Genomic DNA, 85,908 nt, shown 5'->3' on the forward strand with positions numbered 1-85,908 from the left:
GCCCCCGCCCCCCCCCCCCCCCCCCCCCCCCCCCCCCCCCCCCCCCCCCCCCCCCCCCCCCCCCCCCCCCCCCCTGCGGGTTGGCCTGAATCAGTCGACCTTGACCCAATCGGCGACCAGACGGTTGTCGGCGCGATGGATGACGGTGACGTTCTTGCGCATGGCCCAGGGAATGACCTGGTCATGCAGGGGGATGTGACCGAAGTCCTTGGCGTGGCCTTCCAGCACCTTGATGATGTCGGCGTCGCGCTTGGCGGCGTCGGTCTGGGTCTTGATGCTGTCGATGACGGCGTCAAGCTCCTTGTTGCTGTAGTTGCCCAGGTTGTACATGCCGTCCGCGCCCTCGCCCTTGGTGCGGATCAGGTTCTGCAGCGTGTACATGGCGTCGAAGGTCGGCACGCCCCAGCCGAACAGATAGGCGCTGGTGTCGAACGACTGCACCTTGGGGAAGTAGGTCGAGCGCGGCATCGCGTTCAGCGTGGCCTTCACGCCGACCTTGGCCCACATGCCCACCACCGCCTGACAGATCGCCTCGTCGTTGATGTAGCGATTGTTCGGGCAGTCCAGCGTGAAGTTCAGCGTGCCGTCATAGCCGGCTTCCTTCAGCAGGGCGCGCGACTTCTCGGGATCGTAGGGCACGCGCTTGTGGACCGATTCGGCCCAGCCGTGCACCTGCGGCGCGATCATGGTGCCGGTGGGCGCCGACAGGCCGCGCATCACGGCGCGCTTGATGGCGTCCACGTCGATGGCGCGGTACAGCGCCTCGCGCACGCGGATGTCCTGGAACGGGTTCTTGCCCTTGATGTTCGAGTACTGCAGCTCGGGACGCTTCTGGTCCAGGCCCAGGTAGATGGTGCGGTATTCGTTGCCCTCGACCACCTTGGCCGACTGGCGCAGGCGGTCCAGGTCCTGGGCGGCCGGGTCCAGCACGAAGTCGATCTCGCCGGACAGCAGGGCCGCGGTGCGGGTGGCGTTCTGCTTGATCGGGGTGAACACCACCTCGGTCACGTTGCCGACCTTGCCGGCCTTGTTCCACCAGTCCTTGTTCTCTTCGAACACGGTGCGCACGTCGACTTCGCGCGTCTTCAGCTTGTAGGGGCCGGTGCCGTTGGTGTTGCGGGCGCCGTAGGTCTCTTCCTTGTTGACGTAATCCTGCGGCTTGGCGATGTTGTGCTTTTCCGCCCAGGCCTTGTTCATGATGAACACGTTGGTCAGCTGGCGCAGCAGCACCGGGTTCGGCGCCGACGTTTCGACCTCGAGGGTCAGGTCGTCGATCTTGCGCGCTTCCTTGATGCCGGTCGTGTAGGCCTTGTAGTTCGAGGTCGGCGCCATGGCGCGGTGGATCGAGAACACCGCGTCGTCGGCGGTGAAGGCCGCGCCGTCGTGGAACTTGACGCCGGGGCGCAGCTTGAAGCGGTACAGCGTGGGCGAGACCTGCTCCCACTCCGTGGCCAGGCGCGGCACCACCTTGAAGGACTTGTCGTAGTCCACCAGCGGTTCGTACACATAGCTGTTGGCGGCGATGGTCATGCCTTCGTTCTGCGAGTGCGGGTCGAAGGTGAGGATGTCGCCCTGGGCGGCCCAGCGGAAAGTCTTGGCCTGTCCGATCGAGGGCACGGCCACGGCGGCGGCGATCGCGATAGCAATCAAAGTGCGGCGCATAGGTTCAACTCCTGACTGTAGTCTGAAAATACCGGCGCGATATTGCCTAGCGCCGGAACCCGCGTCAATTCAGGGTTTATGCGTACCGGAGGCGGTTTTCAGAGAGAGGAACAAAACAGGGACGCATATGCTCGTAACAAAATAATTGAAGCGAACAGCGTTCGATCAAACACGCGATGCGCGACATTCCCGGAAAGCGGAACTCGGCCGGCATCCGGACGCTCAATCCTCGTCCGTTTCGGCCGTCGCCATCTCCAGCGGCACGTGCTCGGTCATCAACACTTCCAGCATCTCTATCAGCAACGTCGCCCGCTCTTCGCCGAACGGCGCCAGCACGGCCTTCTGATGCTGCAAGGCCTGTTCGCAAAGGCCCGCGATCAGATTGCGGCCCTTGGTGGTGATGCACACGCGCGTCTGGCGCCGGTCGGCGCGCACGCCGGTGCGCTCGACCAGGCCGTCAGCCTCCATGCGTTGCACCACCTTGCTCAGCGTGGGCTGCTTGGTGATGGCCAGCACGGCCAGCGTGCCGATGGTTTCGCCGGCGCTGCCTTCCAGGCTGGCCAGCACCCGCCATTCCGTGACCGACAGGCCGGCAGCGCGCACCTGCAGATGGAACTCGGCGGAAATGCGCTGGCTGGCCTGCGCCAGCAGATAGGCCAGATAACCGTCGACGAAACGCCCGCCGCCGGCGCCGGCCTGAATGCTCTTCTGCTTCTGCCACGCCATGTCTGTACGCTCCCGCGCCCGGTTGTTCGAGATTGTCATGCCCGTCCCGCATGCTTGCCGCGGACCATCGGCACGCGCATTGCACCACGGCGATGCGCGGCCGCGCCATGATGTGCCGCAATGCTGTTGCGCAGCACAGGGTATACCCGGAATCGCAACCCGTTTTTGCACAGTATCGGGGCGGATTGGCGGGTCAACACCTAAAGGATAGCCAGTATATACACCCTTGTTTTAGCGTGATATTTTTTTGATTCCATGAAATTTCATCTTTTTTGTTGACAGCTAAAAAGTTGACTTCTAAAGTATTTTTTAGAACATGGATCCGCGACCATTCGATGTTGCGGAGCAGCAAGGCGCAAGGACCCGCGCAGCGGTCCGCGACTAGGGGTTCGAGATGGCTGAAAGGTCCTTCAAAAAAGAAGTCCAGCAATTGCGCATCGGCGCGGGCGAAGAGTTCCGCGGCGAGGGCATCCTCGCGGTCACCAAGGCCCTGCTGCAGTCCGGCGTGGGCTATGTGGCCGGCTACCAGGGTTCGCCCATCTCGCACCTGATGGACGTGCTGGCCGACGCCAACGAGATCCTGCAGGAACTCGGCGTGCACTTCGAGGCCAGCGCCTCGGAAGCCACCGCCGCCGCCACGCTGGCGGCCTCGGTCATGTATCCGATCCGTGGCGCCGTCACCTGGAAATCCACGGTCGGCACCAACGTCGCCTCGGACGCGCTGGCCAACCTGGCATCCGGCGGCGTCACCGGCGGCGCGCTGGTGATCGTGGGCGAGGACTACGGCGAAGGCTCGTCCATCATGCAGGAACGCTCGCACGCGTTCGCCATGAAATCGCAGATCTGGCTGCTGGACCCGCGCCCCAATCTGGAAAGCATGGTCAAGGCGGTGGAAGACGGCTTTTCGCTGTCCGAGGCCAGCAAGACGCCGGTGATGCTGCAATTGCGCATCCGCGGCTGCCACGTGCACGGCCGCTTCATCGCCAAGGAAAACAAGCGCCCCGCCTTCAGCCTGGCGCAGGCGCTGGAAAGCCCGGCGCGCGACACCAGCCGCATCGTGCTGCCGCCCGCGTCCTTCCTGCACGAGCAGGAAAAGATCAAGGACCGCTGGCCCGCCGCCATCCGCTATATCAAGGAACACAAGCTCAACGAGCATTTCGACGGCGACCAGTCCGACATCGGCCTGATCCTGCAGGGCGGCCTGTACAACGGCGTCATCCGCGCGTTGCAGCTGCTGGGCCTGGCCGACCACTTCGGCAACAGCCGCATCCCGCTGTACGTCATGAACGTGACCTACCCCGTCATCGAGGACGAGGTCATCGACTTCTGCCGCGACAAGCGCGCCGTGCTGCTGCTGGAGGAAGGCCAGCCCGACTACATCGAGCAGAACCTGCACGCGGTGCTGCGCAAGGCCGGCATCGCCACGCAGCTCTCGGGCAAGGACGTGCTGCCCATGGCCGGCGAGTACACCACCCAGGTCATGCGCGAGGGCCTGCGCGAATTCCTGCGCCGCAACCGCCCCGAATCGCTGCAGACGCATCCGGCCGTGGCCGCCGACGCAGCCGCCGCCAGCGCCGCCCAGCCCGAGATCGTCGAGATCGCGCGCGCGCGGCCCGCCAGGCCCGTCGAGCAGCCCATCACCTTCCACAAGCATGTCGAGGGGCTGGCGGCGGTGGTGCCGCCGCGCCCGGCCGGCTTCTGTACCGGCTGCCCCGAGCGCCCGATCTTCTCGGCGCTGACGCTGGCGCAGGAAACGCTGGGCCAGCACCATATTTCCTGCGACATCGGCTGCCACCTGTTCTCGATCCTGCCGCCCTTCAACCTGGGCGCCACCACCATGGGCTACGGCCTGGGCGCGTCCAGCGCCGCGGCCTTCAACGTGCCGGCGGCCAAGCGCCCGATCTCCATCATGGGCGACGGCGGCTTCTGGCACAACGGTCTGTCCTCGGGCATCGGCAACGCCGTGTTCAACAAGTACGACGGCGTCATCGTCATCGTCGACAACTACTACGCGTCGGCCACCGGCGGCCAGGACATCCTGTCCTCGCGCGCCGAGAACCCCGACCGCTCCACCAACAACCCCATCGACCGCGCCGTGCGCGGCGTGGGCGTGCAATGGGTGCGCACGCTGGATCGCACCTACGACGTGGCCAAGGTGCGCGCCACCATCGAGGAAGCGCTCACCACCGACGTCAAGGGCCCCAAGGTCATCATCGCGCAGTCCGAGTGCATGCTGAACAAGCAGCGCCGCATCAAGCCGCTGTTCAACAAGGCGGTCAAGGAAGGCAAGCGCGCGGTCAAGGAACGCTTCGGCGTCGACCCCGACGTCTGCACCGGCGACCACGCCTGTATCCGGCTGTCCGGCTGCCCCTCGCTGACCGTCAAGGACAGCGGCGATCCGCTAAAGGAAGACCCGGTCGCGCACGTGGAAAGCAGCTGCGTGGGCTGCGGCAACTGCGGTGAAGTGGCCCATGCCGCCGTGCTGTGCCCCTCGTTCTATCGCGCCGACATCGTCCACAACCCCACCGGCGGCGACAGGTTCCTGGCCCGCGTGCGCGGGGCGGTGATCGGTTTCCTGCAGCGCCGCCGCGCGGCGCGCCTGGCGCAACTCGCACTCTGAGGCTCGGACATGGACAGCAGCATCAACACTTCCGCCGCCCCGCGCGCCGCCTCGCCGATCAAGATCGCCGTCCTGGCCATGGGCGGCCAGGGCGGCGGCGTGCTCGCCGACTGGATCGTCGACATGGCCGAGCACGCCGGCTGGTGGGCGCAGACCACCTCGGTGCCGGGCGTGGCCCAGCGCACCGGCGCCACCATCTATTACCTGGAACTGCTGCCCGAGGCCGACGTCGAACGCGCCGGCCGCGCGCCCGCGCTGGCGCTGATGCCCACGCCGGGCGACGTGGACCTGGTGGTGGCGGCCGAACTGATGGAAGGCGGCCGCGCCATCCAGCGCGGCCTGGTCACGCCCGACCGCAGCGTGCTGATCACGTCCTCGCACCGCAGCTACGCGGTCAGCGAGAAATCCGCGCCCGGCAACGGCATCGCCGATCCGAACAAGGTGCTGGAGGCCGGCCGCGCCGCCGCCAAGCGCTTCATGTGCTTCGACCTGCAGGACCTGGCCGACCGCGCCGGCAGCGTCATCAGCGCCAGCCTGTTCGGCGCGGTCGCCGGCAGCGGCGCCTTGCCCTTCTCGCGCGATGATTTCGAGGCCACCGTGCGCCGCGCCGGCCTGGGCGTGGACGCCAGCCTGCGCGCCTTCGCGCTGGGCTTCGACGCCGCCGCCCAGGCACCCGAGCAGCCCGCGCCCATCGACCTGTCGCGTCCCGTGCCGGCCGCGCCGGAACAGGCCGCCAACGCGCGCACCCAGCCGCTGCTGGACATGATCCGGCGCGACTTCCCCGCCTGTGCCCAGCCCATGCTGACGGCCGGCGTGCGCCGTCAGCTCGAGTTCCAGGACCTGGCCTATGCCCGCGAATACCTGGAGCGCATGAAGGCGCTGCGCGACCTGGACGCGCGCCACGGCGGCGAGGCGCGGCAATGGGAACTGACCTGCGCCGCCGCCCGCTACCTGGCCACGGCCATGGCCTACGACGACGTGATCCGCGTGGCCGACCTGAAGACCCGCGCCACGCGCTTCGAACGCGTGCGCCAGGAAGTCGGCGCGCGCCCGGACCAGCTGGTCTACACCACCGAATTCATGCACCCGCGCCTGGAGGAAATCTGCGGCACCCTGCCCGCCGGGCTGGGCCGCTGGCTGGAAAACTCCAAGGCCTTCGGCGGCTTCGTCGAGCGCCGCCTGGGCAAGGGCCGCCGCATGCGCAGCGGCACGCTGGGCGGCTTCCTGATGCTGTACGCGCTGGCCGGCATGCGACGCTTCCGCCGCGCCACGCTGCGCCACCAGATCGAGAAGGCCGGCCTGGAGCAATGGCTGGATCTGGTCGCGCGGCTCGCGCCGCAGGACTATGCGCTGGCCGTGGAAACGGTCAACTGCCGTCGCCTGGTGAAGGGCTACAGCGACACCCACGTGCGCGGCGGCGGCAAATACCGCCAGCTGCTCGCGGCCGCCGAGAAACTGGCCGGCCGCCCCGACGCGGCCGCCAGCCTGCGCGCGCTGCGCGAAACGGCCCTGAAATGAATAGACCCACCCCCGAAGCGCTACGCGCTTCCCCCTCCAGGGGGCATGCCTGCGGACCGGCGAAGCCGGATCCGCGGCATCCCGAAGGCCCCACACCCGCGCATACATTGCAAGACAAGAGGCAAGCGCCGTGCAAACCCTGAAACTCATCGTCCGCGAAGTCCGGCAGGAATCGCCGCTGATCCGTTCCTTCCGCCTGGCGCGCGAGGACGGCGGCGCGCTGCCCGCCTTCGGTCCGGGCGCGCACCTGAAGATCTCCGTCCCCGGCCTGCGCGAGCCGCGCAGCTATTCGCTGGTGCAGCTGACGCCGGACGCCGGCTGTTTCGCCGCGCCCGGCGAATACCGCCTGGGCGTGCGCCTGGAGGAAGACAGCCAGGGCGGCTCGCGCCACATGCACGCGCTGGTCGAGGGCGACACGCTGGCCGCCGAGGGCCCGCGCAACGACTTTCCGCTGCACGAAGCGCCGGCCGGCGACGATCCGGTGCTGCTGATCGCCGGCGGCATCGGCATCACGCCGGTGGCCTCGATGGCCGCCGCGCTGCGGGCCGCCGGCCGCGCCTTCCACCTGCATTACTGCGGCCGCAGCAAGGACCAGTTGGCCTTCGTGCCCGAGCTGCAGGCGCTGGCCGGCGACAGCCTGTCGCTGCACGGCGACGACGATCCCGCCAGCCGCTTCGACCTGCAGGCGCTGCTGGACGCCGCCTCGCCGCGCCAGCACCTGTACGTCTGCGGCCCCAAGGGGCTGATCGACGCCGTCATCGCCGGCGCCAAGGCCCGCCACTGGCCCGACGCCCACGTGCATTTCGAGCTGTTCGCCACGGCCGCGCCGCAGGCGGGCGACCAGCCCTTCGAGGTCGAGCTGCGCCAGTCCGGCCGCGTGCTGACCATTCCCGCCGACAAGACCATCGTCGACGTCATGGAAGAGGAAGGCTGCGATCCCATGTACGACTGCAAGCGCGGCGAGTGCGGCGTCTGCCAGGCCACCGTGCTGGAAGGCGAGCCCGACCACCGCGACTACTACCTCTCGGACACCGAGAAGGCCAGCGGCAAGATCATCCAGATCTGCATCTCGCGCGCCAAGTCCGCGCGCCTGGTGCTGGATCTCTAGGAACACCCAGCCGCCGCCCCAACCAAGGAAGCGAACCGACATGGCCAAATACCGCGACAACCCCGACGCCATCCGCGCCCTGCTGCGCGAGACCGAGGTGCACCGTGACCTGTTCATCGACCAGGAGCTGTTCGAACTGGAGATGGAACGGCTGTATGCCAACACCTGGGTCTATGTCGGCCACGACAGCCAGGTGCCCAATCCCGGCGACTACATCACCACCACCGTCGGCAATCAGCCCGTGGTCATGGTGCGCCACGGCGACCGCTCGGTGCGGGTGCTGCACAACCGCTGCCCGCACAAGGGCACCATGGTGGCCGGCGAGGCCTGCGGCAATACCGGCAAGTTCTTCCGCTGCCCCTATCACGCCTGGACCTTCAAGACCGACGGCAGCCTGCTGTCCATCCCGCTGAAGAAAGGCTACGAGAACACTGGCCTGGATCAGTGCGAGGCCAGCCAGGGCATGGCCGCCGTCAAGGACGTGCGCAACCACCGAGGCTTCGTGTTCTGCCGCCTGAATCCCGAGGGTCAGTCCTTCGAGGACTTCTTCGGCGAATCGCTGACCACGCTGGACAACATGGCCGACCGCTCGCCCGAGGGCCGACTGGAGGTCGCCGGCGGCGTGATGCGCTACATGCACCGCTGCAACTGGAAGATGCTGGTCGACAACCAGACGGACACCTGTCACCCCATGGTCGCGCACGAGTCCTCGGCCGGCACCGCCGTCAAGGTCTGGGAGCAGGCGCCCGCCGGCACGCCCAAGCCCATGGCGGTGGAGCTGTTCGCGCCCTTCATCTCGCCCTATGAGTTCTTCGAGAACATGGGCATCCGCGTATGGGAAAACGGCCATGGCCACACCGGCGTGGCCGACTCGATCCACGCCGCCTACTCCGGCGTGCCCGGCTACTGGGAAGCCATGACGGCGGCCTATGGCGAGGAACGCGCCAAGCAGATCCTGGGCGATGTGCGCCACAACACCGTCTATTTCCCCAACATCATGGTGAAGGGTCCGATCCAGACGCTGCGCGTCTTCAAGCCCATCGCCGCCGACCGCACGCTGGTCGAGTCCTGGACCTTCCGCCTGGTCGGCGCGCCCGACCTGCTGCTGGAACGCACGCTGATGTACAACCGGCTCATCAACGCGCCCACCTCCGTGGTCGGACACGATGACCTGGAAATGTACGAGCGCGCCCAGGACGGGCTGCAATCGCGCGCCCGCGAATGGGTCAACGTCGGCCGCCTCTACTCGCCCGACGAACTGGGCCGGAAAAACGTCGTCACCAACGGCACCAACGAATGGCAGATGCGCAACCAGTACCGCGCATGGGGCCGCTACATGACCGGACAGGAGGCTTGAATGGCCGTCAGCGACCGCGAACTGATCGATTTCGTCTACGCCGAGGCGCGCATGCTCGATGAGCTGCGCTTCGAGTACTGGCTGGACCTGTACACCGAGGACGGCCATTACTGGATGCCGCTGGCCCACGGCCAGACCGACGCCAAGCTGCACGCCTCGCTGATGTATGAGGACAAGCTGCTGCTGCGCGTGCGCGTCGAGCGGCTGGCCGGCCAGCGCACCTTCTCGCAGCAACCCAAGAGCCGCTGCCACCATCTGCTGCAGGCGCCAACCGTCGAGCACGGCCATCCCGAATCCGCGCCGGCCGAAGGCCGCCACGTGGTGCGCACCGCCTTCCACTACGTCGAGACGCGCCAGGACGCGCAGACCCTGTATGCCGGCTGGGCCACGCATCACCTGGTCGAACAGGACGGCGCGCTGCGCATCCGCCTGAAACGCGTCGACCTGGTGAACTGCGACGCCGCCTTCGGCAACATCCAATTGTTCATGTAGGAGCCGGTCGTGAGCGCGACAGTCCATCAAGCCTTCCGCGACAGCGCGGCCCGCCACGGCGCCCAGCCTTTCCTGTGCATCCTGCCCGAAACGGCCGAGGCCTACGGCATCGCCGCCGGCGAGCTGGCCTACGGCGCGGCCGCCGAGGCCATCGAGACGCTGCGCGCCGCCTATGCGCGCGCCGGCTATGGCCACGGCCACCGCGCCGGCCTGCTGCTTGAAAACCGCCCCGCATTCTTCCTGCACTGGTTCGCGCTCAACGCGCTGGGCGTGTCGGTGGTGCCCGTCAATCCCGACCTGCGCGCCGCCGAACTCGAATACCTGACCGGTCATTCCGAAATCGCGCTGGCCGTGGCCCTGCCCGGCCGCCACGCTGACTTGCAGGCCGCCGCCGCGCGCGCCGGCCGCGAGCTGCGCGTGATGGGTCCTGACGACGCGCCGCCCGCCGCGCCCTTTGCCGCGCCGCTGGCCGGCAGCGAGCCGGGCGAGTTGAGCGAATGCGCGCTGCTGTACACGTCCGGCACCACCGGCCGGCCCAAGGGCTGCATCCTGCCCAACCGCTATTTCCTGCACGCCGGCGGCTGGTACGCGCGCATAGGCGGCCTGGCCGCGCTGCGCCCCGGCCAGGAACGCATGCTGACCCCGCTGCCGCTGGTGCACATGAACGCCATGGCCTATTCCGCCATGGCCATGGTGCTGACGGGCGGCTGCCTGATCCCGCTGGACCGCTTCCACCCGCGCAGCTGGTGGGACAGCGTGCGCGACTCGCGCGCCACGGTGCTGCACTACCTGGGCGTGATGCCCGCCATCCTGATGAAGGCCGAGCCCTCGCCCAAGGACGCGCAGCCGGGCATCCGCTTCGGCTTCGGCGCGGGCGTGGACCGCAAGCTGCACGCGCCCTTCGAGGCGCGCTTCGGCTTCCCGCTGCTGGAAGCCTGGGCCATGACCGAGACCGGCGCGGGCGCCGTCATCATCGCCAACAAGGAGCCGCGCCACATCGGCAGCAGCTGCTTCGGCGCCGAGGAAGACGACGTGCAGGTACGCATCGTCACTGACGCGGGCGTCGAGGCCGCCACGGGCGAACCCGGCGAGCTGCTGGTGCGCCACGCCGGCGACGATCCGCGCTACGGTTTCTTCGCCGGCTACCTGAAGGACGCCGCGGCGACGGACGAGGCCTGGGAAGGCGGCTGGTTCCACACCGGCGACATCGTGCGCCGCGAGGCCGACGGCGCGCTGCGCTTCGTCGACCGCAAGAAGAACGTGATCCGCCGCAGCGGCGAGAACATCTCGGCCGTGGAAGTCGAAAGCGTGCTGATGCAGCACCCGCTGGTCAAGGCCGTGGCGGTGGCCGCCGTGCCGGACGCGGTGCGCGGCGACGAAGTGCTGGCCTGCGTGGTGCCGGCCGATCCGCTCGCTACCGACGCGGACCGGCAGGAAGCCGCCCGCGCCATCGTGCAATGGAGCCTGGAGCAGCTGGCCTACTACAAGGCGCCCGGCTACGTGGCCTTCGTCGACAGCCTGCCGCTGACCACCACCAACAAGATCCAGCGCGGCGAGATGAAAGCGCTGGCGCCCACGCTGCCCGGCACCGCGCACTGCGTGGACACCTGTGCGATGAAGAAGAAGAGCCCCGAGAAAGCCCACGCCGGAGCCGCGCGATGAGCCGCCTCGGCTATGACGGCGTGGTGGCGGCGCTGCCCGTCACCATTCCCTATGAGCGCTACAGCACGCATGCCGCGCACTGGTGGCTGGGCCGCGCCCTCGGCGCGCTGATCCGCCAGGCCGGCCTGGCCAAGACCGACGTGGACGGGCTGTGCGTGTCCAGCTTCACGCTGGCGCCCGACAGCGCCGTGGGCCTGGTCCAGCACCTGGGCATGAGCCCGCGCTGGCTGGACCACATTCCCATGGGCGGCGCCAGCGGCGTGGCCGCGCTGCGGCGCGCCGCGCGCGCCGTGCAGGCCGGCGACGCCGAGATCGTAGCCTGCATCGCGGGCGACACCAATCACGTGGACTCGTTCCGCAACACCGTCAGCCAGTTCTCGCGCTTCGCCCAGGACGCCGTGTATCCCTACGGCGCCGGCGGCCCGAACGCCAGCTTCGCGCTGCTGACCGCGCACTATATGCGCGAGTCCGGCGCCACCCGCGAGGACTTCGGCAAGCTCTGCGTGGCCCAGCGCGACAACGCGCTGCGCTACCCGCACGCGCTGATGAAGAAGCCGCTGACGCTGGAACAGTACCTGGGCGCGCGCGTCATCACCGATCCCATCCACCTGTTCGACTGCGTCATGCCCTGCGCCGGCGCCGACGCCTTCCTGGTGATGAGCGAATCGCGCGCGCGGGCGCTCAAGCTGCCCCATGCGCGCATCCTGTCCACCATCGAGCGCCACAACGCCTGGATCGACGACCCGATCCAGACGCGCGGCGGCTGGACCATGGACGTGGACGAGCTGTACGGCATGGCCGGCCGCGCGCCCGCCGACATGGACTTCCTGCAGGCCTATGACGACTACCCTGTCATCAACCTGATGCAGCTGGAAGACCTGGGTTTCTGCGCCAAGAACGAGGGACCGGAGTTCGTGCGCCGCCACGGCTTCACCATCGACGGCAGCTTCCCGTTCAACACCAACGGCGGCCAGCTGTCCGTCGGCCAGGCCGGCGCCGCCGGCGGCTACCTGGGCTTGACCGAAGCGCTGCGCCAGCTGACCGGCACGGCCGGCGGCACCCAGGTGGCCGACGCCCGCGTCGGCATGGTGAGCGGTTTCGGCATGATCAACTACGACCGCGGGCTGTGCACCGCCGCGGCCATCCTGGCGCGGAGCGACGCATGACCCAGCCCCTGGCCAAGCCTCCCAAGAAAGATCCGGTCGCGCGCACGCGCCAGCCCACGCTGCCGCCCGGCTGGCGCAGCCGCGCCGCGCTGGGCCTGACCGCCGCCGCGGCCGAGGGCCGCTTCGAATTGCAGGTCTGCGCCGATTGCGGCGCGGTCCAGTATCCGCCGCGCGAAGTCTGCGGCGGCTGCCTGTCCGAACAACTGTCCTGGCGCGCGGTGGATCCGTCCGGCACGCTGCTGGTCAGCACCACGCTGCACCATAGCAACGACCTGTATTTCCGCGAGCGCCTGCCCTGGCGCGTGGGCACGGTGCGCATGAGCGCCGGCCCCTCGGTGGTGGCGCACGTGCACCAGGATTGCGCCGACGGCGCGCCGGTGCGGCTGGCGCTCAAGCTCGACCGCAGCGGCCAGGCCGTGATGATCGCCCTGCCAGAAAGGAACACGCCGAACATGGAAGACGACAAGACCCTGCGCGAAACCTCCTGCGACCCCAAGTTCCGCCGCGCCCTGGTCACCGATGGCAAGTCGGCGGTCGGTCAGGCGGTGGCGCGCGCGCTGCTGGACGCCGGCTGCCCGATGGTGTTCCTGGGCGACCCGCAGACCTGGCGGCGCGACCCGGCCTACGACGCGCTGGCGGCCGATGGCCGGGTGCAGACGCTGGCGCTGGACGTGACCGACACCGACTCGGTGGACCGCGCGGCGGCCTCCATCGGCGGCAAGGTCGAGATCCTGGTCAACACCGCCGACCTGGAGCGCGAAGGCGGGCTGATGCAGCGCAAGGACGTCAACACCGCGCGCGAGGCGCTGGACGTGAACGTGCTGGGCATGATGCGCCTGGCGCAGGCCTTCGGCCCCGGCCTGTGCGCGCGCGCCGCCGACGGCGTCAACAGCGCCGCCGCCTGGGTCAACGTGCTGTCCATCTACGCCCACATGAACCTGCCCGCGCGCGGCATGTGGTCCGCCTCGAAGGCGGCCGCACTGTCGCTGGCCCAGTGCCTGCGCGCCGAGATGCGCGGCGCCGGCGTGCGCGTGCTGAACGTGTTTCCCGGTCCGCTGGACCATGAGTGGGAACAGCGCACCCCGCCACCGCGCGTGGCCCCGGCCACCGTCGCCGCCGCCATCGTCAAGGCCCTGCGCGACGGCGTGGAAGACGTGTACGTGGGCGACGTGGCGCAGGAATTCCGCGCCCGCATGGCCGAGAACCCCAAGGGACTGGAGCGCGAGCTGGGCGCCTGACGCCCGGCCACGCCCCTAAACGCCTCGCGCCCCGCGCGGGACCGAGCAGCAAACAACAAGGAGACGCAGCATGAGCCAGAACATCCTCGCCCAATTCATGACCGAACTGGTCTCCGGCCGCATCCGGCTGGTGGACCTGACCGAGACGCTGACGCCGGAATTCCCCACCATCGTGCTGCCGCCGGAATTCGGCCAGGCCTGGCCGTTCCGCATCGAGGAGATCTCGCGCTACGACGAGCGCGGCCCGGCCTGGTACTGGAACAACTTCTCCTGCTCCGAGCACACCGGCACGCACTTCGACGCGCCGGCGCACTGGATCACCGGCAAGGACCAGCCCGACAACACGGTCGACACGATTCCGGTGGAGGCCTTCATCGCCAGCGCCTGCGTGATCGACTGTTCGGCCGAGGCGCGCGACAACCCCGACTTCCTGCTGACGATCGATTTCGTCAAGCAGTGGGAAGCGAAGCATGGCCGCATCCCGGCGCGCTCCTGGGTGCTGATGCGCACCGACTGGTCCAAGCGCGCCAAGCCGGCCGAGTACCTGAACATGAAGGAAGACGGCGCGCATTCGCCCGGCCCGGACGCGGACGTGGTGCCCTGGCTGATCAAGGAACGCGACGTGCACGGCTTCGGCACCGAATCGGTCGGCACGGACGCGGGGCAGGCCCAGCACCTGGATCCGCCGTACCCCTGCCACTACTACATGCACGGCAACAACCGCTACGGCCTGCAATGCCTGACCAACCTGGACCAGCTGCCACCCACGGGCGCCGTGATTTTCTCGGCGCCGCTGAAGATCCGCAGCGGCTCGGGCAGCCCATTGCGCGTCCTGGCCATGGTGGCATGACCCACCCCCGAAGCGCCTGCGGCGCTTCCCCCTCCAGGGGGCGGCGCTGCGGACCGGCAAAGCCGGCTCCGCGCGCCCCCGCTCGCAGCGTCTCAAGACTGAATGAACTCGCTGCCAACACACAGCGCGATCAACAACCGACATGACAGGCAGGAACAACGCCATGAACCAACCTCAAGCAGCCATCGTCACCGGCGGCAGCGCCGGGATCGGCGCCGAGATCTGCCGCGCCATGCTGGACGCCGGCTATGACGTGATTTCCATGGCGCGGCGCGCGGGCGAGATGAGCCATCCGCGCCTGACCCACATGCAGGTGGACCTGCTGGACGAGCAGGCCACGGCCCAGGCCGCCGCCGAGGCGGTGGCGCGCCATCCGGTCAGCCACGTGATCCACAACGCCGGCGTGATCTGGCCCAACCTGCTGCCCGACGTCACGCAACAGGAACTGCACGGACTGACGCAGATCCACCTGGGCGCGGCCATCAGCCTGGTGCAGGCCGCCCTGCCCGGCATGCGCGAGCGCGGTTTCGGCCGCATCGTGATGATGTCCTCGCGCGGCGCGCTGGGCCTGCCCACCCGCACCGCCTATTCCGCCACCAAGGCCGGCATGATCGGCATGGCGCGCACCTGGGCGCTGGAGCTGGCGCCGCATGGCATCACCGTCAACGTGGTCGCGCCCGGCCCCATCCAGACCGACATGTTCTACGACGTGATCGAGGCCGGCAGCGAGCGCGAGAAGCAGATCGCCAACGGCATTCCGGTCAAGCGCCTGGGCCGCTCGGACGACGTGGCGCGCGCGGTCATGTTCTTTTCCGATCCGGCCAACAGTTTCATCACCGGACAGACGCTGTACGTCTGCGGCGGCGCCAGCGTCAGTTCGATCACGATCTGAGGCTCGTTGCGCTACGGGTTTTGACGGATAGGTAAGCGCATGCGCCGCGTCTACAGTGCATTGCCTTGCCGTTCGTCCTCCGGCGGCCCGCCGCCGGCGCTGCGCCACCCGCCGCAGTCTCCGCAACACCGGCTGTCCCCAACGGTCAGCCGCAACAAACTCTGCTCCCACTCCGGAGGTTTTGCCATGCTGTCGAAGAAGCTCCCCCTGGCCGCCGCCCTCGCCGCCGCAGCGCTGTTCTCCCTGCCCGCGCTGGCGCAAGTCAAGGTCGGCGTCGTGTCCTCGTCGACCGGCCCCACCGCCCTGGTCGGCATCCCCCAGAAGAACACCGTGCCGCTGCTGCCCAAGAAGATTGGCGACCTGACGGTGGAATACATCTCGCTGGACGACGCCAGCGATTCCACCAACTCGGTCACCGCCTTCAAGAAGCTGATCTCCGAGCAGAACGTGGACGCGCTGATCGGCCCCTCGGGCTCGCCCAACGCCATGGGCGTGATCCAGTTCGCCGCCGAGGCCGGCGTGCCGATGCTGGCGCCGGTGGGCACGGCGGCCGTGGTGCTGCCGATGAATGAACAGAAGAAGTGGGTCTTCAAGACCACGCAGAACGACGACATCATCGCGCGCGCGCTGGTCGACCACATGGCCAAGACCGGCATCAAGACCGTCGGCTTCATCGGCCTGAACGATCCCTATGGCGAAAACTGGCACAAGGTGTTCTCGGCGCTGGCCGCCGAGAAGGGCATCAAGATCACCGCCAACGAACGCTACCTGCGCTTCGACAGCTCGGTCACCGGCCAGGCGCTGAAGATCCTGGCAGCCAAGCCCGACGCGGTGCTGGTGGCCGCCCCCGGCGCGGCCAGCGTGCTGCCGCAGACGACGCTGTTCGACCAGGGCTACAAGGGCAAGTTCTACCAGACCCACGGCGCGGCGCTGCCGGACTTCCTGAAGCTGGGCGGCAAGAAGGTGGAAGGCACGATCCTGGCCGCCAGCCTGATGCTGGTGCTGCCGGAAATGCCCGACAGCAATCCGTCCAAGAAGGTCGCGGCCGACTACATCGCCGCCTACGAGAAGCTCAACGGCTCCAAGCCCGCCACCTTCGGCGCCAACGTCTACGACGCCGGCCTGCTGCTGGAGAAGGCCATCCCGCAGGCCGAGAAGGCCGGCAAGCCGGGCACCAAGGAGTTCCGCAACGCGCTGCGCGACGCGCTGGAGCAGACCAAGGAGCTGGTGGGCACGCAGGGCGTCTACAACATGACGGCCGCTGACCACAGCGGTTTCGATGATCGCGGCCGCGAGCTGATCACCGTGAAGGACGGTAACTGGACGCTGGTGAAGTAGACCACCCCCGAAGCGCCTTTGGCGCTTCCCCCTCAAGGGGGCATGCCGACGGACCGGCAAAGCCGGCTCCGTGGCATCCCGATGGGGGGCACCGATTTTTTTAGGTACGAGGGTGGCGTGCCTGCGTGCTTTGTCTTACCCGGAATTCTGCATGAATGCTCAGATCGCCCTGATACTCGGGCAGGACGGCATCACCAATGGCGCGATCTATGCGCTGCTGGCCTTGTCCATCCTGCTGGTGTTTACCGTTACCCGCGTCCTATTCATTCCGCAAGGCGAGTTCGTCGCCTTCGGCGCGCTGACCATGGCCTCGCTGCAGGCGGGCAAGCCGGTGGCGCTGGTGTGGCTGCTGCTGGCCTTCGCGCTGGCCGAAGCCGTCTGTGACCTGCTGGCCTGGCGCAAGCGGCCGGCGCGCATGCGCGTCTGGCGCATCGCCGCCAAGGCGGTCTACCCCCTGATCCTGGCCGCCCTGCTCTACCGGCTGCCGCTGGCGCAGCTGCCGATGGCGGCGCAGGCGCTGCTGACGCTGCTGCTGGTGGTGCCGATGGGGCCGCAGCTGTATCGCCTCTTCTATCAGCCGATCGCGGCCGCCTCCACGCTGGTGCTGCTGATCGTCTCGATCGCGGTGCACCTGGCGCTGGTCGGGCTGGGCCTGCTGGCCTTCGGCGCCGAGGGCGCGCGCACCGCGCCATTCAGCGACGCCGGGCTGACGCTGGGACCGGTCAACGTCAACAGCCAGGCGCTGTGGGTGGTGGCGGTGTCGGCGCTGCTGATCGTCGTGCTGTACCAGTTCTTCGAGCGTTCCATGTACGGCAAGGCCCTGCGCGCGGCGGCCTTCAACCGGCTGGGCGCGCGCCTGATGGGTATCTCGCCGGTGTTCGCCGGCCGCGCCACCTTCTTCCTGGCGGCGTTGATCGGCACGGTGTCGGGCATCCTGATCGCGCCCATCACCACCATGTATTTCGATTCCGGCTTCATGGTCAGCCTGAAAGGCTTCGTCGGCGCCATCATCGGCGGACTGGTCAGCTATCCGCTGGCCGCCGCGGGCGCGGTGCTGGTGGGCCTGATCGAGGCTTTCTCCTCGTTCTGGGCCAGCGCCTACAAGGAAATCGTCGTGTTCACCCTGATCATTCCCGTGCTGCTCTGGCGCTCGCTCAAGAGCCATCACGTCGAAGAGGAAGAAGAATGAATCCCCGCTTCGTCCTCCTGGCCTTCCTGGCCCTGCTGGCGCTGGCGCCGCCATTCCTGCCGCCGTTCTATGTCACGCTGCTGAACTACATCGGCCTGTACGCGCTGGTGGCGCTGGGCCTGGTGCTGCTGACCGGCGTGGGCGGGCTGACCAGCTTCGGCCAGGCCGCCTTCGTGGGCCTGGGCGCCTACACCACGGCCATCCTGACCACGCGCGCCGACAGCCTGCCGTCCTGGCTGGGCTGGCTTGGCGCCTCGCCCTGGCTGACGCTGCTGGCCGGCCTGCTGCTGACGCTGGTGGTGGCCTGGCTGCTGGGCGCGATCACGCTCAAGCTGTCCGGCCATTTCCTGCCGCTGGGCACCATCGCCTGGGGGCTGTCGCTGTACTTCGCCTTTGGTTCGATGGAAGGCCTGGGCGGACATACCGGCATTCCGGACATTCCCGCCATCTCGCTGTTCGGCAAGGCGCTGGACCAGGGCGAGACCATCTACTACCTGATCTGGGCCTTCCTGCTGCTGGCGGTCTGGTCCACCCGCAATCTGCTGGACTCGCGCGAGGGCCGCGCGATCCGCGCGCTCAAGGGCGGCCGCGTCATGGCCGAGTCGATGGGCGTGGACACGGCCCGCTCGCGCATGGTGATCTTCATCATCGCCGCGCTGCAGGCCTGCGCCTCGGGCTGGCTGTACGCGCACATGCAGCGCTTCGTCAATCCGAACCCGTTCGGCCTGCAGATGGGCATCGAATACCTGTTCATGACCGTCATCGGCGGCGCGGGCCAGGTATGGGGCGCGCTGGTGGGCGCGGGCGTGTTCACCGTGCTCAAGCAGTGGCTGCAGGACCTGCTGCCCAAGGTGCTGGGCCAGACCGGCAATTTCGAGGTCATCGTGTTCGGCTTCGGCATGGTGCTGCTGCTGCACCGCGCGCGCAGCGGCCTGTGGCCCTTGCTGACGCGCTGGGTGCCGGTGCGCAAGGTCGAGCGCAAGCTGGACCTGGACGCCGCGCCGCTGCCGCGCAAGCCCATGCCGCCGCGCGGCGAGGTGGTGCTCAAGGCGGTGGACGTGACCCGCAAGTTCGGCGGGCTGGTGGCCAACAACGCCATGAACCTGGAGATCCGCGCGGGCGAGATCCTGGCGTTGATCGGCCCCAACGGCGCCGGCAAGAGCACCATGTTCAACCAGATTTCCGGCGTGGACACGCCCACCTCCGGCCAGGTCACGCTGCTGGGCCAGCCGGTGGCCGGCGCCGGCGCGCGCCGCATCGCGCGGCTGGGGCTGTCGCGCACCTTCCAGCACGTGCGCCTGCTGGGCCGCATGAGCGTGCTGGAGAACGTGGCGATCGGCGCGCACCTGCGCGGCCATCGCGGCGTCATGCCGGCCGCCTGGCGGCTGGACCGCGCCGAGGAATCGCGCCTCCTGGCCGAGGCCGCGCGCCAGGTCGAGCGCGTGGGCCTGGGCCGGCACCTGCATGACGAGGCCGGCTCGCTGGCGCTGGGTCAGCAGCGCATCCTGGAGATCGCGCGGGCGCTGGCCTCGGATCCCTGCATCCTGCTGCTGGACGAACCGGCCGCCGGGCTGCGCTACCAGGAAAAGCGCGAGCTGGCCGAGCTGCTGCGCAAGCTGCGCGCCGAAGGCATGGCGATCCTGCTGGTCGAGCACGACATGGACTTCGTGATGGGCCTGGTGGACCGCGTGGTCGTGATGGACTTCGGCGAGAAGATCGCCGAGGGCCTGCCCGCCGAAATCCAGCACAATCCGGCGGTGCTTGAAGCCTATCTGGGCGGAGTGGAATAAATGGCGGCGAAACTGCTGGAAGTACAAGGCCTGCGCGTGGCCTACGACAAGATCGAGGCCGTCACGGGCGTGGACCTGGCGGTCGGCCAGGGCCAGATCGTGACCGTGATCGGCCCCAACGGCGCCGGCAAGACCACGCTGCTGTCGGCCATCATGGGCGTGCTGCCCTCGAGCGGACGCATCGTGTTCGACGGCAAGCCGCGCGAGCACGCCGAAATCGAGGAAATGGTCGCGGCCGGCATGAACCTGGTGCCGGAAAAGCGCGAGCTGTTCTCCGAGATGACGGTGGAGGACAACCTGATGCTGGGCGCCTTCGACCGCTACCGGCGCGGCCAGCGCGACCACGACGGCACGCTGGCCGAGGTCTATGACCTGTTCCCGCGCCTGCGCGAACGGCGTGGCCAGCTATCCGGCACGCTGTCCGGCGGCGAACGGCAGATGCTGGCGGTGGGCCGCGCGCTGATGGCCAAGCCCAAGCTGCTGATGCTGGACGAACCCAGCCTGGGCCTGGCGCCGCGCATCGTGCGGGAGGTCTTCCACATCGTCGCGCGCCTGCGCGACATGGGCGTGTCCATCCTGCTCATCGAGCAGAACGCGCGCGCCGCGCTGCAGGTGGCGGACTATGCCTATGTGCTGGAAACCGGCGCGGTGACGCTGGAAGGCCCGGCGGCGCAGGTGGCGCAGGATCCGCGCGTGGTCGAGGTCTATCTGGGGCTGGGGCACGGCGCGGCGGCGCAGGCGCCGGCCTGAAGCGGCGATCCTGGCATCCGCGCGCATGGGTCCCGGCGCCGGCCGCCGGGGAAACGGCTGGCGCTAGGCGATGCCCCGGCGCCGGTCGCGGCGGTACAACGCGTAACCGAGCGGCCACATCAGCCCCACCATCAGCCGGCCCAGCGGCCGCGTCAGGCGGTAGGCTTGCACGGCCGTGGCCACGCCGGAGTGCTCCAGGTGCAGGCGGAACCGGGTGTAGCGCGCCGCCGCCATGATGAATTCGCGCGGCCGGTAGCGGAAGTATTCAAGATGGTGCTGCAGCATGTCCCAGGCCAGCAGGTACAGGCCCTGGGCATTGCTGCCCACCGCGACCGTGCCGCGGCTCAGGCTGTCCGTGCTGTCGTGGTAGACCCGCACCACCTGGTTGATGAAGCGGCTCAGATAGCCGGCGCGCGAGATCGCCCACCACACCAGGCTTTCCGGCACGAAACCGGCCACGTCCTCGGGGAAGGGAAACTTGCGCAGCACGCTGGTGCGCATGCAGCCGAACTTCTCGCCCTTGATGCGGTGGCGGAAATACACGTCGACGGCGGTGCTGTCGAACACGTCCTGCGGATAGCGGTCGCCGACGACGGAGCCATCGGGCCGGGCGCACAGGCCGGTCACGGCCACGTAGGAGTCGCGGCGCGCGGGCGGGATCGAGTCCCAGACCGACTTGAAGATCTGCAACGCGTCCGGCGGCATTTCGTCGTCGCTGTCCAGCCCGACGATCAGCTCGCCGCGCGCCTCGCGCACGCCGCGGTTGAACGCCGTTTTCTTGTGCTGGTTGTTTTGCCAGACATAGCGGATGGGAAACGCCGCGCGCGCCTGCCAGGCCAGCACCGAGGCGTGCGTGTTGTCCGTGGAGCCATCATCCACCACAACCCATTCGAAGTCCTTGAAGGTCTGCTGACAGAGCGACTCGTACACCCGGTGCAGCGTGCCCGCCCGGTTGTAGGTTGGGGTCAGAATGGTAAAGAACGGTGGTGTGTCGGCCATGCCTGCTATGCCCCTTTGCGATCGTCTGGGAACCGCTGCGGTCTTGATTTTGGTGTCTTCGTTGGTGTTTTCGCCTGAAGTTTAGGGGATATGCGCGTGCCCGCCCATGCCGCGGCATTTGAATTTGCAATCAAAATTGACAAGACGTCGTCTGATCTCCGGCGATCAACCAGGGCTCTCCGATCCGGGCAGCCGGAGTGGCGTAAACTCGGGCGGCAAAAACCGGAACGCCCATGGAAGCCCCGACCGTCCAGCTCAACGACATCGCCCTGTTTGTGGAAGTTGCCAAGCGCAAGAGTTTCAGCCTGGCCGCGCGCGCGCTGGACATGCCCACGTCCACCTTATCCCGCCGCATCAACGAGCTGGAGCGGGCCATCGGGCTGCGCCTGATCAACCGCAACACCCGCCGCCTGGACCTGACCGAGGCCGGCGCGGCCTACATGCGCCGCTGCCAGGGCCTGATCGACGAGGCCCGCCTGGCCCACGAGCAGCTGCTGGCGCTGGCCGGCGGCCCGTCCGGCAACCTGCGCGTGTCCATGCCTTACAGCCTGGCGATCTGGCTGCTGCCCGAGATCATCAACGATTTCACCGAGCGCTATCCGGACATCGAATGCGAGTTCGACCTCAGCATGCTGACCGCCTCGGATACGCAGGGTACGCCCTTCGACATCATGCTGCGCTTCGGCCGCAACTCCGACTACAACCTGCCGCCCACGGGCGAGCAGGGCAATGGCGGCCATAGCGGCGCCGTGGTGCAGGAGCTGGTGCGGCTGGACAACTACCTGTATGCGTCCGACCGCTACCTGGAGCGCCACGGCGAGCCGCTGACGCCGCAGGACCTGAGCGCGCACCAGTGCCTGCGCACCACCATCGACGACGAGCATTCGCACTGGATGCTGCACAACGGCAGCATCAGCGAAATGGTGCCGGTCAGCGGCCACCTGGCCGCCAACAACATGAGCATCGCCGGCACGCTGGCCGGCCTGGACCTGGCCATCACCCGCATGCCCCACTGCCGCGCGCTCGATCCCATCATCAAGCGCAACTCGCTCAAGCGCCTGCTGCCGGGCTGGTCGGTGGACCCGATTTCCATCTACGTCACCTACCCGTCCAGCATCCAGCCGGCCAAGACGCGGGCGTTCATGGATTTCATCCTGCCGATGCTGGGCCCGGCGCAGTAAGCGCTGCGGGCGAGCCCGCTTGCCGGCGGCGCGCCGTCAGCGAGCGCTTACCCTGACCACCGGCCCCTGGCCGGATTGGCGACGCAGAGCGGAAACGACAAAAAACCCGCGTGGCTCGCGCCAGGCGGGTTTTTTCAGATCAGGACGCGGACCTTGTCGGCCCCGCGTCTCGCGTCAGGCTTAGACGCGCTTGATCTTTTCCAGCATCTTGAAGACGCCCTTGGGCGACTTGACGAAGAGGCGCTTGAAAGCCTTGCCCAGGCAACGGCGTTCCAGGGTGTTGCGACGGACGCGCTTGCGTTCTGCCATGTTGATTCTCCTGCGTAGTAGGTTGGCGGGTAGCCGGATTTGCGGGTATCGGATTTGCGAATCAGGCTGCGGCAACCGCAATTGGCACCCAGCCCATCGCCCGCACAACCCAGTCACCATCTAACGACAGGCTGGCGGAAAATTCGGATAACTTGGCATTTTAGCCTGAAATCCGAAAAACACGCCAACCGGCCCTAAAAGAGCCCAAATCCAGGGCGGATCCTACAGTTTCGCCTGGACCTGCTCCGCGCTGGGCAGGGGCTCGACCGCGCCATACCCCAGCGTGGACAGGGCCGCCGCCACATTGGCATAGCGCACCGCGTCCTCCCAGGAATCGCCCTTGCAGCGGCGGGCCAGCAGGCTGCCGGCGAAGCAGTCGCCCGCGCCGGTGGCGTCGACCGCCTCCACCCGCAGCGCCGCCACCGGCTTGCGCCCGTGGCCGTCGTCGATGATGGAGCCGTCCTTGCCCAGCTTGAGCACCACCACCCCGGTGGCGCCGGCGTCGCGGATCCAGTCCAGCGTGCGTTCCGGGTCGTCATTGCCTGTCAGGTGCTGCATGTCGTCCATGCTGGGCAGGAACAGGTCGGCCTGGCGCAGCGCCTCGCGCAGGATGGCGCGGGCGCGGTCCACCGGCCACAGGCGCAGCCGCAGGTTGGAATCCAGGCTGACCTGGACGCCGGCGGCATGGGCGCGCTCGATGGCGGCGAACACGGTATCGCAGGCCGAGGTGCTGATGGCCAGGCTGATGCCCGAGACATGCAGGTAGCGGGCGCGCTCGATCAGCTGGCCCTTGAGACTGGCCGGCGTCATGCGGCTGGCGGCGGAATCGCGCCGCAGGTAGCTGAAGGAATGGCCCTGCGGGCCGTGCTGCACGAAGTACAGACCGGTATGGGCGTCCGGGTCCACTTCCACGCCGGACGTGTCCACGCCCTCGGCCTTCCACAGTTCCAGCAGCTGGGCGCCGAAGCTGTCCCCGCCCACCCGCGTCAGGTAGGCGCAGCGCGCGCCCTGGCGGGCGGCGGCGATGACGGCGTTGGAGGTGTCGCCGCCGAAGCCCTGCTGGTATTGCGGCTCGCCGGCGCGGGTCTGGTTGAGTTCGACCAGGGGTTCGCCCAGGGCGACGATATCGATCTCAGGCATGGGCGGCCTCGCGGGTCTGGATGATCTGCTTGACCAGCGCGGCGGTGTCGCGCGCGGCGAAGGCGGCTTTGTCATAGAGATTGCTGCCGATGCCGACGATGCTGGCCCCGGCGGCGAAATAGGCGCCCATGTTGTCCACCGTCACGCCGCCCGTGGGGCAGAACACCGTGTCCGGGTAGACCGACTTGAGCGCGGCCAGATGCTTGGGGCCACCGGTGTCGGCGGGGAAGATCTTCACCATGTCCACGCCCGCGCGCCGCGCGGCCAGTACCTCGGTGGGCGTGAAGGCGCCCAGCAGGCACAGCGCGCCGGCGGCATGGGCCATGTCCACGGCCTCGGTCGCCAGGGCCGGCGAGACCAGGAAGTCGGCGCCGGCCACCAGCGCCTCGCGCGCCTGGCTTTCGTCCAGCACGGTGCCCACGCCCAGCAGCAGCGCGTCGCCGTGCTTGTCGCGCAGCGCGCGCAGCAGGTCGGTCACGCCCGGGATGGTCCAGGTGAGTTCCAGCGTGGTGCAGCCGGCGGCCACCGCGACCTCGGCCGCATAGGCGGCGGCGGACGCGTCGGTGTAGCGCAGCACGGGCACCACCCTGGCGGCCAGCAGGGCGGCCAGCTTGGAGGCGCGGGAATCGACGGAGGCGTTCATGGGGTTCCTTTGAATGGATTGCGGCGGGCGCGCCGATCAAGCAGCGCCGGATGCCACTGGCAGCATGGCGAGTTTGGCGGCGGCCGCATCGCGCAGCCGCAGCAGGGGATCGATATAGGCGGATTGCGGATCGTCGCGGCGGCGGAACAGCAGCGTGCTGACGCTGACGCCGGCCACCGGCCGGCCGCCCGCGTCGCGCAGCGCCACGCCGTAGCAGACGATGCCGGGCTCGTTTTCCTCGTCGTCGACGGCATAGCCGCGCGCGGCGGTCTCGGCCAGCGCGGCGCGCAGGGCCGGCAGGCTGGCCAGCGTGGACGGCATGCGCGCTTCCAGCGGCAGTCCGTCCAGCAGCCGTTCGCGCTCGGCCTCGCCCAGCGCGGCCAGATAAGCCTTGCCCACGGCGCTGGAATGCAGGGCCACGCCCGCGCCCACGCGCGACACCATGCGCACCGGACCGGGGCTTTCCAGCTTGTCGATATAGACCATCTCGGCGCCGGCGGGCACCGCCAGGTGCACGGTCTCGCCGGTGGCGTCGCGCAGCGCCTGCAGCTCGGGCGCCAGCGCGGCGCGCAGGTCGAACTGGGACCAGGAGCGGCTGGCCAGCTGTAGCAGGCGCGGCCCGAGGCGATAGGCGCCGCCGCTTTCCATCAGCATGCCCTGCTCGGCCAGCGCGGCCAGGATCCGGTAGACCGTGGGCCTGGGATAGCCGCAGGCGCGCGCCAGAGCCGCCGCGGTGGGCGGCTGCTGCGCGTCGGCCACGGCCTGCAGCACGGTCATGAACTTGGCGAACGCCGCGGCGCCCGCCACCTTGGTCTCCAGCAAGGAATTCCCCATCCGTTATCGGGTTATTCGCGTACGCCCAACGCATGACGCACGATTTTCAGACGAATCTGCGATACTGTTTATTTGTACAGTTTGGCGCGGCATGCTGTCCATAATATAGACAGCATGCTCACGATATAGGCAATTATTCCATATCGCCGCGCCCGGAACCAGCGGCGCCGAAGCCGCCCGGACCAGCCCATTCCTTCAGGCTACGATACCGCCCCATGAGCTCAGAAATCCGCATCGTTGGCGCACGCCAGAACAACCTCAAGAACCTGGACCTGACCATCGCCACGGGCGAACTCGTGGTCGTGACCGGGGTATCCGGCTCGGGCAAAAGCTCGCTGGCCTTCGACACCCTGTACGCCGAAGGCCAGCGCCGCTACGTGGAAACCTTCTCGCCCTATGCGCGCCAGTTCCTGGATCGCATGGACAAGCCGCAGGTGGACCGCATCGAGGGCATCCTGCCGGCCATCGCCATCGACCAGACCAACCCAGTGCGCAGCTCGCGCAGCACGGTCGGCACGATGACCGAGCTGAACGACCACCTGAAGCTGCTGTTCGCGCGCGGCGCGCGCCTGTTCTGCCGGGGTTGCGGCAAGCTGGTGCGGCGCGACACGCCCGACTCGATCTTCCACGCGCTGGCCGAACGCTCGGCCGCCGCCGGCGATCCGCGCCTGGTCGTGACCTTCCCGATCGCGGTGCCGGCCAACTTCACCGAAGAAGAAGTCCGCGGCTTCCTGGAGCAACAGGGCTACACCCGCGTGCACGCCGAGGAAAACGCCGCGCCGCGCGCCGCCGCGCCGGCGAAGAAGGGCAAGGAAAAAGGCAAGGCCGCCAAGGCCGGCGCCGAGGCCCGCCGCATCCTGCACGTGGTGCAGGACCGCTTCCGCTTTTCCGGCGCCGAGCGCGAGCGCGTGATGGAAGCGCTGGACACGGCCCTGCGCATGGGCGCCGGCCACCTGGCCGTGCACGTCATGGACGACGAGGGCCAGGACGCCCAGGTCTGGAAGTACAGCGACCGCCTGCACTGCGCCGACTGCGATATCGAATACACCGATCCGCTGCCCAGCAGCTTCTCGTTCAATTCGCCGCTGGGCGCCTGCGAATCCTGCCGTGGCTTCGGCCGCGTCATCGGCATCGACTTCGGCCTGGTGATCCCGGACGAGACCAAGACCCTGCTCGAAGGCGCGATCAAGCCCTGGACCACGCCGTCCTACAAGGAATGCCAGGACGACCTGCAGAAGTACGCGCCGCGCGCCGGCGTGCCGCTGGGCGTGCCCTGGAAGGACATGAAGCCCGAGCACAAGCACTGGGTGCTGCACGGCACGCCCGACTGGAAGGGCGGCAACGACGCCTGGAAGCACCAGTGGTACGGCGTGCAGCGCTTCTTCGACTGGCTCGAAACCAAGGCCTACAAGATGCACGTGCGCGTGCTGCTGTCCAAGTACCGCAGCTACACGCCCTGCCCCGCCTGCAATGGCGCGCGCCTGAAGCCGGACGCGCTGCTCTGGCGCCTGGGCACGAAGGAAGAAGCCGACGCCGTGCTGCCGCCCGACGATGGCCGCTACCGCCGCTTCATGCCGGTGGGCGCGAGCTGGACGCGCGAACAGCTGGACGCGCTGGACGGCCTGTCGGTGCATGACGTGATGCTGCTGCCGATCGAGCGCGTGCGCCTGTTCTTCGACAAGCTGTCCTTCACCGGCGCGCTGGACGCCGCCACCGACCTGCTCATGACCGAGGTGCGCGCGCGCCTGAAGTTCCTGTGCGACGTGGGCCTGGGCTACCTGACGCTGGACCGCCAGAGCCGCACGCTGTCCGGCGGCGAGGTGCAGCGCATCAACCTGACCACGGCGCTGGGCACCTCGCTGGTGAACACGCTGTTCGTACTGGACGAGCCGTCCATCGGCCTGCACCCGCGCGACATGCACCGCGTGGTCGAGGTCATGCACCGGCTGCGCAACGCCGGCAACACGCTGGTGGTGGTCGAGCACGACCCGCAGGTCATGGTGGCCGCCGACCGCGTCATCGACATCGGCCCCGGCCCCGGCGAACGCGGCGGCCGCATCGTCTTCGACGGCACGCCCGCCGCGCTGCGCGCCGCGCCCACCCTGACCGGCGACTATCTCGGCAGCCGCCTGCGCGTCGAGGCGCCGCGCCCCATGCCGGTGGCGGCCAACACGCCGCGCCTGATCCTGGAAGGCGTCAGCGCGCACAACCTGAAGAACGTCTCGGTCGAGCTGCCGCTGGGCCGGCTGGTCTGCGTGACCGGCGTGTCCGGATCGGGCAAGTCCACGCTGGTGCAGGACGTGCTCTACCCCGCCCTGCTCAAGCAGAAGGGCAAGCCGACCGAGGCGCCCGGCGCCTTCCAGCGCCTGCTGGGCGCCGAGCAGATCGCCGACGTGGTCATGGTGGACCAGACCCCCATCGGCAAGACCGCCCGCTCCAACCCGGCCAGCTATGTCGGCGCCTTCGACGCGATCCGCAAGCTGTTCGCGCAGGCGCCGCTGGCGCGCGAGCGCGGCTACACCGCCGGCACCTTCAGCTTCAACGGCGGCGACGGCCGCTGCCCGACCTGCGGCGGCACCGGCTTCGAGCACGTGGAAATGCAGTTCCTGTCGGACGTCTACCTGCGCTGCCCCGACTGCGACGGCAAGCGCTTCCGCCCCGAGGTGCTGGAAGTGCGCGTCGAGCACCTGGGCAAGAGCGCGTCCATCGACGAAGTGCTGGAAATGACGGTCAGCGAGGCGCTGGACTTCTTCAAGGGCCTGCGCGACGTGCAGACCGGGCTGGCGCCGCTGGGCGACGTGGGCCTGGAATACGTGCGCCTGGGCCAGCCCGTGCCGACGCTGTCCGGCGGCGAGGCGCAGCGCCTGAAGCTGGCCGGCCACCTGGCCGAGGCCGCGCGCAGCGGCATCTCCACCGCCAAGGTCGCCAAGAAGGGCAGCCTGTTCCTGTTCGACGAACCCACCACCGGCCTGCACTTCGATGACGTGGCGCGGCTGATGCGCGCCTTCCGCAAGCTGCTGGCCGCCGGCCACACGCTGCTGGTGATCGAGCACAACCTGGACGTGATCCGCGCGGCCGACTGGCTGATCGACCTGGGCCCCGAAGGCGGCGACGCCGGCGGCCTGGTGATCGGCGCCGGCACGCCGCAGGACCTGATGGACAACCCCAAGTCGCATACCGGCGCGGCGCTGCGCGACTATGAAACCAGCATCCTGCCGACCCCGGTCGCCGACGTGGTCGTGTCCAGCGACATCGACGCGCAGGAAGCCGAACAAGCCGGCCTGAGCGCGCGCATCGCCGAACCGGACGCGCCCTATGGCGCCGGCGTAGGCACGCCGCTGCAATCGCTGATGCGCGCGCGCCGCCAGAGCGCCATGTCCATCGAGATCCGCAACGCGCGCGAGCACAACCTGAAGAACGTCAACGTCGAGATCCCGCGCGACAAGTTCACCGTGATCACCGGCGTGTCCGGCTCGGGCAAGTCCACCCTGGCCTTCGACATCCTCTTCAACGAAGGCCAGCGCCGCTACCTGGAATCGCTCAACGCCTACGCCCGCGCCATCGTGCAGCCTGCCGGCAAGCCCGACGTGGACGCCATCTTCGGCATCCCGCCCACGGTCGCCATCGAGCAGCGCACCAGCCGCGGCGGACGCAAGTCCACCGTGGCCACGATGACCGAGATCCATCACTTCCTGCGCCTGCTCTACGTCAAGCTCGGCACGCAATACTGCCCCGACTGCAACGTCGCCGTCGAGCCGCAGAACACCGACCAGATCGTGGCCCGCCTGCTGCGCGAGCGCAGGGGCGAGCACATCGGCCTCCTGGCCCCGCTGGTCACCGCGCGCAAGGGCTACTACACCGACCTGGCCAAGTGGGCCGGCGCGCGCGGCCACTCGCACCTGCGCGTCGACGGTCAGTTCATTCCCGTAGCGCCGTGGCCGCGCCTGGACCGTTACAAGGAACACACCATCGAGCTGCCGGTGGCGGACGTGGTGGTCGATCCGGCCAACGAGGCCGAGCTGCGCGCCGCGGTCAAGAGCGCGCTGGAGAACGGCCAGGGCGTGATGTCCGTGGTCTGGCCGGTGAACAAGCTGCACGAGGCGCTGGACAGCGACCTGCAGCAACAGCACTTCTCGGTCAAGCGCGCCTGCCCGTCCTGCGGCATCAGCTTCCCCGAACCCGATCCGCGCCTGTTCTCGTACAACTCCAAGCACGGCTGGTGCACCGGCTGCTTCGGCACCGGCCTGCAACTGCAGGGCTTTGACGAGGAGCAGACCGGCGAGGAAACCGCCTGGAACGCCTGGTACGAAGGCGAGGCCAAGGTCTGCACGCAGTGCGACGGCCAGCGCCTGAACCGCGTGGCCCGCGCCGTGCGCTGGCGCGACAAGTCGATCGCCGAACTGGCCTCGCTGCCGGTGTCGGACGCGCACACCTTCTTCACCGGGCTGGTGGCGCGCGGCCGCGAGGGCGAGATCGCCCGCGACATCCTCACCGAGATCCGCGGCCGCCTGAACTTCATGCAGGAAGTCGGCTTGAACTACCTGGCGCTGGACCGCGCCGCGCCCACGCTGTCCGGCGGCGAGGCGCAGCGCATCCGGCTGGCCGCGCAGCTGGGCTCGAACCTGCAGGGCGTGTGCTATGTGCTGGACGAGCCCACCATCGGCCTGCACCCGCGCGACAACCGCATCCTGCTGGACGCGCTGGCGCGGCTGGAAGGCAACGGCAACACGCTGGTGGTGGTCGAGCATGATGACGACACCATCCGCCGCGCCTCGCACATCATCGACATCGGCCCCGGCGCCGGCGTGCGCGGCGGCCGCGTGGTGGCCCAGGGCAGCGCCCAGGACCTGATCGACGCCCCCGAATCCGTCACCGGCCGCTACCTGGCCCATCCGCTCAAGCACCCGCTGCAGGGCCGCCGCCCGGTCGAGGCCGACACGCCCATGATCCAGATCCGCGGCGCGCGCCTGCACAACCTGCGCCATGTCGACGCGCAGATCCCGGTGGGCCGGCTGAGCGTGGTGACGGGCGTGTCCGGCTCGGGCAAGTCCACGCTGGCGCGCGAAGTGCTGCTGGACAACCTGATGCAGGCCGTCTCGCAAGGCAAGCCGCCCGGCTGGGCCGGCTGCGACAGCATCACCGGCTGGGAGGCCATCGACCGCGTGCTGGAAGTGGACCAGACGCCCATCGGCAAGACGCCGCGCTCCTGCCCCGCCACCTACGTGGGCTTCTGGGACGACGTGCGCAAGCAGTTCGCCGACACGCGCGAGGCCCGCATGCGCGGCTGGACCTCGGCGCGCTTCTCTTTCAACACCGGCGACGGCCGCTGCCCGATCTGCGAGGGCCAGGGCATGCGCACCATCGAGATGAACTTCCTGCCGGACGTGAAGGTACCCTGCGACGCCTGCAACGGCGCGCGCTTCAACCAGGACACGCTGAGCGTGCAGATGCGCGGCAAGAACGCCGGCGAACTGCTGTCCATGGAAGTGGACGACGCGATCGGCTACTTCGCCGCCCATCCCAAGATCCACCGACCGCTGCAGCTGATGCAGGACGTGGGCCTGGGCTACCTGACGCTGGGCCAGCCCTCGCCCACGCTGTCCGGCGGTGAGGCGCAGCGCATCAAGCTGGTGACCGAGCTGTCCAAGGCCCGCCTGACCGACGGCCTGATCAAGACCGGCCGCGCCTCGCGCATCCCGCACACGCTGTACGTGCTGGACGAGCCGACGGTCGGCCTGTCGATGGCGGACGTGGAGAAACTGATCCACGTGCTGCACCGGCTGGTCGAGGCGGGCAACACCGTGGTCGTGATCGAGCACAACCTGGACGTGATCGCCGAGGCCGACTGGCTGCTGGACCTGGGCCCCGAGGGCGGCACCGGCGGCGGCCAGCTGGTCGCCCAGGGTTCGCCGGAACACGTGATGACCCTGAAGGACAAGTCCCACACCGGCCGCGTCCTGACGGAATTCCTGGCTCATCAGCAATAGGCAAGCATGCTTTGTCGCTTTGAAGACCGGCTGGCCGGCCGCGCCCTGCGGCTGGACGGCTTGCGCCGCCGCATCGAGGCGCGCGCCGCCGCCGAGGTAGGCCCGGCGCTCCAGGCCATCGAGGCCGAGCGCCGCCAGGGCCGCTGGGTCGCGCTGATGCTGGACTACGAGCTGGGCGAATGGCTGCTGCCCGAGGCCGCGCGGGCCGCGCCCGCCGGCCCCTGGACGCCGCCGGCCGACGACGGCCAGCCACGGCTGCGCGCGCTGGTCTTCGACGGCAAGACCGACGAAGCGCCCTGGGACTCGCCCGGCCCGGACACGCCCGCCGCCACGCTCACGCCCGCCGCGCCACGCATGGCCGAAGCCGACTACCTGCGCCGCATCGACGAGATCCGCGACCTGATCGGCGCCGGCGAGCTGTACCAGGTCAACTACACCCAGCCGCTGGACCTGCGCCTGGCCGGCGATCCGGCCACGCTGTACCGCCGCATCGCCGCGCGCAATCCGGTGGCGCACGCCGCCTTCATCCAGGACGGCGAGCGCAGCGTGCTGTCCTTCTCGCCCGAACTGTTCATCCGGCGCGACGGCGAGCGCCTGACCACCCGGCCCATGAAGGGCACGGCGCCGCGCCATCCCGACCGGACCGAGGACGAGCGCCTGGGCCGCGAGCTGCTGGCCAGCGAGAAGAACCGCGCCGAGAACCTGATGATCGTGGACCTGCTGCGCAACGACCTGGGCCGGCTGGCCGAGCCCGGCTCGGTGACGGTGGACGCGCTATTCTCGCTGGAACGCTATCCCACGGTCTGGACCATGACGTCCACCGTCTCGGCGCGCGCCCCCCGCGCCTCGCTGGAAGACGTGCTGCGGGCGCTGTTCCCCTGCGGCTCCATCACCGGCGCGCCCAAGATCGCCGCCATGCGCCGCATCCGCCAGATGGAGATCGCGCCGCGCGGCCTGTACTGCGGCAGCATCGGCTGGCTGGCGCCGGACGGCGATTTCTCGCTGAACGTGGCGATCCGCACGCTGGTCGTGGACGCGGCTGGCGCCGGCGTCTACGGCGTGGGCGGCGGCATCGTCCACGACTCCGACCCGGCCTCCGAATGGCAGGAATGCCACTGGAAAGCCCGCATTCTCAAGGGCTGAGGGCCCAAATTCCCCGGGCCGGTAGTAGGATAGAACGCGGCCCGCGCCCGTCCCCCCTTCCCCAGGAGCGTCCCATGCAACCCGAACTGATCGAGACCATCCTGGTCGATGCCCAGCGCCGCATGCCGCTGCTGGCGCGGCACCTGAAGCGGCTGGAAGCCTCCTGCAAGGCGCTGGACTATGCCTGGGCCGGCCCCGCCGTCGAGGCCGACATCCTGGTCGCCGCCCTGGCCCTGTCCGCGCCCGGCCCGCACCGGCTGCGCCTGCTGGTGGCGCGCGACGGCGGCCGCAGCATCCAGACCGCCCCCCTGCCGCCGCTGCCGGCCGTGCAGGAAGTGATGCTGGCGCCCGAGGCGCTGCGTTCGTCCGAACCGCTGCTGCGCTACAAGACCACCCACCGCCCCTGGTACACCAAGACCATCGAGTGGCTGCCGTCCCACCCGCACCTGTTCGACCTGCTCTACCTGAACGAGCGCGGCGAGCTGTGCGAAGGCAGCCGCAGCAACGTCTACCTGCGCCTGGGCGCGCACTGGTACACGCCGCCGGTCGATTGCGGCTGCCTGCCGGGCGTGCAGCGCGCCGAGCTGCTGGAAACCGGCCAGGCGAAGGAAAAGGTGCTGACCCTGGCCGACCTGCACGCGGCGGACGGGATCCGCCTGTCCAACGCCTTGCGCGGCTGGATCGACGTGACGCTGCGCGCGGCCTGAGCCGAGGCCGGCGCCAGTCGTCCACCCGGACGGCACACTAGACCGCCTCGCCCACGCCGCGCCGCTGGCCCAGCTGCTCGCGCGCCATGGCCAGCGCGATGCGCGGCGCATCCCACAAGGCCGGCAGGATCAGCAGCGAGACCGGCACGGCGGTGATCACGATGAACGATTGCAGCGCGCTCACGCCCCCCGCGCCGATCGTGATCAACACCACGGCCGCCAGTCCCATGCCGATGCACCAGAAGGCGCGCAGCCATTTCCTGGGCGTGTCGTTGCCGGACATGGCCATGGCCACGGTATAGGCCATGGCGTCGCCATTGGTGGCGACCGAGATGAAGCTCAGGAAGATGAACAGCGCGGACACCAGCCCGGCCCAGGGCAGATTCTGCGTGATGCCCAGCAGCATCGCCTCGGGTTCGCTGCCATGGGCCGTGACGCTGCCCGGATTCTGCAATTCGAGCCCGATGCCGGCGCCCCCCACCACCGTGAACCAGAACATGGTCACCAGCGGCGCGACGATGGACAGCGTGCCGATGATCTGGCGTATGCTGCGGCCGCGCGACACCTTGGCGACGTACAGGCCCATCATCGGCGCATAGCCGATGAACCAGCCCCAGTAGAAGATGGTCCACCAGTCCAGCCACTTCGGATCCGCGCGATACGTCGTCATCGGCAGGAAGTACTCCAGCTGCAAGCCGAACGCCGTGGGAAAGGCCGACAGGATGAACAGCGTCGGCCCGGCCACGATCATGAACAGCGCCAACCCGATCATGAGCCAGACATTGATCTCGCTGACCACGCGGATGCCGTTCAACCCCACCAGGCAGGACGTGGTGTACATGGCCGTCACCAGGATGATGGTGATGGACTGCGTGGTCAGGTCGTTCGGCAGGCCCCACACGGCGTGCAGCGCATTGCTGATCTGCAGGCCCAGGAAGCCGATCGGGCCGATCGTGCCCGCGACCACCGCGATGATGCAGGCGGCGTCGACCAGGCTGCCGATCATCCCCTTGAGCGCGCGCTCGCCCAGCAGCGGATACAGCAGCGTGCGAGGCGCCAGCGGCAGGCCCTTGTCGTAGTGCAGGTGCATCAGCACGATGGCCAGCAGGCTGCCAAGCACGGCCCAAGCCAGGAAGCCCCAGTGCACGAAGGACTGCGCCAGCGCCACGTGCGCCGCCATTTCGGTCTTCGGCTGCACCTGGGCAAACAGGGGCGGCGGACTGGCGAAGTGCATCAAGGGCTCGGCGGCGGCCCAGAACGCGCCGCCGCCCGCCAGCAGCGCGCACATGATCACGGCGATCCAGTTGAAGGTGCTGATGTCGGGCCGTCTGTCCACGCCGCCCAGGCGCACGCGGCCGCAGCGGCTGAAGCCGATGCCCAGGCTGATGACGAAGGTCGCCAGCATCAGGATCTGCCAGTACAGGCCGAACACCTTCGTCGACCAGGCGAACAAGGCGCCGACCAGCGCCGACACGGCGTCGATGTCCACCAGGGCCGCCGCCAGGAAGCACAGCAGGAAGCCGCCGCTGACGGCCAGCAGCGGCCAGTCCATGCCCTGCATAAGCGCGGGCCGCGCCTGCTCGCCGCCCGCTGCGCGGGCCGGAATCTCGTTCATGATTGTCTCCTCGTTATTTTTCCCCAAAGCCGCCCCAGACCTCATCGGGGGGCTGCCAGCCCGCGTGAACGGGCGTGGCGTGGGGTTTTCTTCATGGCCCCGCCGGCTCTCAAGGCCGTGGCGCGGTGCCCTGCTCCAGCTGATGCAGCCAGTTCAGCCCCATGATCCTGCGCAGTTCATCATCGACGAAGCCCCGCTCGCGCAGGCCCGCCGCGATCACGGGAAAGTCCCGGCTGTCGCGGAACCACGGCAGGGGCGCCGGCCAGTCCGCGTTGGCGGCCGATCCCTCGCCATAATCCTTGGCCTTGCTCCAGCGGCCGTTGCGCATCCATTCCAACACCTGCAGCGGCTGCTGCTGGCACAGGTCGGTGCCGATGCCGATGTGGTCCACGCCCATCAGGTCCGCCGTGCGCGCCACCATGTCGCAGAACTCGTCCAGGCGGCAGGCCGGGCCGCCGCGCAGATGGAAGGGATAGGTGCTGAAGCCCAGCAGCCCCCCGGATTGCGCGATCGCGCGCAACACGGCATCGGACTTGTTGCGCCGGGCAGGATGGAAGCTGCTGGGGTTGGCGTGGGAAATGATCACCGGCCGCGCGGACAGTTCAATGGCCTGCAGGGTGCTGCGCTCGGCGCTGTGCGACATGTCGATCAGCATGCCGACGCGATTCATCTCGCCGATCACCTGCCTGCCGAAGCGCGAAATGCCGTTGTCCTCGCTTTCGTAGCAGCCCGAAGCCAGCAGGCTCTGGTTGTTGTAGGTCAGCTGCATGACGAAGACCCCCAGCTGGCGAAACACCTCGACCAGGTCGATATCGTCCTCGATGGGCGAGCAGTTCTGGAAGCCGAAGAATACGCCTACCCGCCCCTCCCGTTGCGCCAGCGTAATGTCCGACGCCTGCCGCACGGGGCGGATCAGCCCGGGCCAGGCCTCGAAGCGGCGATTCCATTCCCCGATGCGCGACAGCGTCTCGCGCGCGGTCTCATGGTAGGCGATCGTCGCGTGCACGGCGCTCAGGCCGCCCTCGCGCATCTGGCGGAACAGCGCCTCGCTCCAGTTGGAATATTGCAGGCCGTCGATCACCAGCATGTCTTGCATGATCATGTTTCCTCAAGGACGGATGTAGACGGTCTTGACCGCCGTATAGAAATCGCGGGCGTACTGCCCCTGCTCCCTGGGGCCGAAGCTGGAATCGCCACGGCCGCCGAACGGCACGTGATAGTCGGTGCCGGCGGTGGGCAGGTTGACCATGACGCAGCCGGTGCGGGCGCGCCGCTTGAAATCGCTGGCGTGCCGCAGCGACCGGGTGACGATGCCGGCCGTAAGGCCGAAACGCGTGTCGTTGAGCATGGTCAGCGCATCCTCGTAGTCGCGCGCCTTGATGACGCAGGCGATCGGACCGAAGACTTCCTCGCGGTTGATGCGCATGTCATTGCGCGTGTCGACGAACAGCGCGGGACGCATGTAGTACCCGGGGCGCTCATCCTCGATGCGCTCGCCGCCGCAGGCCAGTCGCGCGCCCTCGGCCCGCGCCAGCTCGATGTAACGCAGGTTCCGCGCCAGCTGGCCCTCGTCGATCACCGGACCGATGTGCACGCCCTCGCGCAAGGGATGGCCGACCTTCAGCTGCCCGATGCGTTCCACCAGCGCCTGCACGTAGCGGTCGTGTATGCCCTCGGTCACGATCAGTCGGGATGAGGCGGTGCACTTCTGCCCGGTGCCGAAGAACGCGCCATTCACCGCGCATTCCACCGCCAGGGGCAGATCGGCGTCGTCCAGCACCACCAGGGCGTTCTTGCTGCCCATTTCCAGTTGGCAGCGCACGAAATTGGCGGCCGTCGCGGCCGCGACCCGGCGGCCGGTCTCGACCGAGCCCGTGAAGCTCAGCGCCTGGATCGCCGCCGACTGGATCAGCCGCTCCCCGACCTCGGCGCCGCTGCCCATGACCAGGTTGAAGGCGCCTGCGGGCAGGGGCTGGCGCGCGATGATCTCGGTCAGCGCCCAGGCGCTGGCAGGCACGGCGTTGGCGGGCTTGAACACGACCGCGTTGCCAAAGGCCAGCGCCGGCGCGATCTTCCAGGCCGCCGTGGCCATCGGGAAATTCCACGGCGTGATGATGGCGACCACGCCGACCGGCTCGCGGCGCACCTCGATTTCCACGCCCGGACGCACGGAGTCCGCCGTCTCGCCCAGCTGCCGCAACACTTCGGCCGCGTAGTAGTGGAAAAACTGGCCCGAACGATGCACTTCGCCCACGCCCTCGGCCAGCGTCTTGCCTTCTTCGCGCGACAACTGCTCGCCCAGTTCTGCCTTGCGCGCGATCAGCTCGTCACCGATCGCCATGAGCACGCGCCAGCGTTCCTCCAGCCCGCTGCGCGCCCAGGCGGGCTGGGCGGCGGCGGCCGCCGCGATGGCCCGGTCGACCTGATCGGCGTCCGCCTGCGCATAGCGTCCCACCACGTCTTCGGTGTCGGCGGGGCTGCGATTGACGATGCTGGAAGCGCCCTCGACCCAGGCGCCGTTGATGTAGTTGCTGAATATGCTGCTGGCCATGCCTGCCTCCCTATGCTGTTGATCGCATGGTAGGAGCCGGCACATATAAAATAAAGTTAGTTCCAACTATTGTTTGATAAGTGAAACTTACCATGCTGCCAGACCTCAGGATCGTCCAGTTGCGTCATTTCGTCTGGGTCGTGGAACTGCAGGGGTTCCATGCCGCCGCGGAACGGGCGCATCGCACCCAGCCCGCCATATCCCTGTCCATCCGCGACCTGGAAGACAAGCTGGGCCAGCCCCTGTTCGAAAAACGCAATGCGCGCGTCGTCAAGCCGGACCTGACGCCCTTCGGCCAGCAGTTCCTCGCCTACGCCAGGGAATTGATCGACCATCACGACCGCGTGATGCGCGAGATGAACCTGGTGGCGCAGAACAAGTCCGGACATCTGCGCATCGCCTCGGTGCCATCGGTCGCCAGCCGCCTGCTGCCGGATATCCTCACGCGCTTCATCGGCCAGGATGCCGGCCTGCATGTCAGCCTGTTCGACGACAGCTCCGAGGCGGTGCTGGCCATGGTGAAGAACCGCCAGGTGGATTTCGGCATTTCCAGCGTCTGGGAGCCGGAAAGCGATCTGCGCTTCACGCCGATCTGGAAGGACAGCATCGGCGTGGTCTGCCACCGGGACCATCCGCTGGCGGCCAGGAAAAAGCTCGACTGGCAGCAGCTGCGCGGCCACCGGCTGATCGCCAACGGCACGTCCCGGCTGCTCGCGGGGACCAGCGCCGGCGAGCTGATCGCCGAATCGCAGATCTACATCTCGAACATGATTTCACTGCTGGCCATGATCGAGGCCGGCATGGGCATCACCACCCTGCCCCGCCTGGCGTTTCCCGCCGAGCCCGGCGCATTGCGCTTCATTCCGCTGGCCGCGCCCCTCGCCAGCCGCGACATCGGCCTGGTGCGCCTGGCCAATCGCTCGCTGCCGGTAGCCGCCCAGGCGCTGTTCGACTTCATCCTGCGCGACAACGGCCTCGCCTCCCGGAACTGAGCAGCCCCACTCATCAAAAACAGTCTCTCCATAAATTCTGCTTATCAAGCAATAGACCGATCTGAATTGCGCCGCCGGTCAGCCTGTCCCAATATCGACGGCACATCGACGCCTCGCATCCTGCTGTCCGCCATGCTGTCGCGGACGCACGGCGCCATTCCATTGAGAGTCCGAGTATGAACACGCTTAGCACCGGGGAAGCCAGCCAGGCCGAAGCCGCGACCCTGCCCATGCGCCCGGCCGGCCAGGTCATGGATCTGGAACGGCTGGGCAGCCTGCATCAGAGCCGCCTGAGCTTCATGCGCGCCCTGGTGCGCCGGATCATGCGCGAGCGCTGGCGGATCGACGCCTCGCGCTTCGAGCTGGACGCCGATGGCCACGGCACCGCGATCTACCGCATCCACACACCCAACGGCCTGTTCAGCTTCGTGCTGTTCTCCCAATACCTGGCGCCGGAAAAGCGCAACGACCGCGTCATCGCCAGCGAATGGGACCTGACCATGGCGCTGTGCGAAGGCGAGGTCGATCCGGACCAGTTGGACAGCCTGCGCCGCAACGTGCCCTTGCAGGAAGCCGGCAGGCTGGACGCCCGCACGATGGTGCTGTCGCGCGCCAACCGGAGCGTGCGCAACTTCGACTATGTCGTGGACGCGCTGGCCCGGGGGCGGCAGCCCGACGCGGCCCGGATCACGCGTGTCGGCTACCTGTACCGCACAACGGCGGTCTACGGCAGCGGCAAGCTGGGCATGGCCGACTGGGAAAAGATCCGGGGCAGGCATCCTGATTTCGCCCGTCCCTTCGCCGCAGAAATGTTCACCTGTTTCATGCTGCGCAACTTCAGCCTGCGGCAGGCCGAGCATATCGCCCGCCATCGCGCGCCCGCCACGGCGGTGGCGCTCGAACCGGCGCTCAAGCGCTACTTCGGCATCGGCAATTCGACGGGCCTGGGCATGGCGCCCTACCTGATCAACCATCCGCAGCTCATCAGCCGCTGGGTCGAGATGCGCGAACTGGCGCTCGCCCGCATCGTCGCCGCGCCCGCCCCCGCCGCCGCGCGCGCACGACTGCCGCAGCTGCTGGACCGCGCCATCCGCCATCTCCGGGAGACCCATACCGAGGACGAATGGCAGACCGGCAACAACCAGCGCACCCTCGCGGACATGCAGGCCCTGTCCGGCTGGCTGGAAGGCGCGCGGCTGGAATACTGGAATCCGCTGCTGGAGTGGGCGACGCGCCATTGCAGCCTGCAGGGCCAGGAACTGCTCAACTGCATCCTGCTGGAACTGCACCCGGAGCGGGTGGATGACCTGGATGAACGCCTGGCGCTGCCCGAACGCCTGGAACTGAGGCCGGACATGCCGGCCGCCGAGCTGCGCGCGCTGATCGAATCCGCCTACCGCTGGGCCCTGGAGATCGACTTCGACGCCGACGGCGCGCAGGCGACATTCTGGTACCGGTCGCAGGAAAAGCAGGAACCCCGGCTCGGCCTGTGCGGCATCGACGCGGGCCGCGAAAAACAGATGCCGCTGGGCATCGCCCTCTTGGCGCAGCAATGCCACCGGCGGCTGGTCCGTGACCTGGCCACGCATCCTCACGACCGGGTCGCGGATTTTCTCTTCCGCCATCCCGAGGATCGCGGGATCGTTCGCCGCATCCAGACCATGGCGGCGACGCGCTACGGCGAAATCCGCGCCAACCTGCTGGACCGCGACGTGCTGCCCATGCACCTGCTGCGCTGCAAGCTGTCCTTCTTCGGTGTGAGCAAGTTCGACCCGCGCTCGCGCCTGTGGGTCCGCAACACCATGTTCCAGGGGGCTCCCTTGCTGGAAGATATCGGACACCCCTTTGACGACGACTGGTTCCTGCCACTCGCACCCGCCCAGGAAACCGCCTGATGCTGATCTCCGCCAACGAACTGGCCGCCCTGCTCAAACGCGTCTTCGAAGGGCTGGGCTACCCGCAAGGCCAATACGAGGATGCCGCCGCCATGGCCGGCTGGCTGCCGCTGCATGGCGAAGACGGCCTGGACGCGCTGGCGTGGCAGGCCGACCCCGCGCTGCCCGCCACCGAACTGAGCGTCCCGGCTCCCGGCCGCCTGGTCGCACGATGCCATGGTCGCAGCGCGCTGGACGCCCTGCCGTCCCTGCTGGACCTGGCCTGCCTGCGCGCGTCCCGGCAAGGCCGGATCCAGCTGGAAATCCTGGACTGCCGCGATCGCAAGTGCGTCCTCAAGCTGCTGGCGGATTGCGCCCGCAAGGGCTGCTGGGCCCAGGCGCGATGGGACGACGGCGATGCGCCAGCGCATCGCCACACCGCCTGGATCGAAAGCGGCGCCGATTATCCGAGCTACCAGACGGCGGCCCTGCCGGAACGCGGCGCTGCGGAATCGCCACGCTCCCTGACGCTGACGCTGGATATCGAGCCCCTGCCTGCTCCCGCCCTCGAGGCCGACGCCGCCCGGATCGCCCGACGGGTCACGCCGGCGGACTACGCACAGGCCGGCCGGCGCGCGCTGGAACACGGTACAGAGGTGTCCCCGACGCTGTGGCAACGCCTGAACCGGCTCGCCGAAGCGGTCTTGGTGGAGAACTCGGAACAGTCGCGCAGCGGCGCGGGCGGTCGATGAGCCTGTAGGCCGGGGAGCGCGAAGCCTTCCTGGTTCTCAGAACCGGATCGAGCAGCGTATCCCCGCCGGGATGGCGTTGCCCTTGTTCTCGACCTTGAGCAGCACGGTGAAGGTGCCGCTGGCGGCGTCCATCACCCGGTCGATGCGCCAGACCTTGGCCTGAAGCGGCTTGTCGCTGATGGCCGCGTTGACAGTGACCTGGGCGCCGGCATCGGCCTTGATCTGGCCGTAAAGGCCGTCGGGCACGACCACCTTGACCACCAGCGGATCGATCTGCGCGAGCTTGACGATCTTGTTGTCGTTGATGCGGTCGCCGGGGCCGGCATAGCGCTCGGCCACCACGCCGTCGAACGGGCTCTTGATGCTGCGCTCGGCCAGGATGGCCTGCTGCAGGGCGACCTGCAGCTGCGCCTGACGGCTGCGCGACGTCATCTCGTCGTAGTCGCCGGCGGGCAGCAGCTTGCGCTGGTACAGGTCGGCGTTGCGCTCCACCACGCGGCCCAGGTAGGCGGCCTCGGCGCGGCGCAGTTGCAGCGTGGCCTCGTCCACATTGGTGTTCAGCTCGGCCACCACCTGCCCCTTCCTGACCTCGTCGCCGCGCTGCACCAGCACCTTGTTCAGCACGCCGGCCGAGGGACTGCCCAGCTCCGACACCTGGAACGGCTCGATCAGGCAGGCCATGGGATGGCCCAGGCTGTCCGCCGGCGCGCCCAGGCCGGTCAGCGGCGGCAAGGCGGCATCGGGCGGCAGGCCCTGGGCCTGCGCGGCGCAGGCCAGCGCGGCGGCAAGGCCAAGGCAGGCGGGACGGAATGCGGCGGAAATCTTCATCTTCGACGGACCTCAGTCTCCCTGTCCGGAAAATGACAGGGAATTCTCCAATTCTTCGTCCGCGGACACCATGCTGCGGCGTTCGCGGGCCAGTTTTCTTTCGGTGCGCGCCTGCGCGTGGCGCAGCCAGCGCGCCGCGACGGCGCGCCAGCCGGGGAAGCTCATCGCCAGCAGCGCATCCATCGGCCGCGACCAGAGGCTGTTCCTGACGCTGTCCAGCACGGCGTCCTCCAGCGACAGGATGGCCTCGGCATGGCCGGGATCGCCCTGGCGGCCGCTGCGGCCTTCGAGCTGGCGGTCGATGCGGGCGGACTCGTGCCGCTCGGTCAGGATGACGTGCAGGCCGCCGGCCTCGCGCGCGGCGTCCGACAAGGGAATGTCGGTGCCGCGCCCGGCCATGTTGGTGGCGATCATGATGCTGCCGATCTCCCCGGCGCGCCCGACCAGCGCGGCCTCGTCGGCGTCCTGCTTGGCGTTGAGCACGACCGCCGGCAGCGCCGCCTCGGCCAGCACCCGGGCCACCTCCTCCGACGCCGCCACCGAGCGCGTGCCGATCAGCACCGGCACGCCGCGCGCATGCAGCGCGCGACAGCGTTCGCGCACGGCCGCCCATTTGTCCGCCATGGTCCGGTGCACGCTGTCCGGCGCGTGGATCCGGCGCGACTTGCGATGCGTGGGAATGCGGACCACGGGCAGGTTGTATACGCGGCCCAGCTCCGCCCGGATCTCGGCGGCGGTGCCCGTCATGCCGGCCAGCAGCAGGTAGTGCTTGAAGAAGCGCTGGTAGCTGATGCTCTTGAGCGTGGCGCGCGGATCGCTGAGTTCCAGGCCTTCCTTGTGCTCGATCATCTGGTGCAGGCCCTGGCCCCAGGAACGGTCGGGCATGACGCGTCCGGTGAACTCGTCCACCACCATGACCTTGCCGTCGCGCACGATGTACTGCTCATCGAGCCGGTACAGGTGCAGCACGGTCAGCGCGCTCAGGATCAGCTCTTCGCGCCGGAACGGAATGCCCCAGGGCGCGGGCAGGGCCGCGCAGGCCAGGCGCAGATGCTCGCGCCCGGACTCGGTGAGCGCGGCCCGCCGATGCTCCCGCTGGATCAGGTAATGTTCCTCGCGCATGCCCGCCGCCAGTTCCATGGCCTGGGCGGTGACGGCGCCGCCGTCCTCTTCCTGCACGCCCGAAATGATGAGCGGCGTGCGCGCCTCGTCGACCAGCACGCTGTCGGCCTCGTCCACGATGGCGAAGCACAGGCCGCGCAGGAACAGCTCGCCGACGCGCCCCTCGCCGCCGCGCAGCCGTTCCAGCCGCAGCCGGTCCTCGTCCTTGTCGTCGTCCAGCACGATCAGGTCGCGCAGATAGTCGAAGACGAGGGTCTTGTTCGAGCAGTACACGATGTCGGCCCGATAGGCCCGCCGCCGCTCGGCAGGATCCATTTCCATGCTGACCCAGGCCACGCTCAGGCCCAGCGCCTGATACAGCGGCGTCATGATCTGCGCGTCGCGCTCGACCAGATAATCGTTGGTGGTGATGACATGCACCGGCAGCCCGGCCAGCGCCGCCGTGGCGGCCGGCAGCGTGGCGGTCAGCGTCTTGCCCTCGCCCGTGTTCATCTCGGCCACCATGCCCTGCAGCATGGCCCAGCCGCCCAGCAGCTGCACATCGAAATGCGCCTTGCCCAGCGCCAGCCGGCCCGCCTGCCGCACCAGCGCGAAGGCGCGCGCGGCGCCGGCCTGGGTGATGCCGTTGCAGCGCAGGTCGAACGCCACCTCGTCGGCGCGCGCGCGCACGCCGGCCAGATCCAGCCCGGCCAGCCGGCCGGCCTCGCGATGCACCTGCGCCAGGATGCGGCGGGTGCGCCACAGAGGCTGGCGCCGCTTGCGCGCCAGCCAGCGCAGCGCCGCCGTGCCCCAGGCCTCCAGCTTGTTGGCGTGCCGCTCGCTCTCCCTTTCGGGATAGAGCGGGTCGGGCGCGAGAGCGGCGAAGCTGTCCATTACAGCTTCAGCTGGCGCAGCACCATCTGGCGCACCATATCGTAGGCCTGCAACGCGATCGGCCGGGGCTCGTGGGAGAACTTCACATAGACGCGCGCGCCCACGTAGCCGAGCGGCGCGTCCGGCGGCAATTGCAGGTCCATGACGAACAGGTTCTCCGCCGACTTGGCCCGCCCTTCCTGCGACTTGCGCGGATCCACGCCGATGCTGCCGCCGCCCTGCAGGCTCAGCGCCATGCTGGGCAGCTCGTCGGTGGCCGACGGCACCTCGCGCAGCACGCGCGCCTCGAACTCGCGGCCCGCGTCCTGCACCAGCCGCACGCGCACGCCTTCCAGCGAGCGATGGATCCGCTCCAGGCTGGACTGCGGCACCACCACGCGCACCGTCTCGGCCTCGGTCAGCACATAGCCCAGCAGCTCGCCGCGCTGGACGTAGCGGCCGGTCATGTCCTCGGGCTGGGCCGAGACGTAGCGGCCGGCGTGCCGGCTGCGCACCTGTTGCGACTGCACCTGTTCATCGACCGCGCGCTTCTCGGTCAGCAGGCTCTGCCATTGATGGCGCGTGATGGCGGCCTGCACCGGATTCTGGGCATGGGCCTGCACGTAGCGCGCCTGGTACTCGTCGACCTGGGCGGCCAGCATGGCGTCGCGCCGCTGCAGTTCGTCGTTCTCCAGCGCCAGCAGCGGCGCGCCCGCCGCCACGAGCGCATCGTCCGCCGCCTGGCGCTCGCGGACGAAGCCGGCCACCGGCGCGCGCACCTGGGCCGACGGCGGCACCCAGACCACGCCCTCGGTATCGGTCGAGGACGGCATGGGCACGGCGCCCGCCAGTCCGGACGCCGCCAGCACGCAGAGCGCGGTGATGGCATAGGACCGCCCCCGGCGCGCCTGGATCTGCGGGTCGGTGAACAGCTGCCGCGCCAGCCGCCACAGCGGCATGACGATGGTGTTCAGGATGGCCCAGCAGGCCAGCAGGACGCCGAAGAAAAAGAACTGCCCCGCCACCAGGAAGATGGCCAGGAACATGATGAACATGCGGTAGACAAAGGACAGCAGCGCATAGCCCACGAACCACCACTGCTCGCCCCGGCTGGCGCGCGGCGCCTCGACGGCGGCCAGGCCCAGCACGTAGCGCTTGAACAGATACCCGAGCCAGGCATTGGCGCGCTGCCCCAGGTTGGGAATCTCGATGGCGTCCGACAGCACGTAGTAGCCGTCATAGCGCAGCAGGGGATTGCCGTTCATGAAGAGCGTGGACACGCCGCACAGGATGATGACGTTGTAGGCCACGGACCGGCCCAGGCCCGGCTCCAGCTGCGTCCAGGCGATCATGGCCAGCGCCGCCAGGAACAGCTCCACCAGGATGCCCGCCGCCCCCACCAGCATGCGCCAGCGCTTGTCGGCGAAGCCGGCCGCCGCCGACGCGTCCACATAGGGAATGGGCACCAGCAGCAGGAACATCAGCCCGATCTCGTGGACCTCGCCGCCGCGCGCCTTGACCGCGCAGGCGTGGCCCAGCTCGTGGACGGCCTTGACCAGCGGATACACCAGCGCCATGGCCAGCACATTGCCGGCCGAGAACACCTGGTCCCAGACGTTGTGCGTCAGCGCCTTCCAGTGCATGGCGCCCAGCGCAGCGCCGTAGAGCACCACGGCCAGCCACAGCAGCCCGCCCACCCAGGTGAACAGCCAGCGGTAGTACGGCAGCGCGGCGCTCAGCCAGCGGTCGGGATCGAGCAGCGGCAGCTTGAGCGCGCTGGGATTGCCGGCGTACTGCTTGATCTTCTGCGCGCGCTGGCGGCGGCGGCGCTGCACCAGGTCGCGCACGTCCGGCGCGCGATCGGTCATCAGCACGTCGGCGCGGTGCAGCTGGGACATCAGGCGGATGACCTCGTCCTGCGGCATGGCGTCGTCATCCAGCTGAGCGCAGGCGATCTCCCAGATCTGCTGCACGCTGCGGCGTCCATCCATCAGGCTGATCAGCAGGTTGGCCTCGGGCGTGTAGCGGTGGAATTCGCCGTTGCTCTGGTCCTGCATCACATACCAGACCTGCCCCCGGTAGGTGTGGCGCTGGATGTGGATGTGCGAGCGCAGGCGCGGCCGCAGCGCGCTGACGCGGTGCCAGGAATTGCTGTAGAGGGCGGTGGCCGTCATGTTCCGCTTCCTACCCGAACCAGGCCCACCACTTCAGGCGCAGCCAGTCCATGAAGCCGTGGGTCCAGATCCAGGCGTAGCGGCGCTCGCCGATGTCGATGCGCCCCACGCCCTCCATGCCCGGGCGCAGCGTGGCGCTCTCGCCCGGCGTCAGGCTGGCCTCCAGGCGGAACACCGTCTTGCCTTCCTGGACCTGGGCCAGCGGCACGATGCGCGTGACCGTGAAGGGGATCTGCCGGTCGGGCATGGCGGCCAGCGCCACCCTGCCGGTCTGCCCCACCGCCACGTCGTCGATCTGGCGGTCCTCCACGTCCAGCCACAGGCGGTAGCCGTCCAGCGGCGAGAGCTTGAACAGCTCCTGACCGCGCTTGACCGCCTCGCCCAGCTGCTGGCTCAGGTCGCCGCTGACCAGCACGCCGTCGAACGGCGCGCGCAGGCTGGAACGCTGGATCTGCTGCCGGTAGAACTGGATCTGGGCCATGGCCTGGCGCGCCTGCGCCTGGGCGATGGCGGCGGCGGCGCTGTCGCCGCGCGCCATGGCCTCCTCGCCCTGGCGGCGGTACTGCACCTCCAGGTTGCCGGCGCGCAGCAGCTCCAGCTCGGTCTCGCGGGTATCCAGCACGGCCAGCACATCGCCCTGCCTGACCTCGTCGCCGGCGCGGCGGGTGGCCTCGGCGATATAGCCCTCGAACGGCGCCGCGACCACGCGCTGCACCACGCCCTGCACGGTGGCGGACGCGCCGACGCGATAGGGCCCGTGGGCCAGCGCGGCGAACAGCGCCAGCGCCGCCACCGCCAGCACCAGCAGCTTGCGGCCGATGTAGCGCGCGCCGAACAAGCGGCCCGCTTCGCGCAGCAGCGCATCGCGGCCCTTGCGCCACAGCGGCCGTTCCTGGCGCAGCCGCTGGTACAGCACCCGGCCCGCCAGCAGCGCCACGCTCTGGCACAGCTCGATGTCCTGGCGGTCGAAACCGCGCCCGTCCGGCCGCTCGAACAGCAAGGCGCCGCGCGCCTCGGCGTCGGGCGCGAAGGGCACGGTCAGCACGTGGCGGTTGCCGAACTCGCGCGCCAGCTTGTGGTGGGCGCGCAGCTGGATGGTGCGGCCCTCGTCCTGGGGCAGGCAGAGCGTGGTGTTCTGGTCCACGGCCTCGTCCATGGCCTCGGCCACCGCCTGCACCAGGTTCATGTTCTGCACCAGGCGGCTGCTGTGCGACAGCGCCTGCACCTTGATGCGCCCGTCCTGGCGAAAGCCGATGCTCACGCGGTCGCATTCCAGGCGGGTCGCTAGGTCGGTCACCAGCGTCAGCGCCACGTCCTTGAAGCGGCCCTCCTTCAAGGCGCGCGCGACGCTGTTGACGACGTACATCAGCCGCTCGATGGTCAGCGCGCTGTCGTTGCGCTCGCCCTGCAGCAGCCAGGCCTCCAGCACGCCCGCGCCCCAGCGCAGGGCCTGCACCACGGGCTCGGGCGGCTGCGGCGCGGTCTCGAAGGCGGCCACGCCATGCAGGCGGCCGCCCAGCACGATGGGATAGGCCACGGTCAGGGCGCGGCCGTCGGCGGCCACGGCCGTCTCGCGGCCCTGCAGGCAATCATCCACCAGGTTGTAGAAACCCGGCCCGGGACGGCTGCCGGCGGGCGTGGCGGCCGCCACCTCGAACGGCCCGGTGTCCGGCTCGCCCAGGATCAGCGCGCCATGGCGCAGGTCCGCGAGCTGGCTGGCCTGCAGGGCCACCCAGGCTTGCAGGAACGCCTGCCGGTCGGCGATGGAAGACAGCGCCGACCACCAGGCCAGGTCCGCGCGCTTCACCTGCGCGGCGACGATCGGATCATTCATCCTCGCTCAGGGCCTGCGCTTCCTCCAGCGGCATGTCCTGGCGGATCATGCGCACTCCGGTCTTGCGGCGGGCCTTGTTCTCCCATGTATTGGTTTTGGAATTGAACACCACCGAGCCGGTCGCGCCCAGCGCGCCGGACAGGCCCAGCACGCCCACGCCAGCCGCCAGGGCCGCGCGCTCGTCAGGCTCCCGATCCGGCTCGGCGGACGACCGGGGCGCCGCCTCGCCGGCGGACGCCCGCGGACGCGGATCCTGCTCCTGCCCGCTGGCCTGCGGCTCTTGCTGCTGCTCATCCTGCTCCTGACGCGCGCCGTCCCCCGGTGATTCCGTCCCGGCCGCGCCGGACGGCGCCATGCTCCGGCCTCCGTCAGATGCACCAGCACCGCCACGCATGCTGACTTCGCCATGCGTGGCATCGCCGGCAGCATAGATCGAAATGCCGCCGTCGTGGCGTTCAATGACGATATCCGGACGCTCCGGCGCCACGCTGACGCGGCCGCCATCCTGCGCGGCGTGGCCGGCGGACAGGAAGGCCACGCTGCGTTGCGTCCAGGCGCGTTCGAAAACCGGATGCGGCGCATGCCCCAGCGTGCCGGGCCAGGAATACAGCGCTTCCAGCGAGCGGGTGATCAGGTCGGGCGAGTTGCCGCCCGGGCCGAAGCGCGTCAGGTTGACGACGCGGCTGCCCGACAGATCGAAGTAGATGGCCGCGAAATCGCCCACCATCACGTCCTTGGAGAAGCTGCCCCGGAACATGTCGGAACCACGGCCGCCCAGCATGAAATTGCCGCCGGTGCCCGCCAGCAGGATGTCGTCGCCGCCATAGGCGATATCCAGCGTCTCGGCGACGCTGAAACGATCGTTGACGAACGTCACCCTGCCGTTGTCGCCGAACATGACGTTGGATCCCGCGCCGCTTTCCAGCACGTCGTTGCCGACGCCGCCGATCATCACGCCTTCGCCATTGTTGTAGAGCGAATTGTTGCCGCCCTGCGATGGGAAGGTGGAAGCGAAGGACAGGATGCGCCCCGCCGCCGTGTACAGCGCCTGCGCCGCGTTGCCGGCCATCAGGTTGAAGCCGCCGGCCGCCCGGATGCTGTCGTCGCCCATGCCGCCGAACAGCACGTTGCGCCCGCTGCCGACCGAGATGGCATTGCGGCCCGCCGTCGGCACATTGATGGTTTCCAGCGCGAGCAGGCCGGCGCCCGCCAGGTAACGGGCCTCGCCGCCCGGCGCGGCGGGATCGATGAAATCGCCCCGGTCGCGCAGGTAGTTGACCGGCGTCACCGTCACGATGCGGCCGAAGTTGGCGAACACGATGTTGTTGCCGTCGCCCGCGGTGATGGTGTTGCCGCCGACGGCCAGCCGGTCCGCCGCCGCGCCCACCGCCTGTCCGGCGGCCTGATCCGGACTCAGCACCAGCGTCAGCGCGTACAGCGAACGCAGGTCCGGCGAGCTGCGCATGTCCATGGGCGTCCCCAGGTCGAGGTTCAGGCCGGCATTGCCGAACACGATGTTGTTGCCCTGGCCGGCATGGATCGTGTTGTTGCCGCCGCCGCCGGCGATCAGGTCGTTGCCCGAGCCGCCGTAGATCAGGTCGTCGCCGGCGCCGCCGTACAGGATCACGCCCTGGGTCGCCCCGCGCGCGTCCAGCACGTTGTTGCCCGCCCTGCCGAAGGCCAGCGCCTGGCCCGCCACCCGGTGGCCGGGCGTGGCGGTGTAGTAGCGGTCGTCCTGGCTGGTGGAGCCGAACAGCAGCACCGGCCGGCTGGCGCCGCCCACGGTATCTCCCTGGACCACCAGCGTGTTGTTGCCGCCGCCGCCCTGCACCAGGGTCACGGTGCCCACGGGCGCATGGCGCACGGTGTAGGTATCGTCGCCCTGACCCAGCATGGTGTTGACCGACTGCACGCCGTGGAAGACGATGCCGCGGTCATAGCCATGGATGCCGGCTTCGCTGGCCTGGAAGATGCTGCCCGCCGCCGCGCCCACGCCCGGCGTCATGCCCAGCCCGGTGATGCGGCCGAAGTCGCCCGCCTGCGGGTTGTTGTACAGCCTGCCCAGGCCGCTCAGCTGCCCGGCCATGTCCTGCATGCCCACCTGGCCGGTGAGCGTGCCGTCGTCGAACAGGCGGATGCGGTTGTTGGCCGCGGCCGTCGGCGCCTGGCCGGTATTGCGCGCGCCCAGCGGCGCGTCGGTCTCGCCGGGCAGGCCCACGCCGGCGCGCAGCGTGCCGTCGTAGTCCGGCTTGTCCAGCGCGCCGCCCTCGATCAGCAGGCTGCCCTGGATGCCGGACACGTCGTGCGGCTGGTCGGGATAGTTGGCATAGCTCACGCCCGTGACCGGATCCACGACGATCGTTGGCTGGTCGGTGGCGCGCGGCGCGCGCACCTTGCCCGGATCGTTGGGCGGTCCGGCGTGACCCGGATCGGCCACCGGCACGACGATGGATGGCAGGGCCACATCGTGCATGCCGGGCAGCGTGGTGAACAGCGTGGCCGACAGCCGCAGGTCGCGGCCGGCCAGGCTCACCGGCGGCAGGCCGATGCCCGGGCCGTCCTCCAGCTTGACCAGCACCTGCCGGGTCGTACCCCAGCCCTGCCCGCCGACGCCATTGGCGTCGAACGCCAGCACCACGCTTTCATGCCAGGTCTGACCGCCGTCGGTCGACAGCAGCAGGCCACGGCCCTGCAGGCCCTGGCGCACGGCCGCCAGCCCATCGGCGGCGGACAGGCCCGTGCCTTGCGTCAGCGAGCCGTAGAGCGCGGACGCCAGCATGGCGCTGGTCAGCGACACATAAGCCTGGCCGCTGGCCGGACGCGGCAGGATGCCCATGTCCAGGCTCACCGACAACGCCAACGGCGCGCCGCCGCTGCCGTTCAGCGCGCCCGGCTGGGCGGTGACGACGACGGGCTGCTTGCCGTCCAGCACGCCGTGCGAGCCGTCGCGGCCGCTGACGATGGTATTGCCCGCCACATCGCCCGACAGGTCGAAGGTATTGCTGCCGCTGCCGCCGATCAGGGTAGTGATCACGTTGCTGCGCGTGGACAGCACATAGATGTGGTCGTTGCCCTCGCGCGCGTCCAGGTTCACCCGCTGGATATTCTGGTAGCGGGTGTTCAGCCCGGCGCCGCGCAGCCCTTCCTGCGTCAGCACGAAGGCATCATCCTCCTCCGTGCCCAGCGTGGTGTACGTGTTCACGCCCTCGCCGCCATCGATGGACAGTTCGCCGTTGAGCACGTAGCCGCGCGCGCCGCCCGCCTGCGCCTGATCCTGCTTGAAGGCGTAGACCATGAAGGCGTCGTCGCGCTTGCCGCCATGCAACGCCAGCGGCGCGGCATTGCTGTAGATGCGGAACACGTTGACGCTGTTCTCGGCGCCGTAGATCGTCATGCCATGGCTGTTGCCGCGCGACAGATAGCCCTGCGTGGTGCGCACGGTATCGATCCGGTCGCCCGCCGCCACACTGGGCGGCAGCCGGTCCAGCCCGTACAGCTGGCCGATCTGGAACTCGTTGCGCTTTGCCGGATCGCTGCCGCGGCCGCCGTCGATGACGACCTGCGTGCCGGTGTCGTCGATGTAGAAGCGATTGCCGCCGTCCACCGCGTTCAGGCGCAGCCCGCCCGTGCTGGTCCGGTCGTAGTTCACGCGCTGCACCGCGTCGGCGTAGCCCGCGCCCTGCGGCGTCAGCTTGGCCAGATAGCCGGCGCGCAGCAGGAAGGTCTCGTCCTGCGCGGTGCCATTGATGGTCAGCTGGTTGACGCCCGCCAGGTTCTCGCGGCCCTGCCCGTCGGAATGATGGACATTGATCAGCACGGAGGTCAGCGCCTCGGCCAGATTGACGATGACGCGGTTGGAGCCCGCGCCGCCGTCGACGTCGACGCGATCGACCTGACCGGGAACGGTCTGCCGGCTGGTCAGCGACGGCAGCTTGTCCAGCACGATGAGGTCGTTGCCCGCTCCCCCGGAAATCGACACGCCGCCCGCCAGCGCCCGCGCCGACAGATAGATGTAATCGTCGCCATCGCCGCCCAGCACCGTCGCGCCAGCCCCCAGCAGGATCTGCGACATCCAGATCTTGTCATTGCCGGCGCCGGATTCGACGTGCAAACGGCCCAGGAAGTCCGCCATCGACAGGCTGATGAGATCCTGGCCGTTGCCGGTCAGGATCGTCGTCGCGCCATGCTGGACGGTCTCGGACAGCAGCACGCGGTTGTCGCCGTCGCCCGCGTCTATCCTCAGCATGCCCTGGCCGACGGTCCGCGTCAGCGTGATCTGGTCGGCATCCCTGCCGGTGACGATGGACGTATCGCCGCCCACCGTAACCGTCTCCAGCGCGACGACATTGCCGCCGTCGCCGGCGTCGATCGTCAGGCCGCCGGTCAGGCCGCTGTTGACCAGCGTGATCTGATCCGCGTCCTTGCCGGTCGTGATGCGCGTATCACCGCCCACCGTCACCGTCTCCAGCTTGACGACGTTGCCGCCGTCGCCGGCGTCGATCGTCAGGCCGCCGGTCAGGCCGCTGTTGACCAGCGTGATCTGATCCGCGTCCTTGCCGGTCGTGATGCGTGTAGCGCCGCCCACCGTCGTGGTATCCAGCTTGACGACGTTGCCGCCGTCGCCGGCGTCGATCGTCAGGCCGCCGGTCAGGCCGCTGTTGACCAGCGTGATCTGATCTACGTCCTTGCCGCTCGTGATGCGCGTATCACCGCCCACCGTCACCGTCTCCAGCTTGACGACGTTGCCGCCGTCGCCGGCGTCGATCGTCAGGCCGCCGGTCAGGCCGCTGTTGACCAGCGTGATCTGATCCGCGTCCTTGCCGGCCGTGATGCGTGTAGCGCCGCCCACCGTTGTGGTATCCAGCTTGACGACGTTGCCGCCATCGCCGGCGTCGATCGTCAGGCCGCCGGTCAGGCCGCTGTTGACCAGCGTGATCTGGTCCGCGTCCTTGCCGCTCGTGATGGACGTGTCGCCGCCGACCGTCGCCGTGTCCAGCGTGACGACATTGCCGCCGTCGCCGGTCAAGATGGACAATCCGCCGCCGACGCGCGTGCCGATCACGGATACCGTGTCGTTGCCCGCGCCCGTCTCGATGCGCACGCCGCCCGAGGTTTCGGTCGACTGCAGCACCACGCGGTCATCACCGTCCTGCGTGGACACCGTCAGCAGCTGCTGCGCGATCAGGCGCGCGCGGATCTCGATATCGTCCTGGCCGGACCCGCCCAGGATCTGCATCGTGTTGCCCTGGGTCAGCAAGCCGTTGCCGTCCAGCGCGCCGCCAGCGTCGGCGGTCGCGCCGAAGCGGACGGTGTTGGCGCCGGTCTCGCTGCCGTGGATGACGATTTCCGGCGCCAGCAGGCGGCCGTCTATAGTGATGGCCGAGGCCTTGCCGTAGGCGCCGCGGTCATCGCGGTCCACGCGCAGGTTCATGCGCTGTCCGGCCGAGATCAGGCCGCCGGGCTGACCATTGGACGGAGCGGCGACATACAGGTTGTTGCCGGCCAGCAGGCTGGCCACGCCCACGGCGCTGAGCGCCGAGCCGGCCGCCACATGAATGTCCCCGCCCACGCCAGCCGCGCTGGAACGCGCCGCCAGCCAGACGTTGCGCGCCTCGATCCGGCCCACGTTGAGCGCCAGCGTCTGCGTGGCGCCCTGCGCATCGTCAGCCTGGGCCACCTGCACCAGCGCGACGTCGCCGCCGGCCGTGGCGTTGAGCGTGGCCTGCGGCCCGATGGCCGCCACGATCAGCGCGTCGTTGACCGCCGCGCCGGCGGCGTCGGATTGGCCGTAGCCGCCGACCGAGCCGGCCGCCGTGAAATACAGGCTGCCGCCGATGACGACCGGATCGGCGCGGCCGGCGGACAGGCCCGGATGCGCCGTCTTGTCGTTGACGATACTGGCCTGGCTGCTCAGGCGGATCTCGTCGCGGTTGCGCGATTCCACGTGCGCCAGCGCCAGGTCATGCGCGCCCAGCTGGCTGATCGCCACGGCCCCCTGGGCCAGCGCGATCAGATAGCCGGACAGATCGGTCAACAGCGGCTGCGCCGCCACGCCGATGCCGCCGGACAGGGTGCCCAGCCAGGCATTGCGCGCGGTCAGCGCGGCCTGGCCCGGCGCCGTGCCGTTCAGGATGTCTTCCAGCGCGTAAATCCGCGCGTCGCCGCGCAGGCCATTGCCGTCCGCCACCGTCACGCCGCCCAGGCGCAGGCCATGCAGGCCATAGACGTTCAGGCTGGTTCCGGCCTGCGCCTTCAGCACGGCCTGACTATCGCTGGCCGACAGATTGACCAGCACGGGCGACCCGTCCGCCGACAGGTCCGCGCCCAGCTGGCCGACGGACTGCCCCGCGATCAGGACCACCTCCCGCGCATAGCCCAGCGCCGCAAGCGCCTGCGCGCTCAGTTCGCTGAGCGTGACGTTGGCGTATTGGCGCTGGCCCGCCGCCGTGGCGTTCAGGATCGACTGCCCCGCCTGCAGCGTGACGTTGCCGGCGGCGATCACCTGGCCCACGCGCAGGTTGGCGTCGGCCTGGTAGCTGGAGCCGGCCTGGGCCGTGCCCTTGGTATTGGCCAGCACCAGGTTCAGGTCGACGCCGCCCTGCTGCGCCACCCGCGCCACGCCGCCCGCCTCGACATAGAGCGCATGGCCCGCGCCCAGATTGAGTTGCAGCGCCTTGGCGCCGTCGTACTGGTAGATGCCGTTGGCGTCGCGGGTGCCCCCCACGATGTCGCGATTGGCGACCAGGCTGACCTGGCCCTGGCTCTCCAGCGTGCCCGCGTCGGTGCCGATGATGGAACCGCCCTGGGCGCTGACCGTGATGGTGATGCCCTTGGCGGCATGGATGTCACCCAGGCGGATGCTGCCCTTGGGCGAGTCCAGGCCCACCGTGGTGTCGCTATAGGCCGACACCACGCCGTCGACCGCCTGCACCGCCAGCGAGCGGGTCAGGTTGATGGTGAGATAGCGCGGATCGCGCATGTCGCCCACCAGCGCGCCCGTCTTCAGCTGCTGCGCGCTGGCGCCGTCCTGCGCCACGAATGGCACGTCGACGGCCTTCCAGACCGGGTCCAGGAAGCCGCTGCCGATGTCCACCACCTGCAGGCCGGCGGTCCGGGCCGCGGCGATGTTCGCCTGCAGCTGCGCCAGCTGTCCGCCGGTCGCGCCTTCCAGCATCCGGCTGTTGTAGACGAAGACCTCGCGGCTGTTCTCGAACAGGCCGAAGCGGTCGGCGAACAGGAATTGCAGTTCGGTGCCCGCCGCCAGCCTGGCGCCGAGCTGCAGCGCGGCATCGTTCGAGAACATGGGATTGACCGCCCGCCACAGGCTGGCGTCGGTGAAGTCCACGTGGGCGCGGTCCAGCGAGACCGTGCCGGCGGGCCCGATATAGCGGTACAGCGTGTGATAGACGCCCGCCAGGTTGGCGGCATTGGCGCGCGACAGGATGGCCTTGTCGGCCTCCGGCAGCGCGTCGAAGATGTTGGCGCGCTGGTCGCCGCTGATCGTGCTCAGGTCGGGCAGCTTCAGCGTGTATTCGCCCAGCTGCGCGCCGATCGAGCCCTGCCCCGAGGTGCGCAGCGTGATACCCTGCCCCGCCTTCACATTCAGGAAGCGATCCGCCGGCGGCACGCCTTCGGACTGGCTGTCGATATCGAAGACCTTTTCGTTGATGGTGGCCGACACCGGATACAACAGGTTGTTCTCGATATTGCGCAGCGTCGCCGCCGAGAAATAGAAGAAGTACCCGGTCCGGTAGCTGCTGCCGTACAACGCGATCTCGTCGGCCGTCTGCGCCGGCGCGTCGGTCTTCTGGACATAGTTGCGCACGTAGGCCTGCGCGCTCGCCAGGTCAGTGGCCTTGAAGTCCACCGTGACAGCCTTGCCCATGCCGGGATACAGGGCCAGCAGGGCATCGTTCTGGCCCGCGCCCGTCTGGTAGAGCATGGCGTCGGCCAGCGTGGCCGCCAGGCGGATGCTGCCGTCGGCGCCGACGATGGCGTAGTACGCGGTGTCGGCCCGCAGTCCGCCGACCGCGTCGCGGAAGTAGATCTCGTCGCCGGTCGCCAGCGCGCGCAAGCCGCCCTTGCCGTCATCCACGATGAACATGTTGGCGAGCTTGAAGCTGCCGTCGGCCAGCCCCGTCAGCGCCGAAGACGCGCCCACGGTCGAGGTCAGGCGCTCGCGCCAATAGTTGTGGTACTCGGCCGTCTGCGCCAGTTCCTTGTTCACGGCGTAGTCATAGACCACCTGGTTGCGCACCGACTTCACCAGGTCCTGGACGCCCGCCAGGTTCAGGCTGGACGGCAGGTGATTGGGGTCGTAGGCCTGGTTCTTGAACTGCTCGTGCAGGGCCTGCATCTGCGCGCTCAGGCTCGCCGGATCCGCCACGGCCTGGGCCTGGAACAGATGCGTGCTGACCGTGAACATGCCGCGCAGATTGGCAGCGGCGAATCCCGTCAGCAACTGCGGCATGATGCCCGCGTCGGTGAACAGCGATTTAATCAGGGCCTGCCCGTCCGGCGTCTGCCTGAGCTGCTCGAACTGCTGGTACAGCATGGCCTGTTCCTTGGACGCGAACAGGCGAACGCGGTTGCCGCTCTCGACCAGCACGTAGTAGGCCACGTTGTTCTGCAGGCTGATGGTCTTGCCATCCTTGGCCAGCGCGTCGTTCAGGTAGACCCGGTCGTAGTTCTGCAGATTGCGGTAGCCGGTCACGTTGCCGGCGGCATCGAGCACCGGCACGATGTCGGTCTTGGTCAGGGTGATGACGTCGTCCGTGGCGACGGACGCGCCGCTGGCCGAGGCGTCCAGCAGCCTGACCGAGATGGCGCCGGGCGTGGCGCCCACGGCCTTCAGGATCTGCTCCAGCGTCAGCACCTCGCCATTGGGCAGGAAGGCGTTGTCCGCCGTGTCGGCCAGCGTCACCACGCGGCCGTTCACGCTCTTGATGTAGTAGACCAGCGTCTGGCTGGAGCCGGCGAAGCTCAGCTCCACGCGCTGGCCGCGCGTCAGCGCGTCGTTGCCGGCCAGCGTCAGCGAGGCCGCGCCCTTGGCGGCCAGCGACTGCTGCGCGAAGCCGGAGTCGACCAGCCGGATGCCCGCGTTGACCACCATGCCGCCCAGATCGATCGGCTTCTGGCTCCAGTTCGGATCATTGGTGTCCAGATTGCGGTAGGCGTACAGCGCCTTGAGCTGCGATTCCTCGGCGTAGACATCGCCGGCGAACACGATCCGGCCCTTGAGCCAGGCGCTGTCCGGGCTCTGGGCCGTCAGCGGATTGCCGAACTCGTCCACCACGGACACGATCTTGAGCTTGCCGTTGTCGTAGACACCCAGCTGATGGCCCGTGCGCGTGGTGCCATCGTTGGTCATGAAAAGGTCCAGGCCGGTCAACGAAATGTTCTGGCCGCTGGCGAGCAGGGACTTGATCGCGTTGAGCATCTGGATGCGCGCGCCGTCGCTCAGGTTGGACGCGCTCAGGTCCCAGCTGAAGCCGTTGCCCAGGCTCACATAGTTGCCATACCTGGCCGCGCCGCCCGTCGTCGTCTCGGTGTACTGGTAGAAGGTGAGGTTCTGATTGCCCCACCAGCCCCAGGCCGAGCGGCTGTCCACCGCGAGCGAGCCCTGCATGAGCGCGGTCGCGCCCAGGCCGCGCCGGATCGCATAGGCGATCTCGCCCTTGTTGTCGCCCTTGCCCAGGCCCGTCAGGCCGAAGGTCAGTTCGGACGGCAGCTGCTGGGCGACGACGGTGTCGCTGCCGTCGCGCACGTAGTAGTGCTTCAGCGTGACGGTATCGTCCAGCACCAGCGACAGATAGTTGTCCGGGTGGTAGATGCCCATGGACACCGAACCGTCCGCGCGCTTCAGGTCGAAGGACTGGATCCGGCGCGTGACCTCGACGCCGTCGATGGTCAGCTTGATCTCGCTGCCCACCAGGCCATTGGCCGGGTCGTTGAGCCAGGCGACGTATTCCTGCACCGACGAGACGGTGGCCGGAATCTGCCAGCCCAGCGCGGCACCGGCCAGCGCGATGGTATTGCTGGTGACGCTGCGCTGGATCACCGAGCCGGCCTTGCCCAGCGCGGTGTTGGTCAGCAGGTCGTACAGCGAACCCGGGCCGGTCGGGATCTTGGCCGAGGGATGGGCGGTGTTGTAGGCGTTGATCGCCGCGATGACCGCATTCGTGATGTCGCTGTCGCCAGCCGGCGGGTTCTTGACCTGCGTTCCGTTGGCCGGCACCCCGGGCCGCGCGGCCTGGACCTTGTCGGCGTAGTTCTCGCCGCCATACTCGCCGCTGCCGCCGCCCAGCACCACATTGAGCGACACGTGGCCGTTGGTCGACGCGGAGATGCCCACATAGGGCGTCTTCAGCGTGATCAGCACCGTGTCGAAGTCCTGCGATCCCCAGTACCCGCCATTCTTCATGACCGGCAGGATCTGGTCGATCAGCAGCTTCTGGCCGCCGATCTCGACATAGGTGTACTTGCGCAGCGCGGCCAGCACGTCGGCGCCATTGCCGCTGGCGGCCAGCTGGTTCAGCTGCGCCTGCGTGAACGTCATCTGCAGGACGCCGGACCCCAGGGTCGAGGCCGGCAGCGTCGCCGGCAGGGTGAAGCGGATCGGCAGATTGGCGTTGGACGTGTCGGTGGCGCCGGCCAGGCCATAGGCCGGGCCGAACAGCACGCCCTGGCTGCCGGCGGTGTAGCCGAGCGAGGCCATCGACACCGGCGCGGCAAACAGGCCGGTCGCCGAATCGTAGACCGAGAACTGGAAGCGGTAGTTCAGGCCGTCGTTCGACACCGCGATCAGCTTGCCCAGGATTTCCTGGCGCGCGTTGCCGTTCAGGCTGTTGTTGTACGCCAGGCGCACCAGGCGCCCGCCGTCCACCGCCGCCTTCAGCAGGGCCTCGTAGTCGCCGGCGCGCTCGAAAGCCACGGCCAGGTAGCGCCCATCGCCTTCGAGCTGGGTGCTCAGGAAGGTCCCGGCGCCGCCCAGCGTGATGCTGGCCACCTGCAATGCCCGCACGCCCGACCAATAGCCTTCGTACCGCGCGATCTGCGCGTTCAGATCCGCCAGGATCCTGGCCGTGACCGTGGGATAGGCCTTCTCGGTCGCGGTGCGGGTATCGGCCTTCTCGCCGTCCAGCAGCGAGCCGCCGTTGAGCGTGATGCTGACACTGCCCAGCTGCGAGTACACCGAGGCCTGCGGATTGACCCAGTTCACCGGCTTGACCAGCACCAGGTCGGCGTTGGCCACGTTCTGCGCGATGTAAATGCTCTTGTCGGCGCCGGCCACGCCGCCGGCCAGTCCGGCCTGGGCCGCGAAGCCCTGGCGCGCATGGATGGACAGCGCCTTGGCGGCCGAGCCGATGGCGCCATAGCCGGCGTTCAGCTCGACGCGATTGCCCAGCACCACGGTGTCGTTGCCGGCCGAGGCGTGCGCGTAGATGCCGTTGAGCGCCTCGATATAGACGGTCCCGGCCGACGAGGCCACCTTCTGCAGCATGGCCCGGGAGCTGGTGCCGCCCTCGGAGAAATAGGTCAGCCGGATATCGTTGCGCGCCTCGGCCCGGGTATAGCCCGCCGAACCCATGACGTTCAACTGGATGGAACCGCCCAGCGCATAGGCCTCGACATTCACCGAGGCGGTGCCCGGCTGGATCTGCCCATTGGGATCGCGCGCCAGGATGCCGACCTCGCCGCGAGTCGTGATGGACGTCGACTTCGACGACGACACGGCCTCGATGCGCACGGTCTTGCCATTGCCGACGATCACGTTGCCGCCCAGCGTCACGTCGCCGTTGCTGCGGATATAGACCGCGTTCGGCTGCGAGCTGGAGCCCAGGAACGTCAGGTTGATGTCCTGCGAGGCCGGCACGTAGAAGGTATAAAGCTCCTGCTGCTTCTTCTCGACCACCTGCGTCAGCGTGGTGGTCTTGGTGCGCAGCCAGCCGCCGCCGCTGGAATGCGGCCCGTCGTTGCGCACGATGACGCTGGTGTTGTACTTGCGGTAGGTGACGACGAAGTCGGAACTCTCCAGCTGCTGGCCGCCCACCGTCACCACGCTGAAGCGGCCCAGTCCCGGAATGTAGATCGGCCCGTTCGGGTCCGCCCGCAGCTCCTGCTTGCCGCTGCCTTCCACGTAGTTGGGCAGGACCACGTCTTTCAGCTTGCCGCTGGCCGCGAGCTGGTCCCGCAGCACGCCCGGCACGGAAGATTCACTGGTATAGGCCACCACGGTCGACACCAGCACCGGGCGCGACTGCGCATAGGTGACGTAGGGGCCCTTCTTGGTGGTGTTCTTGTTGGTCAGCCAGCCCAGCGGATCGACGCCGTCGCCGATCAGGTTGAGCTGCTTGGTGACGTAGGTGGTCGTGGTCGTTTCGCTGGATTCCCAGCCCATGACCCAGACCATCACCTGGCCTTGGGCCGGCTTGTAGGTCGTGGTCAGCTGGCCGCCCAGGTTCCCCACCACGGCGCTGGAGCCGGCCGTGTTGCCCGGGCCGCTGCCGTTGTCGTAGACCCAGACCCAGCCCGGCTGCCCCACGCCGGCATTCGTCACCTGGACGAACTTGTTCCAGACCGTGTGCACCACCTGGTCCGCGCCGTTGAGCTCGTACAGGTCGCGCTGGCCGCGCGCGGTGTCGATGATCTCGATGCGGCCCTTGCGGTAGGTGCTGACGTCGATGTCGCCGGTCACCAGCGCATAGGTGGTCTGGTTGTCGATGCGCACCGAGGCATAACCGTTGGCGACGATCAGGTTGCCGTTGCCCACCGAGATGATCTGGCCCGTCAGCGTGATGCTGCCGCCCGCCAGCCGGATCGGATCCAGGATGATGGTCTGCGTGGCGTAGTCGAAGCGGCCCGTGATCGCGCCAAAGCGATTCATGGATCCGTCGGCGCTGTACGACACGCCGCTGCTCGCGTAGCCATTGTTGTCCTGCAACGACTTGTTCTTGTCGCCCCGGAAGGACGAATCGATGCGGATATAGGCGTCCGTGACCCCGCTCTGGATCTTGCCGTCGATGTTCAGCGTCAGGGCCGATATGTTCACCGCGCCCAGCGCGAAGATGCGCGAATCGCTGGCCGCCTTGTCTCTGGCGATGTAGGAGGAGAAGGAACCGAGGTTGCGGTAGCCCCACTTCAGCAGCACGTCCGAGGCCGTTTCACTGGCGCCGGTGCTGGCGGCATTGTTCTTGAAGTAGTCGACGATGAACTTCCAGCTGTTCTCCAGCACCGTGGGATCGGCGCCGGTATTGAACCAGCCGTCGCTCTGCAGGCTGAAGTTGCCCTTGGCCTGGATGTCCAGGCTCAGCGCCGAGATCGTGCCGGTGACGTTGATGCTGCCCAGCGTGTTGACCACCGAGACCTTGCCCAGCGGATTGACCACCGCGCCCAGCAGGTTCAGGTCCACCGGCGCGTTGCCCACCAGCGCCATCATCTCGGCGTCCAGCGCGCCGCCGAATGGATCGGCGGCCCAGCCGTTCTTCAGCTGCAACACGCGCACTTCCGCCACGTCGGAACCGGTCGCGCCCTTGACCGACGCGTCGTTGATGTACAGATGACCGGACTTGAAGATCTTCATCTCGCCGTCGGAGCCCGGGCGGATGATGGTGCCGTCCATGACGACGGCGTCGTTCACGTTCATCAGCATCGGCGAATCGTTGACGATGTTGATCTGTGTGTTGGCGCGCGCGTCGATGCCGCCCGTCTTCACCCCGCTGGTATCGGCCGCGCTCACATAGACCGAGCCGCCGGACGCGTACAGGTTGGGGATATCAACGTAGAAGGTGTAGAACGAATCCAGGTAACGGCCCTTGCTGTCCGTCAGCTGCAGGCTCTTGAGCTGCTGCTGCAGCGCCGCGATGTTGGCCTGGTAGCGCGCCACCGCCTGCGGGTCGGAGGCGTGCTCGGACTGCATCTTGGTCAGCGTGCGGATCTGCTGGCTGATGATGTTCTGCTGGCTGGCGTAGCGCAGCACCGGCTGGCCCAGGTCCACCGTCTTCAGCACGTAGTAGATGCTGCCCACCTTGTCGGCCGCGAAGCTGCCGAAGTCCCAGTCCAGCGCGCCGTCCTTGTCGTCCTGCGTCAGCGAGGGCGGGTTCTTCTTCCAGTAGCTGTTGCCGTAGTTTTCCGTGGCCAGGTTCAGGTTGCGGCTGTCCAGGCTGTCGTAGTAGTAATAGTCGTTGCCCTTCTTGATGATCATGCCGGTCGTGACGTTGACCTCGATGTCCTGCGCGCGGAACGCCGTCAGCTCATAGCGCACGTCGATGTTGACCGTGCCGCCGGCGCCGTTCAGGCTGGTCGAGTTGGCGCCCAGCAGCTTTTCCAGGATGGCCTTGACGGCGGGCGAGTTCGGGTCGAACGAGACCGTCGGGTTGGCCTGCGTGGGCAGCACCAGCACGCCCGCCTGGGCCAGCGCCTTGAGCAGCTCGGCCGGGATCACGAATACGTTCGCCGCGTTATTCACGCCGGCGATGATGCGCGTGGCCGACGAGGTCGCGACCTTGCTCGATGCCTTGTCGACCACGCCGTCGGCCAGCTTGACCGTCGGGTTCAGGTTCAGGCCGATCACCTGCACCGAGCCGTTCACCTTGGCCTGGTCCAGCATCGACGGGTTGGTTTCCAGGCGCACGTTGCGCTGCGCCTTGATCAGCGAGCCATTCGTCGCCACGCCGTCGATCAGGATGGTGTTGATCTGGCGCGCCTTGGCGCCGCTGTTGACCAGCGGGATCTGCGCCACGCCCACCATCGTGAACGAGACGTTGTCGTTGGCCAGCAGATAGCCCGTGGACAGCGGATCCGAGACCTTGCTGTTGCCGGCCAGCGCCAGGATGTTGTCGCCCTCGATCGACGAATTGTCGATCTGGATGCTGTTGCGCACGGTCAGGTCGTTGTTGCTGTCGGTCTTGCTCGCGCTGGCCACCGAGATGATCAGCATGTCGCTGATCGTCGTGGTCACGCCGCGCGTATTGGCCGCCAGCGTCACGTCGCCAAAGGTGTTGCGCACGAAGGCGCCGTTGATCTTGACCTGGGCCAGCGCGCCGTCGGTGCTCAGGTGGTTGGTCGACAGCGTGACGGTGAATCCCGCCACGCCGGTGATCTTGTTGCGCTGGGTGTAGATGATGTCGTTGGTCGCCACCATGTCCAGCATGCCCGGAGTGCCGTAGTTCCCCCTGGCCTGCACCACCGTCGCGCCGGCCGTGTCGATGGTGTCGCCGGCCGCGCGCGCGCCGCTCACCTCGATGACGGACTGCGGACGGATCTTGACGTCATGCTTGCTGACGTCGGCGCCCACCAGCTTGACCGAATAGGCGCTGAGCGCGGATTCGCCGCGCACCGTGTTGCTGGCGCGGATGTCGACCTTGTTGCCGATGACCCGCGCCCCGCCGCCGATGCCGACATAGGACGAGCCGCCGATGTCGGCATCGATCTTGCCCTGCCGGCCCGCCACCAGGGCGATGGTGCCGGCGTCCATGCTGACACCCACCGACTGCGCCTGGCTGGCCGAGATGTTCAGCAGCGTGCCCTCGATCTGCGCGCGGTTGGAGATTTCCACGCGCGCGTCCAGGCTGGTGCTCAGCCTGGCGCTGTCCACCGAAATGGTGAGGCCGCCCACTTCCAGCGAGCGCGCCTCGGCCAGCAGGCCGGCCTCGCCGTTGCGGTCGGTCGTCGCCCTGGCCGTGACGCCGACCACGTCGCCGCGCAGGCTGGCGTTGTCGACCACGGCCTTGAGCGAGCCCTGCAGCACGGTTTCGGCGCTCATCACGCCGACGCCGATCACACCGCCGGTGATCGCCTTGGAATAGGCCTTGCCATAGTACGTGCCTTGCGCGTTGACGCTGACCAGGCCGGGCGTCCTGCCGGACGCCGTGGTCACGCCCACGCCGTTGAGCACGGCGCCGTTGCGCGCCTCGGCCAGCGTGGTCGCGCCGATATCCACCTTCGCCTTGTTGACGTTCACGGCCAGACCCGTCGTGGCGGCCACGCCGGCGGTCTGGGTGCGGCTGAAGTCCACCGCCACCAGCGCGTCCACGCTGACGCTCGGCGCCGACACCTGCGCCTCGGACACCGAGGCCGTGGTGGTGTCGCGGGAGATATTCTCCGCGATGCCCACGCCCACCGCCGCGCCGATCACGCCCACGGCCACGCTGACCTGGGTCAGGTCGATTTCCGCCAGCACATTGGTGTCGGCCTTCACGGCCAGCGCGCCCAGGGCGCCAACCTTGCCATTGCCGGTGATACGGGCGCTGACGTTGTTGCGCGTGTTGTTGGTGACGCGCACGCCGGCGCCCGCGCCGGCCACGCCGGCGCTGGCCGCGACCGAGGCCGTCACCGCCTCCAGGTTCTTGAACTGCGTCTTCTCCAGCGCCAGCACGGACAGATTGTCGTAGGCGCCGACCTCCTTGCCACCGGCCGTGCCGATATAGGCCGACACGGTGTTTTCCGCCGTGGTGTCGACCAGCGACACCACCAGCGACACGCTGGCGCCGGGCGCCAGGCCCAGCGACGCCGCCACGCCATAGGCAGCCGAGCGTTCGATGATGCTGTCGTCCTTGGCCCGCACCGTCAGCGAGCCGCGCTCGCCGTCGATGCCGACGGTGATCGTCGAGCCGTCTATGTAGGCCGAGGTGTTGCTGGCATAGCGGTTACTGACCTGCACGCCCGAGCCGGCCACCGCCACGCCCGCGCCGACCACGGCCAGCGCGCCGGCGAAGTTGACGCTGTTCAGGGTCTCGCTGGACGTCGCCAGCACATCGAGATTGCCCTTGGCCACGGTGACGGTGCTGTTGGCGATGTAGGCCTGCGCGCCGTTGGTGCGCGTCACGCCGTCACCCGAATAGGCGCCGAAGGTATTGCTGGCGATGGACACGCCCATGCTGGCGCCCAGGCCGGCGCCGGTGACGCTGGCCGCCACCGCGCCGGTCACGGCGGTGATGGTCGACGTGTTCTCGGCCGTGACCGACACGCCGGTGCCGGCCGTCACGGTCGAGCCCGTGAGGCGGCTGCCCGTCTCGTTCGCCACGACCTGGGAACTGCCCGCGCCCGCGCCGGAAACCGCCACGCCCGTCAGCGCGACCGCCGCCGAGGCCGCCACGGAGACACTGTCCACCGTGGCGGTTTGCCTGGCCGTGACCGATACGCCGTCGGACACCGTGATCGTGGCGCCGCTGACGCGCGCCTGCACGCTGGCCGCCGCCACATTCTTGACATCGGTGGCGCCCACCGCCACCGAACCGCCCTGCATGGAGAAGGCCAGCGAGGCGCCGACGGCCTTGGCCTTCAGGGTGCTGCCGTCCTGCGCAGCGACGCTCAGGCGCGCCATCTGCGCGCCCGTGCCGCTCACCGACAACACGCTGTTGTCGACATAGGCCTCGACGGCTCCCAGGGTCTTGTTGCCGGCCACGGCCGCGCCCACCGACAGGGCCAGGCCGGAACCCGTTCCCGCCGCGCTGGCGCCGACCGCCGTCGCCTCCAGCGTCGAGGTATTGGTCGCCTTGACCGTCAGGCTCTCGGCCGCGCGCACGGCGGTGTCGACCTGGGTCAGGCCATCCACATAGGCACGGGTGACCGCCTTGCTCGTGTTGAAGGCCGCCGCGCCGGCGCCGGCCAGCGCCACGCCGCCCATGGCCACCGCCACCGCGCCGGCCCCGACCTTGGCTTCCAGCCGCTGCACGCTGTCGGCCGTGACCGACACCGCGCCCAGGTTGGACAGCTTGCTGCCGGTCAGTCCGGCGCGCGCGCCGGCCGTTTCCGTGATGCTGTTCTCGGCCAGTGCCGAGCCGATGGCCAGCGAGGCGCCGGCCGCCGTGAAGCCCACGCTGGCGACCACCACGGTTGCCTTGATGGTGCCGCTCATGTCGGCATCGATGGTCAACGCATTGCCCGCATTGCCGTCGATGCGCGAACCGTTGACCAGCGCCGTCGCGGACGAGCCGATCAGGTTGCGCGCATTGGCGCCGCCGCCCGCGAGCGAGACGCCGCCCAGGCCCGCGCCCACGCTCACCGACACCGCGACCGACACGGTCGTGATGGCGGCCTGGCTGTCGGCCTTGACCGTGATCGCCGGCGCGCCGGCGATCCGCAAGCCGTCCATGGTCGCCAGCGTGGTGTTGCCGATCTCGTTCTGCGCCAGCGAGGCGGCCACCGACAAGGCGGCGGTCGCACCCAGCGACACCGCCACGGCGATCGCCACCGCGGCGATGGTGCTGTTGATCTCGGCCTGGTCCAGCGCCCTGACGGTCACGCTGCCCGCCTCGAAGCGGTTCTGCTGGTTCTGGTCGCTGATGCGCGCCGTGATGCCGGTCTGGATCTTGTTGACCGCGCGCGCGCCAGCGCCGGCGCCGGAGACGGCCAGGCTGGCGCCGTCGACGACGGGCGGCGCATAGGCCACCGACACCGCCACCGCGCCAGCCACCACGACCGCGTCGATGCTCTGCTTGCGGTCCACATCGCCGTTGGCCTTGAACGAGACGTTGCGCGCATCCACGCTGACCGCGCCCGCCGTGACGGCGCTGCGGTCGATGAAGGCCACGATCTCATTGGCCGGACGGCCCGCGCCCAGCGCGACCACCTGGCCGGCGCTGTTGACGTCGTAGCCGATGACGTTCTCGGCCATGGCCACGCCGATCGAGGCCGAGGCCGCGGCGTACTGGCTGACCGAGACCGAGGCCGACATGCCCAACACCACCGCGTTGATGCGCGACAGGCCCAGGGCCAGCACGTCCACCGCGCCCGCCGCGCCGCCCGAGGCGCGGGTGTCGATGATGGCGCCGCTGATGCCGGCGCGCACGCTGGCCGAAATCACGTTGCGCGCCAGCGCGCCGCCGCCGCCGATGGCGGCGTTGGCGCTGCTGCCCGCCGACACCGCGACGGATGCGCCCAGGACCACCGACAGGATATCCGCCTGCTGGGTGGCGCTGAGCGTCAGCTTGCCGCCGCCCGTCTCGATGCGGCCGCCCGAGACCGTGGCCTCGACCGTGTTGAATACCTTGTTGACCGCGACGCTGGTGCCGACCGCGATGGCCACGCCGGCCGCGCCGGCCTGCACCGCGACCGCGCCGCCGATGGCGATCGCCGTGATGCTGGCCTCGTCGCTGGCCTTGACGGTGACGCCGGCATTGGCCACGCGCAGGACGGAATCCTCCACCCGCGCGCGCACCGTGGTGGCGATGCTGCTGATCGCCACCGACACGCCGATGGACGCGCCCACGCCGGCGCTGCCGGCCGATACCGCCACGCCCAGCGCGCCGGCCACGGTCACGATGCTGCCCGTGTTCGCGGCCGAGACGCGCACCGCGCCTTGATTCAGCGTGCCGCCGGACGGCGTGTCGACCCGCGTCAGGCGCGCCTCGACCGAGCCTTCGATGGTGTTGCCGCTGCCGGCGCCGGCGCCCGCGCCGGCAAAGCCCTGCCCCGCGGCCACCGCCGCCGCCACGCCGATGGAGACGGAGACGATGCGCGAATTGTTGACCGCATCGACCGCAATGCCGGTCTGCGTGCGCACCAGGGTGGTGGAGCCCGCATTGGTCTCGCTGGTGCCGTCGATGTAGGCCAGCGTCTGGTTGCCGATCCGGTTGTCGGTCGCCGCGACCCCGGCCGCGATGCCCGCGCCGCTGCCCGGCGACACCGCCACGCCCAGCCCGCCGGCCACGGCCAGCACATAGCCGTCGTCGCGCGCCTGCACCGCCACGCCCGCCAGCGAGCCGCCGGTCGCGCGCGATTCGATCTGGCGGGCATTGCGGATGCCTGCCTCGTTGCGGCTGTTGACCCGGTTGATGGACACGGAGCCGCCCACCGCCACCGCCACGGTGCCCACGGCCACGCTGCCTGCGACGGTGATGTTGTTGATCGCGCCCTCGAAGCGCGAGGACACCTGCACGTGTCCGCCGCTCACCAGGCCTTCGGTGTCGCGGATCAGCGCCTTCACGGAATGCGAGCGCGAGATGCCCAGCGGCGCGCCGCCCACGTAGTTGTACGACAGGCTGGCGCCCACGGCGACGCTGGCGCCCTGGCTGCCCAGGCCCAGCGCCACCGCGCCGGCCAGGCTGTTGATGGTGGAGGCGTCGCGCGCCTGGACCAGCAGGTCGCCGCCCGCCGTCACGGCCTGGCCGCTGGCGGTGCCGGCGATCTCGGCCGTGATGGTGTTGGCGATCCAGTTGAGCACCGCCGAGCCGCCGAAGCCCACGTTGGCGCCGGACCCGCCGGCCGCGACCGCGCCGCTGACCGCCATGGTGGAGATCTGGGCGTCCAATCCCGGCGGCATGTCGTCGGGCCGGGCGAAGGTCGCCTGGACCACGATGTCGCCCGCGGCGGACAGCGCCGATCCCACCGCGCCCGCGTAGACGGTGTCGAACACCCGGTTGACCGCGAAGGCCATGCCGGCCGCCACGCGGCCGCCGACGGACACGGACACGTTGCCGGCCAGCGCCGAAATGCTGGCCGTGTCGCGGGCGGTGATGCGGATGTCGCCCGTGGTGGCCGTGATCGTCGATCCGTCCGTGACGCCCGCGTATACCGTGTTCTGGATGGTGTTGACCGCCAGCGAGCCGCTCACGGCCACGCCGGCGCCGCCGGCCAGGCCGACGGAGACGTTGTAGATGCTGGCGCGTTCCTCCGCGCTCACCTGCACGGCCTGCGCCGTCACCTGCGCGCCGCGGATGAGGGCGCGCACGCCGTTCTGCATGTCGGCCACGCCGACCGAGGCGCCGATAGCCGCCGAGGCGCCCTGCGTGGTGGAGATGCCCAGCGCGCCCGTGGCCGTGACGATGCGGCTGCTGTCCTGGGCCGAGACCGAGACGCGTCCGGCATCGGCGCGCAGCTGCGTGCCGGCGGCCGCGCCGCTGTTGTCGATGACCGCCTGCACTTCGGTGCGCGACAGGTTCACGCCGATGGCGCCCGCGCCGCCCAGGGACTTGCCGCCCGCGCCGGCCACGGTGATGCTGAGCATGCTGTTGGTCAGGCCATGGCCCTGCGTCAGCGCGCCGATGTCCAGCGAAATCATGCCGCCGCCGCTGTCGAGCTTGTCGACCACCTTGCGCAGCGTGACGCCGCCCGAGCCGCTGGTCGCGCCCAGCTGGATGGCGATGCCGTCCTTGGCGTTCTGCAGCGAGGTGGCCAGCTGATAGCGGTAGCTGCCGTTCTCGGACACATTGATGACGTAGTAGCGCTGGCCGTCCACCAGGCCGGCAATGGCCGTGCCCTGGCTTTGGTAGACCACCAGGTCGCCGGTGGCCAGTCCGCCGTCGGTGGCCAGGCCCAGGCTGTTCTCGGCCGGATTGCGCGCATTGCCCGAGGCGGCGCTCAGCGTCGCGTCCTGGGCCGGGCCCTGGCTGATGACGGTCTGCTGGGTGCCATCGGGCTTGGTCGTGGTGGTGGACTGCGAGGTCTGCTGGTCGAGCTTGACCCGCGTGATGCCGATCATTGCATCCGGATTGACGGCGCTGGGCTTGCCCTGGCCGTCGAGCAGCTTGTTGCCCGCGGCATCGGCCAGGTAGTACTGGTAGCGTCCCGTGGCGGCGTTGAATTCGGACACATAGCCCAGCTGGGCCAGCGTCACGGCGCTGCCGTCGACCTGCTTGAAGCGCAGCGTGTTGCTGTCGATCACCTCGACCACGTAGACGTGGTTGTCGGTCAGCCCGGTCAGCACGCCCTGGGCGCCCAGGTTGACCACCACCTTGTCGCCCGTCGCCAGGCCATGCGCCTTGGGCAGCGTCAGGCTGCCATTGGCGTTGAGCAAGGCGCCGGCGGGATTGTCCACGCTGAAGCGCTGCATCGCGCCGCCCGTCGTGGCGCCGCTGAAGTTCACCAGATTGCCCTGGCCGTCGCGCAGCTGGAACGACACCTGGCCGTTGACGGACCGGTCCAGATTGACCACGTAGTAGGTCACGCCGACCTTGAGCACGTCCTGGCCCTGGCGCAGGATGCGGTTGGCCAGCACGTTCTCGATCTGGCCATTGGCCAGCGAACCGCTGTAGACGATGGCCGAGCCTTCCTGCACGCCATCGAACGGGGCGTTGACCACCAGCCGGTTGTTGGCGCTGTCCACGCCCACCGTCGCGTCCGCGCCGTGGTACGGCTGCAGGTTGACGCGCGTGGCCTCTTGCATGCGCACGTGGGCGAAGCGGATGCCGGCGATGTTGCTCACCGCGCCGAACGCCAGCGCCTTGCCGCGCAGCGCGTCCTCCTGGGTGTCGGCCAGCTGGATGATGGCCTTGCCGTCCGGCGCCGCGCGCCGGATGATGTAGTAGATACGGTCGCCGCGCAGGCTGCTGCCATCGGCCAGCGTGATGTTGCCGGCGCCGGCGCTCAGGTAGATGCCGTCGCCGGTCTGCCAGCCCGAGAACTCCTTGCCGGAACTGCCTTGCGGCGCGCTCATGCCGGCGTTGCCGGTCGTGTCCTTGCCGTTGATGATCTCGGCGGCCGCGCCGGTGAAGGTCAGCGAGCTGCCGCCCTGATTCACCGTGATGGCGCCGTCGTTCACCGCCAGCACGCTGCCGCCGTTCAACTGGGCGTTGCCGCCCGCCGCCAGCGGATCCACCAGGCCGGCGTACACGTTGATGTCGCCGCGAGTGACGCGCACGTCGCTGGCCACGATGGCGGCGGTCACCTTGGGATTGGTCGCCGGCGAGCCGTTGCCGGCCACCTCGGCGATCTGCACCTGCGCGCCCGAATCGGCCAGCTGCTTGCTGTCGAAGCTCAGCAGGTTGCGGTCAAAGGCGGTATTGCCGCCCATGATGTTGACGGCCACGGCCAGGCCCACGGCCGCGCCCTCGGTCGCCACCGCGCCCGCCACCGTGATGGCGTACAGCGCCGACGCATCCGAGGCATTGACGCGCACGGCCTGCCCCGAGAAGCCGGCCGCCTGGCCCGCCTTGACGGTGCTGTTCGAGATGCGCGCCTCGGTGGCGCCCCGCATCATGTTGACGTTGACCGCGCCGGCCAGCGCGAACTTCTTGGACAGCGCGCCCGCCGCGCCCACCGACACCATCAGCGGCGAGGAATGCGCCGACAGGTCCAGCTTGCCCTGCACATCGATCGCGCTGTTCTCGATCAGCGCGCTGGTGCGCGAGCTGAATTCGTTGACGCTCACCGAGGCCCCCACGGCCACGGATCCGCCCAGCGTCACCGCCACGCCGCCGGTCACGGCCACCAGCGTATTGTTCTCGATGGCCTTTACCGTCAGCGCGTTGGCCGTGATGGCGCTGCTGCCGGCCACGGCCGCGTTGTTGACGTAGCGCGGCAGCACATAGGCCGCCACCGCCGAATGCACGCGGTTGACCTGGATCGAGCCCGCGCCCGCGAACATGGCCTCGCCCATGCCCACGCCGACGCCCACGGCACCGCCGCCCAGGGCCGAGTTGTCCTCGGCGGTCACGCTGACCGAGCCGCCCTTGTTGTTCACGACCGAGCCCTGGATGCCGGCCAGCACCGCGTTGCCGATCTCGTTGTAGCTGATGGCGATGCCCACGCCGGCCTTCTTGCCCACGCCGGCGGCGCCGGTGATGGCGATCAGCGTGGTCTTGTCCAGCGCGCTGACGTTGATGTCGTGGCCGCTGCTGTCCGTGCCGTCATAGCGGACCTGGCTGTTCAGGATATAGCTCTCGATGCGGTTGGCGATCACGTTGACCGTCACCGAGCCGCCCACGCCGGCGCCGTCGCGCGCCACGCCCAGCGCGCCGGCGAAGCCCACCGCCACCTGGCTGGATTCGGCCGACACGTCGAGCTTGCCGGTATAGAGCAGTTCGATGGCCTGGCGGATGCCGGCCTCGACCCGGGTGCTGCTGATGTTCACCGCGACCGCCGCGCCCACGCCGGCCTTGCCGTCCGTCACCGCGCCGGATCCGGCCACCGTAGCCAGCACGCTGCCGTCGCGCGCCTCGACCTTCACGCCGCGCGCGCTGATCTTGGTGGCGTTGCCCAGCAGGGCGATATTGCCGTAGTTGGCCGTCGTCACCGCGGCCGAGCCGGCCAGGGCCACGCCCTTCTGGCCCTTGGCGCCGGCCATGCCGGCCGCCAGCGTCACCGCCACGCCCGTACGGCGGGCCGACAGGGCCAGGTCACCGGCCACCAGCAGGCTGCCCACCAGGGCCACCTCGGCGCGCGCCTCGCCGCCCAGCCCGTTCATGCTGTAGGCGCCGGCGATGCCGACATTGGTCTTGGCATTGTCGGACTGCGCCAGCGCCACCGCGCCGGACAGCGCCAGCGCATGGGTGCCGTTGGTCGCGCTGATGGTGGCGTCGCCGCCGATGGTGATCGTCAGACCGGCCGCGTTGATGTAGGCCTGGGCGAAGTCGTTGACCATGTTCACGGCGACCGCGCCGGATATCGCCACGCCCGCCTTGGACTGCTGCTGGCTGCCGCCGCCGCCCGAACCCGAGCCCGAGCCGCTGTCCTGCGTCAGCGTCGAGGTCGAGTTGCTCAGTTCCTTCAGGATGTCCGACAGCGACAGCAGCTCGTCGGGATCCGGCGCCGCGCTGTCCTTGCCCGGCGTCGCGCCGCCCTGGCTGGCCGGCGCCTTGGTGCCCAGCACATCGGTGCCGCCGCCGGCCGTGCCGCCCGTGCCGCCCGTGCCGCCCGCGCCGGTCCCGTCGCCCGCGCCCGCCACCGGGCTGGATACCCGCGAGCCGGAGACGGCCAGATTGCCGACAAAGCCCTTGTTCTCGCTGCCGATGAGCAGCTTGCCCGCCGAGAACGAACCGGCGGCTCCCGTCACCGGCGTGGCGTCGTCGCGCCGCTGGCCGATCAGGGCCTGGGTATCGCGGTTGACGTCATTGATGGCCACGCTCATGCCCACGCCCACGGTCTGGGAGCCGGCGGCGGCGCCGGCCACCGTGCCGACCCAGGTCGCGTCGCGCGCCTGGATCGACGCCGTGCCCGTGGCCGCCACGGTGGCGCCGCGCGCCACCTGGGCGACGGTGGTGGCGCTGGTCACGTTGACCAGCACCACGCCGTTCACGGCCACCGTCTTGGCCTGCCCGCCCGACGCGCCCAGCGTCACCGACACCAGCTCGTTGCCGGCCTCGACGTTCAAGTCCTTCGAGTAGATCCTGGCCGTGTCGGCGACGACGGCCTGGGTGTCGTGAGTCGCCACGTTGACATAGACCGACACGCCGATGGCCGAGCCGTCCTTGGATTGGCTGCCGTAGTCGAAGCCGTCCACCTTGGGCGTGAGAAAACCCTTGGCCAGATCCTTGCCGTAGGCCAGCCGGCCCTGCGTCTTTTCGCGGTCGGGCGCCTGCTTCAGCGATTTCTCGCCGCCGATCGACATCGACGGCAGGATGATGTTGCCCACCAGGTTCATGCGCTGGGTCGAATTCAGCGCCTTGATGTCGACATTGCCGGCCGCGCCTCCCGTGCCGCCGCGCGTGTCGATGAGGCCCGCCACGGTCGTGCGGGTCTGGGTCGATTGCACGTCGATGGAAAAAGCCCCCGACAGCGCCAGCTTCTTGCTCTTGGCGGTCGCGCTGACCCAGCTGCTGAAGCTGGACGAGATGCCGCCCGTGCTGCTCAGCGTGGCCTGGAGATTGTTCAGGAAGGCCTTGGCCGCGCCGGTCGCCACGCCCATCTTGGCCGAGGTGCCGTCGGCCGCCTTCCACTTGGCCTCGATGCCGTCGAACGGCGCGTACAGATTGACCAGCCAGAGCTTGTTCGGGTCGATCTGGTTCAGGCTCTGCGCCGACACGGAGACGGCGCCGCCCTTGGTGGAAATGCTGGCGTTGGCGGCCACGCTCGCCGTGGTCTTGATGTCGTCGATGCTGACCACCACCGCCGCCGCCGCGCCCAGGTCGGAACCGTCCGGTCCGACATTGCGCTTGACCTGGTCGGTGGTGACGTCGTTCTTCTTTTTCAGGAACGATTGCTTGTCGGCGACAACCTTGTCGTCGACGCCGCTCATCACCGTGAATTTGGTGTTGTAGTTGCTGCGCGCCTCGACCTGCACGGCGCCGCCCGCGGTCGTGATCTGCGCGGCGTTCTGGCCGTCGCCGATACGCACCGTGGTGCTGAAGTTGTTGATCGCCATGCCCAGCGCGGCGCCGACCTGGAACTCGGTCGACGGCTTGTCGATCTCCTTCTGGATGTCCTTGTCGTAGTCGATGATCTTCTGCGCGTCCTTCTTGGCCTTGACGTCGCGCAGCTTCTCCTTGAAGGTCCGGCTGTTGCTGTCCTCGACCAGCGCGCCGAAGAATGACTTCACGTACTGCGTGCCGGTGCCCAGGCCCTTGGTCACCGCGCCGGAAATGGGCGTGGCGACCTTGCCGATGACGGCCGACTTGGCTTCATACTGCACCTTGCTGGCATAGTCGCCGCCCGTGGCGGCGCGGCCGCCCAGGATGGTCTTGACCGAGATCGCGCTGCCGCCGTCCAGCGTCAGCGCCTGCACCAGCACCTTGCCCGCGTCGCGCGCGACGATGACGCCGTCCATGAAGACTTCGGTGTTGACCTGGCTGTAGGCGAAGCCCACCGCCGCGCCAACCTTGGCGTACTTGGCGTCGTACTTGCCCGACTCCTGGGCGGGGCCGGTCGACGTGCTGCCCGACGCCGGCGGCACGACCTTGGTGTCGTCGCTCTCGGCCATGCTGCCCGAGACAGAGATGCTGATGCCGACCTTGTGCTTGGTCTGGGCCGCGACGGTCACGTCGCCGCCCACGCCGCTCGCGACGTAGGTGTAGGGATCGACGGTGGCGCGCAGCCCCGTCTCCAGCCTGGCGCCGCTGCCGATATGCACGGAGGCGTCGCTCAGCACCACGCTCACGCCCACGCCGATCACGGCCGGCACGGCGCCGATCTGGCCCGGCGTCAGCGAGATGGTCAGCGACTGGTCGCTGTCGGCCCGCACGGTGATGCTCTTGGCCGCCACCAGCCTGCCATCGATGGTCACGCGGGAATAGCTCTCCAGCACGCCGACGGCGATGCCGGCGATCTTGGCCACCAGCGGGCTCAGCTCCACCTTGACGGTGTTGCTGGCCTTGACCGAGATGTCGCTGTTGGACACCAGCCTGGCATTGCTGCCGACATTGATGGAGGTGCTGTACTTGATGCCGGCCCAGGCGGCCATGGCGCCGGCCGTGTCGGTGAAGGCCTTCACCGCCTCCAGCGCCTTGCTCGCGCCGCCGGTGATCTTGCCCCAGATGCCGCTCGACGCCGGACCGTTGTCGGGCTGCTTGTACAGGGCGCTGTCCAGCTTGGCGTCCAGGCTGATGCCGCCGCCGTTGGCGTTGGTCGCCCAGAGCGTGGCGTTCTTGACCGTGATGGCGGCCTCGACCGTGTAGATCTGCGCGACCGTGCTGCGCCACGGGCGATAGCTCTGCGCCACCACCTGGATGGCGCCGGCCGTCAGCAGGATGTTGGCGCCCGTGTCCTTGCCCAGCGTGATCTGCTGGCCTTCCAGGCGCAGCGTGTGCTGGTTGTCGACGGTGATGTCATGCTCGACCGTGTAGGTCCCGCCCTTGACGGTCACGTTGCGGCCGGCGGCGGCCTTGCCGGGGTCGATGTCGACCACGCCCTTGTCGCCCAGGTCCAGCACGTAGCCGACGTTGTCGGTGTTGGCGTCCATCTTGACGCCGACCAGCGCGCCGTTGGCCTGCAGCAGCTCGGACAGCGAGGTCGAGACGGCCGGAGCCGAGCCGGTCGCCTCTGCGGCGTACTTGAAGATCTGCACCGTGTTGTTGCTGCCGCCGGCCTGCGCCAGCGACAGGACGACCTGCGCGCCGCCGGTGACGGCCGGCTGCTGCACCACGAAGCTGACGTTGCTGGTGTTGCCCTTCAGGATGTTGAAGCCGCCGTGGCTCGCCAGCGTGACGGGCGCGTTCCAGGCCGTGGCGTCCAGCGTCACCGAGCCGGTTGCGTTGCGGGCATACAGCGCGGCGTCGTTCATGGCGCCGGCGGTGAACAGCACCTTGCCAAGCTGAGTGGCGCCGTTCAGGTAATAGACACTGTCCGTCGCGCCGGCGCCGGACGCCAGCACCACGCTCTGCTTCGTGTTGACCACCAGGTGATGGGTGCCGGTCCCGGCCTGCGTCTGGATGCGGTTGCCTTCGCCCGTATCGCTGGCGCCCATGCCGTAGTTGACGATGTAGGTGTTGTCGCCGCCGCCCGAGCGCACCAGGGCATTGCCGCCGGCCAGCGTGAACTCGGTGCGGTGGCCAACGGCCAGCGCGTCGCCGCGCAGCACGCCGTTGGCGTCGGAACCGCGCTGCAGCGCGCCTTGCGCGATCAGGCCCAGCTGCCAGGCGGCCTGCGACACGGCCACCGTGGAACTGGACGTAGTGCCGTCGGCGTTGAGCTGCGCCTGCATGCCGGGCAGCAGCGTGTAGGCGCCCGACAGACCGGCGTTCAGCGCATCCTGGCTATAGCGGATTTCCAGCTGTCCCTGGGCGTTGAGGCTGGCGTCCAGCGCGTACAGATAATCCCAGCGCGTGCTGGTGTCGGAGGCGGCCAGCAGCTTGCCAGCATTGGGGCCTTCCACGGCCACGCGCAGCGGCGCGCCGGCGGCGTCCACCATCACGCTGGCCTTGATCGCGTCGATCAGGTCCTGGATCGTGCGTATGCCTTCCAGGCCCACGTCCACGCGGGCGTTGCCGGCGGTGGGAAAGAGCAGGCTCAGCGCGGGACCGTTGCTGGCCTGGTAGCCGCTCTTCAGGTCGCTGAGATAGGTCTTGGTGGTGACGCCGGTGAAACCGGTGGTGTCGACGACGCGGCCAACATCCTGCACGGTGATGGCGAAATCGTTGACGTTGGTGAAGGTCGAGACCAGCGTCTGCCCGCCGCTCGCGGCGAAGGTCAGGCGGCCGTTGGTGACGGTCAGGCTGTTGGCGCCCGTGGCGACGCGGATGGTGTTGTCGCCGGCCGAGCCGATGACGTCGCTGACGTAGGCGTTGCCGATGATGAAGGTGTTCGCCCGGCCGGCGCTGCCGTCGATGCTGACCCGCCCCCTGAATTCAGAGGTGTCGATCCAGTTGCTGTAGTCCCCGCCCACCACCTTGGCGGACGTGATGTTGCGGAACTTCGATCCGGTGATGTCGGTGGCGCCGCGCTGGATCCAGCCGTCCCAGCCCGCGCTGGCATTGCTGGTGCGCAGGGCCAGCCAGCCCGCGCCCTTGCGGGCGTCGGCATCGGCCTTCAGCTCGGCCGCCGTCGCGCCCGTCAGGCCATCGGCCATGGCCACCAGCTCGGTGCTGGCGTTCAGGCCGGTGCCGCCGGTGATGTCGTAGACGCCGCCCAGCAGGATGATCTGGTGCTGGCGGTTGGCGCCGTTGCCGGCCTTGATCACGCCGCCGGCCATCATGCCGCTCACCAGCACGGTGTTGCCCGAGAAGGCCGAGGCATCGATCAGGGTGGCATTCAGGCCGCCGTTCAGCATGGCGTCGGTGAACACGCCATGCAGCGTATTGCTCAGGACCGCGCCGGCGCCGCCATTGGTGCCCAGGCCGTCGTCCACATGGGTGGCCTGCAGGCCCGTGTTGGTCAGGACGAAGTTCCAGCTGCCGTTCTCGGACAGCTTGTTGCTCAGGGCGCCCGCCTGGGCCCAGAGGTCATTGTTCCCTTGATAGCCGGTGAACGTGTTGTTGCCCAGGCCGCCGCGCAGCACGTTGGCGCCGGCGCTGCCGATCAGGGTCAGGTCGCCGGAGTAGCCGGAGCCGTCCAGCGTGACAAGGGTGGCGGCGTGATAGACGCTGCCCGGCGCCGCCGCGCTGTCGATGGTGCGATAGTCCTGCAGGATCACGGCGGCCACGCCGTGCAGATCGACCCGGGTGGACGCCGTCGCGCCCGGCGGCGTGTTGGTCAGCACCGCCGTGGTTCTGTCGCCCGTCAGCGTCGCGTCGCTCTCGACGCCGCCAATGTACTCGGTGGTGCCGCCGTTCAGATTGCCGTTGCCGTAGATGATGTCGTTGCCGCCGCCGCCGCTGATGCGGTTGACGCCTCGGCTGTTGGCCACGGTGATGATGTTGTCGCCCAGGCCGCCGACGATGTCGTTGCCATACTTGCCGCCCGCGCCGATCACGTTGGCGATGTTCAGCACGCCGCTCAGGCCGCTGGCGTCGTACAGGGCGGTGGCCTCGTCCTGGTAGTTCAGGTTGACGCTGACGTTGTCTTCGTAGGCCGAGTAGTCCAGCGTGGTCTTGCCCGCCACGCCGACGAAAATCTGGATGTCGAGATTGCTGACGAGCGCGGTCGCGCCCGCGAAGCTGTTGATGCTGCCGTCGCGCGCCACGCCGGCGCCCAGGTAAACGCTCACGCCGCCCTGCGTCTGCACGCGGGCGGTGATGTCGGCGCCGAATTGGGAGAGGTCCAGTGTGTTGCCGCTTTGGCCAGCCTGCTGGGTCAGGGTGAATCCGCTGATGCCGGCGCCGACGATGTAGGTGTTGCCGCCGCCGCTGCCCTTGATGATGTCCTGCGCGTTGCTGATGGTGACGGTGGTGTCGCCCACCACGGTGATGCGGTTGCCGCCCTGGGCCGAGCCCTTCACCGCGCTGATCGCCCGCACGTAGCCGAATCCGGTCGGCGGCGGCGGCGGCACGGCTTCGCCGTTGCCGCTGGCCGTGGGACCTGACAGGTCCACCGTCACGCCGGTCGCATAGCCGCTGTAGTCCAGCAGCGTCTTGCCGTTCTGCGAGGTGCCGACCAGGTTGAAGGTCTTGTCGCCGATCTTCAGGCTCTGGCTGCCGTCGGCCGACTTGAACACCACGTTGACCGTACGCTCGGTCCAGTTGTTGTTGGCGTCGACCGTGGTGTAGCGGATCTGGTAGCTGTCGTTGTTGCTGATGATGGCGGTGACGTTGCCCTTGATCGCCGAGAAGTCCAGCGTGTTGTTGTCGTTGGCGTCGTCCTGGTTGCGCACCCAGACCCCGTTCTCCTGCTTCATGCCCTGGCGCAGTTCGATGGTCGTGGTCGCGGCGGTGGAACTGTTGTTGAACACGAAGGTGTTGCCGCTGCCGTAGGCCACCAGCTTGTCGTTGGTCGCCACGCCGACCAGCGTGGAGCCGCCGGTCTGCACGCCGGTGGACGTCGCCATCACGCCATCCCAGCGCGCCACGGTCAGCGTGGTGGCCTCGATGGCGCCGTGACGGTAGTCCAGCACCCAGTCGCCGCCCAGCGCGGCGCTGCCGACGGTATGCGTGGCCGCGGCCACGTCGGCGCGCGTGATGGCGGACAGGCTGTCCACGAAGGCCACGCCGCCCTTGCCGGCGGCCACGTTGCAGCCGTAGAGCAGGATGTCGCCGTGTTCGGCCATCGCGTCGCCCCAGGCGCGCAACTGGTCCTTGTAGGAATCGAGCTGGCCCTGGCCCAGCGTCGCCGAACCGAGCGTGAGCGAGCCGGCGCTGCCGTGGCTCATGATCTGCACGGCCGCCAGGTCCTTGTGCTGCCCCAGGATGCGGGTGATCTGGTCGACGCCGTCATAGCGGCCGTCCAGCACGATGATCTCGGTGTCATGGCTGCGCAGCACCTGCAGCTGCGGGCCCTCGCCCGTGGGCCGGGCCAGTCCGCCCAGTCCTTCGGTCTTGCCGCTGACCAGGCTGTACAGCCCCTGGACCATCTGCTCGGCGTTGTCGATGGACGGATCCACGAAGATGATCTGGCGCACCGGCGTGCGCTCGGACTGCGTGGTGTAGCCCTCGATGGCGGTCAGGGGCGCGGGCTGGCCGGCCGCCTGGCCCGGCAGCCAGGCCTTGGCGTCGCCCTGGCGCGCGGCGTTGGCCTTGGCGTACTGATCCAGCGAAATCTGTTCGCCCAGCACGCCCTGCTTCTGGAAGGCGGCGCGCTCGACCAGATAGGGATGCGCGCCCGGCGCGCTGGTCTTCTTGGCCTGCGGGCCGGCCTGCCCGGGCTGGGCCGGCATGGTCACGGGCGCCTGCTCGCCGGCCGGCGGCGGAGGCGGCGGCACCAGTTCGGCCGACATCAGGTAGCGGCGCTCCAGCGCCTCGAACAGCGGCCGCCGCCGGAACAGGGATTGCTGCACCTCGCGGGAGGAACGGCCGGTCCAGAGTTTGCGCGCCAGTTTCTTGATGCTCATATCGCTACCCGATGTTCAATGTCGCCGGATCCGTTCCGGCCTATATCGGAAATGGCCATCCCGCCGGGATGGCCCTGTCTGTTCATGCCGCCAGGCAGGACTACAGGATCTGCTGGCTGATCGCCGCGATGTCCGCCGCGTTCAAGGTTCCCGCCGCCTGCTTGAGCTTCAGCCCGTCCAGCACGAAGTTGTATCCCGCCTCGGCCTGCTGCCGCTTGGCGTTGTAAAGATTGCGCGTCGCGTCCAGCACGCTGACGACGTCGTTCAGGCCGGCCCTGAAGCCTTCTTCCTTTTGCCTGAGCGCCAGCTCGAACGACTGCACCGAGCTGTTCAGCGCCTTGATGCGGTCCATGCCGATGACGATGTTCTGGAACGAGGAAAACACCTGGCGCTGCACCTTGCGGCGCGCCAGGCTGAGTTCGGACGAGGCCGCGCCCAGCCGGCTGGCGGCGGCATGGCTCATGCCGTAGGTGTAGCCGCTCTGGAAGATGGGCACGCTCAGGTTCAGCGTGACGCGGGTGTCGCCGACGGTGCTGCCGCCGCCGAACAGGCTGCCGCCGGTCTCGTTGCGGCCGGTCGAGGCGCGCAGCGCCATGCTCGGGTAGTAGCCGGCGCGCTGCACCGATACTTCCTTCTCGGCCACGGCCACGGCGGCCGAGGCCGCGCGGATCGACCAGTTCTGCTCCAGCGCGGTGCGCAGCCAGACCTGCACGTCGTTGGGCTGTGGCACGGCCATGGGCAGGTCCTTGCGCACGCGATGCAGTCGGACGTTGCCGTAGCCGATGATTTCCTGCAGGCCCTGTTGCTTGTCCAGGTAGTCGTGACGGGCCAGCAGCGTGTTGGCCTCCTGCAGGTCCAGGCGGGCCTGCACCTCGCTCACGCCCACCTCGGTTTCCTGGCCGCTGCGATAGCGCGCCCGCACCAGCTCCATCTGTTTCTGGGTGGTGTTGCGCTCGGCCTCGGTCAGCTCGATCTGGTCCTGGGCGGCCAGGATGCTCAGGTAGGCGGTGGCCGTGCGCAGCATCAGGTCCTGCTGGGCATAGGCGTAGCTGGCCACTTCCTTGCGCTCGGCTTCCTGCGACTGGCGCCACTTGTGGAAGGCGCCCAGGTCCAGGATGGGCTGGGTCAGGGTCAGCGCCCAGCCGTTCTCGTTCCAGTTAGCCTGGCCGGTCTGGTAGACGGCGTTCTGGCTGTTGATCACGTTCTGCTTGACGCGCGAGCGGTTGGCCTCGCCCGTCACGCTGGGCAGCAGCCCGGCGCGGGCCGCCATCACGCCATAGCCCACCGCCTGCAGTTCCTGATAGGCGCCGCGCAGCTGCGGATCGTTCTGCAGCGCCATCATGTAGACCTGATCCAGCGTCATGGGATCCGCCTGCGCCGGCAGCTCGGCGGCGTTGTAGGCAGGCATCTCGTCGGCCCGGTACGCGGCCGGCGCGGGCAGCTGCGTCTTGTCGTCGAAGCGCGGCGCCGGCAGGGCCGCCACCTGGTCCATGCGGGCGCTGGGCGCGGGCAGCGCGTGGTCGCGCTCCTGCGGCCCCACCGGATCGGTGCGCAGCAGGCCCGCGTCGGTCTGTATCTGCGCGGGGGTGGCTTCGGTCTGCTGCGGCGCGCGCGCGGCGCAGGCCGTCAGCCCCAGCATGGCGGCCAGGGCTGCCGGCGTCATCCAGCGCCGGCGGCGCATGGTGTATCGATGGAGATCAGTCATAGTAAACAGTGAGGAACTCATGTCCGTCCCGCGCCGTGCCGGCCGCCAGGCTGTAGAGGCTGCGCGGCTCGTCGGGCACCAGCAGGGCCAGCACCTCGCTCTCGGGCAAGGCGAGGCTCCCGGCCAGGCGCAACAGATCGGGAATGAAATCGCGCAGCGGCAGATGCGCGCCACGGAAAGTCACGGTGAAGGAGTCGCGCCGGGTGTCGGCCTCGTCCACTTCCAGGAACATGAAGCCCGCCGGATCGGCGGCCTCGGCGGCGCGGGCGATGACGTCCCGGGCCGTTCCTCGGAGCACCGGCAGGGCCAGCCGCTCCAGATAAGCTTGCAGATGCCCGTCGAAGGCGGCGCGGCTGTCGAGATGCCGCATGCGATAGGCCGTGACGGCCGCCACGCTCTCATCTTCCGGATGCCACTTGTAGCCGCAGCCCAGCGGCAACACGCCGTGCTGGCGCAACGCCTCGGGCGCGGGCATGAATTCCAGGTAGATGCGATAGGTGCCGCCGTCGCCGATGTCCGGCTCGTAGGCGAAGAACATGGCGCGCGCCTGCTCCATGTCCTGCATCACCCGCAGCCACAGGGACTGCGGAATGGCCAGCTGGCGCGACAGCGTCGAGAAATCCAGCTGGCGCCAATGCTCGCGACGCACGCCGAGCAGGAAGCGGTTGCCGACCAGGCCGGCGGCCGAGAACTTCATCGACCATTCGACGCCGTCGATCTGCTTGTCCTTGAACAGCGACAACAGGCGGTCCGCCCAGAGGCGGCGCTCCCCCCGCAAGGTATGCAGGGGGATGTGCACCTGTTCGTCGCCGGCGCCGGGCGCCGGTGTCAGCGTCGCGGTCGTCATGCCAGCCGCCAGGCTCAGGCCGCCGCTTGCCGCGGCGCGGCGTCGGTGGAGGACGAGACTTCCTCCTGCTGCTGGGCGCGCTGGCGGCGCTGGTCGTCCAGCATCGCCGCCAGGCGCGGCACGTTGCCGAGCGAAGCGCGGTGCAGCTCGATCAGACGCAGGATGCCGGCGCGCTGCAGCTCGACCACGCGCACGTCGTCCAGGCCGGCGAACTTCTGGTCGTCCACGACCCAGAAGCCGCTCAGGTAGCGCTCGCCGTCGGCCTGCGAGATGGTGATGGTCTTGGCCGTCAGCAGGCCCAGTTCGTTCAGGCGCTGCGCCATCTGCTTGGTCAGCTCCATCTCGCCCTGGAAGACGCGCAGGAATTCCATCATCTGCGTCAGGTAGCCGGTTTCCTTGCCGTCCTCGAACAGCGCCACGCCCTCGGCGCTGTTGATGCCGGGATAGGACTCGTCGATGCACACCGCCAGGCGTTCGGCCTCGGACGTGGTGCCCAGCACGAAGGGATAGCGGCGCGCGAAGGCCGGCACATAGGTGTCCGCCTGCCACATGCCGTCCGGCGTCACGAAGAGATTGGAGCGATCTTCCAGGCCCAGCAGCACGGCGACGTGGAAATTGTTGTGCTCGTCGCCCACGAAGACGATGGGATAGTGGCGGCCGGCGTCGGCGAACTCGCTGGCGGCGATGGGCAGCGCGTTGGTGTCGCGGGCGAAGGCATAGTGATCCGGCTGGATCTGGATCTTCGTGTCTTGGTGCGCGGCGCGGTCCAGCGCCACGGCGCGTTCGTAAAAAGCGGTTGCGGACATTTGGTAAACCCCCTGTAAAACTGTTACGTGTCTTTTCGCCGACATGAATGTGGCGCGCGCCGCGCGATTATTGGAAACCCCCGGATTTCCGCCATTCCCACGCGCAAGACTGCCGCCCGAATCTCACCGGGCCTCATGAAATTTAGAAACAATTAGAACGAATCCTGTCGCCAGCCGTCTATGCCTGAAATTGGGTATTTCTGCTCGGACTGATCTTTAAATTCGAATAGGGAATGTGCTTAATCCAACCAGCCGTGCGCGCGTGCGGCGTGCACGGCTTTCGTGCGGGACGACACCAGCAGCTTGCGGTAGATGTGCTTGATATGGCGCTCGACGGTGTAGCGCGACAGATGCAGCTGTTCGGCGATCTCGCGGTTGCCCAGGCCCGCGGCCACCAGGCTCAGGATCTGGCTCTCGCGCGGACTCAGGGGCCCCGCCGCGTCGGGCAGTTCCACCGGCGGGCCCCGGAATTCCTGGATCAGGCGGCGCGTCACGAAGGGATCCAGCGGCGCCCCGCCGCTCAGCGCGCTGCGGATGGCGGCGCCGACCTCGATGTCGTCGCGCTCCTTGAACACATAGCCCGAGGCGCCGGCGCGCAGCGCGGCCAGCACGTCCTCCTCGAAACGCCAGGCCGACACCACCACGATCGTCATGTCGGGATTGGCCGCGTACATCTCGGAGATCAGGTCCATGCCGTTGCCGTCCGGCAGGTCAGGATCCACCAGCGCCACGGACGCGGGCTGCCGGGAGAAGCTGGCCCGGGCCTCGGCCATCGACCCGGCGGAACATAGCGATTCCGGCTCGTAGCCGAACTGCAGCAGGATGCCTTCCAACCGGCGCCGCGCAAGCGGCTCCGCACCGATCAACAGTACGGGCTGGCGCAGCACGAAGTCGAAGGTGGACGGTTGCACGGACATGAATCAAGACGGAAACGACAAGACCATATGGCGCCGCGCATGGACCATGACAACCCGTGGCGGATCAGATTCTTACGGAAAGCGGCGTATCAGTACTGCAAATTCCGGGAGCGGAGCATAGCACCGGGTATTTTCAGGAACACTCGAATCCCAGCCGGTGTTTACCCTGCGTTCCATGGAAAACCCCGAGGCCGAAATTAATTCAATTTATATGGACACAAATTCGATATATATTGAAATTTGCGATGAAATTAACTTCGCGAATTCTTTTTCATAATGCGGCCGCGCATCAGCCAGGCGCGCAAACCGCAGTCCGCGGCGGACGCACGATAGCAGCATTGCCAGCCCGCGACATCAGACTTTAGTCGTAGGACCAATCCAGGTCGCCACCTTATTAGTATGTCCCCGGCTTATCCCCCGACTTATCCCCATTAATGTCGAGATAATTAATAATTTTGTCGAGACGACCGGGATATCCGCCGTCGTACATGGCCCGGCTCCGCGCGCCGGACCCGACATCAGGCCGCGCCGCCCTGCTCCGCGAACTCGTCCACCACCACCTGCCGTAGCCACTGGTTGGCCGGATCGCGGTGATTGCGCGCGTGCCAGAACACATTGATGACCGACTCCGGGATCTTCACGGGACAGGGCGCGGTGGCCAGCCCGAAGGGCTTGCAGGCGCAGTCGGCGAAGCGCCGGGGCACGACGGCGATCATGTCGGTGGCCTGCAGCACCGGTCCCACCGCCATGAAATGCGGCACCGTCAGCCGCAACCGCCGCCGGATGCCGGCGCGCTCGATGACCTCATCCACCACGCCATGGCCGGTGCCCTCGGACACGATGGCCACATGCTCGGCGGCGCGGAACTGGCGGATCGACACGCCCGAGCGCGCCAGCGGATGATCGTGGCGAAAGATGCAGACATAGGGCTGTCGAAAGAGCCGGCGCTGGAAGAAGCCAGCCTTCAAGGCCGGCAGAAAGCCCATCGCCAGGTCCACCCGGCCGCGCTCCATCTCGTCCTTCACATCCATCGAGGTGGTGCGCACCGTGCGGATGGTGACGCCCGGCGCCATGCCTTCCAGCGTGCGCATCAGCCTGGGCAGGAAATAGGATTCGCCCACGTCGTTGACGCCGATCACGAAGCCGCGCTCGCTGCCGCGCGGGTCGAATGACGCGCGCGCGTTCAGCGTGCTGTGCAGCGCGCCCAGCGCGTCGGCAATGGGCCGGGCCAGCGATTGCGCGTAGGGCGTGGGCACCATGCCGCGCGCGGTGCGCAGGAACAGCTCGTCGCCCAGCAGCTTGCGCAGCCGGCCCAGCGCGTTGCTGACGCCGGGCTGCGAGATGCCCAGGCTTTGCGCCACGGCCGCCACCCGGCCGTGTTTCTGCAGCTCGTTGAAGACGACCAGCAGGTTCAGGTCCAGGTCTTTCAGGTCCATGCGCTTGTCTCCACCAATATTCATTCTGGTGATCTGTTTAATTTTCCAGATTCTATTTATTAATTTGTCGGACTGCCGGATCATGCCCGGATAACAAGCCGGCGGCCACGACGCGCCGGCGCCGCCCGGCCGCGCCATGGCCGGCGACAACCTGGAGACAAGCATGTCCACGCCATCGATCGCCGCGCCCCGCGGCCGGAGGCGCCCATGAGCGCCGCCATCCCCGCCCGCCCCGAGGCCGCCGCCTGTCCAGGCGGGGGGGGGGGGGGGGGGGGGGGGGGGGCGGGGGGG

At 68.8% G+C, this 85,908-nt stretch carries 41 protein-coding genes; 21 read left to right on the forward strand and 20 right to left on the reverse strand.

Annotation, left to right across the window (positions count from 1 at the left end):
* Positions 1-90: 90 nt before the first annotated feature.
* Positions 91-1,662, reverse strand: coding sequence for an ABC transporter substrate-binding protein (locus tag ACEU5R_RS10205; RefSeq protein ID WP_103272647.1), 1,572 nt, complete (start codon positions 1,660-1,662; stop codon positions 91-93).
* A 222-nt stretch (positions 1,663-1,884) separates the two neighbouring features.
* The gene (locus ACEU5R_RS10210; protein WP_103272646.1) at positions 1,885-2,388 is read right to left on the reverse strand and encodes a MarR family winged helix-turn-helix transcriptional regulator; all 504 of its coding nucleotides are present in this window, start codon (positions 2,386-2,388) and stop codon (positions 1,885-1,887) included.
* A gap of 394 nt (positions 2,389-2,782) precedes the next feature.
* Here ACEU5R_RS10210 and ACEU5R_RS10215 point away from each other — a divergent pair, with 394 nt between their 5' ends.
* From ACEU5R_RS10215 to ACEU5R_RS10280, 14 genes are all read left to right on the forward strand, one after another.
* Entirely contained in the window at positions 2,783-5,008 is a 2,226-nt protein-coding gene (locus ACEU5R_RS10215) for a thiamine pyrophosphate-dependent enzyme (RefSeq protein WP_392410058.1), read from the forward strand.
* Between the two features lie 9 nt (positions 5,009-5,017).
* A complete protein-coding gene (locus ACEU5R_RS10220; protein WP_392410059.1) occupies positions 5,018-6,526 on the forward strand; it encodes an indolepyruvate oxidoreductase subunit beta family protein in 1,509 nt (502 codons plus the stop codon).
* Between the two features lie 130 nt (positions 6,527-6,656).
* Positions 6,657-7,634, forward strand: coding sequence for a PDR/VanB family oxidoreductase (locus ACEU5R_RS10225; RefSeq protein WP_392410060.1), 978 nt, complete (start codon positions 6,657-6,659; stop codon positions 7,632-7,634).
* A 40-nt stretch (positions 7,635-7,674) separates the two neighbouring features.
* The gene (locus ACEU5R_RS10230) at positions 7,675-8,991 is read left to right on the forward strand and encodes an aromatic ring-hydroxylating dioxygenase subunit alpha (protein ID WP_392410061.1); all 1,317 of its coding nucleotides are present in this window, start codon (positions 7,675-7,677) and stop codon (positions 8,989-8,991) included.
* Complete coding sequence (locus ACEU5R_RS10235; protein ID WP_392410062.1) at positions 8,992-9,483, forward strand: aromatic-ring-hydroxylating dioxygenase subunit beta; 492 nt, start codon at positions 8,992-8,994, stop codon at positions 9,481-9,483. It abuts the gene before it with no gap.
* A 9-nt stretch (positions 9,484-9,492) separates the two neighbouring features.
* Positions 9,493-11,145, forward strand: coding sequence for an AMP-binding protein (locus ACEU5R_RS10240; protein ID WP_392410063.1), 1,653 nt, complete (start codon positions 9,493-9,495; stop codon positions 11,143-11,145).
* Positions 11,142-12,311: a thiolase family protein gene (locus ACEU5R_RS10245; RefSeq protein WP_392410064.1), complete on the forward strand. Its 1,170-nt coding sequence runs from the start codon at positions 11,142-11,144 to the stop codon at positions 12,309-12,311. The genes ACEU5R_RS10240 and ACEU5R_RS10245 overlap by 4 nt, the downstream gene beginning before the upstream one ends.
* A complete protein-coding gene (locus tag ACEU5R_RS10250) occupies positions 12,308-13,549 on the forward strand; it encodes an SDR family NAD(P)-dependent oxidoreductase (RefSeq protein ID WP_392410065.1) in 1,242 nt (413 codons plus the stop codon). The genes ACEU5R_RS10245 and ACEU5R_RS10250 overlap by 4 nt, the downstream gene beginning before the upstream one ends.
* 70 nt (positions 13,550-13,619) lie before the next feature.
* A complete protein-coding gene (locus ACEU5R_RS10255; protein ID WP_392410066.1) occupies positions 13,620-14,399 on the forward strand; it encodes a cyclase family protein in 780 nt (259 codons plus the stop codon).
* A gap of 163 nt (positions 14,400-14,562) precedes the next feature.
* A complete protein-coding gene (locus ACEU5R_RS10260; RefSeq protein WP_103272636.1) occupies positions 14,563-15,291 on the forward strand; it encodes an SDR family NAD(P)-dependent oxidoreductase in 729 nt (242 codons plus the stop codon).
* Positions 15,292-15,477: 186 nt separating this feature from the next.
* On the forward strand, positions 15,478-16,629 hold the full coding sequence (locus ACEU5R_RS10265) for an ABC transporter substrate-binding protein (RefSeq protein WP_392410067.1): 1,152 nt from the start codon (positions 15,478-15,480) through the stop codon (positions 16,627-16,629).
* A 151-nt stretch (positions 16,630-16,780) separates the two neighbouring features.
* Positions 16,781-17,818, forward strand: coding sequence for a branched-chain amino acid ABC transporter permease (locus ACEU5R_RS10270; RefSeq protein ID WP_103272634.1), 1,038 nt, complete (start codon positions 16,781-16,783; stop codon positions 17,816-17,818).
* Positions 17,815-19,608 (forward strand): ATP-binding cassette domain-containing protein, encoded by a 1,794-nt coding sequence (locus ACEU5R_RS10275; protein ID WP_392410068.1) that lies wholly within the window; start codon positions 17,815-17,817, stop codon positions 19,606-19,608. The genes ACEU5R_RS10270 and ACEU5R_RS10275 overlap by 4 nt, the downstream gene beginning before the upstream one ends.
* Complete coding sequence (locus ACEU5R_RS10280; protein WP_103272632.1) at positions 19,609-20,358, forward strand: ABC transporter ATP-binding protein; 750 nt, start codon at positions 19,609-19,611, stop codon at positions 20,356-20,358.
* Between the two features lie 63 nt (positions 20,359-20,421).
* Here the strand turns inward: ACEU5R_RS10280 and ACEU5R_RS10285 are convergent, their stop codons facing one another.
* Entirely contained in the window at positions 20,422-21,357 is a 936-nt protein-coding gene (locus ACEU5R_RS10285) for a glycosyltransferase family A protein (RefSeq protein ID WP_103272631.1), read from the reverse strand.
* A gap of 233 nt (positions 21,358-21,590) precedes the next feature.
* Here ACEU5R_RS10285 and ACEU5R_RS10290 point away from each other — a divergent pair, with 233 nt between their 5' ends.
* A complete protein-coding gene (locus ACEU5R_RS10290) occupies positions 21,591-22,538 on the forward strand; it encodes a LysR family transcriptional regulator (protein ID WP_103272630.1) in 948 nt (315 codons plus the stop codon).
* Positions 22,539-22,718: 180 nt separating this feature from the next.
* Here the strand turns inward: ACEU5R_RS10290 and ACEU5R_RS10295 are convergent, their stop codons facing one another.
* The 4 genes from ACEU5R_RS10295 to ACEU5R_RS10310 form a co-directional block, all read right to left on the reverse strand.
* On the reverse strand, positions 22,719-22,847 hold the full coding sequence (locus ACEU5R_RS10295) for a hypothetical protein (RefSeq protein WP_006226408.1): 129 nt from the start codon (positions 22,845-22,847) through the stop codon (positions 22,719-22,721).
* 222 nt (positions 22,848-23,069) lie between these two features.
* Entirely contained in the window at positions 23,070-23,987 is a 918-nt protein-coding gene (locus ACEU5R_RS10300) for a sugar kinase (RefSeq protein ID WP_392410070.1), read from the reverse strand.
* The gene (locus ACEU5R_RS10305) at positions 23,980-24,630 is read right to left on the reverse strand and encodes a bifunctional 4-hydroxy-2-oxoglutarate aldolase/2-dehydro-3-deoxy-phosphogluconate aldolase (RefSeq protein WP_103272628.1); all 651 of its coding nucleotides are present in this window, start codon (positions 24,628-24,630) and stop codon (positions 23,980-23,982) included. The genes ACEU5R_RS10300 and ACEU5R_RS10305 overlap by 8 nt, the downstream gene beginning before the upstream one ends.
* A 36-nt stretch (positions 24,631-24,666) precedes the next feature.
* Complete coding sequence (locus tag ACEU5R_RS10310) at positions 24,667-25,452, reverse strand: IclR family transcriptional regulator (RefSeq protein WP_392410071.1); 786 nt, start codon at positions 25,450-25,452, stop codon at positions 24,667-24,669.
* Positions 25,453-25,679: 227 nt separating this feature from the next.
* Between ACEU5R_RS10310 and uvrA the strand changes: the two genes are divergently transcribed.
* The 3 genes from uvrA to ACEU5R_RS10325 all read left to right on the forward strand — a co-directional run bounded on the left by uvrA (position 25,680) and on the right by ACEU5R_RS10325 (position 33,301).
* Complete coding sequence (gene uvrA, locus ACEU5R_RS10315) at positions 25,680-31,451, forward strand: excinuclease ABC subunit UvrA (RefSeq protein ID WP_392410072.1); 5,772 nt, start codon at positions 25,680-25,682, stop codon at positions 31,449-31,451.
* 6 nt (positions 31,452-31,457) lie between these two features.
* Positions 31,458-32,594: an aminodeoxychorismate synthase component I gene (locus ACEU5R_RS10320; RefSeq protein ID WP_392410073.1), complete on the forward strand. Its 1,137-nt coding sequence runs from the start codon at positions 31,458-31,460 to the stop codon at positions 32,592-32,594.
* A gap of 74 nt (positions 32,595-32,668) precedes the next feature.
* Positions 32,669-33,301 carry an aminotransferase class IV family protein gene (locus ACEU5R_RS10325; protein WP_212314023.1) on the forward strand — a complete coding sequence of 211 codons (633 nt, stop codon included), beginning with the start codon at positions 32,669-32,671 and terminating at the stop codon, positions 33,299-33,301.
* Between the two features lie 37 nt (positions 33,302-33,338).
* Here ACEU5R_RS10325 and ACEU5R_RS10330 read toward each other — a convergent pair whose 3' ends face one another.
* From ACEU5R_RS10330 to ACEU5R_RS10340, 3 genes are all read right to left on the reverse strand, one after another.
* Positions 33,339-34,916: a BCCT family transporter gene (locus ACEU5R_RS10330; RefSeq protein WP_392410074.1), complete on the reverse strand. Its 1,578-nt coding sequence runs from the start codon at positions 34,914-34,916 to the stop codon at positions 33,339-33,341.
* A 109-nt stretch (positions 34,917-35,025) separates the two neighbouring features.
* Entirely contained in the window at positions 35,026-36,012 is a 987-nt protein-coding gene (locus ACEU5R_RS10335; protein WP_103276327.1) for a dipeptidase, read from the reverse strand.
* Positions 36,013-36,024: 12 nt separating this feature from the next.
* Positions 36,025-37,455: an aldehyde dehydrogenase family protein gene (locus ACEU5R_RS10340; protein ID WP_392410085.1), complete on the reverse strand. Its 1,431-nt coding sequence runs from the start codon at positions 37,453-37,455 to the stop codon at positions 36,025-36,027.
* Positions 37,456-37,559: 104 nt separating this feature from the next.
* On the opposite strand from ACEU5R_RS10340, the gene ACEU5R_RS10345 reads away from it, so the two are divergent.
* The 3 genes from ACEU5R_RS10345 (at position 37,560) to ACEU5R_RS10355 (ending at position 41,085) form a co-directional block, all read left to right on the forward strand.
* Positions 37,560-38,459: a LysR family transcriptional regulator gene (locus tag ACEU5R_RS10345; RefSeq protein WP_103272621.1), complete on the forward strand. Its 900-nt coding sequence runs from the start codon at positions 37,560-37,562 to the stop codon at positions 38,457-38,459.
* 176 nt (positions 38,460-38,635) lie between these two features.
* Positions 38,636-40,354 carry a hypothetical protein gene (locus ACEU5R_RS10350; protein ID WP_392410075.1) on the forward strand — a complete coding sequence of 573 codons (1,719 nt, stop codon included), beginning with the start codon at positions 38,636-38,638 and terminating at the stop codon, positions 40,352-40,354.
* A complete protein-coding gene (locus ACEU5R_RS10355; RefSeq protein ID WP_103272619.1) occupies positions 40,354-41,085 on the forward strand; it encodes a DUF3726 domain-containing protein in 732 nt (243 codons plus the stop codon). The genes ACEU5R_RS10350 and ACEU5R_RS10355 overlap by 1 nt, the downstream gene beginning before the upstream one ends.
* Positions 41,086-41,121: 36 nt before the next feature.
* On the opposite strand, the gene ACEU5R_RS10360 is transcribed toward ACEU5R_RS10355, so the two are convergent.
* From ACEU5R_RS10360 to ACEU5R_RS10405, 10 genes are all read right to left on the reverse strand, one after another.
* Positions 41,122-41,913: an efflux RND transporter periplasmic adaptor subunit gene (locus ACEU5R_RS10360; protein ID WP_103272618.1), complete on the reverse strand. Its 792-nt coding sequence runs from the start codon at positions 41,911-41,913 to the stop codon at positions 41,122-41,124.
* Positions 41,914-41,925: 12 nt separating this feature from the next.
* Positions 41,926-43,908: a preprotein translocase subunit SecA gene (locus ACEU5R_RS10365; protein WP_392410076.1), complete on the reverse strand. Its 1,983-nt coding sequence runs from the start codon at positions 43,906-43,908 to the stop codon at positions 41,926-41,928.
* Entirely contained in the window at positions 43,908-46,061 is a 2,154-nt protein-coding gene (locus tag ACEU5R_RS10370) for a hypothetical protein (RefSeq protein WP_392410078.1), read from the reverse strand. Before ACEU5R_RS10370 ends, ACEU5R_RS10365 begins: the two co-directional genes overlap by 1 nt.
* 10 nt (positions 46,062-46,071) lie before the next feature.
* Positions 46,072-47,895 (reverse strand): efflux RND transporter periplasmic adaptor subunit, encoded by a 1,824-nt coding sequence (locus tag ACEU5R_RS10375; RefSeq protein WP_392410079.1) that lies wholly within the window; start codon positions 47,893-47,895, stop codon positions 46,072-46,074.
* Entirely contained in the window at positions 47,888-79,906 is a 32,019-nt protein-coding gene (locus ACEU5R_RS10380; protein ID WP_392410080.1) for a DUF4347 domain-containing protein, read from the reverse strand. The genes ACEU5R_RS10375 and ACEU5R_RS10380 overlap by 8 nt, the downstream gene beginning before the upstream one ends.
* 100 nt (positions 79,907-80,006) lie before the next feature.
* Entirely contained in the window at positions 80,007-81,587 is a 1,581-nt protein-coding gene (locus ACEU5R_RS10385; RefSeq protein WP_392410081.1) for a TolC family outer membrane protein, read from the reverse strand.
* A 16-nt stretch (positions 81,588-81,603) separates the two neighbouring features.
* Entirely contained in the window at positions 81,604-82,458 is an 855-nt protein-coding gene (locus ACEU5R_RS10390) for a hypothetical protein (RefSeq protein ID WP_392410082.1), read from the reverse strand.
* 14 nt (positions 82,459-82,472) lie between these two features.
* Positions 82,473-83,264 (reverse strand): SapC family protein, encoded by a 792-nt coding sequence (locus tag ACEU5R_RS10395; RefSeq protein WP_103272611.1) that lies wholly within the window; start codon positions 83,262-83,264, stop codon positions 82,473-82,475.
* 239 nt (positions 83,265-83,503) lie between these two features.
* Positions 83,504-84,181, reverse strand: a complete 678-nt coding sequence (locus tag ACEU5R_RS10400; protein WP_392410083.1) for a LuxR C-terminal-related transcriptional regulator — start codon at positions 84,179-84,181, stop codon at positions 83,504-83,506.
* A gap of 518 nt (positions 84,182-84,699) precedes the next feature.
* Positions 84,700-85,617 carry a LysR family transcriptional regulator gene (locus ACEU5R_RS10405; RefSeq protein WP_392410084.1) on the reverse strand — a complete coding sequence of 306 codons (918 nt, stop codon included), beginning with the start codon at positions 85,615-85,617 and terminating at the stop codon, positions 84,700-84,702.
* Positions 85,618-85,908 lie beyond the last annotated feature (291 nt).

It is taken from the genome of Achromobacter sp. 413638 (assembly GCF_043119405.1).
GTDB lineage: Bacteria > Pseudomonadota > Gammaproteobacteria > Burkholderiales > Burkholderiaceae_B > Achromobacter.

Coding starts and splice junctions, on each gene's coding strand:
- ACEU5R_RS10205 (WP_103272647.1), bottom strand. CDS start 1,662: ATGCGCCGCACTTTGATTGCTATCGCGATCGCCGCCGCCGTGGCCGTG.
- ACEU5R_RS10210 (WP_103272646.1), bottom strand. CDS start 2,388: ATGGCGTGGCAGAAGCAGAAGAGCATTCAGGCCGGCGCCGGCGGCGGG.
- ACEU5R_RS10215 (WP_392410058.1), top strand. CDS start 2,783: ATGGCTGAAAGGTCCTTCAAAAAAGAAGTCCAGCAATTGCGCATCGGC.
- ACEU5R_RS10220 (WP_392410059.1), top strand. CDS start 5,018: ATGGACAGCAGCATCAACACTTCCGCCGCCCCGCGCGCCGCCTCGCCG.
- ACEU5R_RS10230 (WP_392410061.1), top strand. CDS start 7,675: ATGGCCAAATACCGCGACAACCCCGACGCCATCCGCGCCCTGCTGCGC.
- ACEU5R_RS10235 (WP_392410062.1), top strand. CDS start 8,992: ATGGCCGTCAGCGACCGCGAACTGATCGATTTCGTCTACGCCGAGGCG.
- ACEU5R_RS10245 (WP_392410064.1), top strand. CDS start 11,142: ATGAGCCGCCTCGGCTATGACGGCGTGGTGGCGGCGCTGCCCGTCACC.
- ACEU5R_RS10250 (WP_392410065.1), top strand. CDS start 12,308: ATGACCCAGCCCCTGGCCAAGCCTCCCAAGAAAGATCCGGTCGCGCGC.
- ACEU5R_RS10255 (WP_392410066.1), top strand. CDS start 13,620: ATGAGCCAGAACATCCTCGCCCAATTCATGACCGAACTGGTCTCCGGC.
- ACEU5R_RS10260 (WP_103272636.1), top strand. CDS start 14,563: ATGAACCAACCTCAAGCAGCCATCGTCACCGGCGGCAGCGCCGGGATC.
- ACEU5R_RS10265 (WP_392410067.1), top strand. CDS start 15,478: ATGCTGTCGAAGAAGCTCCCCCTGGCCGCCGCCCTCGCCGCCGCAGCG.
- ACEU5R_RS10270 (WP_103272634.1), top strand. CDS start 16,781: ATGAATGCTCAGATCGCCCTGATACTCGGGCAGGACGGCATCACCAAT.
- ACEU5R_RS10275 (WP_392410068.1), top strand. CDS start 17,815: ATGAATCCCCGCTTCGTCCTCCTGGCCTTCCTGGCCCTGCTGGCGCTG.
- ACEU5R_RS10280 (WP_103272632.1), top strand. CDS start 19,609: ATGGCGGCGAAACTGCTGGAAGTACAAGGCCTGCGCGTGGCCTACGAC.
- ACEU5R_RS10285 (WP_103272631.1), bottom strand. CDS start 21,357: ATGGCCGACACACCACCGTTCTTTACCATTCTGACCCCAACCTACAAC.
- ACEU5R_RS10290 (WP_103272630.1), top strand. CDS start 21,591: ATGGAAGCCCCGACCGTCCAGCTCAACGACATCGCCCTGTTTGTGGAA.
- ACEU5R_RS10295 (WP_006226408.1), bottom strand. CDS start 22,847: ATGGCAGAACGCAAGCGCGTCCGTCGCAACACCCTGGAACGCCGTTGC.
- ACEU5R_RS10300 (WP_392410070.1), bottom strand. CDS start 23,987: ATGCCTGAGATCGATATCGTCGCCCTGGGCGAACCCCTGGTCGAACTC.
- ACEU5R_RS10305 (WP_103272628.1), bottom strand. CDS start 24,630: ATGAACGCCTCCGTCGATTCCCGCGCCTCCAAGCTGGCCGCCCTGCTG.
- uvrA (WP_392410072.1), top strand. CDS start 25,680: ATGAGCTCAGAAATCCGCATCGTTGGCGCACGCCAGAACAACCTCAAG.
- ACEU5R_RS10320 (WP_392410073.1), top strand. CDS start 31,458: ATGCTTTGTCGCTTTGAAGACCGGCTGGCCGGCCGCGCCCTGCGGCTG.
- ACEU5R_RS10325 (WP_212314023.1), top strand. CDS start 32,669: ATGCAACCCGAACTGATCGAGACCATCCTGGTCGATGCCCAGCGCCGC.
- ACEU5R_RS10330 (WP_392410074.1), bottom strand. CDS start 34,916: ATGAACGAGATTCCGGCCCGCGCAGCGGGCGGCGAGCAGGCGCGGCCC.
- ACEU5R_RS10335 (WP_103276327.1), bottom strand. CDS start 36,012: ATGCAAGACATGCTGGTGATCGACGGCCTGCAATATTCCAACTGGAGC.
- ACEU5R_RS10345 (WP_103272621.1), top strand. CDS start 37,560: ATGCTGCCAGACCTCAGGATCGTCCAGTTGCGTCATTTCGTCTGGGTC.
- ACEU5R_RS10350 (WP_392410075.1), top strand. CDS start 38,636: ATGAACACGCTTAGCACCGGGGAAGCCAGCCAGGCCGAAGCCGCGACC.
- ACEU5R_RS10355 (WP_103272619.1), top strand. CDS start 40,354: ATGCTGATCTCCGCCAACGAACTGGCCGCCCTGCTCAAACGCGTCTTC.
- ACEU5R_RS10360 (WP_103272618.1), bottom strand. CDS start 41,913: ATGAAGATTTCCGCCGCATTCCGTCCCGCCTGCCTTGGCCTTGCCGCC.
- ACEU5R_RS10365 (WP_392410076.1), bottom strand. CDS start 43,908: ATGGACAGCTTCGCCGCTCTCGCGCCCGACCCGCTCTATCCCGAAAGG.
- ACEU5R_RS10370 (WP_392410078.1), bottom strand. CDS start 46,061: ATGACGGCCACCGCCCTCTACAGCAATTCCTGGCACCGCGTCAGCGCG.
- ACEU5R_RS10375 (WP_392410079.1), bottom strand. CDS start 47,895: ATGAATGATCCGATCGTCGCCGCGCAGGTGAAGCGCGCGGACCTGGCC.
- ACEU5R_RS10380 (WP_392410080.1), bottom strand. CDS start 79,906: ATGAGCATCAAGAAACTGGCGCGCAAACTCTGGACCGGCCGTTCCTCC.
- ACEU5R_RS10385 (WP_392410081.1), bottom strand. CDS start 81,587: ATGCGCCGCCGGCGCTGGATGACGCCGGCAGCCCTGGCCGCCATGCTG.
- ACEU5R_RS10390 (WP_392410082.1), bottom strand. CDS start 82,458: ATGACGACCGCGACGCTGACACCGGCGCCCGGCGCCGGCGACGAACAG.
- ACEU5R_RS10395 (WP_103272611.1), bottom strand. CDS start 83,264: ATGTCCGCAACCGCTTTTTACGAACGCGCCGTGGCGCTGGACCGCGCC.
- ACEU5R_RS10400 (WP_392410083.1), bottom strand. CDS start 84,181: ATGTCCGTGCAACCGTCCACCTTCGACTTCGTGCTGCGCCAGCCCGTA.
- ACEU5R_RS10405 (WP_392410084.1), bottom strand. CDS start 85,617: ATGGACCTGAAAGACCTGGACCTGAACCTGCTGGTCGTCTTCAACGAG.